We start from the raw sequence: 115,343 nt of genomic DNA on the forward strand, positions 1-115,343 counted from the left end.
CCATGAAAAAGATCGTTGTACTCGCCGCCCTTATCTTGGCTGTCCTATTGCCTGTATTGCTGCTCCTGGTCTTCTCGTCAACGCCCGTGGTACGCATTTCGCCAGCCATCGTCGCTATCGGGCAGAGCACAGCGCTTCCAGTTCAGGTGAGCGACCCGCATGGCATCCGCAGCATCGCTGCCTTCATCGAACAAAATGGAACTCGTTATAAGGCCGCCGACCTGTCGCAGCCGGCTCGCCATATCTTTTGGAGCCATTCGGTTCCCGCAAAGACCTGGGTTCTTACCGTTGGCACCAAGGCTACGCCTGAATTGAAGGACGGGAAGGCCAAGCTGATCGTTGAGGTCAAGTCCAATGACTTTCGCGCTTCGACGACCCGGGTCGAACGCGATATCGTGATCGCAACCCAGCCACCCTCCCTCAGTGTGGACGCCGATCAGCACTACCTCTATCTCGGCATGGCGGACCTTGTGACCTTCAACGCCACTGGCTATTGGACCGAGGCCGGGGTCCATGTCGGGGATCAAACCTTTCGCGCATGGCCGATGCCCTCCGGCAAGCCCGGTCAGTTTTCCTTATTTGCGTTCGCATGGAACATGCAACCGGGGACGATTCCGCTGGTCTTCGCGACCAACCCGGCCGGGAATATCGTCACCGCACAGATGGTCTTCCAATTTCCGCAGAGAGATCAACCGAAATACAGGGTCCGAGACCTTCCGATCGATGACCGGTTTATGCAAAAAGTCATTCACGAGCTCGATCCGAACGGCTCCGGAGACCCGGTTGCCCGGTTCGTGAAAATCAACAGCGAGATGCGGCGCGCCAATAATCAGACTCTCTTCAATTTGCGCGAGAAAACGGAAGCCAAATTTCTTTGGTCTCAGCCATTCTTGCAACAGCATAACTCGAAGGTGGAAGCCAATTTTGCGGATGTACGCAACTACATTTATCAAGGAAAGAAGATCGATCAGCAGGTCCATCTCGGCTACGACCTTTCCATCACCCAGCATGTGGGAGTGGAGGCATCCAATGATGGCCGGGTCATCTATGCGGCGCCGCTAGGCATCTACGGAAACTGTATCGTTGTCGATCACGGGTACGGTCTGCAAACCATCTATGGCCATCTGAGCGAGATAGCCGTGCATGAGGGAGACACGGTTAAGCGCGGCCAGATCATGGGTAAGAGCGGGGAAACGGGCATGGCCGGCGGTGACCATATTCACTTCAGCATGCAGCTCGACGGCATCCAGATTGATCCCAAAGAATGGTGGGACGCCCATTGGATCAGGGACCACATCGCCAAGAGAATCGATCTGCCGGGCTTTGGATCATGAACTCCCGATGGAAGTCGCCGAGGTTCAGTGACGCTAGCATCACTTCCATCAGGAGCGGCCAGGCAAGACCATCAGATCCGGTCAAAGCGAAGCGCGATAAGGTGCTTTACGAGGCCATTCCCCGAAGTTCCTGCTCAGCGCGGAACCAATCCTGTTCGTGCGAACCGTGATGGCGACCCCGGTCGGTCCAGAACTTGTGAGCCAGCTGCGCGATTTGTTCCCGGTTGGGCGCCGGCGTTGGGCCGGTAATCGCTGTTGGCTTTTCTGATACTGCTTTGGTCTTCGGTGAGGTGCTTCGCGATTTCACCGGGGCTGGCGCTGTTAACTGCTCGGTGAGCTCGGTCTTTTTTGCCGCCGCTGTCCGTGGCTTCGCAGGTGATTTCGCTTTTTTCACTGTCTCTGCCATATTCAATCTCCTTGTGGGGCTCTTCCCGCAATTGCGGTTTCTACTTATCAGCATACGAAATGCTGACCAGTTTTCACAATTCGTAATGACTGAGGAGTATCTCTCTGCTAACCCGAAAACAAAGTCTATTGAATGGGCCCCACATCAAGAGTTCTTGTTCGAGAGAAGAGAGTTGCCGAAACCTTTGGCAAAAACGACCGCTTATGGGGCCGGGACGAGTGTAGCAGGTAGGCAGGACATTCTCGTTTGGCAGCATCGTAGATTGCAGAATGGCCGCCGTCCCGTCGCAACCACGTTCGACTCTTTTGCGGCTTGCTACATCTAAAAGTGAGACTCAGTCTCTGTTGCCCAAGCTGGGTCCGTCGGGCCTGCATCAACGGTTGAACTGAGCGGGTCCAATCCCATCTTTACTCTACTTTCGCGGCCGGGCTCGAAAGTTTTCGCGCTTTGCGCAGGACGCCGGAACTAGAGACAGGGCGCGGCGGCTGAGAAAGCCGTGCGCTGACGGGTGCCTTGGTTGCCCTGCGGAAGTATCCGCGCAGTCTGTGATATCCCAATGGAATCGTCATCGCCCGTAACTTCAACTCATCGCTCAGCGTAATCGCCCCTGCTTTTTGTATCTCGCCTTCCAGGAGTTTTTTTAATCGAACGCACTCTCGGCGATACGTCAGGCTCTCAGTAAACCTACCGAAGAAGTGCATAATGTCCGGCTCGACCAAGCGCGGAACTTTTGCTTCGCCGACCCTCTTGACGAAACTACAGATGCCCTTCGCGACATCGATTTTGATCTTTCCCTGAAGCTCTCCCGGGCTCCACATTCCGCGCCGTCCGAGGTCGGTCACCGATAGACCTTCGATGGCCATGGCTACTCCATAGAGTGCTTCATCTGCTGGGCCGTCACGGCGAAAATCAGAAAATCGCAGATCTCTGGCGTTCTTCAACAGGGATCGGGCGGTTTCGAACAAGCGGACTGCCTCGGGAGATTTGTTAAAGAAGTAGATGCCCCCATTAAATTTAGGAATTCCGCTGAGCGAGAAACGCTGTAAGACAAAATCCACATCAAGAAAGGTATCAACGTCACCGGTGCGCAATGTTTGTACGCCTTGCACGGCGAAATTCAGTCCTCTGAACGCTTCCCAAAATACATCGAGCTTTCCAACTACGAGACAGTCGCTGTCTATGAAAAGAGTCTCGTCAAAAGGACTGTATCGGTCAAGATACATCTTTTGCCTGACATTACTGCCAAATGAGGGCCGGTATTCAATCGTGGCGGTGTAAAGCTTTCTAAGCTCAGGGTCTCGCGAATCCGTTACTACCGCCCGAGGAGTCTCCGGTGCGTGAAGCATCAGCGATCGACCTAACGCTTTCGCCATTTCTATATATTTCGGGGCACCAAAAGCAAGAGTAAGTACGCCACGTAGAGCCATGAATGCTTCTCCATATCCTGATATCCGACATTGATCTGTCTAGGCGGTGCTACCTAATGAACACTGTCTGTTAGTCCCTCTACTCCCATGACCGCGGAGGATCTGCCCTCCCTCTCGAGCAAGAACAAGAGCATTGCCCAACAGATGACGGCGAGTGCGCCATCGGTGGCGAGGCTTGACCAAGCCGCGCCCCGCCATGAGAAACGGGGGATCAGGAAAAGATTCAGGCCGAAATTAAAGAAGGCGACGGAAAACTGGGCCATCAGGCGCATCCGTTGATGGCCGATGCCAGCTAAAGCGTCGCCTGCGCTCAAATGGAGGCAGCGAAAGAGTGGCAGCAGGCAAAGCCAGCGCAATACAGAGACGCTGCCCCTATAATTGGGTCCAACCACATGCGGCAACAGAGGAGCAGCCAGAAACATGCAGACCGTCCCGACGATCGCAATGATATAAGTGCGACGTAATAGTTTCGAGGCGAAACGAAACGCTGGTTCCACCCCTGTGGCTCCTAAGCGAAAAAACCGTGGAAAAGCCGCAGAGTGGATGGAACGAATCGGAACTGTGCATACGTCGACTATCCGATAGGCCATCGCGTAAATTCCGTTGGCCGCCGTCATGCCGTAATGAACCAACATTACTTTATCGATGTCGTTATAGGCACCTACAGCCGTCCCGGACATTGCGAAGGATAGTCCCTCGCCGGCATGTTTGACGGTATGGAGCAAGTCAAACCGTGGAGGCCCAAACCTACGGAAGACGATAACTAATGAGGCCAATGCGCCGATCGAGGACACACCGACCGAAGCATAGGCCCATGTCTGGGCTGAGATTTGGTGACAGAGAACCAGGAGAAGACATGCGAGTGCGAAGCGGCTTAGATTAACCACCAGACCGATCATCGCTGAGATCCGCATCTGCTCATAAGTCTGAAAGATCTGGCTCATGCAACCGGCAATGTTCAGGAAGAAGAAATCACCAACCGCCAGCACGGTCACCAAGCGAACGCTTGCTGATCCCACAAGCCAGGGAGCACAAAAGTGCACCGCAATGGCCAGCATGGAACCCATCGTAAAAGTCGTCAGGAGAATATTTCCGAAGTAAATAGAGTGGCGGGAGGAATCTAATGAGACATGGCGCAAAAAGACCAACCCTGAACCCAAACTACTGTAGCTCGCTATCATCGTCACAAGAGCCGCAGCCCCGGCGTATAAGCCCCATTGCGAGGGGGTTAGCAGCCGCGCAATGACCATAAAGTAGAACGCCTGGATAATAATCGAAGCGCCCTGCCCCGAGAAAACCCATAAGGAGTTCTTCGCCAGCGTACTAGTTTGCAGTCGCGAGAGCATCGGAGCAAGCCTTCCACGATCAAAACGAAAAGACATCGAAACTCCTCACTGTCAAAACGAATATAAGGCCAACCGGTGAGAACGAGAGTGAGTAGACCGTTGGTAAAAGCGACATGGCCCCAGAGTTTTTGTTGAGAGTTTGTGAGAGAAGGACTAGAGAGTTGGGGACATAGGACCCGGTGGAATTCTGCTCAATCCCTCCCCCTCCGGCCGTGGAAGCCAACGTCTTCATCAAGGGTTCTTAGAGCCGGCCAGATGGCAACAGCTAAGAACACCTCATGCGTTTTCCCGCGCCTGAAGGGAGAATCCTCGCTCACGGCTTTATAGAGTTCGTTCTAACTAGGATTAGTCGCCCCCGGGGCGGCCCGCAGTCATGAGGTCAAGAAGAGTGGAAAGTAGCATCGCGTTATTATCTGTTTGAAGCATGGTCTGGTGATCACCGGGTACACGGAACACCTTGCAATCGGAACAAAAATCAGTCCAGCCGAGATCGTCATTTCCCACTGAATCGTAATCTCGAGACCGAAACAAGAATACCGGTGCAGTCAGGAAGCAGTTCGAACGGGTTATAGCGCTCCACCATGGCCGGGCAAGCTGAAGCTCCATTTGCATGGTGATCTTAGGATGGAGATAGCCATCAAATCGAAAAATCAACGGAACACTCCGAAACCTGGAAAGCAGTTGAAGGACAGGGCGAAATGTTACCTTCGTGAGACCCTTAGCGATCACTGATGCCAGCACTTCGCGGACGCGGAAGTCAAGCACGTTGGAAATGAGGCTGTGCAGCTTCTTACCACGAGAGGGACCTGAAGGCTCGCTGATGGCAGGTGCATCTAGTATAGCGACACGCAAATCATCTCTGCCTTCGTGTTGAAACGCGAGGGCGACGGCGTAGGCAACTCGTCCGCCAATGGAGTAACCCGCAATTCGCAATGGGCCCACGGGCACTTCTCTTTCGATCTGCCTTTTGACAAAAGCGACCACCTCAGCGAAGTGTGACCCCGGAACCACCAGATCGGTCCAATCCAAGTAATTCACTCGATGAACCGGAAGACTATCCTCAAGAGGAAGCCACACGCGGTCAAACTCGGGATCATTGTCCTTTAGTCCTGGCAGAAGAAACAGCGGGGACAGATTGCGGGAAGCTGCCGCCGCCTCAAAGGTGCAGCGGTACTCTTCAACGGATACCATGCAGTCAGTTTCCATCGTCTATGTCCAACTCCCGAGAATCATTCCTGGGTCCCAAGGCTGACCTTGAATGCCGGCTCTACTCTGACCTGGAGCGAAGGTTACTAAGACAACAAACCTAAGAGCAAACTAGACTATGCTCTCGCCGCCGCGACCGCGAGATGTCAGAGCTAATATAGCGAAGTTCCGGCTAAAGTGAAATAGGACACCTTCTCTTTCGTAGCTAAAGCTTCCTCACGAAGATTCGTTCACACAGCTTAGTCGACCATGAATCGCACACAGTAATAACTTGGATAGATCGGATGCTGCGAGCTTGGACATACTTTCGGCCCTATGATGCTGCTCAGCGTTCCACTAAGCTATCTAGCAAGGCTCTTCCGTCAAAGTACTCGCAAAGCAAAAACTGACCAGCCATCACAAATGTCGTCCCTAACGTCAATTAAAAGAAGCCCTGTGTTGCACATTCCCGGAGAATGTTAGAGCCCCCTATGAACAATAGACTCGATGAAACTGCGTCCGGCGGCGGAATAAAGCCCTCAGCCCGATTAAGCAAAAAAGACCGCAAACGTATCTTGATCATCGGTATTGGAGCTCCATTCGGAGGAGTCGAAAGTTACATTCTCGGCCTGGTCGATCTTTTCGGAGAGAAGGCACAACTGTTTGCCTTATGCGGCCTTCCAGAACTAGCTGCCCGTTTACGTCGAGCCAATGTGAAGGTCTTCCGCATACCTGTTGTTAGAAGTCCTGGCGGGAGCCTCATACTCTTCCAACTGAGCAATCTCGTTCGTTTAATCGTGGCGTTCGCCATTCTTCCAGTACTAGTCCTCCGGTACAGAATTGACATAGTTCAGGTGAACGGCTACTACGAATCGCTGTTGGTGCTACCCGCCAGACTTCTAGGATGCGCCATTGTCAGGACGTCGCATAGCTCTTCAGAAATTGATCGCTACCGTTGGTACCGCGAACCTACCAAGTATTTCCCTCGTCTGGCCGCTATGCACCTATTGAAGCTGGCTACCAAGGTGATTTGCGTTTCCGAAGCCGTTGGTAAAGACGTCTTGCAAAATGTTCCTGCGGATAAGGTCGTAGTCATTCCAAACTGGGTTCCAGAAGTGCCCGTTGCCAAGACCGAACCTGAGTCATTATCGCCACCGATAAAGTTACTGTATGTCGGACGACTGGAACAGTACAAAGGGCTTCATCTCCTGCTTGAAGCAATCCGCGGCATGAAGGGTCTACACCTCACAGTCGTCGGCGTCGGAAGCTATCGCGAGGAGCTGGAAAGACTCGCCCAAGGTCTTGACGTCGAGTTCAAAGGCTTCTGTGCAAATACCGCCCCGTTTTATGAAGAAGCAGACATATTCATTAATCCCTCACTAGGGCCGGAGGGGTTACCAATTGTGTCGCTCGAGTCAATGGCCCACGGTTTGCCGTGCATCTTCAGTGCGCTGCCGGTGCATAGGGAAATATCCGACAATGGAGTCGCCTCGTTGCTTTTTCAGGTTGGCGACGCCAACGACCTACGCGCGAAGTTGCTCCGGCTGGTAGAGGATCAGAGTATGCGTAGATCGCTATCGCAGCGAGCGCGCAATATCATCCATGAGCGTTACAGCCCCGATGCGGCTCGTAGGGCCTACACACGTGCATTCGAGCTTAGGGAAGAATACTCGACATAAGAACCGAGTGGACGGGCCGAAGAACGCCCCGGACAGCAGGTAGATCCTCCGGCTGCTGATATCTATTATCTAGGAGACCGATGCCACGCACAGCTACCTCAAAGGCGCAGCCAAGTGTTCTACTCGTCGGGAACTATCTCCCCGATGGCCAGCAGAGCATGCAGCGCTATGCTGAATTGTTGTACGGCGAGCTCTTATCCCAAGGAGTCTCCGTCCAATTGGTGCGGCCGGAGGCTGTCTTCGGTCGGTGGGCTACGAAGTACAGGCAGGCATCCAAGCTTTTGGCCAACATCGACAAATATGTTGTATTCCCTCTGCGCCTACGGGTGCTCAGTAGGAGATACGATGTAGTCCATATTTGTGACCACTCGAACGCGTTCTATCTGCACCAGGTGTCTCGAGCGTCCTGCCTCATCACCTGTCACGATCTATTCTCTATCAAAGGCGAGTTAGGTCATTACCCGCAGATGCAGGGAGCCTCCAGCTTACAGTATCGCCGGCGCATTGCTTGGACCCTTTCGTCGATTCGGGCCAGCCGCAATGTAGTCTGCGTGTCGGACAAGACGAGAGATGATCTCGAGGCTCTTCTTCAAGGGGGGCCTACGCGTCTTGTGACGATACCGCATCCTTTGAATCGTGACTTCGCGGATATGTCAGAGGAGCAGATCCGGACTACGCTAGCGAGAGTGAACCCGGCTATCAGTACAAAGTATTTTGTTCACGTGGGCGGCAATCAGTGGTACAAGAATCGGGCAGGTGTGATCCGTATCTTCCGGGGACTTCAGAAGCTGCCTCAATTCAGAGACGCTCAGTTGGTAATGGCTGGGAAGCCGTGGACCACAGAAATGCGGTCTCTTTGTTCAGACACCACAACTCAGGACGTACTTGAAGTAATAAATCCAAGTAATGAAGAGGTGCAAGCTCTGTACTCCGGCGCCATGGCACTTCTGTTTCCGTCCCTCTACGAGGGGTTCGGATGGCCTATCTTGGAGGCACAAGCTTGTAAGTGTCCGGTTGTCACCTCGGATCGCGCACCGATGACGGAGATCGCGGGAGCCTCTGCGATCTTCATCGACCCTGAGAACCCCGAGGCTGCAGCAAGTAAGGTAGGCTTGGAGTTGGGCCGGCGTAGTAGCTTGATACGTGCTGGTCTGGAGAATCTAGAAAGGTTTGGCAAAGAGAGTATTATCGCCAGATATTGTGATCTCTATCAGGAAATTGCTTCAGGAGTGTAGTCTTAGCGGGCGCCAGGACTACACTCCTTGAGGAGTGTGTTGAATTCTGAGATTCACCGGGTTCTGATTCACCATACCAGACCGGTTGAAGGTGAATGGCGAGGGATTTGGCGGGTTGCGATGGAGGAGCCGTCGGATGTTAATCCCCTGATGCACCCGGAGCGCTCGAGTGATACAGGAGGGCGGTCCGCCGTTCCGACGAGATAAAGGCGCGCATCTTCGGGTAGACCAGCCCGTAGAGTACAAGGAGCCAAAGAACCTTTGGGGTAACCCGACCATATCTCCGGCAATCTTTTAGAAGAGTGCAGAATACACCCCATTGGATACCGTGCTTTCCCGCGTGGTTCATGCACATCACCGCGAGGAAGGACGAGAGAGCGCGGGGAGTGAACAAGTTCCTGTTCCCCATCGCCCATTGATATGAATCTCTCCAATCAAGCGCTTGAGTGATTCGTACGCGCTTTTTCTCGTTGTAGAAGATGCTCAGTGGTTCATCTACTAGGGCCATGCTGACGTCCGGCAGACGGAGAGCGCGTAGGAGCCAATCTGTGTCTTGATTGCGCTTAAGCCCCTTGGCAAATGGTACCTCTAGCAGAAACTCTCGAGAGACAAGCCACGTGGATGTTTGCGGAAATCCCTCGATTGTGCCGAGGAGAGAGACCTCTGAGTACAAGAAGTCACTAATCGCTTGGTTGGGCTTAGGAAAGCGACGCGGGCGCAGCAGATTCGAAGATCCCTGGAAGTCGAAATATTGACAGGTCACAACCGTCCGTCCCTTGGGCATGCCCTCGGCAACTGCTAGCTGCTTTTCAACTTTGGTCGGATACCATTCGTCATCATCGTCCAACAACGCAATCCATTCACTGTGAGCTTGTCGCACTGCAATGTTGCGTGCTTCGGAGCCACCTTCATTGCACTCGAGCGCGATCACACGAAGTCTCTCGTCGTGGAACTCCTTGAGGGCCGCAACCGTCTCCGGATCCGGCCCGTCTACGACGACAATCACTTCCAGGTTAGCCATAGTCTGTGCAAGAGCGCTGCGTACAGCACGGCAAACCAAGTGGGGACGAAACCGCGTTGGAATCACCGCACTGACCAGGGGTGCTTGGGTCATTTTGTCTCTCCTCAGAAGTGGTAGATCGCCGCACCAGATGTGGACGCCATGACCCCAGAAGCACCGCTGGTCAAAAAATTGCGCAAGTAACTGAAGGGAACGAAGAGAACGTCATTAGCCTGCATGGCAACATCAGCTGCCTTCCCCTTCTGCATATCACCGAGAGGTACTGGAGTTTGTTCATAACTACCATCAGGCTTCTTCCTAAGAAGGCGTGTGTGTGATGGAACCGCACTATTCAAAGTGCCCCCCGCAACGGCAACCATCTGAAGAACGGTTAGCTTAGCATCGTTATTGCTATCTAAAACATACCCTCCCGGCCGGCTCACGTCGCCAAGAACGTAGACGAGCCCCGCCTTCGGCACAATGATCGTATCCCCGGGGTTAACCATCACGGAAGTGTCCAGAGCGCGATCCGCATGGTTTGAGAGGAAGTAAGGTATCTTCTCCTTCGTTCCGCGTCGCTCAATGGTGATATTACGGTCGGCATCATCTGAGAGCCCGCCTGCGAGAGTCAAAACATCAACTACCGAGCGGGGTGTTGAGATAGGGTAGGCGCCAGGGGTATGAACCTGCCCGGTCACCGTGACGGCTTGTGTGGCATACGTTTCAACATTGAGGATGACTTGAGGCTGCCTCATTATCTTGTGCGCCGCGAATGCCGCTTCAATGGCGCGAGCCGCTTGCGTGGCGCTCAACCCAGCCACATGAATCTGACCGAGAAAGAGCAGGCTGATGTCGCCAGCGTCAGAGACCCGAGGATGTTGCTCCATATCGGGAGTATCGTAGAACTGGACGTGCAAAACGTCTCCAGGTCCAATCAACAGGCTTTCGTTTTGTGCATAGCACATGGTCGATGCAATGAACAGCACCAGTAGACAAAGTTTAAGCGTTCGCATGTTCCCCTCCCTTTCGCTGAGTAACTAGGTCCGAACCGGAATATCCATAGCAGCTATATCGCTTTTCTGCCTCCCTCTCGATCCCGTTTAGGACGATGCCCGTCGGTGATCCGCCGTGCATCTGCAGGAGACGGTAGCTTCGGGCAAGCAACTGGCGATCCGTGTATTTATAGCGCCCAAGCAACAGGGTCGTATCGACGAGGCCGCTTAGAATGACCGAGTCAGTCGCAGATAAAACGGGTGCGGCGTCGATGATTACAAACGAGTATTCCCGCCTCCAAGCCGCGAGGGCTTCTAACATCCGAGTTGAACTTAGCAGGTCGGTCGGTTCGGTAGGAGGGGCGCCTGCGACCAGTAACTTAAGGTTTGGCAGGGAGGTAACCGGAGCAGAGTACTGCGATGAGTCCTTTTCGCTTGAGCTTCCTGAAAGGATAGAACTGAGTCCGCCCTCCATCGCGACATCAAATGTTGTGTGTAGTTTCGGGCGCCTCAGATCACCATCCACCAGTAGGACCTTTTTGCCTTGCCTCGCCAGCAGGACAGCGAAGTTCGCTGCAAGCGTGCTCTTTCCTTCGCCTTCAATCGAGCTGGTGATTAGCACGACTTGTGGTGGAGAGCCGCCTTTGGATAGGTATAGAGAAGTTCGAATCGCCCTGAGCGCCTCCACATAGCCGCTATTAGGCTGTTGAAGTGCGATGACATTCCTAGTAACTGGATCAACCGCATCAATTCGGTCGAGACCAGATGAGGAGGTCAACCGAAGAAAGGTTGCCGGCCGGTCGAAAGCCGGGAGGATGCCTATAGGAACCCCGCCTAACATCAACTCAAGTTCATCTAGGTCCTGAATCTTGGTGTCCGTAGTGTCGAAGAGCAAGGCTGCGCAGAAACCAAGGAATAAGCCGGATGCCAGTCCTCCGCCGAGGAAGAGTGGGATGTTGGGCTTGGTGGGCTTGGCAGGCGATCGGCCCGGATCGACGACACTTACATTAGTGGAGCGCAGTCCCTCAAGTAAACCTGCCTCCTTCAACCTGCCCAACAGGCTAACGTAGAGGGTTCGGCTGTCCGTAGCTTCCTGTCGAGTCAGTTCGTATTCGATGGTTTTATCGTTGAGCGCGTCTGCTCGCTTTTTTAGCGCTTTGTAGGACATCTGGCTCTGGGCCTCGGCCGTTTTGGCTACTTTAAAATCGTTCTCAGCGCGCGCTCCCATCCGCGCCACCTCCGAGGCGATCGCCGCTTGTATCACTTGCAGGTTACTTTTCATGTCGACTAGTTTTGGGTAGTCAGGGCTGAACTTAGAGGAATACTCAGCCATCTGACCCTGTAGCACTGCCTCCTGTGATCGTAGCCCCTGAATCAAGCTCAGGGAACTTGCCACTCCGGAAGAGGCGGCACCGAGCATAGGACTACCGGCAAGACCCGAGATTAGCTCCGGATCGCCCGTCTTCACGATCTGCTCAACCGCGCCAGTTAGGATGCGGTTTGACTCTGCCCCGCTCAGAGCAGTAGTAGCTAGCTCCAACCTGTTGATGTCGCTGCTGTATGCCTGCGTCTTACCGTCTGGCCCGCCGTCACCCACGGTGTAGACGCCCGCTTCCTTCTGCAGGTCGGCAACCTTCGCCTGTAGTGCTTCGCTTTGCTTCCTTAAATCTGCCATCTGGCTTGTCAGCCACTGCGACGTCTGGGCCGTTGCCTTATAGCGTGTCTCAAAGGAGAAGTTGGTCAGATCTTGCGCAAGAGCGTTAACAACCGATTCGGCGAGCTTTCGATCTGAACTAACGTAGCTTATCTGGATAAGACGGGTACCCACTACAGGTGTAACCGTTAAATTCTTGCTGAAGACTTTCAGCGCATGAGACATTCGACCAGGGGATTGCTGCAAGGATGCACCGGGAGGGTCGGACGCACCACCGGGTGAAAAGATGCCCAAAACCATGTCGATAGGGTTGAACTTGGATTCGAAGTCCGGCGTCTTATCCAGGTGTAGGTCTTCGATGACGCGCAAGGCCAGACTGTCCGACTGAAGGATATTTGTCTGAGTCTGAAGCGTAATGTTCTCATCAAGCGCATCTTCGTCGGCTGCGCCGCCTTGCATCATGCTTTCGAGGCGTAGGGCATCTGATGAATCCTTCTGGATCTGGATCGTACCTGTTGCCATGTATCGCCGGGTACTCAGCAGGCAGTAGAGACTGGCTATGGCCAAAAACGCGAAGGTTACACCGGCGATGATCGCACGACGGCGCACGACTAAGGCTCCCATGTCACTGATGGTAAGGGGAGTCTCGGGTATAGGAGTGTAAATACTTTGCGGACTTGGAAGAGTCTTCACTTAGCACCTCAATATGAGTGGGTCAGTCGTGTATCTGAACGGTATTATTACGACGCTACTAAGTCAACGGGGTATAAAGTACCACGGAGCAGAGTAACGTTAGTCCCATGTGGTTAGACCGGCTGGCCTACTAAACCAGGATTAGACAACATGTGCCCGGGACGTTCTTCAACAGTAGGTGCTGCTGAGGAACTCGCACCCGCGGCGTGCTCCCCGAATGTGTGACCTCTAATAGTTAAGTAGAACAATAGCTCGATTCGACTAGATACCCCCAACTTCTCGAACGCCCGGAATAGGTAATTCTTAACGGTGTGTTCGCTTAGGCTTAGTTCTTGGGCAATAGTACGATTGGTCTTACCTTGCGCGGCCTTCTGAACAACCTGCAACTCCCGCATCGTGAGAGTGTGTACACTGCCCGCCGCAGAGAGAACGGGGGCCGGAATATTACGAAAGGCTTCAAGCAAAATGCTTGATTCAGACTTTCCTGCCCAAATAACTCCCTTTCTTACACAATCAATGCACTCAAGAAACTCGGTCATAGGCTGCTGGCGAGAGAAGACCCCGCGTGCTCCAGCTCGAAAGGCGCTAATTACGGATGTGCGGGATACCTGATCCAGCAGGATTACGATGCTAGTGTGCGGGTAGGTACGAGATACGAGATCTGCAAGAGAGAGACCGCTGGTGGTGCCTGACTTTAATTCCGCACCAATGACTATAAGGCCAATTTCGCGGACTGCCATTCGCTTGAGTAGTTCGGAGGAAAGTATTGGGCTCGCTTCGAACTTGCGGTTTCGGACGAGAGCGTCGGCAAGTAACTGGCTGCTCATCGAATCACGATCTACTATTAAGGCTCGTCGACTGGCATGAATTTCTGAAGGGCTTTGGAAAGTGACCTCAGATCGGACGGGTCTGCTAGGCATTGGGTACGCTCCGCAACCCCGGGGAATGGGGTAGTTTGAATGTCAAGTGGAATTGCTCGTGCCGGATTCGGGTTAGCGTAGGTCTTGAGCGCCTACGTTGGCTTACGTGGGCTTCATTATGTGTCGACTTGTGGCGGTTTGCAAGCATTTTAGCGGCGCCACATACTTTATTCTCTACACCTTACCGGTCTAGCGCCTCATCTCAAGATGCCGCTTCGTCTCCGTTTTGATGGTCTTTGTGGACGCATCGGCAGGTGTCTAAACCGTCCTTGTCTCACAACCTCTTCACACTTTCAGCGGCTTGTAAGCGCCACGGCGGTGCCGTAAGTTGTCGACAACGTCGAATGTAGCTTCGCGCTATAGATGAATAGATCAGTAGGTGCATGGCCCTGCTGTATACGAATCAGCCGCTGGGGAGCAGTTAACTCGGATCAGGGCAAGCTATTGCGAGTTGATGACGGACGGGCTTTAAGGATGGACTGCGAATAGAAGGAGGGTTTTAGTCGATGAATCATTCATTGGGAAGCTCACATGCCCGCTGGCTCTGTGTATCTAGGCGGGTCGTCGAATTAATGGCCGTGCTATTGCTGGCGTTCGTTGGCACTCTGATCAACCTCGCCTTCGGATGGATCGCGCCTTTAGTACGAACAATACCGGTTAAGAGTGTCCGAGACGCAAAGGGAATGCCAGTTCCAGTGACCGCCAAGGCATCGAAGCAATTCTAACGAAACACTGAATTAAGAGGACCCCCAAGAGATGCGCGTAGCGATAGTACACTATTGGTTCTTAGTTTGCGGCGGTGGGGAGCGGGTAATCGAAGTACTCGGAGAGATGTTCCCGCAGGCGGATATTTTCGCGTTGTTCGCGGAACCCTCGTCGATGCCGGCCAGCCTTAGCTCACACCGGACTAAAATGTCGTTCTTAGATAGCAGCAAGATGGCACGGCGGTACAGCAGGGCGGTGTTCCCGATCTTTCCCGTCGCAATTGAATCATTCGACCTGCGTGATTACGACCTAATCATCTCAAGTGATTCCCCACCCATGAAGGGTGTAGTAACCGCACCAGGACAGGTGCATATCTGTTACTGCCATACACCTGGTCGCTTCTTGTGGGATTTCCACGACGAGTTCAAGAGCAGCTTACCGTGGGCGGCGCGGCCCGCATTTTCCATAACAAGTAGCTATTTGAGGAATTGGGATTTTAGTGCAGCCCAACGAGTAAATAAGTTTGTAGCCAACTCGCGACATGTCGCCGGCAGGATCAAGACTTATTATCAACGGGACAGTACGGTTATTTACCCGCCGGTTAATACCTCTACCGCCTATGTTGACAATAAGGTAGGTGACTACTATCTCCACGTCGGCAGGCTGGTGGAGAACAAGCGCATTGACCTGCTGATTCAGGCGTGCAATCGTCTAGACAGAAGGCTCCTGATTGCCGGCACAGGCCGTGCTGAGAAGGCATTGAAGGCGATCGCCGGGCCAACAACAGAGTTCCTCGGGCGGGTGGACGACAAGGACTTGCCTGGGCTATATGCGAAGGCGAGAGCGCTGTTGTTTGCCGCAGAAGAAGATTTTGGCATTGTGCCGCTAGAGGCTCAGAGCTATGGCCGTCCGGTGATTGCGTATGGTCGGGGCGGATCTCTTGAAACAGTTGTGCCTTATGGGGAGTCTCCTCAACCTACCGGAGTGCATTTCGACCAACAGACGGTGCAATCTGTCTGTGAGGGAATTCTCAATTTCGAGGCTGTTGAAGCTGCATTCGAACCCACCGCCATTAGCGCATTTGCGAGGCGTTTCGATACATCCGTCTTTAAGCAGCGGATGAGCGACTTTATTCAAGGGGCACTTGCGGAGACTTTCTGAAGACCTTAGCGGCAGAGGTGGCCTGATTTCCTTCTCATTAAGCGTCGCCCTTGCCGGATACTCGACGGGTTAATTGTGGTGGCTGGGTTCAAAGAGTCAGAGCGTTGACACGGCGTGCAACCGATCGACGTCCGCGCCCCGCTTGTCTAAAAGGTCTGGACCTGGTACGCGGCAGCCGCCGTTCCTAGAGTGGTAGCTTAGGAGCTGGGTTACCGATCAGGCTTTGTCGCCGCTCGTGTGGCTCCTGGTATCGATGGCGGTCCGGCAGGGGCGGGTGGGTGCACACGCCCAGGAAATCCAATAAACTAAAGAGCATCGTAAGGTGCTATCGTCGATAGCTACGGACAGGTGTGCAATCACTGAAGGCAGTGGATCGTCTGGGGCGCGGTTCCCTGACGATTCTTGGTTGAGTGACAGCAATTGAACTCTAAAAGGCGCCATGGTCCCGCAGAATAATCCCGGCCCGATGCTAAGGTCCATCGTCCGTATCCTATCAATGATATGGGCAACGAGCGTGCTCTATGCGCTAAGGGCGCTAGGGCAGCACTCTTTCATCATGGTTGCCAGGGAAGCCCCGCTGTTTCGAGCGTCCATTGGGGTCGCGATTGGTACTCCACTCCTCATTTCGGTTGGCGCCGTAATCCTGGGCATATCGGGGGCCAGGGGAGCATTCGATGAGTGAGATCTGATTCAGGTTGCCAGAGCATCATCGAGCCACACCGCGACACCATGAGTTCGGCTCGTGAAGGTGGCAGAGATGTAGAGTGTAGGTGACACTCGGGCGTTTCCCTCTCTTCCACGAAACCAGCTTCCTCTGCCAGCCTCTATCATCAGGTTAGCCATCACCCGCGCCCATCTCGTAGAGCTAAGAAGGCTATTTGGCAGTCGCATGGAATGGACATAACGGGACGAACGATTGCTCGTGCGGCCAAAGATGAACTGACAATCAAAGCCATAGAGACTAAGGCGGCTACGCGGGAAGCAACTGCCCAGAGTCAATTGATATAGCCGTTGTGGGTTGGATCTATAATCTGGCAGTCTTCGAACACTCCTTGAAATAAGAATCCAGTGTATCCATCTTCGTCGAAGACCCTAGCCACCGTGCCAAAGCTTTCCATCCGTAATAAACCCACGGTCTCATCCGGGGAGGGAATGAGAACCTCAATGTGAACATCAGCACCGACGGGAGGCGAGCGTTTGCTCAGTACCCACGCGGCGCGCCAAGAGATGTATTTCGTGAAACCGCCTTCGGTATGGTCTGTCCCGTCTGACCAGCGGAATATAATTGGAAGTCGAAGTTTAAACCGGCGGCCTCTTCGTTGCATACCAGAGTTCATTGCCGTGACGTTCCGCATACGATGAGCGTAGGCTAGCGCGCTATCGGTTACAAGCCGCCGAAGCGTTCAAATAGCTGTGAGAAGATAGGGTCTCATCAAGCAATTTAGTTACTCTGGACCACCCTCAATAATGGTAATTAGACATGGTAGGGTGTGAGTTGGTTCGCACTACTTCATGTAGAGAGTAAAGTGTTCTTACTTGCTAAATGCCTTGCAATCCTATAGGCACTGCCACATAATTGACGCTAATCGCGAGCCATCGCGCGAGCAATTGTCAGAAGCGTAGATCTATTTAGGATCTTTCGACGACAGAGATGTATCCTCGCCAAGTCCGACCATTGCTGGTTTAAGGTATTGGCCTATAACAGTTGAGAGCGAGTGGAGAGACCCTATGCCATCAAAACTCAGTGGAGTAGAGATGCTTCCGAATATCAAGAGCGACTCGGGCCCCCATGCTCGAGCGTTGATAGTGGATCGGGATTCAATGAGCAGCCAATTGCTTGCCGATGCTCTTGTTCGCGGTCGAAAGTATGATGCGAGTGCGATTCTCTCGTCGGACCTTTCAAGGACCATAGATCAAGGCGGCATAGAGCTAGTAGTCATTGGCGCCGATGTGAAGTGCAACTCCGGAAGCGGGCTCGACCTGGCGCAGCTTGTGGGGCAGACTCATCCCGGGACGGGCATAGTGATCCTGTTGAATCAACCATCTCGCACTTCCGTTATCACTGCATTTCGATCTGGCGCTCGTGGTGTCTTCTCCAGGCAGCAGACCATGACCGAGTTTCTCGAATGCGTGGATTTCGTTCGAAGAGGTTACATATGGGCTGGCAGGGCGGAGAGCAGTGTGTTGCTTGCGGCCCTACGAAACATTCCGGGGCCGACTCTTTTCAGTGATGCCGGCGTTCAGTCCTTGACGGTTCGAGAATTAGAAGTCGTTCAAAAAGCCGCTCAGGGAAAGACCAACCGGGTCATCGCCCTGGAGTTGGGGTTGAGCGAACACACCGTCAAAAATTATCTCTTCAGAGCGTTTGACAAAGTTGGCGTGTCAAGCCGGGTTGAATTGTTGTTCTGCCTGACGGTTAAGGGACATACGTTCAGCAAGAGTGGCGGCAATGGAGTTGAGAATGCTGGAGTGCGCCTAGGGGGCCGGGAGGTACAGACTCTGGCAACGCCGCACCTGCCTCTTGCAAATGGTTGTTGATGGATCAAAGCGCCTGTCACTACGGTCTGTGTAGATACTGAGCGCTGTTTCGCTCAAGGCGACTTAGCCTGAGTCTGTGCTTTATACGAAAGAGCAGCTGGCCTCAATGGGCGGTAAGTTGATTCTGCTCTCAAGGCGGCGACGAACACAATACCTGTTGCACTCCGGTCTTTATGTTTCAACTAGTGTGGAGCGAGATACCGAATGAGAGAGTTCTTTTTGCGGATGGCGAGCGACTGCGCTCGCAACCGGCGCGGAGTCAACGGTGAAGGGAGCCCCAAGTTCATGGGGCTCGTTTACGGCGCGACATGTCTCATCGCTGTCTTAGCGAGTGGACTTTGGGCGTCGGCGCAGGTCAACGTACTTACGGCGCATAACGACACTGCTCGAACCGGACAAAACCTCAACGAATCCATTCTCACACCGCAAAACGTTAATCCTAATCAGTTTGGAAAGCTGTTCACCCAGCAGACGACCTACAATGGCGGGATCTTCGCGCAGCCGCTCTACGCATCGCGGGTGGCGATCCCTGGTAAGGGGACTCACAATGTCGTTTATGTGGCAACCAAGGCGGACTATGTGTACGCCTTCGATGCGGACGACAATAGCGGGATCAACGCCAATCCTTTATGGAGGGTGTCGCTGTTAACGAACACTACCCCAGCGGGAACCTATAAACTCGCGGTGCAAAGCGGAGTCTATGGAACCCCCTATATAAACCGAAACACAAATACCATGTACCTAGTCAGCTCTGAGGTCCAAGGTTCGAATACTGTCTTTCGGTTGCATGCTCTCGACATCACCAGCGGCGCGGAGAAATTTGGCGGTCCGCAATCTATTAAGGGTTCGGTTCCGGGTACAGGCGTCGCAAGCGTTGGCGGAGTGCTGACATTCGACGAAAACTACCAATTTCAACGTGCTGGACTCCTGCTGTTGAATGGAGTGTTGTATGTCCCCTTCGGATCTCTCAACGATGAGGGGGCGTGGCATGGATGGATATTCTCTTATAACGCCACCACGTTGAAGCTCATCGACATCTTCTGCACGGCCCCGAACGGGACGGGCGATGGCGTGTGGATGGGGGGAGCGGGCCTGGCAGCTGAAGTAAATGACCCCTCGAAACCGTATGGGCGGATGTTCATCGTGACCGGCAATGGGAGCTTCTCGGCCAGCCGGCCCTTCACGAGGTCGATGAGTTATGGGATGAGCGTTCTGAATCTCGATCTGACTGGTGGCGTCATGACTGTGCAGGACGAGTTCACGCCATACGATTGGAGCCTTCGCGACAGTCAAGATGCCGATCTTGGATCGGGAGGAGTGGTTCTTCTGCCGCCGCAAGCAAGGGGGTCGGGAGGCACTCTTAATCCCCTTGTACAGATCGGAAAACCGGGCAGAATCTATATTCTCGACAGAAACAATCTCGGGGGTTTTAACGCGGCAGGTGACCGAGTGGTGCAGGCGGTGCAGACGCCAGAATCCGGCGCACAGAACTGGGGTGAAGGGGTATGGGGCGATTCCGCCTACTGGAATCAACATATCTACTTTGCCGGGACAAGCCCTGGGACGAGCAATACTCTCAAAGCCTATTCGTTTATCAATGGAGTCCTCTCTACCAATCCGACCAGCCAAAGCAACGAAAAGTTCGGATACGCTGGCCCTACACCAGTCGTATCAGCAAACGGGACGGAGAACGGCATTGTCTGGGTATGGGACACGACTGCTGCCAATACTTCAGGCAAGGGTGTCTTGCTCGCCTACAACGCAGACAATGTCTCCGATCTACTCTACTCGAGCAACATGAATGCGGAACGGGACAACCCTGGCAGTCCTGACCGCTTCTCGGTGCCAACGGTTGCAAACGGCAAAGTGTATGTGGGTACAACGAATCAGTTAGTTGTTTTTGGTTTGCTCACAACACCGCGGACAGAGCCTCCCGTAATCAACCCAGGCTCGAAGAGCTTCAGCGGGCTACAAGTAGTTACCATCACGGATGCGACTCCCGGCGCACAGATTTTCTATACCACGAACGGCTCAATGCCAACGGTCAACTCGCAATTATGCTACGGGCCGATCACCGTGAAGACCAACGAGACGATTAATGCGATGGCGAGCGCTACTGGATATCTAGAGAGCACGACTGTCTCCGCTACTTACACGTCATTAGGCAATACCGCCAACCCCGTCGTGTCGCTGGCCGCCGGCGCATACTCCGGAGCACAAAGCGTAACTGTCACCGATAACACCGAGGGCGCCAAGATTTACTACACAGTAGATGGCTCCACGCCGACTACAGGCTCGCCTGTTTACACAAGACCTCTCAACATCCGGGTATCCGAGACCTTGCGGCTGTTAGCCTTGGCGCCTGGGTTGCTGCCGAGTCCGGTTGTCACCGTAAGCTACCAGATCAACGAACCCTATACATTCGACTTCAGCCAAGGCTTTGCGTTGGCAGAGGGAGCGATTCGGTTTAATGGCAGCACGGATCTGGATGATTTCCGGTTGCAGTTGACTAATGGAGTTTCAAACGAAGCGGGGAGCGCCTTCTATGCCACGCCGGTAAATATTCAGTCGTTCACCACCGACTTCACCTTTCAGTTGTCCAATCCGGCCGCTGACGGAATGACCTTCACCATTCAGAACAATGGTCCGACCATGGTTGGCGGCGTAGGCGGAGGGCTGGGCTCGGCCGGAATCGGCAAGAGCGTATCCATCAAGTTCGACATTTACAACAACGCCGGCGAAGGTCCCAACTCGACCGGACTCTACATCGATGGGGCCGTCCCTACCCTGCCGGCGATCAATTTAGCGGGTACCGGCATCGACCTGCATAGCGGCGACTACATGAATGCCCATATCACCTATGACGGAATCAATCTGAATCTGACGCTGACCGACGCGCTGACACGGGCCAGTTGGTCGCACTCCTTCGCGGTGAACATCCCGGCGGTTGTCGGAGGGCCGACAGCATATGTCGGCTTCACCGGCGGCACTGGCGGTCTGTCGGCGAGCCAGAAGCTCACTTACTGGACTTACCTTGCCGGTGCGCCTCCGCTCCCGAACTATCCCGCGGGCTTTGATCGAGCGGGTCTGACGCTGAATGGGAGTTCGGCGCTCTCCGGGACGGCATTGCAGTTGACCAACGGCGGCGCGCGCGAGACTGCGAGCGCCTACTTCTCCACTCCGGTTGGGATTACCACCTTCACCAGCGACTTCGGCTTCCAGTTGACGGAGGCGCTCGCCGATGGATTTACCTTTGTGATTCAGAACCAGGGTCTGACTGCACTGGGAGACCCTGGCAATGGGGAAGACCTGGGCTATGGCGGCATCCCTACCAGCGTTGCCATCAAGTTCGACATCTACAACAACGCCGGGGAAGGCAGCGACTCTACCGGAGTCTATGTCAATGGAGCCACGCCAGCCCTGCCGGCGATTAACCTGGCCAATGGAACCCTTCAACTCAGCAGCGGCCACGTCATCCATGCCCACATCACCTACGATGGAACCACCCTCACCTGGACACTCAATGACAAAACCACGAATGCTGTGGCTACAAATAGTAGGGCAATCAACATACCTGATGTTGTGGGTAGCACCACAGCTTACGTAGGTTTTACGGCTGCCTCCGGGGGCAAGACTGCGATCCAGAATGTTTTAGATTGGACGCTCACAAACCCGTAGGAAGCAAGATTAAGACTCGAATCCAGTTGCCCGAGCGGGCGATTCTCCATACACGTTGTTTGTCTCTTATACAGAACTAAGTGAGGTCAAGACGCAATGAGATATCTTCGCCCAATGTTTAAAGGCCTATGTGAGTTCGGAGTTGTGTCCAGAGGGCTACGCAAAGTCTTATGCACGCCGCGAGAGTGGATGCTGATTCTGTTTGTTACAGCGATCGGCCTCTGCCGGGTTGAGGCCCAGGTCAACGTGCTGACAGCACATAATGACATTGCGCGTACTGGCCAAAACCTCAAGGAGACTATTCTCACTCCGCAGAACGTGAATCCATCCCAGTTTGGCAAGCTGTTTTCGCGGGCAGTGAACGGTCCGGCCTACGCGCAGCCGCTCTATGTCTCAAAACTCGCTATCCCCGGCAAGGGGATACACAATGTCGTCTACGTGGCTACCAAGACAAATTATGTCTACGCCTTCGATGCCGACGATAACGGGGGAATCAATGCAGCCCCTCTCTGGAGCGTCAACACGACTCCAAACGGTACGATTCCACCCTCGGCACTTCAAGCCGGCATCAGTGGAACCCCGGTGATCGATCTCTCGACTAATACCATGTATGTGGTTAGCGCCGCCGTGCAGGGCAACTCTGCCGTAGATCAACTACATGCTCTTGATATCACTACCGGCGCCGAGAAACTCGGGGGTCCCGTAGCAATCGAGGGTTCAGTTCCCGGAACTGGCGCGGGGAGTATAGGGGGCAAGTTGGCCTTTGATCCCAGCACTCAGACGCAGAGACCGAGTTTGCTCCTCTTGAATGGGATACTCTATGTCGGGTTCGGCTCCGTTAGCGATGAGGGAACCTGGCATGGATGGATCATGTCTTACAATGCCACGAGTCTGAGGCAGATCGATATTTTCTGCACCTCACCGAACGGAACCGGAGATGGTATCTGGATGTCGGGGGCGGGTTTGGCTGCCGAAGTGAATAATCCTGCGCAGCCCTACGGCAGAATGTTCTTCGCTACTGGGAACGGATCTTACGCCACAAGCTGGCCCTGGAACAGCACGATGAGTTATGGGATGAGTGTGGTGAATCTCGATCTGACCGGCGGGAAGATGACCGTACGTGATGAATTCACTCCATATGATTGGGCTCTACGCGATGCTCAGGATGGCGATCTCGGCTCCGGCGGGGTTGTTCTTCTTCCATCACAAACCTTGGCCTCCGGCAACACTCTTAACCCGTTGGTTCAAGTAGGAAAAACTGGAAAGATCTACATCCTCAATCGGGATCATCTGGGCGAATTCGATGCAACCGAGGACCAGATTGTGCAGGAGGTGCAGACACCCGAGTCAGGCGATCAGAGCTGGGGCGCAGGTATCTGGGGATCTTCGGCCTACTGGAATGGCAACCTTTATTTCGGAGGCACAAACGAAGGGGTCAACAATAGCATGACTGCCTACTCATTTGTGAACGGGAAGCTATCGACCACACCAACCAGCGAAAGTGTCTGGAAGTTTGGTTCGCCAAGCCCCACTCCGTCGATCTCCGCGAACTCTACCGCGAATGGAATTGTATGGGCGGTGGACACGAGTGCTTACTATGTGGGGGGACCAGATGTCCTGTTTGCGTTTGACGCGAATAACCTGGGAAATCTGCTCTATTCGACAAATTCCAATTCATCGCGAGATAACCCTGGCCCTGCGTTCAAATTTGCCGTCCCCACGATTGCAAATGGAAAGGTCTATGTAGCGGCGACAAATCAGCTGAGTGTCTATGGATTGTTGGGGGACACCCCCACCGCCCCGCCTCCGGTTTTTGAGACCCCGCCGGGTCGATTTAACGGATCGCAGAACGTCACGATCACTGATGCAGTCGGAGGTGCGCAAATCTTCTATACCACCGATGGTTCTGTGCCGACGGTCAACTCACAACTGTATAAGGGACCGATCACCCTTCGGACCAATGCGACCATCACGGCAATCGCAAGCGCAACTGGATATCTGCAGAGTGCCCCGGCATCTGCTGTGTACTCATCTTCCGCGAACGCACCAAACCCTGCTTTGTCTTTGGCCAGCGGCACCTACTCCGGAGCCCAAAATCTCACCATCACTGACAGCATGAACAACGCGCGGATTTTCTATACGCTCGATGGCTCAACCCCGAGTGTGAACTCCGCTCTCTATACCAAACCCATCAGGGTCTCCGTCTCGGAGGTCGTCCGAACTTTTGCTACCGCTCCTGGCCTGCTCCCGAGTTCCCTAGTTTCGGCAGACTATACCATTGATCCGCGTTATACGTTCGACTTCAGCCAAGGCTTTGCATTGGCTGAGGGAGCGATCCGGTTTAATGGCAGCACGGATCTGGATGATTTCCGGTTGCAGTTGACTAATGGAGTTTCAAACGAAGCGGGGAGCGCCTTCTATGCCACGCCGGTAAATATTCAGTCGTTCACCACCGACTTCACCTTTCAGTTGTCCAATCCGGCCGCTGACGGAATGACCTTCACCATTCAGAACAATGGTCCGACCATGGTTGGCGGCGCAGGCGGAGGGCTGGGCTCGGCCGGAATCGGCAAGAGCTTATCCATCAAGTTCGACATTTACAACAACGCTGGCGAGGGCCCCAACTCGACCGGACTCTACATCAATGGCGCCGCTCCCACCCTTCCGGCGATCAATTTAGCGGGCACCGGTATCGACCTGCATAGCGGCGACTACATGAATGCCCATATCACCTACGACGGAATCAGTCTGAATCTGACGCTGACCGACGCGCTGACACTGGCCAGTTGGTCGCACTCCTTCGCGGTGAACATCCCGGCGGTTGTCGGCGGGCCGACCGCATATGTCGGCTTCACCGGCGGCACTGGCGGTCTGTCGGCAAGCCAGAAGCTCACTTATTGGACTTACCTTGCGGGCGCGCCTCCGCTCCCGAACTATCCCGCGGGCTTTGATCGAGCGGGTCTGACGCTGAATGGGAGTTCGGCGCTTTCCGGGACGGCATTGCAGTTGACCAACGGCGGCGCGCTTGAGACTGCCAGCGCCTACTTCTCCACTCCGGTTGGGATTACCACCTTCACCAGCGACTTCGACTTCCAGTTGACGGAGGCGGTCGCCGATGGATTTACCTTTGTGATTCAGAACCAGGGACCCACCGCGCTGGGGAATCCTGGCGCTGGGGAAGACCTCGGCTATGGCGGCATCCCCACCAGCGTTGCCATCAAATTCGACATCTACAACAACGCCGGGGAAGGCAGCGACTCTACCGGAGTCTATGTCAATGGAGCCACGCCCACCCTGCCGGCGATTAACCTGGCCAATGGAACCCTTCAACTCAGCAGCGGCCACGTCATCCATGCCCACATCACCTACGACGGAACCACCCTCACCTGGACACTCAATGACAGTTTCAATGCTGTCCATCGCTCGACCGTTCAGAAGGTAGTCATTGACATTCCGCACACCATCGGCAGTAACACAGCTTACGTAGGTTTCACGGCTGCCTCCGGGGGCAAGACTGCGATCCAGAACATTCTTGATTGGGCCTTTGCCACTGAATGAACAGACTGCGATCACTTCCGGCATGGCAGGAGAGGATGACAAGTAGGTAGTTCGTCAATGCTGAAACGGAAAGGCCCTCTGGAACACTATGAGGTCAGTGATGTTCCATAACGAGGGTCCGTTTGTGAGGCTTGCTTCAACGCATGAAGGGGAGGGTAGAGAGCTCAAGCTGTCACCAACCGGCCGCATGTATGCGCCACAATGCACAGTCTCTTGATGAAGTTTGCTAGTTCGGAACACCGGGCCGGCTAGCCATCATCGGCTTACAGTCTTGGTGTGGCTACAATCAATGTAAATTTTTGATATGTGAAACCGAGAAAGCGGTGGTATGCTCATCGCAAGATAGAGGCACGATGTGAAGAGGATCATTCCCGCCTACTTTCAGGGTCTGGCATCTTGGGGCGAAAAAGAATCTTTGTATCGAATCTGAATAGTTGCGGAACTAGAAATGGCGCAAACTACGTCCCGGTGTGTCTTCGCTAGAGCAAGCTTTTTGGCAAGTTTAGTTGGGTCTCTGACCGTCATGGCGCAAAGTTTGCTTCACGTCTTATTTCATTTGTTTTGTTTCAGTTGACATTCCCGCTGGACAACTCATCCGAAAAGGAAATTGTAGGGGAAGTCCTTGGTCGTTTGTCTTTGCGTGCCGAGATATTAAGGGAGTTGAAGTGGTCGCTGTCTTCTTCAAACCGAAGACAGGAAGTACTACTGCCTTTAATGCACAAGCATAACGACTGAGGTGTTCGGTATTCCTTGAAGTCTTCGTCTTAATAGCGAGGATAGTTACGTTACGTTCTTTGCAGCTCTGCTTCTGCAGGCTGGAGGGTCTCAGATGCGGTTCTCACGTTTCTCAGCGGCTACTCTTGTTTCCGGGCGGTATGGATACCGTTTTCAAAGTGCAAAGCAGCTGAAGCAGTTACTTCCAGGGGGCCTACGCCTGACCTTGCAGGGAAGCCTGCTTCTGTTGGTGTGCTTGGGTGCTGTGGCGAAGGCACAAGTCAACATCTACACGCGCAGTTTCGATAATGCCCGCACCGGCGCTAACCTTCATGAGACGACCTTGACTCCCGGGAACGTCAATACGTCTAAATTCGGCAAGCTGTTTACCGTCGATGTCGACGGAGAGGTTTTCACACAACCACTTTACGTCTCCAATCTGCAAATCGCAGGAGGTAGGCATAACGTCGTTTACATCGGCACCATGAAGAATAGTGTCTATGCCCTCGATGCAGATACCGGTGAACGTCTCTGGTCAAAGAACTTCGGCCCTACCATCGTCTCCCATGAGGTCGAGAACGATGAGAATATCAATTGGATTTCACCTCTAGGAATTCTTTCAACTCCGGTCATCAATCCGGAGACGAACATCATGTACTTCACCCATGCGAGCGAAATCCATGTTAATGGGTCACCAGAATACGAGTACTATTTAGTTGCTGTAGACATTACTAATGGTGATCCGGTGCTCGGGAGCCCGGTCAAGATCACCGCGAGTTACAAGGACGCGGATAGAAACACTCCTCTGGTCCTTAATCCCAAAATACAAAATCAGCGCTCCAGTCTGGCATTGGCTAACGGGAACGTGTATTTCGCATTTGGTTCGCACGAGGATATTGGTGCGTATCATGGCTGGGTGCTGTCCTACAATGCGTCCACTCTGGAACAAAATGGCGTATTTGTCGATACTCCAATCGCTACCGGATTCGCAGCCGGAGGAGGCATCTGGATGGCCGGATCTGCGCCCGCAGTCGATCAGAATGGTAACCTCTACTACTCCACTGGAAACGGTACCTACGGTCCAACTCCGAATAAATTAGTACAGACCGCCGAGGCTTTCATCAAGCTCTCTCCCTCGCTCCAGTTGCTCGACTATTTTGAGCCAAAGAATGGGCCTGCACTCAGTGCGAGTGACCAGGATCTCGCCTCTGGCGGTGTACTACTCGTGCCGGAGCCCGGTAATCCCGGAACAAGCAAGTACGTGTTAGGAGGAGGCAAAGAGGGTGTCCTCTACTTGACTAACCCTAACGATCTCGGGAAGTTCCACGCTTCCGAGGACCAGGTGACGCAGGAGTTTCAAGCGATCTTTGGTTATGGGACGAGCCACATCCACGGCACGCCGGTGTACTTCGATAGCGCCGCTCACGGACCAACAACTTATGTCTGGGGAGAGAACGACTTTCTCCGTGGGTACCGATTCGATGCAGCGGGCGGCTTATTGGACGCGACGCCTTTCGCCAAGAGCACGATGACTGCGCCCACCACCCATGTTTCCGGCGCCATGCCTGGCGGCTTTCTTTCAATTTCGGCTAACGGCGGGTCGAATGGCATTCTTTGGGCCTCCACGCCATACAAAGCCAACGCATCCGTGGCAATCGTGCAAGGTGTGTTGTATGCATTCAATGCGGATACGCTGCAGCTTTTGTGGTCCGACAAGTTCAATGACAGCCGCGACGAGGTTGGTCTGTTCGCGAAGTTCGTGCCGCCGGTAGTCGCCAACGGGAAGCTGTATGTCGCCACCTTCGGGCCGCTGTCGACAGGGACCAAGGTCGCTTCCGGGCAATTGGTGGTCTATGGTCTGTTGAACCCGCCACCCGTAAAACCGACCTTAACCGTGCGAGTGAACAACGCCAGCATGGTGGAGGGTTCAGCCTTGCCGCGTTTTACCTCGACGGTGACGGGGTTGGTCAACGGCGACACGGTGGGGAAGACAATTGAGATCAACTACAGCACGACGGCGGGTGCGAACTCGGCGCCAGGCACCTATCCGATCACGGCAACGGTGACAGGCAGTTCGGCCTCGATGTATCAGGTGGACATCAATTCCGGAACGCTGACGGTTATACCACCGTCCGTCGGTACGGTGCCGAATTATCCTACTGGATTTCAGGGTACGGAAATGGCCTTGAATGGCGAAGCGGTTTTCACCGGAGGCAAACTTCGTCTGACCAATGGTGGTTTGAAGGAGGCGAGCAGCGCGTTCTTCCGCGACCTGGTGAATGTGCAAGCGTTCAGCACCCAATTTGAGTTCCTGCTCACCGATCCGTCGGCCAATGGGTTTACGTTTGCTATCCAGGGGGTTGGTTCGACAGCCTTGGGTGTCGATGGCGGCAGCCTCGGCTACCAGACGATCGGCAAGAGCGTGGCCGTAAAGTTCGACCTGTTCAACAGTGCCGGCGAAGGAACGGACTCGACCGGCATGTACATCAACGGAGCAGCTCCGACGGTGCCGGCGATCAATCTCTCGACGACCGGAATCAACCTGCATAGCGGCGATGTGTTTCGCGCCCAGCTCTCCTACAATGGCACGACCTTGACGGTGGTGATCACCGATACGGTGACTCGAGCATCCGCGACCCAGACCTACACAGTCAACATCCCTGCAATCGTCGGCGGCGCGAATGCGTATGTCGGGTTCACCGGCGCAACCGGGGGGCTGAGCGCAATCCAGGACATCCTCAGCTGGACCTATACGCCTCAGGCAGGCTCGCAGGCGTTCTCCTCGTATTCATCGACGCTGAACGGGGGAGCGACGGTGAGCGGAACCAGTCTCCTGCTCACCGACGGACTGGCCGGTGAGTCGCGCAGCGCATTCTTCAACGCTCCATTGAATGTGCAGCAGTTTACTGCCAGCTTCGACTTCCAGATTACCGATCCGAATGCCGATGGCATGACTTTCACCATCCAGGGAAATGGCCGGACAGCTCTCGGGACGGGCGGGAAGGGACTGGGCTATACCGGCATCGGCAAGAGTGTCGCGATCAAGTTCGACCTGCACAACAATGCGGGCGAAGGGCAGAACTCCACCGGACTGTATACCGATGGCGCAACGCCTACGGTCCCCGCCACCAACCTGCCGACGAATGAGGTCAACCTGCATAGCGGAGATCCGTTCCACGTCCAACTTGCCTACAACGGGATCACCCTCACCGTGACGATCACTGATTCGGTGACCAAGACCTCCGCAACCCAGGCTTACACCGTGAATATCCCGGCCATCGTCGGAGGCGCTACCGCCTACTTCGGCTTCACCGGCGGTACTGGCGGGGTTACGTCGATACAGACCATCATGGACTGGAGCTACATCCACGGCTGACATGGGCAATGGGATGGGCATTGTACCGGCGACAGCTAGGTGCCTGCCCACCCAATTAAAGGACCACCCAAATGAATATTCCCAATTTGGAAAAACAGTGCTATATTACGTCGCAATAGTAGTTATTAAAAAGTAAAGTGTTTGTTACACAAATTGCAGCTTTTAGCGTTGACGCGATCTTCATGAGCCGAGGCGAACCATCGCCACCTCCAGAGTGGTTACCTCGTCACAGCGCTTCTAGGTCTTGTTCTTTTCCGGTTGAGACCCCTTAACACATTAATCGAGCGGGAAAGCTTTGTTCGACGCACACATCGAACTCCTGAACAGCGTTGTCCTTTGTGCTTTCGAACCTGAACGACTGAAGCGTTTCTCCCTAGGATCGTTGGACGGTTGGGAATAGGTTTTTCATTTCATTTCTTTCTTTAGAGATCCTAACTGCGCGCTTACAGCTTCTTTTGAAAGGGCTGGAGGTTTCAGATGAAATCGGCAGGCGAATTATTTTTAATCACTTCTGAATGTCCTGGGTTTTCCTTTCAAAGTGGGAAGCAAATCAAACGGGGCTTGCAGCGGTTTTGGAGAAGTGCCCTAGTCTCGGGTGCGCTGTTGCCAGCGCTGCTGTGCGGCATCATGAGTGCTCAGGTGAATGTCTATACGCGCAACTTTAACAATGCGCGGACCGGAGCAAACCTGCAAGAGAGCACCTTATCTCCGGCAAACGTGAATAGTTCTCAGTTTGGCAAGCTCTTCACGGTTAACGTCGATGGAGAGGTGTACGCGCAACCCCTCTATGTTTCCAACCTACCGATAGTCGGTGGCACCCATAATGTCGTTTATGTCGCGACCATGAACAACACTGTCTATGCGCTGGATGCGGATACCGGCGCGCGTTTGTGGACTAGAAATCTGGGTACACCGATCAACACCGGGGAGGTGGAAGTTGGCTCCGTCCTTGCGCGAATCTCTCCCATTGGAATTTTGTCGACGCCAGTTATCGATCCAGCAACCAGGATCATGTATCTCGTTCACGGGCAAGACAGCACGGTAAACGGATCAACATCCCATCATTATGTCCTCGAGGCACTGGACATCATCAACGGGGATCGGGTACTCGGTAGTCCGAAACAAATCACCGCGAGTTACAAGGACGCGGATAGAAACACTCCCCTGGTGCTCAATCCCCAAATACAAACTCAGCGTTCCAGTCTGGCATTGGCCAACGGGAATGTGTACTTCGGCCTTGGTGCGAACGGCGATCACGGCCCGTGGCATGGCTGGCTTCTCTCCTATAACGCCTCTAACCTGGATCAGAATGGAGTCTTCGTAAATACTCCCATCGGCTATGGGGGGGGCATCTGGATGGCCGGCGCAGCGCCTGCCATCGATCAGAACGGCGATCTGTATATGTCTACAGGCAACGGCGACTTCGGTATCACTCCGAACAAGCTTGTGCAAACCGGCGAGAGTCTGATCAAGCTTTCACCTTCCTTACAACTACTCGACTACTTTACTCCGAAGAACGAAGCCGCTCTTACTGCTGGCGATCAGGATCTCGCTTCAGGTGGTGTCTTGCTGGTGCCTGATGCCAACAATCCTGGACGAACTCAGTATGTTCTTACGGGCGGCAAGCAGGGTATCCTCTACTTGACTAACCCTAACGATCTAGGGAAGTTCCACGCTTCCGAGGACCAAGTGACGCAGGAGTTTCAAGCGATCTTTGGTTATGGGACGAGCCACATCCACGGCACGCCGGTGTACTTCGATAGCGCGGCACATGGACCATCGACTTATGTGTGGGGAGAGAACGACTTTCTGCGTGGGTACCGATTCAATGCGGCGGGCGGCTTATTGGACGCGACGCCTTTCGCCAAGAGCACGATGACCGCGCCCACCACCCACATCTCCGGCGCCATGCCTGGCGGCTTTCTTTCAATTTCCGCCGACGGCGGAACGAACGGAATCATATGGGCTTCGACGCCCTATGTCGCCAGCGCTTTTACAAGCGTCGTGCAAGGTGTGTTGTATGCATTCAATGCGGATACGCTTCAGCTTCTGTGGTCCGACAAGTTCAATGACAGCCGCGACGAGGTTGGTCTATTCGCGAAGTTCGTGCCGCCGGTAGTCGCCAACGGGAAGCTGTATGTCGCCACCTTCGGGCCGCTATCGACAGGAAGGCAGGTGGCTTCCGGGCAACTGGTGGTCTATGGTCTGTTGAAGTCGCCCGTAAAACCGACCTTAACCGTGCGAGTGAACAACGCCAGCATGGTGGAGGGTTCAGCGTTGCCAGCCTTTACCTCAAGCGTGACGGGGTTGGTCAACGGCGACACGGTGGGGAAGACAATTGAGATCAACTACAGCACGACGGCGGGTGCGAACTCAGCGCCAGGCACCTATCCGATCACGGCAACGGTGACGGGCAGTTCGGCCTCGAAGTATCAGGTGGACATCAATTCCGGAACGCTGACGGTTATACCACCGTCCGTCGGTACGGTGCCGAATTATCCTACTGGATTTCAGGGTACGGAAATGGCCTTGAATGGCGAAGCGGTTTTCACCGGAGGCAAACTTCGTCTGACCAATGGTGGTTTGAAGGAGGCGAGCAGCGCGTTCTTCCGCGACCTGGTGAATGTGCAAGCGTTCAGCACCCAATTTGAATTCCTGCTCACCGATCCGTCGGCCAATGGGTTTACGTTTGCTATCCAGGGGGTTGGTTCGACAGCTTTGGGTGTCGATGGCGGCAGCCTCGGCTATCAGACGATCGGCAAGAGCGTGGCCGTAAAGTTTGACCTGTTCAACAGTGCCGGCGAAGGAACGGACTCGACCGGCATGTACATCAACGGCGCGGCTCCGACGGTGCCGGCGATCAATCTTTCGACGACCGGAATCAACCTGCATAGCGGCGATGTGTTTCGCGCCCAGCTCTCCTACAATGGCACGACCTTGACGGTGGTGATCACCGATACGGTGACTCGAGCATCCGCGACCCAGACCTACACAGTCAACATCCCTGCAATCGTCGGCGGCGCGAATGCGTATGTCGGGTTCACCGGCGCGACCGGGGGGCTGAGCGCAATCCAGGACATCCTCAACTGGACCTATACGCCTCAGGCAGGCTCGCAGGCGTTCTCCTCGTATTCATCGACGCTGAACGGGGGTGCGACGGTGAGCGGAACCAGTCTCCTGCTCACCGACGGACTGGCCGGTGAGTCGCGCAGCGCATTCTTCAACGCTCCATTGAATGTGCAGCAGTTTACTGCCAGCTTTGACTTCCAGATTACCGATCCGAATGCCGATGGCATGACTTTCACCATCCAGGGAAATGGCCGGACAGCTCTCGGGACGGGCGGGAGCGGACTGGGCTATACCGGCATCGGCAAGAGCGTCGCGATCAAGTTCGACCTGCACAACAATGCGGGCGAAGGGCAGGACTCCACCGGACTGTATACCGATGGCGCAACGCCTACGGTCCCCGCCACCAACCTGCCGACGAATGAGGTCAACCTGCATAGCGGAGATCCGTTCCACGTCCAACTTGCCTACAACGGGATCACCCTCACCGTGACGATCACTGATTCGGTGACCAAGACCTCCGCAACCCAGGCTTACACCGTGAATATCCCGGCCATCGTCGGAGGCGCTACCGCCTACTTCGGCTTCACCGGCGGTACCGGCGGCAATAGCGCCGTACAGAGGATTCTCGATTGGAGTTACTCGGCCGGCTGAGACCAAGTACGATGTTGCTGTGCAATCGGCGCTGGATTGAGATTGTCCTGAGACAGGGAAGTCGTTTCCCGGAGGAACCGATGTTCAGCACTACTCATTTTACCCGCACCATAATGCGGTCCACGTGTGTTGTGCTCTGGTCGCTAGGTGCGTCTTCGGCCTTGACCCACTGTTTAGGTCAGAGCGCGCCTCCCAGGTACAAAGTTCTCGATTTGGGTCCGTCACTGGTCCGTACTCTTGTCGATACACCCGGATTAAATGCGCGGGGTGATGTTGCTTTGTGGCGATCCACCAACGGAAATGATATCCAGGCGTTCCTCCTGCAAACCACACATGCAGTGGAGATCCCCGGCCTGCGCGACTTTCCCCTCGTCTTTCCCGCGGACATCAGCAATGACGAAACGGTAGTGGGTCTGGTGCAAGCGTCTGGAGATATGCGCTTCACTCGCGCCTTTCGCTGGAAGCCGGGACAGCATCCCGAGATTCTGCCTCCCCTGAATGGCAAAGCTTCCGACGCGACCGCAAACAATGCAGCGGGAGAGATTGTAGGTGAAGCACAGGTTAGCGGTGGCGCCTATCACGCCGTCCTTTGGCATAATCGTACGCCGGTGGATTTGGGCGTTTTAGCCGCGGGCGATTACAGCAAAGCCCGCGATATCAATAACCGGAGCACCGTTGTTGGCGAGGCGAACACCACGCCCAACGGTAAACTCCACGCCTTTGTGTGGGAGAAAGCATCCAGCAAAATGCGGCAGCTGCCAGACCCGCCGGGTAGCACGTTCTGTTCCGCTCAAGCCATCAATGACAGTGGTGAAGTGATTGGATCATGCGATTTGGCCCATGGCATTGCCCACGGAGTTTTGTGGAGGGATGAAAAAGTCGTCGATCTCGGTTCCGTCGGCGAAGATGCAGATGATTCGGTCAGTACTGCGCTTGATATCAATATCCACACGCAGATTGTCGGAAGCTCTGAAATCGCGGATGGTAAGCAACGGGCTTTCTTGTGGGAGCACGGAACACTCCAGAATCTCAATGAGATGATTCCTCCGCATTCCGGTTGGCTATTGCTGGTTGCGTCGCGCATCAACGACGCTGGAGAAATTCTGGGCCGAGGATATTACCGCGACGGCATCCACTCGTTTCTTCTTCTTCCGCAGGTTTCTTCAGCGGCGCTTCGAGCTACCTCCTTGGCTCCGAAGGAGTGAGGCCATTCTGCTTGTCTGCCGGGAGTGAATCGTAGCCGAAGTGTCCAACGGCTTCGCCCCAAGCGGCGGAGCCTAGACGCCGACGGGCTGGTCCGCGTTCACTTTGACAGGGGTGAGCCAGCCGAAGCGGTCCGGGCGAAGTCCGTTGGCGATGCCGAAGAACTCATCCCCAAGCTGGCGAGTGATCGGTCCCGTTCCTCCGTCAGCGACGAGAATGCGGTCGACCGAACGGATCGGCGTCACTTCGGCCGCGGTCCCGGTAAAGAAGACTTCGTCGGCGATGTAGAGCAACTCGCGAGGCATTGCCTGCTCGATGACCGGGATGCCGAGGTGGCGGGCCAATGTCAAGATAGAGTCACGGGTGATCCCTGAGAGCACCGAGTTGGTCAGTGGCGTGGTGTAGATGACGCCATTGCGGACCAGAAAGAGGTTTTCGCCGGAACCCTCGGAGAGGTATCCGTTGACATCAAGTGCGATGCCCTCAACGTATCCATTGACATCAGCTTCCATGCGGATCAGCTGAGAGTTCAAATAACCGCCACCCGCCTTGGCGAGCGAGGGCAGCGTGTTCGGAGCAGCCCGATTCCAGGAGGAGATGCAGACGTCAGCGCCATCGTCGCCGGGCACGTACTTTCCCCAGGGAAAGTTGGCGACATAGACATCGATCGGAGAGCCCTTTGGATTGACGCCAATCTCCCCATACCCGCGCAGCGCAATCGGGCGAATATAGCAGGGAGCGATCTCGTTCGCCTCTACCAGATCGACGACACCGGTACAGAGCTGATCGAGCGAGTAGGGTAGATCCATGCGGTAGATCTTGGCCGAGTCCAGCAGCCGCTGCATGTGCTCGGGAAGCCGGAAAATGGCGGCGCCCTGGGGCTGGGAATAGCATCGAATTCCTTCAAAGACCGAGGAGCCATAGTGGATGACGTGGCTCATGACGTGAATCTGGGCCTTCTCCCAAGGGATCAACGTTCCGTTATGCCAGATATTCGCAGTGGGCTGAATGGGCATTTCGTGGGGGCTCCTCGCTTACTCTTGATGCCTGATTATATCGCCACGCACGTCCCACATTTCCAGTGGCGCAATTCCAAGTGTCGGCGCACCTGCGGCTAGACGGAAAAGGGAGAAATGAAGGCCTTGTCCGCAAGTTCAGTTTACGAGACGGGAACGCGTTAACCGTTCAAGCGGAGCAGCTTAGCGGATCATAAATTGATAATTTTTAGTTCACTCGGAGTTCATTGTTGCGGTGAGAGAGTGGGCCGATTATGGAGTTGCTCGCGGGTAGTTTCAAGCGCGACACAAGGAGCAACACCATGAGAATTGCACATATTACCCTCGCATCTGCAGTTTCGATCCTCAGCCTTTCCGCCTCCGCGCAGTCATTGCAGCAGCAGTCCTGGGCCATCAACATCCCGTTCGACTTCACCGTTCGGAGCGCGAATCTCGAAGCCGGACGCTACATCGTGCGCCAGTCCGGCCCGGTCGTTTTTCTTACGGCAAGGAACGGAAAGACCGCCAGTATGCTTACCAACAGGGACTATGCCAAGCAACCCGCAAGCCAATCAAGCCTGGTCTTTAAGCGGGAGGATGGCGAGTATGCCCTTGCTCAGGTCAGGACAGCCGGCAGCAACACTCAGCTTGACGCAGTCGTGGGAAAGCACGTCCACAAGCAGATGGAAGCTTTAAACAGCTCACAGGTCGTCGAAGTCGCGGTCAGTGGCACACGGTGAAGGCGCGCCAACGTCCTGAGGCTTTCTCGGTGAACCATTCTCAAGGGCCTTCTTAAACCAGTAATTAGCAAACTGGATTAGAAGGCCCTCGCTGCGAAGCGCGACGTTACGTGGCTCAGATGAGAGCCGTCTTCTCTGGTGACGGGGTTCCCAACCAGCTGCCTGCATGGATTTCAAAGGCTACTTTGCCACCGGCAACGGAAAGCGATGAATGACCAATATCCCTTAGTCAAGATAATGCGTATCAATGATGGCGGATATCTCAGGTCCACAACGTTGCGCAAGTCGCAGTAAACTCAACGTGGAGAGATAGCTCGCGGCGCAATCGTGGAGCGCGTGTTCGCCGATTCAACCGCTGCCAGCCAGGCTCCGGCGGGGAACAGCTGTGGAGGCTGTTGAGCCGCGTCCACTTCGAAGACAGCGACCGGTGCTATAAACCGGTAGCCGCGACGGGAAAGAGTCTCGATGAAGAGAGGATTCTTGATTCGCTCATCGAGGGCGATGCGGAGCTTGCGCATTGCTGCGTTGAGCCCGATATCGAAATCGACAAAGGTGTCCGCGGGCCATAGCGACTGGTGCAGTTGGTCGCGTTCCACCAGATCTCCGGCATTCTCCAGAAGCACGGAGAGAATGCGTCGAGGCTGCTCCTGTAAACGGATCCGATGCCCATTTCGAAGCAACTCGCCGGAACGAGTTTGCAACTCGAAGCGCCCGAAGCGATAGATCCGATAGATGCGGTGCGGAGAAGGCGGTCCGGAGTGCTGAGATGGAGCAAACCTCATACAATACACCCCCAGCAATCGTAGCGCTGATGCATAGGGAACGCTGTCCCACAAAGGTGTTAGACGATGGTCACTGGTGCTCGCTGAGCAGGAGAGCCTGCCGCGAATCATGATCCGGCAGATATATTGGGATAGGTGCTGGCAGTGATCCTCAACTCGGCGAGCGCAGTGCTGAACTTTCAGCACTCGAATTACGTGCGGTTCTCATTGCTGGCGTTGAGCTCCATCTTTTTCCTGGTCGATCCCTTTGCCGCCATTCCAACCTTCATTGCGATCACTGCAGGAGCGGATGCGCGCCGCCGCCGGCGAATGGCTTTGCGGGGATCGCTGACCTGTTTCATCATGCTGACCTCGTTTGCCATTGCCGGCCAGACGATCTTCAAAATGTTCGGGATCAAGCTGCCGGCCTTCGAAATTGCCGGCGGCCTGATTCTGCTTCTGATCGGCATCGACATGCTGGAGGCAAAGCGTTCGCCGACGCAGGAGTCTTCAGACGAGGCGGAAGAAGGCGCAGCCAAGGAAGACGCGGGCATCGTGCCGCTCGGCATCCCGATGCTGGCAGGGCCGGGTGCGATCTCAAGCGTCATGGTGCTGGTAGGGCAGGCGCAGAAGGCGTGGGAGATGGCGGCGATCCTGGGATCGATTGCTCTGACCGCGACCGCTAGCTACTTCGTGTTGAATGGCGCCGACCGGGTGCGAAAAATTCTCGGCGAGACCGGCATTCGTATCCTCGTCAGAATCATGGGCCTGCTGCTGATGGCGCTCGCCGTGCAATTCTTTGTGAATGGACTGACCGATCTGGGCGTCATTGCCAAACAGGTGGGAGATTAAATCTAAGGCCCAGCCCTCAACCATTCTCATGGAGTTGGGAAGTCCAGGCGATGGTGAGGGAAGTGCCCCCCCAAAGCCCTCTTTACAGGCTCCGCGGAAGTGGCGGCAAAGGAAGGCTTGTGTGCGAGTTTGTGGATTCATGGCCAAGGCTTTCTAAAGCGATAATCCATGCCTTCGGAGTTGTTCCCAAGGTCCGGCGGAACATTTCTACAAAAGCACTCGGCTGACAATAGCCGACCGTGTAGGCTACCTCCTTGATGGAGGAACCCGAAACCAGCAGCTCCACGGCTTTGGTCAACCGAACCTGTCGTCGCCAAGATTCAAAGCCGATGCCGAGCTCCTTGAGAAAGACCCTCTCAATCGTCCTGACGCTGACGCCCACTTCGGCGCATAGAGCCGCCATCGCCTTCGACTCAGCCGGATCCCGCAAGATTCTCTGAGCTATAGCAAGCGCCCTCGCTTCTCGTGGCATCGTCACAAACGTTGGTAGCGGGGAGGCGCGCTGAAGCTGGGAAATCAGCAGGTCGCGAAGAGCATACTCGTAGCGATTCCGTACACGAAGTTGACCCAGGCGCACGGTCTCGACGATGAGTTCTCGCAGCAGAGGTGTGACGTGCAGCACGGCGCAACAACGCGGCTCTAATCGCGCAGTCAGGCCCGCTCTTAGATAAAGCGTGCGCATCGAAACTGGGCCCGCCATGTGAATCCGGTGACGGGTCCGTGCTGGGATCCAAAGCGCAAAATGCGGCGGAATCACCCAGATGCTCTGACCGGAAGAGACTTCCATGAGGCCGCTGATCGCATAGATCAGTTGATCCGACCCATGTGCGTGTTCTGGCACCTGAAACCTGGAAGGGTACTCGTAAGCGAGCGTTGCAACAGACACGCCCCGCTTCGGATCGTATTTCGTCAAAACATTGCTGTGTCGCAATTGAGGTACATTATGGCGTAACAGCACTCTTGCGACAACCGGCGATTGAGTTCATGATGGCCGCATGTCACAACGCTCCGGACTTGGCAAGTACAACATCATCGGATTCGTTTCTATCGTTGACGTAAACCGCGCGAAGGTCTTCTATCGCGATACGCTGGGACTGCAGCTGGTAATGGAAGAACCGCCGTTCGCACTGGTCTTTGACGCCAATGGCATCATGCTTCGACTGGGAATGGCCAAAGAAATCCCGCCGGCCCATGGCACGGTTCTGGGTTGGCAAGTCCCGGAGATTACCGAAGCCGTTAAGGATTTGGCACAAGCCGGAGTTCGCTTTGAGCGCTATCCGGGTATGGATCAGGATGAGCTGAACGTCTGGACTTCACCCACTGGCGCAAAGGTCGCCTGGTTTAAAGACCCGGACGGGAATATTCTGAGCATCTCAGAACATCCTGAGCTGAAGAACTGAAGCTCACGAGATTTCTGATTGGATTTACCCCCAGCGCTAAGCATTTGCAGTATATAAGTACGGGTGATGCATATTCGCTCAGGTTTGTGGGCTGGGTTAGTCTTGGCGGTCATTGCCGGAGTCAGCGGGCAAGCATGTCTTGCGGGCACTCCGACAGCGCAGATGACTCCGCTGATCCTCTCCGTACAGGATGCGCCGGTGCCCTTCCTGGGGTCAGATGGCCGGGTTCATCTGGTGTATGAGCTTTGGCTGGAGAACTTCAGCAGCGGCGATGTCGCGTTAAAGAGCGTGGAAGTGCTGGGCGACGGAGCTGCCCTTCAGCGGCTGGATGCCGGCGCGATCGCAAGCCGGCTGCAACCTGCGGGGACGCGGGCGCCGACCGGGACACTGGCAAAGAGTGCGCAAGGGCTCCTCTTTCTCCACGTTGCATTAGACACGGGCGCGCCGATTCCGAAACAGCTCTCCCATCGGATAACGATGCGGGTCGCGGCGGCTCCGCCGGGCAGCGAAGAAATGACTGAGAGCGGTGGAGTGAGCGAAGTCGATCATCGTAAGGTCGCCGTCATCGGCCCGCCGCTGCGTGGGGAACGGTACATCTCGGCTGACTCCTGCTGCGATGCAAGCCGTCATACCCGGGCCGCTCTGCCAATTAATGGTCGAGTCTGGCTGGGGCAGCGCTTCGCCGTCGATTGGGAACAGATGGATTCGCAGGATCGCATCTACTCGGGCCCCAAAGAAGACCCGAAGAGCTATACGATTTTTGGCCAAGAGGCGTTGGCGGTTGCCGATGGAAGTGTTAGTTCTATTACCGAGGGGCAGGCGGAACAGGTTCCGGGAAAATATCCAACTCGTATTTCGCTCGATGAGGCTGACGGGAACTCGGTGATTCTCGATCTCGGAAACCAGCAGTACGCGCTTTACGCGCATATGCAGCCGGGGAGCATCAAGGTCCATCCGGGTGAACGAGTCAAACGCGGTCAGGTGCTTGGGCTGGTTGGGAATACCGGTAACTCGCTCGCTCCGCATCTTCATTTCCAGGTCATGGACGGGCCGTCATCGCTCACTGCAAATGGTCTTCCCTATGAAATCGATCAATTCGAGGTGACGGGGAAGACTCCCGGGACCGAGGCCTTCGATGAAGCGGAAGAAAAGGGAGTTCCCGTGCCGATTACGGCGATCCCCCCGCCCCACACGGTCAAGGAAGCACTCCCGCTCGATCAACTAGTGGTGTCGTTTGCTGCTTCGAGGTGACGGCTGCGATCGCCTGGAGCGGTCAAGGGTGCCGAGAGCTAAGGACCCTGGGGCGAAGCGTGGACCGTCAGGACCCTTCAGGAAATGCTCCAGGCATCGTTGAACTTGGGCTTCGCGGCCGGGCCACATTCACCGGCGGATTGAAGTCGGTCTCATCCGCGGCGATCGGTGTCCCCTCCTGCTGCTGGTCTACCAAGACACTTCGCCATGCCTCCTGACTTCGTCCTGACGTCTCTCGATCCAGACCCTCCTGCCAAATCTTCCGAAAACGATCGAGTTCATCCCTTGTCAACTTGTCCTTCAATAAGCTGTCATTCATCTTCGCCAAGGCCGCCCCGCTGGTCGAGTTGGATCCGGTGAAGTGTTCCGAGCGGGAACGCGCCCAGCTGCTTGAGACGTCCGCGAGCTTCTGTGCAAAAGGCCTCGTTTGGCCGGGCTGCTTCGTGCCTTCGTCCAAGGAAGCGAGTTCCTTCAATTGGCTTAGAAAGGCAGCCTGCTCCTCGCTCGGGTAGGCTCCTGGCATCCGCGAGCCCAGCCACTCCCGGACTTCCTCAAAAAGCACGTTTTTGCGCCCCCACAATTCCGTGGCAGCGGTCGTGGATAGGCGATCAATATTTGTCATTTCCAGTTTCTTCTGCCAACGAAGACCTTTGCGGTCATGGTCATGCTTATTTTCCAGGTAGATCGTACGCATGCCCATCAGATGGGGAAGCTCCAGAATCCCGCTGTTTGTGCCGACACTTACGGTCTCGGGATGATGACTTTGGATCAGGGCCAGGAAGAACATCTGCGACGCCATGTCCTTGCCTCCGGGCCAGTCTTTCGAACGCCAGTATTGAAACAAATTCATGTCCGCATGAGGGACAGATGTGCCTCCAACAGCGCCGGGGATATTTACCGGGTCGCCAATCAAGACAAGCTTGCGATCCGGCTCCATCTCCCGTATCGACACCATCATCTGCGCGAGCATGGTTGGGTTGGTGTCAAGGTGCGGTCCGGCGGCATTTGTCCGTCCGGAGCTTCTACCCCAGAGCAACACGTACTTCTCGTCCTGAGAAAAACCCTGCTTGAGGTAAAAGTCGCGGAGTTCGCCTCGTGATCGACTCTCTGGCACGCTGGCAGCGATTGCTGCGTGCAGGCGCCGTTGAGCACGCACGGGATCCTCCAGAAACGGCGCAACTGCCGCATCCGTTGAACCGCGCACCTTCCCGCCTCGCTCGGTATCAGCCACCACCGATACGCGATCGCGCTTGTAGTGATTGGTGGGAATCCCGGATTGCAGAAAGTTCGCCATCTGCGCTGCCTGGTTCTGAAGTATCGGCCGGAGGTGGGTCTTGACCTCGGCCTCGCTACCGAATTGCCGATTGAATCTGGACGCAAAGAGATCGAGAGTGCTCATCTTACGGGCTGCGGCTGCTTCTTCATACATGGCGTACATGCTTTCTGTTCCCGGGCTGATCTCAACCTCCATGCTGCGATCTGCGATGAGCGCTGCTTTCGTGATGTATTGTTCACCGGTCTGGTAGGCAAAAAGCGTGAGTTTTGGCATAAAGACGGTCCTTCCCCTCGAACTTGTTGCGGCAGCATTCTGAGCCACGAAGAGACCGCGCTGCTCTCCTGCCTGCAGGTATATCCCCATCGAGTTAACACCGGGATGTCGTCGAAAATTCCGCAAAGGAGCGGTATTCTTGTGGGCCGAGAGTTGGCTAATCCTGAATGAGCCAGGAGTTGGAAGCAGAATCTGGTTGGCCGCTAAGCAACTTTCAGGCGGGGATTTCGCTCCGGTTCCGGTCTTTGGTCAACCGGTGTAGCGAAGTTGCGTGGGGGGCAGATTGCGGAAAGGTGGTCGGCAGCATGAGGGAGCTTTCACTCCCTCATTGAGAAGAGAGTGATCCCCTGACTGAGGATCACTCTGATCGACCGGGTTACGATTTCGGTCTGGTGAATGGTTTGACCGTAGAGGGAATGGGCCAGCCATTTGTGCGCTCGCTCACCAGCAGATCGTAGAAGTCATAACTCTCGTTGTCTTTCCCCGCCAGTTCACGCTGTGTGCTGGTAAGGGGGGCCGCCTCTGCGGTAAGCGGAAGGATGCTCTCCAGTCCGCAAGGCGTCGGTGCAGGGGCGCTCGGCTCGGGCAGCGATGGTGGATGGAAGTTGGGATTTTGAAAATCCAGGGCGTAAGCCAGATTGGCGACATCGTTCGAGGCATCGCGGCGGGTGAGCGGCGCCAGGCCGAAGCGCCATTCGATCAGTTTGAGCACCGATGTGTGGTCATACACTAACGAGTTGATGCGAGGTTTGGCTGGAGTTCCGCTGCTGAAAGGCGACGCGACCACGACCGGCACCCGGCATCCAAGCAGAGCTTTGCCATTCACCAGGTCGGTATCAACCTGATTGGGTGCCGCGGCCCGTGGAGGCGGGACCGTATCGTAAAATCCACCCCATTCATCGCGATTCACCACCAACACGGTGTTCTTCCACACCGGGCTTCGCGACAGCGCATGATAGACCTGGCTCAGGAAGGCCTCGCCGGCGCGAATGTCGGCATGAGGATGGTCATCGTTTCCTTCTCCATCGTCTAGGATCGTGTATTTTGGGTCGAGGAAGCTCACAGAGGGAAGGTTGCCGAAGAAGGCGTCTAGCAAGAATTCATCGTAGATGCCTGAAATATCTACGTATTTCAGACCCCACAGGGCCAGAAACGGGACGTTCGAAAAATAGTATTTGCAGCTGACGCCTGCGTGCTGCAAGCTGTCAAAAATCGTCGGCAGATCGGAAAGGTCGACGGTATTCGACAGGCGATCGGTTTGTCCCGCATAGGAAAAGATGCGATTGGGAAATGTAGGCCCTAGGATCGATGCGAAGTAATTGTCGAGTGTGGTGAAATTGCGGGCAAACCCACTCAGGAAGGGAAGCTGGTCTTCGGTGTAGTAGCCGATGCAGAAATTATCGTTCGTGGTCGTGCGCAGCCAGCCGTCCATTTTGCCGCCATTGACCTCTGAACGGCCGCCCGTATAAGAGTGGTCCGGATCGGGATGGGCACAGCCGACGAAGTCAGTCAGACGCTGAGTCGGATGCCCGATCCCCTGGCTATCCTGATACACCAGGCCTGCCTGGCGTCCATTGCTGCCGGGTAGCCAGCCCAGCAGATGATCAAAGCTCCGGTTTTCCATCATCACGATCACGATGTGGTCTATACCCGAGGCGCCGGGGGAAGGAAGCGGGGTAGCAGTCTGCGCCTCTGCCGCCAGGTGAGCGTCGGCAACGGCCGGCGCGATTGCTGCCGCCGCGGACACCGATGCGGCCCGGCGCAGGAAATCTCTGCGATTGATGCTCATAGGGAAATGCTCCTTATGGCGTGGCCCAGGGATCGTGGCGGATGGGATCCACGCACCAGTCCAGTATCGCCATGCCAGCTACGAAAGGGTGAATAGCCGGTGAATAATCCCGCTCTTTCTCAGTAGGCCAAGATGTCGATGCCAGACAGAGCTAATCGGAAGGGGAAATCAGGTTGAGGGCCGCCATTTGCCTATTGAGAGAAGGTACAATCGGGTGCTGTAGTCATCTCTTCGAAGTGAAACAGGCCGATGGAAAATGATCTCGTCCAGTCGATCGCTCTACTCTCACGTACCCCCAGGACGCTCGACGCGCTCTTAAGAGACCTCCCAGGCATATGGACGTCGGCAAATGAAGGAGAAGAGACATGGAGTGTCGTTGACGTCATTGGTCACCTGATCGATGGGGAGAAGGTGAATTGGATGCCACGGGCGAAGATGATTTTGCAGTACGGCAACAAGCGGGAATTTGAGCCATTCGACCGCATGAGGTATCTACGCGAAGATCAAGGCAGGTCACTCGATGGACTACTGGATGAGTTCGCTCAACTGCGCTCGGAAAATCTGGTTCAACTGGGGGCGCTCAGTCTTAGCCGAGAGGATCTCAACCTGCGTGGACGGCACCCTGTTTTCGGAGAGGTGACTCTCGCTCAGCTACTAGCGACCTGGGCGACTCATGACTTGACGCACTTACATCAGATCTCGAGAGTCATCGCCCACCAAAACAGGGAAGCGGTCGGACCCTGGAATCAATATCTTGGCGTGCTGCACTGTTCCGGACACAGCTCCGGATAACCGGTCTGGACGATCATGGTTTCACGGAGCTTGTATAACTCCTTTTTTACAAAAATCGGGCACTATCAATCAGTCCGGACCGCGAGCGACGCCAGATACTCGCCGAGATGTTTTCCAACAGTACGCAGCGGCTCGCGAGATTTTTCCAGACGGCTCATCATGACCGAGCCTTCAAGGCTCGCGATCAACAGAACGGCGACAGAGTCGGGATCGACCTCCTTGCGCAGCTCGCCATCCCTCTGTCCCTCTCGCACTAATCCGGAGATCTTCGCCCGCCACTGAGCGAGTGCGGAACTGACTTTGCTGCGCAGCAACGAATCTCCGTCGTCACTGTCAACTGCGGTATTGAGCAGAGGGCAGCCTCCCGGAATCGCCTTGACTGGCTCTTCTACAAAATTTCTGACGAGCAGCAAGAGCTTTTCCAGGCTGCTGGTGCAGCTCTCGATGCCCTGGTGGCGGGGGATCTTCACCGCCTCCCACGCGTAATCAAACGCCGCCCCTGCAAGCGATCGCTTGCTCTTGAAGTGGCGATAGATGCCGCCCTTTTCCAGACCGGTCGCAGCCATTAACTCGGACATAGAAGTACCAGCGTACCCGTGCTGGTTGAAAATAGGCGCGGACTTCTCAATGATCCGCCGCCTTGTTTGATCGCCCTTCTTAAGGGAAGAACCAGTCTTCACCATCACTGCACTCCTTCTCGCAATTAGATGCGACCGATCGGTCTCAGGAAACATCCTTATTCGAGAGGATTCACTTCAATTGGCTACCACGACGATGGAAGTTGTCGCTGCTCCCGCGGTTGGGGGTGCGAAACAAGTGAATCCTTGGGCCGTGGCTCTGACGGTGACTCTGGCCACGTTCATGGAACTGCTAGACACCTCAATTGCAAACGTGTCCTTGCCACATATCGCGGGAGGACTTGGGCGCAGCTTCGATGAGACAACCTGGGTACTGACGTCCTACCTGGTTGCGAACGCGGTCGTTTTGCCGATGAGCGCGTGGTTGAGCCGGGTCTTCGGGCGGAAGCGCTACTACATGATCAGCGTGGGACTTTTCACCGCCACGTCGTTTCTTTGCGGCATCGCTCCGAGCTTAAATTTTCTAGTGATCTTCCGCGTTCTGCAGGGGATCGGCGGAGGCGGCCTCGCTCCCGTCGAGCAAGCAATCCTGGTCGACACCTTTCCAGCTACGAAGCGAGCGGCTGCCTTCGCTCTCTACAGCGTCGCCATCGTGACGGCTCCAGCAATCGGGCCTCCGTTGGGTGGCTGGATCACGGACAGCTTTTCGTGGCGTTGGGTATTCTTCATCAATGTCCCAATCGGTCTCATCTCTTTATTTCTTACCAACCGGCTCGTGAGCGATCCTCCGGCTTTCAAAGCCGAAGTTGCCGAAGCAAAACGACTGGGTAGACTTCGTATCGACTACATCGGCATTACTCTGATCGCGCTTGGTTTTGCCTGCTTAGAAGTGGTCTTGGATCGCGGTCAGATCGACGACTGGTTTGGCAGCCGCTTCATCTCCGGCATGTTTATCGCGGCGATTCTTGCGCTTGGCTTCGCCATCTGGTGGGAGTTACGAACTCCGGATCCGGTCGTCGAACTTGCTCTGCTTAGTGAGCGCAATTTCGCCATTTCCAATGTCTTTTATTTCCTCTTCGGCTTTGTCCTATTCGGCAGCACAACCATGATTCCCGAACTGCTGCAAAGTCTCTATGGGTATACCGCGACCGATGCGGGGCTGGTGCTGGGCCCGGGAGCGGCAGTCATCACCGTGCTTGCGCCAATGGTCGCCATCCTGACGCAGAAAGGAAAAGTGAAGCCGCGCTGGCTGATTGCTTTCAGTTTCGCTGTCGTCTCGGCGTCGATGTTCTACTACAGCAGCTTTACCTTACAAACCGACTACTTTCATTTCGCACTGGCGCGTGCGCTCCAGGGCTTCGGCTACGCTTTTCTGTTTGTCCCGGTGAGTGTGCTCGCCTATTCCTATCTGCCGCCGGCTAAGAACAACAAGGGCTCGAGCCTTACCAATCTGTTTCGAAACTGGGGTGGCAGCTTCGGGGTAGCGTTTATAACCACCGTTCACGAGCGCCGCACCGACCTGAACAGCGACCGGCTCTCGCGCACAGCCGACAGCGCATCGCCGCTGTTTCACGCGCGTATCGACGCGCTCACCAAGAGCTTCGAACATCTGGGTTTTTCCCACGCAAATGCATCGCAGCACGCACAAGGTATGCTCTATAACCAACTCAATCAACAGGCAAGCATGCTGGGATATATGGACTGCTTTCGCATGATGGCGGTGTTTTCGCTGATCGGCATTCCGCTCGCGTTCATGACTCGCAGCTTCCGGCCCGGGGGAGGGTCTGCGGGTGGTCACTGATCACTCGAGCTCTAGCCAGGCGCTCGGCTAATAGCCGTTGGCGACCAGAAACTCGAGGGTAATGTCGTCTGCATTCTGTTGTTGCCGCTGTAGGCGCTCCTCGGCAAACTTGATCAACACGTCAGCCTCAAGGTTCACAGGCTGGCCTGCTTTGAGCGTGTGAAGATTGGTTGAGGCATAGGTGTGGGGAATAATTGCGACGCTCACGATGTCGCCTTCCTGAGTTCCGCGATCGAACCTGGCAACCGTTAGGCTGATGCCTTCTATCGCGATCGAGCCTTTTTCAACCACGTAGCGTGAGATACCTTCCGGGACTGCGATCCGGAGCCACCAATCCGCCACCTCCGAATTGGCTCCAGCATCGATTTGCGCCAGCGACAGCAGTGTGCCAGTGCCGTCCACGTGGCCTTGAACGACATGTCCCCCCAGCGGAGTACCCGCCGGGGTCGGTAGTTCGAGATTGACTGCGGATCCTGGTGCGAGCGCCGTCAGGGAAGTGCGAGCGACGGTTTCTGCCGCCAGGTCGGCGTGAAACAGCGGAGGGGCGATATCGAGCGCCGTTAGGCAGACGCCACTCACCGCTATGCTGTCCCCGACGTGCAGCTTCGAGGCCAGGCCAGGAGCGTCAATGGCGATCCGCTGCGATCCTGCGCGCTGCTCGACGGAGACGATGGAGCCGGTAGTTTCGATCAGGCCGGTGAACATACTCTCAGAGTAAACGATCAGGAAGATTACTTTGAACTGGCCAGGGATCGGTCAGCCGGCCTTCGAAGGCGAAGTCGCTGCCGTAGCGATGCAGCGTAAAATCGCGGACACCTGGCTTCTGTGACGGGGCCTTCTCGATCAAGGGTAGACCGTCGGCTCCGAGCATCGACGGCGCGTAAAAGAGAAAAAGACGATCCACCAAAGCAGCGTCAAGAAAGCTGGCGTTGACTCCCGATCCCGCCTCCACCATGACGCTGGTGATTTGCATCTCGCCTAATTGGCGGAGTAGCTCGGGCAGTGCGGGAGATGTCTTGCCAGGATCAGGAATGATCTGCTTGACGGTCACTCCGGCTGCGGCGAGAGCGGCGATGCGTTGTTCATGGATTTGGGAATTTGCACTAGCGTGCGCCCCAGTCTGAAGGCATGGGTTGGTGCAAATGACGAGCAGATCGTCTTTCGCCGACTGCACCAGCTTCGATTCCAGCGGCAGACGCAGTTCGGAATCAAGCACGATCCGCAACAATGGCCGCCGCCGCGGAAGGCCGCTGCGATCAGTGAGCAGCGGATCGTCACTGAGGACGGTGCCGATGCCGGTAATCACAGCATCGACCGAGTGTCGCAGCAACTGAACCTGCTGCCGCGATTCCGGCCCTGTAATCCAGGCAATTTCTCCTCTGATCCGGGAAGAAGCCGGTGGGGCGATGCGGCCGTCCAGCGTCATAGCGGATTTAATGGTCACGTAGGGGAAGCCGGTCGAGATGTATTTGGCAAAGGCATCGTTCAATCGCCGGGCGGAAGTCTCCAGGATCCCGACCGTGACATCAATCCCGGCTTGCCGAAGCCTCTCCATCCCCCGGCCATGGACGGTCGGATTTGCATCGGCGGTGGCGACTACGACGCTGCCGACGCCGGCCGCGATCAGAGCGTCGGCGCATGGGCCGGTTCGTCCGTAATGCGAACATGGTTCGAGAGTCACATAAGCAGTTGCGCCGCGGGCAAGCTCGCCAGCTTCGCGGAGTGCGACGACTTCGGCGTGATCTCGACGCTCATATTCGTGAAAACCCGTCCCGATCAGGCGTCCATCTTGCACAATGACACAACCAACTGTGGGGTTAGGCGAAGCCAGCCCTACGCCTCGACCTGCCAAGGTGAGGGCTTGCGCCATCCAATGTTCATGCCGGCTTTCCGGGGATTTAGAGGAGAGGTCAACCACCAATCATCGACTCCACAAAGGCCTCGCTATCGAAAGGCAGCAGGTCATCGATCTTCTCGCCGACACCCACGTAGCGGACGGGCAGATTCAGCTCGCGGGCGATGGCGATGGCGATGCCGCCTTTGGCCGTGCCGTCAAGCTTGGTCAAAACGATGCCGGTGACTCCGGCGGATTCAGTAAAAAGCCGGGCCTGCTGCAGCCCATTCTGACCGGTGGTGGCGTCCATGACCAGCAGCACCTCATGAGGAGCCGACGGCACAATACGCTGCGCGGTCCGGCGCATCTTGTCGAGTTCCGCCATCAGGCTGTTCTTGGTGTGCAGCCGGCCGGCGGTGTCTACGATCAGCACATCGGTGGAACGCGCTTTAGCCGCCTGCATGGCGTCGTAGAGCACAGCCGACGGATCGCCCCCCTGCTTGGTCTTGATCATCTCGACGCCGCTGCGTTCGCCCCAGACTTGGAGCTGCTCGATCGCGGCCGCGCGGAAGGTATCGGCCGCGCAGAGTAGCACCGTTTTTGCGTCCCGGCGAAAGTAGGCCGCGAGCTTGCCGGTGGTGGTGGTTTTTCCGGTGCCGTTCACGCCGACCAGCATAATGACCAGCGGAGGGGCGATTTTGGCGGTGGGTTTCTGGTGTTCATCAAGAATGGCTTTGAGATGATCCTTCAATAATTGCTTTAACTCAGCGCCGTCCCGGATGCCTTGCCGCTTGGCTCGTTCGCGGAGCGCGGTAATGACCTCGCTGCTGGTGGCGACCCCAATGTCGGACGAGATCAGCACCATTTCGAGTTCTTCGAGGGAGCTCTCGTCGACTTCGCGGGTGAGGGCGATGACGCCTTCAATTTTTTCGCCCAGGCTGTCGCGAGTCTTAGTGACCGCCTGTTTCATGCGGTCGAAGATCGATTTCTTCTCGGGTTCGTTCAGGCTGCCAAAAAGGGTTTGAATCATGCGAAGCGGAGGTTCCTTTGCGGCCGGTTTGTCCGCTTAATTGAGTTTAGCAATCTGCACGTGGAGCCAATCGCGAGAGCAGCGTGCGCCGAGCAGAAATTCCTCTCGATTGCCGTTCTTATCGAAAGAATCTCGCGCTGAAAAGAATTCGGTCGGGCCAATGGTCAGTTAAACTTGGCGACAAGCCATGGCGACCCCCCGCGACGACGCTCAAGAAGTATTGCCGGATCCGCTGGCGACGGAGCCGGAGTTCCTGGTGGGCGTCGACGGCCCATTGCCTACACCGCAAATCCCCAAAGGGCGTCGCGCCGCCGCCACGTTTATCTTCTTGACGGTGGCGCTGGACATGTTGGCGATGGGGATGATAGCCCCGGTGCTGCCGCGGCTGATTACGAACTTCCTCAACGGCGACACCGTGAATGCCGCCCAGATGCTGGGGATCTTCGGCACCCTCTTTGCGGCAATGCAATTTTTCTTCTCTCCGGTATTGGGCTCGTTGTCGGACCGCTTTGGGCGTCGTCCGGTGGTGCTGCTCTCGAATTTTGGACTCGGCTTCGATTACATGCTCATGGCCTGGGCGCCTGCACTCGACTGGCTCTTCGTTGGTCGCGTCATCTCCGGGTTGACTGCATCGAGCATACCCACGGCCATGGCCTACATGGCGGACGTCACGCCGCGGGAAAAACGCGCTGCCGCCTTCGGCATGTTGAATGCGGCCTTTGGGATGGGCTTTGTGCTCGGGCCGGCGCTTGGTGGAGTATTAGGCAACGTGAATCCCCGATTGCCTTTCTGGGTCGCCGGCGGATTAAGCCTGATTAACGGGATGTATGGCCTCTTCATCCTGCCGGAGTCGCTTGCCAAAGAACATCGCAGTCCCTTCTCCTGGAAGCGCGCGAACCCGGTTGGATCGCTTTCATTGTTGAGCCGTAATCGCGTCCTGCTCGGCATCGCCGGCTTACTGCTGCTTGGCTATATCGCCCAACAATCCTTGATGAACGTCTACGTCATCTACGCTGATTACCGGTATCACTGGACCGACAGAACGGTAGGTCTCTCGCTGGCGTTGGTCGGGATCTTTTCTGGAGTTTACGGCGCGTTGCTCGTCAAACCCGTGGTGGCGTGGCTTGGCGAACGCAAGGCAATGGTCCTGGGGTTTGTCGGCGGGGCGGTTGGTTACTCCATGTTCGGGCTCTCCGCCACCGGTGTGCTTTTCTGGGCGGCAATCCCATTTCTGAACATGATGTCTTTCGCATGGCCGTCCGCCCAGAGCATCATGTCTCACGAGATCGGCCCCTCGGAACAGGGACAACTCCAGGGCGCCGTGAATAGTCTGCGCGGTATCGCGGGCCTCTTCGGCCCCGGACTGTTTACCTACGTTTTCAGCAAATCGATCGGCCTTCATGCCCCGGTCCAGCTGCCGGGGACGCCTTTTTTCCTGGCGGCGGCCATGCTGGTCGCTGGGCTTGGCTTGATGATCGTCATTCGGCAAACGCGTACCACCTAGCTGCTCCCGGGGATGAGTAATGAGGTGCGCTATGGCTATTCATCCTTCCCTGGCCGGGCCATCAACTCGCGCATGGCATCGAGCGGCGACCTTCGTCCGCTCAAAATTGCGGCAACCTGTTCGGTAATTGGCATTTCAATTCCATGACTGTTCGCCAGATCCAGAGCGGCGAAGGTTGTCCTGACACCTTCTGCCACTTTGCCATCGAGGCCGGTCAGGATCTCTTCTAATGCTCGCCCCTTACCCAGTTCCATACCGACGAGTCGATTGCGCGAGAGCGAACCGGTACAGGTCAAAACCAGGTCTCCCAATCCGGAGAGGCCTGCCAGAGTGGTGCGGCGGCCCCCGCAGGCAACCGCCAGCCGGGTGATTTCAGCGATGCCGCGAGTAATGAGAGCGGCGGCTGCGTTGTGACCGAGGATGAGGCCTGTCACCACTCCTGAAGCAATGGCGATCACATTCTTGAGCGCCCCGCCAAGTTCCACTCCCACTAAATCTTCATTGGTATACAGGCGCAGAGTCGCGCTGCTGAACTCGCGTTGAATTTTTGCGGCGAATGCATTCTCGACGAAGGCGATCGTCAACGCCGTCGGAGAGCCGGCCGCGACTTCCTGAGCGAAGGACGGGCCACTCAGAACCCCGCAAGGCGGATTCAGCGCCGAGCTGGCCAGTGTCTGCCGGATCACTTCAGTCATCCGCAGGAGGGTTCCGTCTTCGATCCCTTTCGTGGCGCTGACCAGGATCTGTTCCTTTCGCAGCCAAGGAGCGAAATGCGTATAGGTCGCGCGTAAATGTTCGGAGGGCACGACGCTGACCACGATCTCAGCATCAGCAACCGCTTCTATCGCTTCGGAGGTAATGGTCAGGGCAGCCGGCAAGGCAAAGCCGGGAAGATGGCGAAGATTCTCCCGCTGCTGACGCATCTCCGCTGCTGCCGCCGGGGAGCGCGTCCAGAGAACCACATTGTGATCGCTTCGCTGGCTCAAATGAACTGCCAGGGCGGTGCCCCACGCGCCGCTTCCTAGAATGGCAATACGACTCATGGAGCAGATTGCTCCCGGGATTTGCCGAACCGGTATTCGGTCCCCCGCAAAAGGCGATTGAGGTTCTGACGGTGCTTCACGATGACGAGTAGAGGGACCAGCACGATGACGACTTCGAACATGGAGGTACGACTCGCGCGACTCACATAGATGGCCGCTACAGGAAAGACGAGCGCCGCCACGATCGAGGCCAGGGAGACATAGCGCCAGATCAGCAGGACGACGACGAAGATCGCCAGTCCGCTCACCGCTGCGACCGGCGACAGTGCGAGGAAGACACCCAGGGAAGTGGCGACTCCCTTGCCGCCCTTGAAGCGCAGCCACATGGGATACATATGACCGAGGATGGCGAAAAGGGCTGCGATCGCTGCAGCGTCTTGAGGGACAGCCGCCATTCCGCCAAACCAGCGAAGTATCCAGCCAGCGGCCAGTACAGCAAGGTAGCCCTTGGCGGCGTCCAGGAAAAATGTCAGTAGACCGAGCCCTTTGGCGCCCGACCGGACGACATTTGTGGCTCCAATATTTCCGCTGCCCTTGGTTCGTATATCTTCTTTGCGAAACAACAGTACGAGCAGGAATCCAAACGGAATTGAGCCAAGAAGGTAAGCGACTGCAGCGACAAATAGGTAGGGCAAAAAAGCCATGCGTTTCTGAGTTTAGCAGTGGTGACGGCACGCTACGAAAACACAGCCGCAGACGTAGGCTGAATCACCTACCGGCCCACTCGTCTTGGAGCACACGATACGCTGATCGCCTAACGCTTATTTCGCCCAGGCAAGGCCGTCAGCGCCCTTGCCCGCGTCGATCAGCGTCTTTACCTTCCATTCAGAAAGATCGATGACCGCGACCTGACCTTTGACGTTGCAGGAAATATAGGCGGTGTGCCCGTCTGGGTTGAGGAGCACCTCTTGCGGCGCCTCCGGAACGTCGATTGTCTTCGCCACTTTCAGTGTGGTGAGGTCGACGACCGCGACCTGGTTGGCCGAGGGCACGGTCACCAGGAGCCAATGGCCATCGAGGGTTGCACCTGTGCCGTAACCCTCACCGGGAAGCGCCACCCAGTTCTTCACCTGGTTGGAGGAAGTATCGATGACTGCCAGACGCGGCTGGGTTTGATCGGCAGTGAAGGCCATGCGGTCGTCGCGCGAGACCGAAATGCGCTGGGTATAAGCGGAGATTGGGATGACGGCGATCGTCTTGCGCGCCTTCATGTCCAGCACGGAGACGGTGCCGGGTTTGACATTCGCGGTGTAACCGCGATTGCCGTCGTGCGAGAGGGCCAGCATGTGCGAAAAATCCTGCGTGGTCGGAATGGTTCCTACGATCTTAAGCGTCTTGGGATCGACGATGGTGATGTCTTTATCGAGTTCGGTGGTGACGTAAAGCTGGTTGCTGCCAGAATCGAAGATCGGGCAATGAGGCCGTACCCCATGTCCGAAATCGACGGTTCCAGTCACTTTTCCGGAGGGTATATCGATAATTGCCATCGTGCTTCCATCGGTACCGGGTTTGGCCACGCCCGAGTTCCCGTAGATCGGTACATACGCAGTGCGTCCGTCGGGCGAGGCTGCAACTTCATGGCCCGTCACTCCGCCGACCGGCACCGCACCGACGAGATGTCCGGTTGCCGGATCGAGGATGCTCAAACTGCGATCTCCCTGGTTCGCGACGAGCAAAAGCGGAGAAGCGGTGCTCTTGGCCTGTACTGGTCTGTTTATCCCGGCAAGAGTAAGTCCTAAGCAAACGATCAGAACGCACGGAATTGTATAGATTCTCATCGTCGACGAGGCTATCACGCCGCTCTCCTGCTTTCAATTTGCTTCAAACGGAGGGCTGAGATGAATTGAGGCTGGGCTCGAGATCCTCGCACGACAGGATAGCGGGATGCTTCTGGCAATCGATGTCCGAGATGAGATCCAACATAACTTCCACTTACAAACTTCTTTTCCGGCGTTGGTTCGACGTGCTACTCTTCGTGAGAGCGGAGTTACGATGAGGAAACCAGTCGAATCATTGAGCGGCGAAACCCCCACTCCGTCGATGCGCCGGTTCGCCAGCTCGACCGCTCCCCGCAAGCATCTTCGCGTTCTCCCAACGCGAACTCGCCCTAGTCTTTTCGGCGACTAATCTCCGCTGCTAACCGCCTGGATCCTCGTCGTGTCCGGCGAGAATGGACCCGACCTACCTGCTCCCAGCTGTATGCTCCGGACTCCGGCCCCTGCAAGGAGAGATTTTTATGCCAAATGGCAAACACATACTCGAATTTCCCTCGGCTCCTTCGAGCCAGGAGTCCAGTGCCGCCCAATATGGGCCGAAGCTCCTCGGGCCTGTACCGGGACCGAAGGCGCGTGCCATCATCGAGGCCGATGACCGGCTGATGTCGCCGAGTTACACGCGCTCATACCCGATGGTTGCTAAACAAGGGCGCGGTCTTCGCGTAGAGGACGTCGATGGCAACGAGTTCCTCGATTTTGCCGCCGGCATTGCCGTTACCTCTACCGGCCATTGCCACCCGGAAGTCGTTGCGGCGATCCAGAAGCAGGCTGCGGAGCTGATTCACATCTCCGGCACCGATTTCTATTACGAGAGCCTGGTCACCTTCGCCGAGCGCCTGTCTGCAGTAGCACCGATGCCGGGACCGCATCGCTTCTATTATGGCAACTCCGGCGCGGAGGCGGTTGAGTGCGCGCTCAAGCTGGCGCGATACCACACCCAGCGGCAACAGGTCATTGCGTTCTTTGGCGCATTCCATGGCCGTACCATGGGCGCGCTCTCGCTGACTGCCTCCAAGCCTCAGCAGAAGCGGCGTTTTTCGCCCCTGGTCCCCGGCGTCACTCACGTTCGTTATCCCTACGCCTATCGCGGCTGTAGCGGCGGACCGCAAGCTGAAGAAGCATTTGCGCTCGGCTGCGCCCGCTACATCGAAGAAAAGCTTTTTCGGACCACGATTGCTCCCGAAGAGGTTGCCGCGATTTTTGTGGAGCCTATTCAAGGGGAAGGCGGCTACGTGGTGGCGCCCACGATCTTCATGCAGGAATTACGCAGGATTTGTGACAAGTACGACATCCTGCTGGTTGCCGACGAGGTCCAGTCGGGCGCCGGGCGGACGGGGAAGTGGTGGGCCATAGAACATACCGGCGTCGAACCCGATATCGTGTGCATTGCCAAAGGGATCGCTTCTGGAATGCCGCTCGGCATCTGTATGGCCCGCGCCGGCATCATGGACTGGGTTCCGGGTTCGCACGCTTCTACCTTCGGGGGAAATCCCGTCTCGATCGCAGCTGCGCTCGCAACCATGGACATCCTGGAACGGGAAGGCATCTCCAACGCCGCTCGGATGGGCGAGGAGATGTTAGACCGGCTGCGCGAATGGCCGAAAAAACATGCGATTGTGGGCGACGTGCGGGGTCGCGGATTGATGATTGGCATCGAAATTGTCAAGGATCAGGCATCCCGTTCCGTCGCTGGTTTGTGGCGCGACCGAATTGTCGAGCTCGCCTTCGAGCGCGGCCTGCTTATCCTCGGCTGCGGAGAAACCTCGATCCGCCTCGCGCCGCCGCTCATCGTGAACACCCAGGAAGCAACCATCGCATTGGAAATTCTCGAAGAATGCATCTCCCTGGTTGAAGACGAGTTTTTGCCGAACAAAACCACTTCCCGGTCAGGCCAGGAACTCGCGACTTCGAACCATGGAGGAACCATGGAGCTTGAAGGCGCCGGAAGATGAACCAGGCAGTCCTTGGGCCAACGGCAGCCGCCGCGGGATAAAGTATTCGCATGGAACTACCTTGCATCCAACGGCGTACTTGACTGCAGCACCTGATCGCGTCCCCCGGAGGCCGTGCTTGGCGAAGTTTTTGTCCCGCTCTTTAAACACGGAACTCGTTCAACTCCGTCGCCTGTTCGTTGGCTTCGCCTTCCTGCTCTGCCTGCTTGCGCCCGGCATTGCTCGTGCCCAAAGCCGCGATGTCGTTCAATTCGGAAACGACATTGTCATTCGTGATGGAGAAGAAGCGCACGACACGGTCTGCTTTCTCTGCTCGATCCAAATCGACGGCACGGTGAATGGCGACGTCGTCGCTTTTTTTGGCAACATTCACGTGCGCGGACATGCCGAGCACGATGCCGTCGCCTTCCTAGGCAACGTCTCGCTGGGTGACAATGCCAGCATTGCTCAGGATGTCGTTGTCTTTGCCGGCAGTCTCCGCGTCGGGAGCAATGCCACGATCGGAAATGATCGGGTCGTCTTCCCCATCTTCGTACTCCTCCTGCCATTGCTGTTGTTGGGCGGAGTTGTCGCTCTGATTATCTGGGCGATCCGTGCTTTGTTGTTCCGTCCTCGAGCTGTCTACCCTATGCCTCCGCCTCGATAGCGGTTGGAGTAAAGCTGAATCTCTTGGGACGCTTATAGCACCTTAAGAGCACCTATCGCAGCAGATGGCTACTACCCGGTATCAATGTGATTCCGCTTTACTAGAAAACGACGCCGATACATCATCCTTTTGCGCCTGATCTGTATCCTAGACGCGGATGCGTCGTGTTCTCCTGTTTGTTAATCCGATCTTCGATCAGCGTGCGGGTCATCGCAATGCCATCGGACGCATTGCAAATTTGTTGCGCTCCGCCGGTTTGTCGGTCGAAGTCCATGAGACGCTCTCGGCACAATCCGCGGGCGATCAGGCCCGCCAGGGCATTGAAGACGGCTTCGACACAATCCTGGTCTGCGGAGGCGACGGCACCGTCTTTAATGTGATCCAAGGGGTCGCCGGCACGGAAATTCCGGTTGGGATACTGCCGTTCGGTACCGGCAATGTATTGGCGCAAAACATGGATTTACCGCGCAATCCTGTCGAGGCTGCCCGAAGGCTGCTCCAGTCGACGCCCCGTCGAACTCCGCTAGGGAGGATCACGCTGGAAGTGCCCGACCTGCCTTCCGATTTATCACCCAGCGGACTTCCCCGGCGGATGAGGGAGAAGAGCTGGTACTTCACGATGGCGGCCGGTATGGGATTGCATGCGGCCTTGATGAGCGCTTCCGATGGGTGGGGTAAACGCGCGATCGGACGTACATCCTACTATCTCGCCGGAATGAGCCTGCTGCTGCGGCACCGCATTCAGCCCTTCGAAGTGGAAGTCACGACCACGGCAGGGGAGGTCTTCTGCCAGCGGGTTTGCGAGGCGATCGCCGTGCGCGTGCCAGAACTGAATCGCTGGCGTCCGGGCGGACGGCTCGAAGAGCCCTCGCTCCGCCTCGCCACCGTCGACGCGACTGGACGGTGGGGATTGGCCTCCGCCAGTTTCCAAGCCCTTGCTCGCACTGCTTCGAAAAACGGAAGCTCGGCCAGCCGGGGAGGCGCTCCTGAGGTCCGCTATACGGACGCGCTTCGCGTCGTCTGCCGTCCTGTTGCAGATTACAACTACCTGGCGGCGGTGCTTGCCGAAGCCGATGGTGAGGTGCTTGGAGCCTCTCATGCCGTTCTTGATATAGCCAAAGAGTCGTTCTATCTGCTGTGGCCTTCGTGAGGCCGCCAGGGAGCCAGTAGCGCCCTAGGATGCCTGGTTTCCCCATATGTCAGCCGGAGCTTACGGGGTGACCTCCCGGATGATGATCAACGGCGACCGCGTGACCCGTCGCCGCAAAGTTGGGGCCACCACTTCCTCCGATGTAGGTCGAGTAAGCTAATACTGGGTCAATGACTAACTCGCGGATATGGTCATAACCAGCGACGTTGAAGCCGACGGTGTTCTTCGCCAGCAGAATAAAGCCTGCGTTAATTGGTTCCTGCCGCCCGTTCTTTGTCTGGTAGATGACCGGCCTGTGGATTGGGATCTCTGCGTTGCCCGCCGAGACGATCAGGTCCCCATTCGAAGCGGATGGAGCCCGCCTGCTCCGGCGAAGCGCAGCCGCACCGCCTTCGGATCCGCCCTCGGCGCAAGGACAAAGTCAATAATTCTTGATGAAATCCAGGGCAGCGCTCTCGTTGGTGCGTCTAAGTTCTCAGCTAAGACGTTCAGCCGCGCCGTGACGATTAGGCAAACAAGAACAGCGGACACGTATCTTAAATACATGCAGCGATACATACGGCCTTTGGAAACTATGCGGTCTTTCAACTTCAGGATGCTTACGGGAAAGATGCAGCCACGCGCGGCGGGCACAGGGAGACGGTGGCTGCTTTTGTTTAGCGCGCTCTTAATTGCTTGTGCCGGGTTCCCCTGGAGGGCCTTTGCGGGAGCGCCGGTGATCTATCCTGAGTTCGCCGATGCTCATGCCGAAATCCAGCAGGCGCTGTCCATGGCGGCCAAGGAGCATAAGCGGGTCATCCTCGATTTCGGAGGAAACTGGTGTGCCGAATGCCAGGTGCTGAACCAGTATCTCCACGATGAAAACAACCTCAGGCTGCTGGTTTCGAATTTCGTGCTGGTGCACATCGACATCGGCCACATGGATCGAAATACCGATATCGCTAGCAGGTATGGAGTGCCGATTACGAAGGGAGTACCCGCGTTGGCGGTGCTGAGTGAACATGGCAAAGTCCTCTACAGCCAGAAGAACAAAGAGGGTGAGGCGATGAGCCGCACGGATGAGGCCTCGGTCACCGAATTTCTCAATAAGTGGAAGCCTTAGCTGTCATCCCTGCTCCGGCGGGATGGAGGCTTCGGGCGTAGAATACGTCGAGAGACTAAACGGTTTCATAGCGGTCTATTGGGAGATGTTCATGAGTTCTTTGGTTACAAGTCTGGGTCCCGACACGCAACAGCGCCGGGCAAAGATCGTTGCAACGCTGGGACCTGTGTCCAACACTGAACAGTCCTTTCGTCAGCTGGTTCGTGCCGGTTTGGACGTGGCCCGTCTGAATTTTTCACACGGAATCCACGAAGAGAAGTTGAAATTGATAGAGATGGTTCGCGAAGTAGCCCGCCAGGAGGGGAAGTCAATTTGTATCCTGGGAGACCTGCAGGGCCCGAAGATTCGTACCGGCAAGCTCGTCGACCACACACCGGTCCAACTGGTTGCTGGACAAACTCTGACCATCACTCCGCGTGATATCCTCGGCACTTCAACCCTGATTGCGACCACATTCGTGACGCTTTCAGAGAATCTCGAATCCGGTTCCCGTATACTTCTGTCCGATGGATTGATCGAGTTGAGCGTTCTCCATGTAAATGGCGGAGACGTCGAGTGTACCGTCATCAATGGCGGCATGCTTGGCGAGAACAAGGGTATCAATTTGCCCGGGATTGCGGTGCGGGTTCCGTCGTTGACCGAGAAGGACGAGATCGATCTCGAATTTGCGATTCAAAGCGGAGTGGATGCGATTGCCGTGTCGTTCGTCCGCACGGCCGACGATGTACGGCATGTGAAAGATCGGATTGCCGCGCTGGGCGCCGATACCTGGGTGATCGCCAAACTCGAGAAGCCGCAGGCAATCGACAATCTGGAAAGCATCCTGGAGGTCGCCGATGGCGTGATGGTGGCGCGTGGTGACCTCGGTGTCGAGGTTCCTCCAGAGAAAGTTCCCGCGATCCAGAAGCACGTCATTCGTCGCGCCGGCGAGTACCGAAAACCAGTCATCACCGCAACTCAGATGCTCGAGTCGATGATCGAGAATCCTCGGCCGACCCGGGCCGAGGCCAGCGACGTCGCTAACGCGATCTATGATGGCACCGACGCGGTCATGCTTTCGGCCGAGACTGCAGCCGGTAAATACTCTGTCGAAGCGGTCAAGATGATGGCCAAGATCGTTGTCGAAACCGAAACCCAGATGCGCGACATGCCGCACGATGCGCACAGCAGCCGGGCGCGCCTCTCGATTGCCGAAGCGATCTGCGAATCGATGGCCCATGCAGCGGAGGACCTCGATATCAGCGCCATTGCGGTCTTTACCGAGTCGGGAGCAACCGCCCGCCAGCTTTCGAAGTATCGTCCGCGTCCGCAAATCTATGCGCTCTCGAATATCGAGGTCGTGATCAACCGCATGACCCTTCTCTGGGGCGTCATTCCGATCATCTGTGCCAAGAATTACACCACCGAACAGATGGTTGCCGAGGCCGAGCGCATCCTGGAGGAAAAGGGATACGTACACTCCCGGCAGATTCTAGGCATCGTTGCCGGAACCCGCACCAAGTCCGGTTCCACTAACTTCCTGCGGCTACACGTTCTCGGCGACAGCATCACCGAGACCCCCGAATCCGTCAGGGAAGCGGAACTGGCCATCCACTAAAACTAAAAACCACGAAGCCTTGTCTTTTTTGAATGTCGTGGGCCTTCGATCAAGGCCCCAGGTTGAGCATGTCTGTATTTGACGAATATCGCGAAGAACTCGAAAAGCACGAATTCATGATGGGAACGGCGCGCGGGCGTTTGGCAGTCTCGCTCGACCGCCTCACCGATGCGCTGATTCTCATCGGGCAGCACGGAGTGTATTGCACTTCGAGCCGCAATCCCTCGAAGCCCGCGCTCGATCTCGAGGTGGTGCTCAAAGAAATTAAGAGCGCCAAGGAATTGGTGCAATCGGTGATGGAAGAGTTACGCCGGGAGCGTGCAGCGGCGGCAGAAGAAGCAAGTAAGCCGCACAAATAGTGGAACCGCTATACGTGCTTTCTGCGTCCAAACGGGCATGAGCCTCGTTCGAGCAGTCGTCGCGGTCGCTGTCGGAGTTGTCATCAGCGCTCCAGTCTCTGCCCAACCTGCAAATTCCGGCGTGATCGTGCTCAAGGATGTTCGTCTGATCGACGGAACTGGCATGCCCCCCCTCGTGCACGCCACAATCGTTATCCAGGATGGCCGCATAGCCGCGATCGATACCGGCTCGAACCCGAAGACCCCGCTTCACGCGCAGGTCTACGAGTATTCCGGGAAAACGGTCATTCCCGGCCTCATCAATGCTCATGGACATCTCGGCCTGGTTAGCGGCACCGAAAATTCGGCCACAGCATTCACCCATGACAATGTCGTCCGTGAATTGAAACAGTACGAAGGCTATGGAGTGACAGACATGCTCTCGCTCGGCGGCAACCGCGACCTGGTCTTCGACCTGCGCCGCGAGCAGCAGGCCGGAATGCTAGGCGGTGCTGACATTTTTACTGCAGGCCGCGGGATCGGCGCGCCGGGAGGCGCACCCCCTCTTCCCCTTGGTCCCGACCAGATCGATCGCCCTACGACGGTAGACGAGGCCCGCGCCGATGTTCGCTCGATGGCCGCGCAGAAGGTCGACATCATCAAAATCTGGGTGGACGATCTGCACGGCAAGGTCCCCAAAATGAAGCCAGAGGTCTACCGGGCGATCATCGATGAGGCGCACAAACAGCATCTCCGCGTGGCGGCCCATGTCTATGCCCTCGCCGACGCGAAATCGCTGGTCAGTGACGGGGTGGACGTTCTTGCGCATAGTGTTCGCGATCAATTCGTAGACGAGGAACTGATTGCTGAGATGAAACGCAACCGCACATGGTACATCCCGACCTTCACCGTCGATGACTCGTTCTTCATTTACGCGAGACACCCGGAGTGGATGGATACACCGTTCTTCGAGGCTGCGGCTGGTCCGCAACTGGCTGCCATGCTCAAGAGTGCCTCCTATGTCGCGAAGGTCAACGGTGATCCGTCGACTGCCCAGCATGAGAAGGATTTTGAGAATGGACAGGAGAACCTGAAGTTGCTTTTTGATGCCGGCGTTCACATCGGATTTGGAACGGATTCGGGGGCGATGCCGAGCCGCATTCCTGGTTTCGCGGAGCATCGCGAACTGGAATTGATGGTCCGGGCCGGGCTCACCCCGATGCAGGCGATTGTCTGTGCGACAGGAAAGAACGCCGAACTGCTCCAGGCGGAAGATCGCGGCACGCTCGTAGTGGGAAAGCGCGCCGACCTCCTGGTGCTTGACGGAAACCCGCTCGATGGCATCACCAATGTCCACGAGCTGGTAAGTATCGTTCATGATGGCCAGGTAATTCGCCCGATGGCGTCAACGGCTACACCGCGATAGCTATTTCGAAGCGGCGCTCACCGGAACAAAAACGTCGGTGTTCTCCCAGATCAGGTGCAGTTCGGTCTTGTTGCCGTGGGTATTTTCGAACTTGATGGCAAACTGTTCGACTGGCGCCGCCGGAGTCGGACCCTTTTGCATGTCCGTGCGACCCAGGTCCTGGGGCTCATTGTAGACGGTGCCCCATTGCCCAGTCTGTTTGTTCACGATCAGCTTCCATTGGGTTTCAGAGGGTAGGGAATAGATGGTGTAGGTTCCGGCCGGAACCTTCAGGTCGCCGATCATAATGGCGGTTTCGGTCTTAAGGGTGGTGGCGGGATTGGCGCCGGTGCGCCAAACCTCGTTGTAGGGGACCAGGCCGCCAAAGATTTTGCGCCCCTTCATGAAGGGAGTGTTGTAGTCGATGGTGACTAGCTTCCCATTAAGTTCAACGTGTGCTTTTGCCGGGGGACTCGGTAATTTCTTACCGTAATCATTGGAGGCGTTAGCTTCCTGGGCTTGAAGTGAGAGAGTAGCCAGCGAGCCGAGCAGCAGGCTGGCGATGGTACAAAGCAGTTTCTTTTGAAGCATGAGGTCAAAATCCTTAACAGCGAAAATTAGAGACGGCGATGGCCGCCGCTCTCGAAGAAGGCTACACCATTCCTGAAGTTCGCGGGAGATTGCCGGTGGCGGCTGCTGGTTCATCTCTGCTGCAGAGAAAGCACCCGGAGTGTGCCATCCGGGACTCGATTGGATCCAGACGACGGGCGTAGTATTCTGTAGGAAGGCACCCGTAGCTCAGCTGGATAGAGCGAACGCCTCCGAAGCGTTAGGTCGCAAGTTCGAATCTTGCCGGGTGCACCATCTCTCCAGCACTCCTTCGATTTTCTCCGCCGATGTCTTCCCAAACATTGAAGCCATTTGCTTGTCGAAGCATACCGTTCGTTTAGGCCTCACTCATTTTCGAGACCACTGCTAAGGCACCGGGTAGATGGCCAGCTTGTCCTTGTCAAAGATGGCGAGCTGCGTACCGTCGGGGGAGAGTGCGGATTGGGCTCCGTTAAGCGAAAGGTTCTCTTCCAAGACAATCTTGTTGGCGGCGGTGTCGATGACGTAGGCCTTAGCTACCTGCTTGCAGAAGAAGTTGATAGGTTTGCAGGTGGAGGCATCGGTAGAGGCGTCGATCGAGAAGCGCCGAGCGTTGGCCGAGACCCCGGTGATGGTCAGTCTCGTCTGAGCTTTGGGCAGGTCGGGTAAAGGGGTCTGAGTGCCGTCCGGATGGGCGAGGAGCATGCGTTCGCCTTTGCCATCGAGGTGAAGGAGGTCGACGAGCAAGGAATTGCCGTCCAGGAAAACAAGACCGGATGGCACCAGGTCGGCGTTGGTATTTCGAAAAAACCAGTCGGGCTGGCCAGGGCGGAAGACGCGAATGGCCGTGCATGCGTTGGGATCGGCGCACACGGGGCGGGCCGCGGTCGCCGGACCAACGAGTATTTGGCCGGACGCGTGAGGAATGTCGAGTTTCGGCCCGGGCTGAAGGGGATTGCCGCTCCACCAGGTGAGCGAGGAGTGCTTGTCGGCGTAAAAAGTCTGGATGGGTAGTCCGGGACCGACGGCGATCCCGGTGATCGCGACACTCGTGGCAGGCACATAAAAATTTTGTTCAAGCGAGGTGTCGGGTTTGAGCACCTGAATGAAGTTGCCCTCAGGAATGGCGCCCGGCGCTGGCGGAGTCGCAGAGTCGTGGATCGCGAGGATTGTGTTTTCCGGGCCGGGTGCGAGGTCAAGAGTGCTGTCGCCGGCCGGACCCTCGCCGCCGAAGTTCCAGTCCCGTTGATTTAGCTGTTTGCCAGACGGATCGAAGATGATGAGGCGGATCTGCAAAGGCTGCCGTTCTTCTTTATCGCTCCAGCGGCGAGTGGTACTGAAGGCCACGGCCACGCGATCGCGGTTGACCCAGAAGACGCCTATCACGCCGCGCTGCGAGTATTTGGAGTCGGACTGATCGGTGAAAAGGTCGGGGGCCGCGCCCAGCGGCTTCAAATCGACGTTGATGACGGCCTGCTGTTTGGATTGGCACCATAGAGGCATCGCGGAAAGAAAGCCCGCCAGCACTAGCGTAGAAGTTGAAAGTCGCAAGTTCATCCGACTCACAATGTACACCGAGTCGCGTTCCTGGCGTTTCATCTCGCGAAAATAAAAGGCTTCCCGCGGCCCGGCTCCTCGTAGTGGAGTTCTGCTCGAGTAGTTCTGCCGGATGGGGCCCATGAGCTTTGAGGCCTGAGCCTGGTCATAAGAGGGCTGAGTTCGTGGGCGAGGAGCCACGCATCTACCGGCAGCCCATGCTTACAACTGCATGGGATATTGCGTTGAGCCTTCGATTGGAGAAGCCACCCGGGGTTCGCTGGCGAGTTCGAGGACGAGCCGTTCGAGAACAAGACGCTTATCGGGAGGGGAAGAGCGAAGTTCCAGGTCAGCGCGGGCAATAAGCCGGATGGCGCGAGTGAGTTCGTGGCGGGATTTGTAACGGCGCGCCTGGCGGATAAGATCTTCGGCGGCAAAGGGCGGCATGCGGAAGCCTTGCCAGAGTGCCTGCCAGATGGCGCGCGAGTCGCGGACATTTTTCTCGAGGATGACAAGCATTTGGCGGAAGGTACGGGCAAGCATGTAAAGATGGCCGATGGCCGAATCTTCGCCGCCATCGGAGGCATTGAGAAGGCCCTGTAACAAGAGCAGTGCGCGGTGTTTGTCCTTCGCGGAGATGGCGTCGGTGAGCTCGTAGAGCGAGCGCTGCTTGGCGGCGAGAACCATGGTCTCGACGTCCCCTAAAGTGATACGACGCCGCTCGCCGGCGTAGAGCAGCAGCTTTTCGAATTCGCTTGCGATCAGCATCATGTCGGCGCCCAGCGCATCGACCAGTTCTCGCGCAGCGTCGGTGTCGAAACGAACCTGGTGGCGCTCCGACTCGGTAGTCAGCCAGCGCGTGGCGTCGGCTTCCTCGACCCTGGCGAGTTCGACCAGACCGCACCAATCTCCGAGGGTCTCGCGTATACGTTCATAACGATCTTTGTCCTGCATGTCCATCCGTTTTGGGTCAGCCGAGATGCGGATGTGGTCGGCGACGAAGACGAGCAGCGCCTGCGGGTTCGGGGAGCGAAAATAGCCGTCGATCGCAGCGAATTCTTCTTTCTTGGCGCCACGAGTGTAAAGAGTCTTCAGGTTGCGCATGAAGATTACCTGGAACGGCGCCATCAGCGAAGGGGTTTGGGCGCGGTCGAGAGCCTCGAAGATGCTGACTTCGGCGAGGTCGAAATCGGAGAGGCAAAAGTCTCGCATCTCGGCAGGAACAAACGCCTGGAGAATGGCGCGGCGGCAACGTTCGTACAGGAAGGTCTCATCGCCCGCAAAGATATAACCGGGACGTAGCGAACCTGGGTTGCCGGCAGCGGAGGCGACCTCGGCGAGAAATCGTTCGGTCGAGGAGAACCCTGCTCCCCAGCGGGTGGGGCTGGCGGCCATCTAGAAGGACTCCAGCATATCGCTGACGAGCGATTGTGCAAAATCGCGGGAGAGCCGGGTGACAGCGGCTGGATCTTCCTGGATGAAGGTGGTGAGATCGGTAGTCGTCTCGTATTGTTGGCGGAATGTGTATTGGTTGTTTTCGTAGAGCAGGCGGCCATCGCGGTCATTCACGTGGACGCTGGCAGTGATGGTGATTAGAAAGCTGGAGGACTGGCCGGTTTGCAGGTTGTAGATAAGGGGAACGATCTGGAAGGTGAGGATTCTGCCATGGATCGTGGCATCGGCGTCGGCGTTGGTGGGTCCGTCGGAGTTGACGATCGCGTATTTCGTCCGGCTGGTGAGCTCGCGAACGACGGCCTGGGTGAAGGCCAGCTCCGTGTGATAGGACTGGGTGGCATTTTCGAAGATAGGGACTGCGATGGAGTGGGTGGTGTCGGGCAGATGGGCAGCCGACGTCGCGGTGTGATACCCGCAACCGGCGAGGGCAGAACAAACAATCGACAGAATGAGAAGACGCATGGAATCCGACATCAGTATTGTCGCAGGAATGCTGCCCGATTAGAGTGCCGCAACGGATACTGAATGAGCCGCATGAAGAGGCGGCAGAGTGTCCGCGAATCCTCGCGATTGCAAATCTTCCTGCAGTTGCTGCACGTTGCGGAAGAGGATCCCCTGAAGACCGACCGCCTCGGCGGAGAGGATATTCTCCTGCCGGTCGTCGAGAAAAAGCACTTCTGCGGCAGGAACCTGGATCGCGTCCAGGACATGGTGATAGATGGCGGGATCCGGCTTAGCCAGGCGCAGCTCGCAGGACCAGGTGTTGTGGGTGAAGCCCTTCACCCAGTCGTGCTGCTTGAATTCGTCAGCGAGCTCAAAACCGATGTTGGAGAGGATGCCCGTCTTGAATCCAGATTTGCTGATGGTCACTGCCCAGTCGACCATATTACGGTTGAGGCTGCTCCACATGCGGATGTCGTTCGCAATCAGCTGGCGAATTTGATGGTCGCTTAGGGCTACACCGGCACCGGCGGCGCAACGCTGCCAATAGCCCTCGCCATCAAATTGCCCCTCGTCGTAGGCATGGCGATAAGCCCAGTATTCGCGCTCGAAGTCCTCGGCGGTCGCTCCAAATATTTTCATGAGTTCATGGTGGGCAGCCGGGTCAGCGGGGTTGCTGAGGACCATTCCGTAATCGAAGATGACTGCGTTTAGGGCCATGGGAAAGCGCACTCCTATCACTCAATTAGTTTTTCGGATGACCTTTTATTGTCGCAGGTTCTGATGGCGGCTTGAGTATCGGCTTTGAATCTCGACGACTAATGAATTTGCGGGGGTACGACAGACCGGGCTCACCTGGGCGAGCCCCAGAGCTGCCGTGATTCGTGTTTTCGGTAGGAAAGACTGGAAAATGCGGAGAAAGAAAAGGCAGCCGGTTTGGCTGCCTTTTGGTCAAGGTTCGGTTTGTAAGTCGATCGTCCGACTAGTTAGGCCGGTGACGGACTGCCCTCGGGGAAGCCGGTACCACGATTGCCTTCGGGGCGCAGAACCTGCTGGACGTCGGCTGCGAGGCCAGTGGGTCCGCCGGGTCCTCCGAGCGACTTCATCGGCGGCAGGTCTTGTCCGTCGATGATCTTGCGAATGTCGTCCGCGTCGAGGGTTTCGCGTTCGAGCAGAGCAGCCGCCATGCGATGCATGATGTCGTGGTTCTGGTTGAGGATGTCGTAGGCCGATTTATAGGCTTCATCAATCATCCGGCGAACTTCGGCGTCGATCTGGCGAGCGGTTTCTTCGGAGAAGTCGCGGTGCTGCGAGATTTCGCGGCCGAGGAAGATCTGCTCTTCCTTCTTGCCGAAGGTGAGCGGACCCATGGTGCTCATGCCGTATTCGCAGACCATCTTCCGGGCTAGATCGGTGGAGCGTTCGATATCGTTTCCGGCACCGGTGGTCTTGCGATTCATGAAGATTTCCTCGGCGCAGCGGCCGCCCATCAAGATGGCAAGCTGGGTCTCCAAATAATCCTTGGTGACGGTGTGCTTGTCTTCCTCGGGCAACTGCATGGTGACGCCGAGAGCCATGCCGCGGGGGATGATGGTGACCTTGTGCAGTGGGTCGGCGTGGTCGCGCTTGGCAGCAACGAGCACGTGCCCGGCCTCGTGATACGCAGTGTCCCGCTTATCGTCTTCCGAGAGCAGCATGGATTTGCGTTCGGCGCCCATCATAACCTTGTCTTTGGCAGTCTCGAAGTCTTCCATGAAGACCGCTTTTCGGTTCATGCGGGCGGCGCTCAGGGCGGCTTCGTTGACCATGTTGGCCAAATCGGCGCCGGAGAAGCCCGGTGTCCCACGAGCCAGCACGTTCAGATTGACGTCCTCAGAGAGCGGTACCTTCTTAGCGTGAACGCGCAGAACCTCTTCGCGGCCGCGGACATCAGGACGGCCAACTACAACCCGGCGGTCGAAACGGCCAGGGCGGAGCAGGGCGGGATCAAGAACGTCGGGCCGATTGGTCGCGGCGACCAGGATCACGCCGTCGTTCGATTCAAAGCCATCCATCTCGACCAGCAGCTGGTTCAGGGTTTGCTCGCGCTCATCGTGACCGCCGCCGAGACCGGCGCCACGGTGACGTCCCACGGCATCGATTTCGTCGATGAAAATAATGCAGGGAGCATTCTTCTTGCCCTGTTCGAAGAGATCGCGAACCCGGCTTGCGCCGACGCCGACAAACATCTCAACGAAGTCAGAGCCGGAGATAGAGAAGAAGGGAACATTAGCTTCCCCAGCGACGGCGCGGGCGAGTAAAGTCTTGCCGGTTCCGGGAGGTCCGACGAGCAACACTCCCTTCGGAATGCGCCCGCCGAGTTTCTGGAATTTCTGCGCTTCACGCAGGAACTCGATGATCTCTTTGAGTTCTTCTTTGGCTTCATCCACGCCGGCGACGTCTTTGAACGTGACCTTCTTCTGCTGCATGGACAGCAGGCGAGCACGGCTCTTCCCGAAGGACATGGCCTTGTTGCCGCCGCTCTGCATCTGCCGGAGCATGAAGAACCACAGTGCTCCAATAATGATGACCGGCGAGAACTGGATCAGGATGTTGAGCCACCCGTTGCCAGAGGTGTCCTTCACGGAGATCGAAACCTTACCGTCCCGCAGGACCTTATACATGTCCGGATCGTTCGGCGGGGCATTGGTATGGAACTGGCTCTTGTCGGCGCGCATGTGTCCATGGATCTCGCTGCCGACGATGGTGACATCGCTGATCTGGCCGCCCTGCGCGTCCTGCAGGAACTGCGAGTAGGGAATCTCAGCGTCCTTCCCCATGCCGCCGGACTTCTGGAATACTTGCCACAATAGAACCAGGCAAGCGAAGATGAACACCCAGAAGATGATTGTCTTGACCGTTGAATTCACGAAAAACCCCTCAATTCTGTCTGCGTCTGCCTAAAAACCGCAAATTACTCGAACGCCGCTGAAGAACCCAGCTCTATACACTCGTGAGTCATTAGACGTCATTCCGCTTAGGAAGTGTCAAAAACAATCCAGTTCGCTGCCTGAAAGCTGCCGAACGGCGACTATTATTCACCGATATGTTTCTAATTCTACTCCCTGTAATCTTCCCGTCGCGAGTTCTCCGCCGGGAGTTTTAATAGCCAGGATAAGTTGGGGACGCCCCGGTCAATTCGATTGAGCACATCGGTTCCTGACGGAGTAGTCCTTCCAAAAAGTTCCTTCCTTCCTCGTCCGGCAGTCGAAGACTTCACCGCGCGCATCCGTGGTTCCAGGGACGTGAGGGGATCGCGTCCATGAGGCCCACCGAGGTGTATTCGACATGCAAACGATCACTCAGAAGTGCGATTACCTGGTCACGGCGTTCACATCGGCTCCCCGAGCAATCAGCCGAGACTGTGCCTGAGCACTTTTCGACACTCTCTTCCCGTTGCACCGGCTCTTTAGATATGGCAGGAGACGGCGCCGCGCTTTTCGAGGTACTTCTGGTGATATTCTTCGGCCTTCCAAAAAGTCTGGGCCGGCACCACCTGGGTCACAATCGGCTTTTTAAACCGATGTTCCGCCGTCAGTCGCTCGATCACCTTCTTCGCCGTCGCCTCTTGTTCGGGTGAATGAAAGAAGATCGCGCTGCGGTATTGCGTACCCCAGTCAGGGCCCTGACGGTTCAGTTGGGTTGGGTCGTGCAAAGCAAAGAATGCCTCCAGCAGCCGCTCATAACTCACTTTTTCGGGATCGAAAGTCAACTCAACGACCTCGGCGTGGCCGGTTTGATCGGTGCAAACGTCTTTGTACGTGGGCTGGTCGGTCTGACCGCCCTCATAGCCCACGGCCGTTTGAGTCACACCGGGAATGCGTCCAAACTCAACTTCGACTCCCCAGAAACAACCTGCTCCAAATGCCGCTTTCTCCATGATTTCTCCTCCTCATCTCGTAATCATTAGACGCGCCGGCACCCCCGAAGGAGCAGCCAGCAGCTACCGCGAGAGCGGCGATCAACGTCCCCTCGGCCCAGAATCTCTCCGGACAGGATTCGACTGGAACCTTCTTCCTGATCCGGCCTTCGCACCAGTTGAGATGTTGCTGGAGCTTTTGCCCGGAGACTTGGCTGGAGCGCTCGCGAGCGCCGGGCGGTCTGCCGGTTTGGGCCGTTCTCGCAAGACCGGGCCAGCCACTGCCGGCCGCTTGCTCTTTCGGCGAATCGGCGCGATCGATACCGGGATATGCGTGCCCCGAGCAATGGTGCGAATGCCGCGGGCGGCCCGCTGCAGGGCCAGCACCTCCTCTGCGGTCAGTTCGCGGACTTCGCCAGGCTCCACATCGAGCACCAGCGGCCCATAGCCGACCCGGCGAATCTTCTCGACGAAATGTCCGACCTCTTCAAACATCTTGCGAATTTCCCGGTTGCGGCCTTCGGTCAGCGTGACCTCGTACCATGGATTCTCCGCGTCGCGGACCCGACGGATTCCCGCTGGCTGGGTCAGCACTCGTCCGGCATGATCGTCGCGGCTGCGGCCCTTATCGATCATGATTCCGGCACGCAGTTGGCCGATCGCCTCGTCGCTCGGCTTTCCACTCACTTTGACGAGGTAGACCTTCTGTACTTTGTTGGCGGCGCGGGTGAGCAGGTTCGCCAGTTCGCCATCGTTGGTCATCACCAGGAGGCCTTCGCTTTGATAATCGAGCCTGCCCACGGGAAACACGCGCGGTCCACCGGGAAAGAACTCCATGACCGTAGGGCGTCCCTCGGGATCGCTGGCGCTGGTGATGTAACCCTTCGGCTTGTTGAGAACGGCGTAGCGCAGCCGCTGTACGCCGCGGAGCAGCTTGCCGTCGACCCGAATGTGGTCGAGCGCCGGATCTGCTTTGGTGCCGAGTTCAGTGACGGTCTTGCCGTTAATCTGCACACGGCCTTCGAGGATGAGCTCCTCCGCCTTGCGCCTCGAGGTGACACCGGCCGCAGCAATGATCTTTTGCAGCCGCTCCTCATGGCGGATGACGGCTTCGAATGGGCGGGATTCTGGCTCCTCCGCACCAATTTCCTGCGAAGCCACAACTTCCGTGTCGGCAGTCGTTTTGCTCACGGCACGCGACATTTTATTTTTCGTGGCCATCGTTCTCTTCTATCGGAACTGTAGGGTGGGCCGCGGGAGTTACCTCGATCGCAGCGTTCGGGGTCGAACCAGGGACCTCCGTCTCCAGGGCAACTGTATGGGGCAGCAACTCAGCGGGCGAGCTCGGATCGGCCGGGGTAGGGGATGCATCGCGCTCTTCGGATTGCTCTGGAGCCGGCGAAGGTGGCTCAATCGCCAGGCCCGCTTCGCCGGCATTCGCTTCGATGGCATTCGATTCGGAAGCCTCGAACGGCAATGTCGTCCCGTCCTCGCCACTCTCGTCGTCAGAAATGTCCATATCACCTGCCAACCTTTCGAACTCCTCAATACTGGGCAATTCATTCAGGTCTCGCAAGCCGAAGCGGAGCAGGAACTCCCGAGTCGTCTTGTAAAGGATGGGACGGCCGATGACCTGCTTCCGGCCGGCAGTGGTGATCAATTTCCTGCTGACCAGGCTGCCGAGGACGCCGCCTGAATCCACGCCGCGGATTTCGCTTACCTCCGGGCCGGTCACAGGCTGCTTGTAGGCGATCACCGCCAGTGTCTCCAGAGCCTGCAGCGACAGCTTCATCGGCGGCTTCAGGCTCTTGACAAAGGAGCGAACCGCGTCGTGATATTCCGGTTTGGTGGCGATCCGATAGCCGCCCGCCACCTCGCGGATCTCCATGCCGCGATCACTGTTGGAGTACTCTTCGATCAGCCGGTCGACGATCGCTTTTACTTGCTCACGGAGCTCGCGTTCCCGCTGCCGCGCAGCGCGCTTTGCCTCGGCCTCAGCGGCGGTGGGGTCATGGATACTCGCCTGGCTCCGCTCCTCTAGCCCTTCCAGAAGCGCTACCTCGGCCATATCGGATTCGGGTGCGGTAAGGTTAGTCACCTCGAGAAGACCACGCTCGACGAGGGATTCCGGGCTGGCGGACTCGGCTGTGATCCATTCCGCAGGCGGCTCTTCGGAAGCCGCAGGCAGCTCCCGCGCAAAGATGCCGGCCAGTTGCGCCAACGTAACAGGTTCTTCCGCCGCATAGATGACGGCTTCGATCTTTGCTTGAAGACTCATATCTTTGAATTTAGCGATCTGCGCAACAAAGGCGCTCCGGTTAACTATCTTTCATAGTACCGGAGCGCCGATGCAGGGGTGTGCGCTTTCGCCCAGAGGTGAGGCGCTGGCTAGTGGGCGACGAACTGGTTCAGTATCCAGAACAACCCAGCCGAGAGCAGGGCTGCTGCCGGCAAGGTGCAGATCCAGGCGAGCGCGATATTGCGGATGGTCGCCATTTGTAGTCCGCTGCCATTCGCAAGCATCGTTCCGGCAACCCCGGAGGAGAGTACATGCGTGGTGCTGACCGGCAGATGGTATTGGTCTGCGGCGATGATCGTAATTGCGGCAACAATTTCCGCCGATGCGCCCTGAGCGTAGGTTAAGTGGTCTTTGCCAATCTTCTCGCCGACGGTGACGACAATGCGCTTCCAACCGACCATCGTACCCAGACCGAGCGCTAAGGCGACCGCAACTTTTACCCAGGTGGGAATGAACTTGGTAGCGGTATCGAGGTGCTTTCTGTAATTGGCGATCTGCGCAGTTTCCGTCGAGTTGAAAGCGGGCTTGCCATTCTTAGCGAACAGTCGTAACGCTTCCCCTTCAACGTACATGTCATTGCGAACGTTTTGCTGCTGGTTCGCTGGAATGGCGGCCAGGGACTTTGCGTCGGTGACGCTGGTCGAGATGGCAAGCGCGAGATCATGCGCAGCGGTAAGGGTGACCGGAGTGACCGTTTTAGTGCGAATGTAATTGGTCAGGTCGGCCCGCGGATCGCTTGAGGTGACGCCGGAGGTGACGTGGTTTTGAAGAGCCCCGGCGGCCTGCTGGGAGACGGCGGCGAAGTCCTGCACTTGCCCGGTGCCTACCGCGTGATTGAGGGCGTAAACCGTCGGGACGGTGCCGATAAGGATGAGCATGATCAAACCCATGCCCTTCTGGCCGTCATTCGAACCATGACCGAAGCTGACGCCGGTGCAGGTCAGGATCAATAAGGCGCGGATCCAGAACGGCGGGGGTGCGTCGCCTTCGGGAGCCTTGTACAGCGCCGGAATCTTGATCAGCGCTTTTAACAACAACAGCAGCAGGAAGGCGAGACCGAAACCGACAAGAGGGGAAACCAACAACGCCCGAAAGACTCCGCCAGCTTGCGCCCAATCTACTCCGCTGGTTCCTGATCCTTTCGGACTCATCAGCTGGTTGGCGAGGCCCACACCGATTATCGAGCCCACCAGGGTGTGCGAACTGGACGCCGGTAGTCCGAACCACCACGTACCGAGGTTCCACATGATGGCCGAGATGAGCAGCGAAAAGACCATGGCGAAGCCGGCACCATGCCCGACTTGCAAGATAAGCTCTACTGGCAGCAAGGAGATGATCGTGAACGCTACCGCCCCCGAAGAGGTTAGTACGCCGATCAGGTTCCACATCCCCGACCAAACGACGGCAATATGGGGTTCGAGCGAATGGGTATAAATGACCGTGGCAACGGCATTTGCGGTGTCATGAAAGCCGTTAACGAACTCGAATCCGAGCGCCGTCAGCAGCGCGACACCGAGCAGAACATAAGGCCAGATGCTTTCGAAATGGCCACCGCCTTCGAGGTCGGTTGCAAGGTGAAATCCTGCATAGCCGAAGCCACCCACCAGCACTAACCCGAAGATGATCATTCCCAGTGTGCCCGGGCCTTTATTTAATTTTTCATGGACCGCATGGGGAGTTTGAATCGCAATACTCGGTGCTTCTGCCATTGAAGAGACTCCAGAGACTTTCCTTAGGAAGCTAGCAGGAAGCCGGAGAAAAATGATAAAAAAGCGCTCGGGAGATTATGAATATCCTGTGAATCGATCGAAGCCTCGACACGGGAAAGGGGAGGAGAACGCCAGAGGAGACCGGATTACGCATCCGATCTCCCCCTTCAAAGAACTGCTTAGAAAGCGCTGACGACAGCCACGCCTTGGGGACGGGTGCCGGGCGGCAGCGAGAAAAGAATGGGCGAGTTCGAGGTCTCGTCCACGCTGCCATCCTTCGCGATCTTCAGGATATGCAGAGCATTGCCCTGACCGTCCGGAATAGTCGCCGAGCCACGCGAGGAGATTGCGTAGAGGAAGCTATCATCGCTGCTGAGCTCAAATTGCAGAGCGTTGCCGGGACCTTCGAGCACCAGATTCTGGATTTCCACCGGGTTGTAGGGGTCCGATAAATCGTAGACGGTGATGGAGTTCGTTATCGTGTCGCTCGTATAGAGCCGGGTTCCCGCGTGATTTGTGCGCAGCCAGCAGATTGCGGCGCCGGTATTAGGAACCGCTCGGACGAAGCGCAGTCCGAAGTTGGGATCGCTAGGACCGTTCGCATTGTCGTACTGATAGACGCCGAGTTTGTTCCCTGTCACGAATCCAACGTAGAGGATTGGCAAGCTAGGATGGATCCACAAGCCGAGCGGGAGCGGTGGCGCGGTTGCGCCCGGAAATTCCGTGGTCGGAAGGGAACTGGGCGCCAGTTGTTGCATATGTCCGTCGGGCTGGATGCGAATCCGCTGCAGGAGACCGCCGAGAAAGTCAGCACCAAACATCAGGCCGCTGTTCGGGGCCAGGAGGGCCTGGCTTGGGGAAGATCCGATGGCGACTGCGATGGTTGAATAGAATGGATTTCGGACCAGCGATCCGTCCGCTTGCACGTGAAATGTCGTGTAGTTTGGGAGGATGTTGCTGACGCGGGGGAAATCGCCGTTCTTGTTCACGACGAACAGGGTATCCCCGAGTAGAGCAAGGCTGACGGGATCGGTGCCGCCCGAATGGAAGGGTGATCCTGCGATCGGCTTCAGGCTGCCATCCTGCTGGATATGAAAGACCGCAATCGTGTCCGATCCCGAATTGACGGCGAACAGTAAGGAGTGGTCAGCGTTGGTAATGATGTTCTGGTCGGAGTCATATGGCCCGACGTTCAGAGAAGTGTCCTGGACGCCTGCTCCGCCAGTCTTGAAGGGCGAACCTGCCACCGGGCTGAGCGAGCCATTCGCCTGACGGGCAAATGCGTAAATAGAGTTCGCATTCGGAGCCTTCAGGTTGCTCTCTACGTAAACGAATTCGCCTGTATTGCCGGCATAAAGGCTGGGCGTCGCGACCGATGCCACAACCGCGAGAGTACCTAACAACCATGACTGCTTGCTCAATGGGTTCCTCCAGAAGGAAATCGGCGCTTAAGCTCAGCGCCATCCCGTGAGAGTCTGCAATCGAGTTGAGGTTACTTACTTTAAAATCTTTTCTTCGCGGGTTAATCTTCGTTGTGCCGATCCGACCAGATGCGCGAATCCCCGCGACTGCCAGCGGGACCTTTATTGTGGACAAAGAGGGAAGTAGTCGATGGGCGAGTCTGGTATTCATCACATTGAGCTGATTGCTCTGGCGCTGCTTCTGGCCACCGCGCTCTTGACTACTGTTGCGCGCCGCTTTCAGACTCCATACCCGATTGTGCTGGTGATTGGCGGCTTGGTTTTGTCTCTACTGCCGCGTCTGCCGCACATTTCTTTGAGTCCGCACCTGGTATTCCTTGTTTTTTGCCGCCCCTGGTTTTTTCTGGGGCATTCAACACATCGTGGAGGGACTTCCGCGGAAATCTGGTAAGCATCTCTCTGCTTGCCTTTGGCTTGGTGGGCTTCACCGTCGCGGGAGTCGCCTTCATGTGCGACTGGCTGCTGCCGGGTTTTGATTGGCGTCTCGGCTGCGCTCTAGGAGCTGTCGTGTCGACCACCGACACCATTGCCGCCATCTCGATTGCTAAGCGAGTCGGCTTGCCACGCCGCATCAGCGACTTGATTGAGGGTGAGAGCCTGATCAACGATGCCAGCGGCCTGCTCGCGTTGCAGTTTGCGGTTGCCATGGTGGTCAGTGGAGAGCGTCCTACGTTGACCAAGGGGCTCGCTGAGATGATTGGCCTGGTTGCCGGCGGCATTGTGATCGGGCTGATCGCCGCCAAGATCATCTACTTGCTCCAGCGCAAGATCGACGACCCGCCGGTAGAGATCACGGTGACGCTGATTGCCCCATATCTCGCCTACCTGAGCGCGGAGACCTTTCATTGCTCGGGAGTTCTGGCGACCGTCGTGTGCGGCCTCTACCTGGGCCGGAAGCGATCCGAACTGCTGACGACCTTTGCGCGGCTGGACACGTCGGCGGTCTGGAATACGCTCGACTTCGTGCTGAACGGCGTTCTTTTCATCATGATCGGACTGCAACTGCCGTACATCCTGGATGGCATCCGAGGATTGAGCCGGGTGCAAATGTTTGAGTACGCGGCTTTTTTCAGCACAGTAGTGATTGGGCTGCGCCTCATCTGGATGTATCCAGGAGCCTGGACAGCCTATTGGATCCGCACCCGGTTGCTCGGAAAGCGGGAAAAACCACCCCGGTCGAAAGAGGTGTTCCTGCTCGGCTGGACGGGCATGCGCGGTGTGCTTGCGCTAGCAGCGGCAATCTCCCTGCCCGAGTACCTCGACAATGGCCAACCTTTTCCGCAGCGTAACATGATCCTGTTTCTAACATTTTCAATTATTCTCACCACGCTGGTGCTGCAGGGGCTTACCCTTCCAGCTATCATTCGCAGGTTGCAAATAGCAGGTGGCAAGCGGGCGGATACGGAGATGAACCGCGCCCGCCAGACGATGCTCGAGGCGGCCCTGGCGCATCTCGATGGAATCGAAGATGACCAGAAGCCGCAGGACGACTGGATTTTAGAGGACTTGATCCATCACTACCGACAGCGTCTCAATCTGGTGAAGGATGATGTGGCAGATCTGCCGAACCAGGGAGACTACCTCGAATACCGGTCGCTCGCGAGACAGTTGCGAAGCATCGAGCGCGTCGCTCTCACCGAATTATGGGCGCAGAATAAAATCAATGACGAGGTGCTCCGAGAACTGGAGCGAGAACTGGATCTTGAAGACGCCAGGTTTTCATCGCTCCCTCATTGAGTAACAAAGTCAACGCTACGAAATTCGAACATCGAGCGAGCGAATCGCTCTCTGTTTACCTGACATGACTGGCCAAAGGCAGCCTGCAAACCGCGGATCACTGCGGCGTCTGTGCCTTGTCCTCGGCTTTATCAGCCTTGTCCTGGGCCTTGTCCGCCTTCTTCTGTTGCTTTGTACTGAGCGCCTTACGTTCAGCCTTATCGGCCTTGGCCTGCTTCTTCTCGGCCTTCTGCTCCTGCTTCAAATCTTTTTTGGTGTCCTTGGTTTCCTGGGTCGCGGATTGATCCTGAGTTGCCGGCGCATCCTGAAAGCCGGACCGCGCGAATGCAGTACCACCAAAGGCAGTTGAGATCGCAAGAGCTGCAACTAGAAAGCTGTGTCTCATGTAGGGTTTCTCCTCATAATTCGGATGAGGAGATTGTGGTAAGGGTGGCCTCGTTTTCTTCAACGGATCGCGCGGTTTCGTTACCAGGAAATCCGAACCAGCGCCAACGCATTCGCCGGAAGACTCAAGGGGAGGTGCAGTCCGTCTGGATCGACTGTCATCCAGAATGGCGAGCTCTCCAGCTGCAACTGACCGGCCGCCTCGAGCGATCTATATTGTTCGGGAGTGGGTTGCTGGGGACTGCCCAGCCTCTGCCAGGCGTTAAAGCTGTTGCTGTGGCTGGAATCCACGCGAAAGACTTCAACCAGTACGCGCCGCGCATCTTCCGGGAGGCGGTCGACGCTGAGGCGGACGTTTGCGTCCGATCCGGGAAGATCATCGTCGTGGTAGTTCAGCAGCAGAACCTCCACTTCCCGATCCTTGCCCGTGGCGAGCGCGTCGATGTCTGGTAGCGAACGGACGCCGGACGCCTCGATTTGCCGCGCCGGAATGGCGGCATCGCTATTCACCGCATATCGGGACTCGGATAATAATCCGAGCATACGAAAGGAATTCAGTACCGGCTTGTCGAGGCCGTTCGTGGCGAGTTCTCGAAGCCCTTCGAAATATGGCTGGTTGTCGAACTGAAAAGCCCAGGTGACCGCACCGGCAAAATTCACGCCATCCTCTCGCGCCAGTTCCATGGTGCTCTTATAGGCCAAGGCCGTATAAGTCGCATAGAGAGGTCCATTGCGGTAGCCGTTTTGGGGATTGCCTTTGGCGGAGCACGCGGCGCAACCCTCTGGGTCCCATTCCCCCATGATGATGGGGGTCTTCCGCCATTCGGGGAAGTCGGCGACTATCTTGAAGCCGCGGTCGACTGCCGCGAGCTGATTGCTCAGCCCCATCTGCACGTGGTCGCCTAGCCACTTTGGAGAACCCTTTGGATGGAAGCTGATGAAGGCAAGCGGCGCTCCAGTTTTGCCGGTGGCGGAGTTGGTCCCGTGCGAGCAATGCTCTAAGAAGGCGCGCAGAAAGGCCGCGGCCTTGTCATTGGCGGGACCGGTCGATTCGGGTCCGCCCACCCGCGCAAAGGGCACTGCACGAAGCACCGCGGCCGCCGAGTAGTCATACAGCTTAAAGTATTCTTCGGGCGTACCATGCCAATAGCCGATGTCCGGTTCGTTCCATACCTCCCATAGCCAGGTTTTCACCGCCGCGTCCCCGTAGCGTTGCCGGAGGTGTTGGGCGAAGCGGAAGACCAACTCGCCCCATTTCTCATAGTCTTTTGGAGGGTAGCTCCAGCCGGTAAAAACGCTGCCCTGAGGGAAGCTATGCCGGTACGGCGGCGGCCCGGTGGTCATCGCCTCGGGCATAAATCCGATCTCGACGAGCGGCCGCACCCCGGCGTCACGGTAATCGTCGAAGATGCGATCGACAATCTTCCAATCGTAGACCGGCTTGCCGTTGGCATCTTCGCTATAGGCATTGGTCGAGCCCCACTTCAGCGAGCCCTTTCCATCTCCGCTGGTCAGCAGATTATGAGTGCGAATATAAACCGGGACCGGGCTGAGCGCCGCCAGCTCCTTGAGCAGCTTTCTTCCGTTTTCGCTCTCGGTAAAGTTGGGCTCGTCATAGCCAAAGTAGCTCCATGCCCGAGGTAAGATTCCATCGGTGGCTGATGCGTCGACGCGGACTTCTACCGATGGGGGGGTATTCCTCTGGCCGTGGAGTAGACAAGAACCCAACATCATCGCCACGCACACCAGCAGGCGAGTCTCACTCGAGCGATTGCGCATCGACACCGAACCTCGTTCTTAGTTAGGAGAGTGGCAGTAAGAAGTTTACTGCAGGCGGTTCCACTTTTTCCGCCAGACGGCGCCGGCCACAAGAAAAAGGAGCGCTACTCCGACGGCGGCCAGCGCATGGTTGCGATGATCCAGGTGCAGAGCGAGCGCGGCATCGAGCAGCCAAACGCCAGAGCCGATGTACCAGATCCAGTAGTTGCGCAGTTGGGAGGAACCGGGTCTCAAGGGAGCACTCTCCGTGCGATCTTGGCATTCATTCTTAATGACGCCTATTGTAGACTCGGGTTTGCGATCCGCTCGACTCGCCTTGTGAGGAGAACAACATGATTATTCGCGAAGAAGAAGTTGTCGAGCTGACCACCCCGTACGGACCGATGCGTTCTGTGGTCCTGCGTCCCGTGGCGCCGGGAAAATATCCCGGAGTGGTCTTCTATTCGGAAATCTTTCAAATCACCGGACCCATTCGGCGAACCGCCGCGATGCTGGCTGGTCACGGATACCTCGTCGCTATTCCGGAGATTTATCACGAATTTGAGCCAGCTGGGACGGTTTTCGCCTACGATCAAGCCGGGTCGGACCGCGGCAACGTCCTCAAGACCGCCAAAGAACTCGCCAGCTACGATGCCGATGCACGCGCCGTGCTCGACCACCTTAAGTCCCGCTCCGATTGTACGGGTCAATTAGGCGCAATGGGCATCTGCATCGGTGGTCATCTCGCTTTCCGTGCCGCGATGAACCCCGATGTGCGCGCGGCCGCTTGTTTCTACGCGACCGACATTCACAAGGGCAGCCTGGCGAAGGGGATGCATGACGACTCCTTGGAGAGGGCGAAAGACATTCAGGGCGAACTGCTCATGATTTATGGCCGCCAGGATCCGCATGTCCCGCTCGAAGGCCGCCGGAAGGTCATGGCCAGATTAGACGAGGTGGATGCGCGCTATACGTGGCATGAAGTGAACGGGGCGCACGCGTTTCTCCGGGATGAGGGTGCGCGCTACGATCCGGAACTGGCGTATCAGTGTTATGGACTGGCCTTTGATCTGTTCCACCGCAGGCTGGGCTTTGGGGATCAAAATGCGGAGGTTGTTGGGAGCGGGGAATCACGGCATTGAGGTCTTAGGTCTCGTAGAACCGCCAGACCTTGGCTAGATTGAGGATGAAGCCTTCGACGGGACCGCTTCCGCTGATCAACTCGCCTGACACGATCTGAGCAGCTTGTTCGGGAGCGTAGACCGTGACTTGGCGCTGATAGGGATCGATCAGCCAGGCGAGTCCGGCTCCGTTGGCGATCCAGTTGTCCATCTTGGTGTAGGCCTTGGACAGGCGGTCGGAGCTAGAGAGTAATTCGATGACGAAGTCGGGGCAGTGACGAGCCATCTTCGCGCCCCTGCCGGAACGAGGACCGAGTTTTTCAGGGAGCACGTAGGCGGCGTCGGGGCTCAAGTTGGAGCCGTCGGGGAGAAAAAAGCCGGTGCTTGAATCGTAGACAGCTCCGCGTTCGTGAGTGTCCCACCAAATGCCAAGCTGCTTGATAATCTCCGCGTTCGCTCGACCGGTATCATCCCCGGTTTGTGGGGTCACGATGACTTCTCCTTCTTTGGTGCGCTCCAACTGGAGAAATTCGTTTGCCACGGCGAGAGCTTCGAACTCGTCATCGGATAGAGGCGGATCCCAGGAAATTGTCTCGGGGAGAGCTGCAGGGTCGAGATAGAGCAGAGTGCCCATGGGAGAAGTTTACGCCGAAGAGCAATTTGGCGGCAGAATCAATTCAAGACACAAGAAAGGCCGCGATCGCTCGCGGCCTTTTTGCTTATTCGCCAGAATAACTGTTACATCTCCCGCACACCGTCGACAAACGCTTTTAACTTGCGCGAACGCGAAGGGTGTCGTAACTTGCGCAGCGCCTTGGCTTCGATCTGGCGGATGCGTTCGCGGGTGACCTGGAAGCTCTGGCCGACTTCTTCCAGGGTGTGTTCGGAGCCGTCTTCGAGACCGAAGCGCATCTTGATGACGCGCTCTTCTCTCGGAGTCAGTGTGCGAAGCACCTGCGAGGTGTACTCCTTCAGATTGACGCTGATGACGGCGTCGGAAGGCGAGACGGCCTGGCGGTCTTCGATGAAGTCGCCAAGGTGCGAATCCTCTTCCTCGCCGATCGGTGTCTCGAGCGAAATTGGCTCCTGCGCGATCTTGAGCACCTTGCGGACCTTCGCGACTGGAATGTCCATGCGGCGCGCGATCTCTTCGGAGGTGGGTTCGCGGCCAAGCTCCTGCACCAGCTGACGCGAGGTGCGGATGAGCTTATTGATGGTCTCGATCATGTGGACAGGAATTCGAATAGTCCGGGCCTGGTCCGCGATGGCCCTGGTGATGGCTTGCCGGATCCACCAGGTGGCGTAGGTCGAGAACTTATAGCCGCGGCGGTACTCGAATTTGTCCACCGCCTTCATCAGGCCAATGTTGCCTTCCTGAATCAGATCGAGGAACTGGAGTCCCCGGTTGGTGTACTTCTTCGCGATCGATACAACGAGTCGCAGATTGGCCTCAATCAGCTCGCGCTTGGCCTGCTCGGCGTCCATATCGCCTTGGATCATCTCGCGCTGGGTGCGTTTGAGCTCGGCGATGGTCAGTCCGGCATCATGCTCCAGCTTCTCGAGATCGATCTTGCAGTTCCGCTGCTGACGCCGGTATTCCTTGCGCAGCTCTTCGCTCTTCGACTGATCGTGCTTCGAATCGAGCGACTTAATCTGCCGCTCGAGCGTCCGCATGGCGTCGACGGTCTTGTTCACCTTGTCGAGCAGCCGTTTGCGCTCGGCATTGGTGTATTTCAACTCCCGAACGATGCGAGAGACGTAGACCTTTTCCCGGGCAATCGCCCAACGCGTCTTACGTTGATCGCGCGCCTTGGCCTTGGCGTCTTTGCCGAGGGGGTTGTCGTACTTTTCGTTGAGCAGCGCCGCCTTTTTCTGGTGCTTGACCATTGCGTCGATGCGGCCTACGGTCTGGCGCACCCGGCTCTGCAGGATCTCTTCGGTAATCTCCTCTTCATCGAAGATCACCACTTCTTTGACGTTGCGCACACCGCGCTTGAGGTCATCGCTCAGCGCGATCACTTCGCGAATCACGATGGGGGAGCGAGAAATCGCCTTCAGTACGCGCAGCTGTCCGCGTTCAATGCGCTTGGCGATTTCTACCTCGCCTTCGCGGGTGAGCAACGGCACGGTGCCCATTTCGCGCAGGTACATGCGAACGGGGTCGTTTGTCTTTTCGAGTGTTCCCGGCGTGAGGTCTAGTTCAACGTCCTCGCCATCTTCGGCATCTGGATCGAACTTGTCGGCGCCGAACTTCGGCCCGTCTTCGCTGATGTCGATCCCTTGAGTACCGATGGTGGTGATGAGATCGTCGAGGTCATCGGGGGAATGCAGGTCGCCGGGAATGAGATCGTTGACCTCGTTGTAGGTCAAATATCCCTTTTCCTTGCCTGTATCGATGAGTTTCTGTATGTCGTCTTCGTACTTGTCTTCTATGGCCAAGCGAGTTCAATCTCCCGCGTCAATTTTTGGGTCTGTCCCTGTTTTTCGGGTAGGACGAGGTGCGATTGAGGCCGCTAAGGCATATCCCGGTGCGCAAGGGCGCTGTGGGAAGTTGGCGCACGTCTACCAAATACAACCAGAATAGCACGTTTCTATGGGGCAACTCGGCCCATGGCCGGAGAAATCGGCGGAAACTGTATATCTGCTGAGGACGGACATTCATTTAGACGTCTTCGGCAACAAATCGATTCATTTTAGGAACTTGCCTCCTCTTGAGATCCCGACATCCATGTTTGAAGCCGCACTACGCTTGACACCGCCTTAGGATGACGCTACTCTCGCCGCACCTCTCTTCTACACAGATCGGTTACAGGATTCGCGGCGCGTCCTCACTCGCCACCGCGATCCCAGAGCCATGGAGCTTCGCATGGAATTTCCTGCCGACCCGGCAAACGCGGCTTTGCCCGTCCCGCCGGGCCCCGCCACTCCTTTGGCCTCGGGTTCCAGCCCGGTCACACCCAACCCGATGCAGCTCGCCTGGCTAGCGCTGACGCTGGCGCCGGGGCTTGGACCAAGGCGAATCCTTCAAGCGGTGGCGAGCGTAGGCAAGGTAACTCGCATCTTCGACTTGTCCCTGACCGACTTGGAGGCGCTCCGCTTTCCTGCGGCCGCGGTGCAGTATATCTCGGGCGGACAGGCGCTGAACGACGCAGCGGAGGAATGGCAGCGTGTTCAAGCGGAAGGCGCCTCGCTACTGGCGTACTCCGATGAAGCCTATCCGGAGCGCCTGCGGGAAATCTTCGATCCTCCGCCGTTACTCTGGGTACATGGGGACGTGAAGTTGCTGATTCAGCCGGCCATCGCGGTGGTCGGCACACGACATCCCACTCCCTATGGACTGGGGATGGCAGAGATGCTCTCGCGCGACCTGGCTTTGCGCGGCCTGATCGTTCTGAGCGGTATGGCTCGGGGCGTCGATACCGCCGCGCACAAGGGCGCGCTGGCCGCCCAATCTCCCACAATTGCAATCTGGGGCACGGGCATCGATGTGATCTACCCGAAAGAAAATAAAGCGCTTGCCCAGCAAATCCTTGCGGGAGGGGGTGCGATCGTTTCGGAATACAAGCTGGGGACCTTCCCCGCTCCCCAGAATTTTCCACGCCGCAATCGCCTGCTGAGCGGGATCAGCATCGGTGTCCTGGTAGTCGAGGCAGGGGAACATAGCGGCACTAGGGTAACTGCGCGTTGCGCCATCGAGCAGAATCGGGATGTTTATGCCGTTCCCGGCAACGTGACCAATAAAGGCGCATGGGGACCTAACACCCTGATAAAACAGGGCGCGAAGCTGGTCGCCACATGGGAAGATGTCTGGGAGGATCTGCCTTCCCAGGTTCGCCTCCAGCTGGAATCCCGGCTCGGCGCAGAGTGGAGCAGTGAATCCAAAGCGGAAGCGGCCGCATCGTTATTTGAACAAGCACCGCTACCCAGGATCGAGGCGCTGGTGCTTGGCATTCTTCGCCATGATGAGGCATTGCTGCTCGATGAGATCATGGAAAAGCTCGAAACCGAGCTAAGCTCTTCAGAGATCTTTACCGCCTTGTTTGAACTTGAACTGAGCGGCCGGGTTAAGCAACTTCCGGGCAAGAATTACGTCAAGAGCTTCTGAATGCGCTTCTTCGTCGTCTGATTAGCAGATGGACTTCCGCGAAGTCTTCTGCCGGCAGGCGGGGATTTCGAGGAGCGGCGATGGATGGAATTGGCAGGGCGTGATAGCTTCCAGATGACATAACTATCTATGTGGGCTGTTAAATAGCTGGATATCCCTATCGTCTTTATTGCAGAGCAGGGAAGCATCGAAAGCGTAAAGAAGGAAAAATGAGTAAATCTCTTGTGATCGTCGAATCGCCGGCAAAGGCTAAGACGATCAATAAATATCTCGGGAAAGACTACGACGTCGAAGCATCGATTGGTCACATCAAGGATTTGCCTAAGAAGACCATGGGCGTCGACATTGCCGGCGGCACTTTCGAACCCGAACTGATCGTCTCCGACGATAAGGTGAAGCTGGTCGCCCAACTGCGCAAGCTGGCTGCGAAGGCTGACCACGTCTACCTGGCTCCCGATCCTGATCGCGAAGGCGAGGCCATAGCCTACCATCTCGAGCAGGAGTTGAAGGACTTCGCCAAGCGCGGCGCGATTCAGCGTGTGACCTTCAATGAAATCACTCCGAAAGCAGTCAAAGCAGCCTTTGAGCATGCACGGGATGTCAACCGCAACCTGGTAGATGCGCAGCAGACGCGCCGCGTCCTTGACCGGCTGGTCGGCTACGAAATTTCTCCTCTTCTCTGGGACAAGGTGCGCCGCGGACTCTCGGCCGGCCGGGTGCAAACCGTCGCCGTCCGGCTGATCGTCGAACGAGAACGCGAGATCAAGGCGTTCAATCCAGTGGAGTACTGGACGATTGACGCATTGCTCCATCCGGCCCCTAAGGGCATGGACTTCACCGCCCGTTTCATCGGAATTGACGGCAAGAAGTCCGAAGTGCCAACGGTGGGCGCACCAGCGCTGCCCGATGGAGTGACGGCCAAATCAGTCGTCGTCCAACTGGAAAAAGCAAAATGGCGCGTCCGCACAGTGGAGAAGAAGGAGCGGCGCAAGTCACCCGCCGCGCCCTTCACAACCAGTAAGTTGCAGCAAGACGCATCTCGCCAACTCGGATTTAACGTGAAGCGCACGATGGGTGTCGCGCAGCGGCTCTATGAGGGACTTGAACTCGGCCCCCGGGGTAGTGTCGGCCTCATTACTTACATGCGTACTGATTCCACCCGCGTCTCCCCCGACGCCCTGAACGACGTTCGTGCCTACGTCGAGAAGAAGATCGGCAAGCACTATCTCCCTGCACAGGCAAATGCCTACAAATCCAAAAAGGACGCTCAGGACGCCCACGAAGCGGTCCGTCCGACAGACGTTTCACTGAACCCGGAGGAGATCAAGCAGTACTTGTCCGACGAGCAATACAAGCTCTATCGCCTGATTTGGCAACGGTTTGTCGCATCTCAGATGGTCCCGGCCATCTATGACCAGACCACTGTCGACATTGAAGCCAAGGCGGACCGCAGCTATGATTTCCGGGTGAGCGGGTCGGTGCTCAAGTTCGATGGCTTCCTCAAGGTTTACGAAGAGGCAAAGGACAAGAAGGACGACGACGACGAGGCGCTTGAGAACAAACTTCCCGAGTTGAACAATGGCCAGGCACTGGCTTTGAACTCGGTGAAGGCGGACGAACACTACACCGAGCCGCCCCCGCGCTATAACGAAGCTTCGCTGGTCAAGGAACTTGAGGAGCGTGGAATCGGCAGGCCGTCAACCTACGCCTCGATTATCAACACCATTCAGGACCGCGAATACGTCACGAAGCTGCCGCCGACCGGTCGCTCCGGCCGGTTCTATCCGACTGAGATCGGCGTAGTAGTTACGGAGTTGCTGGTTAAGAACTTCCCTTACATCTTTGATACTCAGTACACCGCCAGGCTCGAGGAAGAACTCGATAGCGTTGAAGGCGGCACGGAGAAGGGAACTGCCCTGCTTACCGGTTTTTACGGCCACTTGAGCAAAGAACTCGAGCATGCCAGCGAAAACATGGAAGACATCAAGCGCATGGAGAAAGCGACCGATGAGATCTGTGATCTCTGCGGCTCGCCGCTGGTGTTGAAGTGGGGGAAATTTGGCTCGTTCTACGCCTGCAGCGCCTATGACAAGAAGAAGGAGGGCAGCTGCACCTTCACCAAAGAGAACTTCGCCGCCAAGCCGGACCTCAATACTGCTGAAGCCCAGGATGCTGAGGAAAAAGAGGAATACTGCGAGGCTTGCGGGCGAGTGATGGTGCTGAAACGAGGGCGCTTCGGCATGTTCATGGCCTGTCCTGGTTATAACGAAGATCCGCCGTGCAAGACCACCCGCAAGCTTGATCAGAAGGTCCAGCAGAAACCCCCGGTTCCGCTCGAAGAGGATTGTCCGAAGTGCGGCAAACAACTGGTATTGCGCAACGGCCAATATGGCGAATTCGTGAGCTGCTCTGGCTATCCTAAGTGCAAATACATCAAACAGAACTTCATCGGCGTAAAGTGCCCGCAGTGTGGTGACGGGGACCTCATCGAGAAGAAAGCGCGTCGCGGCAATCTTTTCTACGGTTGTTCGAACTATCCGAAATGCGACTTTACTTCCAACAATAAGCCCGTCGACCAGAAGTGCCCAGAATGCGGCAGCCCTTATCTGCTTGAGAAGACCTTGAAGTCTGGCGTTTTCCTGGTTTGCCCCAACAACAAGAAGAGTGCAGTAGAAGAGGAAGCCCCCAAGAAGGGGAAGAAAAAGGCCGAAGACCCGACGGCTGCAATCAGTTGCAGCTTCACCAGACGGATCGCGGATGCGCCTCCGCCTCCGCAATCCGCGCCGCTTCCCACCGCAGCGACTCATGCTCCGCTAGTCGAGCAGCCGATTGGATAAAGGATCGGCTCGGCTCTGCGCCGCGAATAAATTTCACAAGTGGTTAAGCAGAGTTCATAATTACGTTGGCCTGCTTTAGTTGGCCTTCTGGCCTGTGGAGGAAGTGGAATGAAGCGTTTTCTGGCGATAGCCGTTATCTGCAGCGCATCGGCGTTTGCAGCGGACCAAAGTACGAAGCCGATCGATGGCTGGATCAGCGATTCCATGTGTGGCGCCAAGCATGTGGGGAGCGGCGCCGCATGCGTCAAGAAATGTGTCGGGGGCGGTGCGAAGCCGGTGTTTGTCGACGACGCTAAGAAACAGGTTTGGACGATCGACAATCCGGATGCGGTAGCCGGCCACTACGGCCATCACGTAGCCGTCCAGGGCACGATCAATGCAGACGAGAAGAGCGTCCACGTGGCTTCGCTCAGCATGTTGAAGGACCAGGGCGATCAGGCTAAACCGGATGAAATGGGTGGAATGTCGCACTGACCCGACTAGCAAAGCTGCGAAATGAAAGGGCGCTTGATCGCGCCCTTTCATTGTTGATCGAGCGCAACGATCTTCGCGCCCGCCCAGCAGTACATTCCTGGGCGGCTGACAGTCAAAGCACTATACTCTTGAGATCCGCGGAGGAATTACCAGGACATTGAAGATCGCGATTATGACGGAGTCATTTCTGCCCAAGGTGGACGGCATCGTGACGATGCTGACAAAGACAGTCGAATGCCTGCGGCAAAGTGGCGACGAGGTCATCATATTCGCGCCAAGTGGTGGTCCGAGTGAGATATTTGGCGCAGAAGTCGTCGCCATGCCTTCGCTCGCTTTTCCCCTGTACCCGGAACTTCGGCTGGCGCTTCCTCGCACATCGATGCGGCAGAAGCTGCGGGCGTTCCAACCCGACATTCTGCACCTATTTGAGCCCGCACTGCTTGGGGTTGGCGGCATCTACTACAGCCAAGAACTCCACATCCCGCTGGTCGTTTCGTATCACACCAATCTGCCAGCCTACCTGGGCTACTACAAGTTAGGCGCTATCGAGGGCCTCACCTGGAAGCTGATGCGAGAACGCCACCGGCGAGCTTCGCTCAATCTTTGTACCTCGACGGCGATGATCGACGACCTCGGTAATCACGGAGTGGGGCAGCTCGCTCTTTGGGAGCGGGCCGTCGACGCCAACCGCTTTCGTCCGGGAGCCGGAACCTCGGAGATGCGAATTCGTTTAAGCGGCGGCTATCCTGCTGCACCCCTTCTGCTCTATGTCGGCAGGCTCTCTGCAGAGAAGGATGTTGCGCTGCTCAAGGACCTGTTCTCGGTAATTCCGGAGATGCGCCTGGCTATCGTCGGCGACGGACCGCTACGCCCTGAGCTCGAACGGCAATTCGAACACACAGCGACGGTATTTACCGGTTACCTAAAGGGAGACCAACTCGCCAGCGCCTATGCGTCTGCGGATCTTTTCGTGTTGCCTTCACAAACCGAAACGCTTGGCCTGGTGCTGCTCGAATCCATGGCCTCTGGATGCCCTGTGATCGCCTGCCGCGCCGGCGGGGTTCCAGATGCAGTGCAAGATGGGAAAACCGGCTTCCTTTTCGATCCTGACGATCGGGACAGCTTCGCTGCGACAGTTCGTAAGGCCTACTACAGCAACGGCCAACTTACAGCGATCCGGGCTAACGCACGCCGCGATGTCGAACTGCACAGTTGGATCAGCGCCACAGCGAAGCTCAGAGAGCTGTATTGTCAGGTGGTACGAGAGGGCCCAAAAAAGATCAGCAAGGGACCTGTTCCGCTTCCTCGCCGGATTGCCGCCGGCATTGCAAGAGGTACCTTGCGGACCCTATTACCCTAATGTTCAGCAGACTGAACGGGTCGATTGTCCTTAGGCAAAACTATCTGCTAGTGTCAGAAATGAATCTGTTTCACGAGAGAAGAATGCATTATGGCCAAGGCAGTTTGGAACGGTAAGGTAGTCGCGGAGAGCAGCACAACGGAAACGGTGGAAGGAAATGTCTATTTTCCTGACGGTTCGTTAGTTCGCGAGTTTTTTCGTCCGAGCACGACCACATCCTCCTGCCCGTGGAAGGGCCAAGCCCGCTACTACTCATTGTTTATCGATGGACAGGAGAACCCTGATGCAGCCTGGTATTACCCAGATCCAAAGCCAGCTGCACGGAACATTAAAAATTATGTTGCTTTTTGGCGTGGAGTCGAAGTAGAGAAATAGAGGGCGCCTGAATCCTCTTCGCCGGGCGCATCCTCCTGTCAGTCTTTGGGTTTCCAGGAGCAGAGGTCGCATATGGCGCTTGTTGGAGAATTTTGCGGTTCGAACGTAGTCCGTCTTTTGCTTGGAATTTTCATCGTAGTGGGTCTCCTTCTGGCCGCGGGAGTCTGGATTTTCTATTCGCCCGGCCAGGGACGCTCGATCGAGCAACCTATTCAGCGCCCCGCCACCAATCCGTAAAACCACCAAACGCTTGAGATGGGTTCGAGGTCTTTTAGGAGCATCGAATTACCCGTATAGTTTCGCCTAAGGATGCTCCTGCTTCCTTCTAGCGCGAAGCGGTGAACTGGATAGCGTCGAGGCTTACAGGTCGCCCTTTATTCAACTGCTAAACTCAGAGAGTCTATGTTTGATACTCTCTCCGAAAAACTTCAGCGAGCCTTCAAGAACCTTCGCGGTCAGGGAACGATTACCGAGGAAAACATCGGCGAAGCCCTGCGCGAGATCCGCGTCGCATTGCTTGAGGCAGACGTGAACCTTGGCGTTGTCAAGGAACTGATTGAGCACATTCGCGAAAAGGCGGTTGGTCAGCAAGTGATGACCGCGCTTTCACCCACGGAACAGGTCGTTAAGATTGTCAATGATGAGCTCATCGCCATTCTGGGTAAGGATACGGCTCGCTTCAACTTTGCGTCTCGTCCGCCAACCGTAATCCTGATGGCCGGTCTGCAAGGTTCAGGTAAGACAACGACTTCTGGCAAGTTGGCCGCCTGGCTGCAAAAGGGCGGTCATCGCCCTATGCTGGTTTCGGTGGACGTGTACCGGCCGGCTGCTCGTGAGCAGCTCAAGATCGTAGCCGGCTCGATCAAGGCAAATCTCTATGAAGGCGACCTTAAGGGCGAAAATCCCGGGCCCGACCTGGTCGAGCGCCTGGCCAGAGAGGCTCGGCGCGACGCAGTGAACTCGGGCTGCGACACCCTGATCGTCGACACCGCTGGACGCCTCGCGCTGGACGACGATCTGATGAAAGAAATGGAGCGGCTCAAGAAATTGCTTGCTCCGCAAGAAATTCTGTTCGTCGCTGATGCGATGACCGGCCAGGACGCAGTGAATTCGGCAGATGCTTTCCATAAGCGGCTGGCGCTCACCGGAGTCGTTCTCACCAAGATGGACGGAGATGCACGCGGCGGCGCAGCCCTCTCCATCCGCCACGTCACCGGACAGCCAATTAAGTTCATAGGAACGGGCGAAAGGCCTGACGCCTTCGAAGCCTTTCACCCTGACCGCATTGTGAGCCGAATCCTCGGCATGGGCGACATCATGTCGCTGATCGAGAGAGCGGAAGAAAAGCTCGATAAGAAAAAGTCGGAAGAGTTCGCAAAGAAAGCTCTCTCCGGTGACGGGTTTTCGCTTGAAGACTTCCGAGATCAACTCCGTCAAATCCGCAAACTCGGTTCGCTGCAAAGCATTATGAAGATGCTGCCGTCGATTGGGCCATTTCAGGGAATCCAGCAGATGGCGGACCAAGTCGATGAGAACCAGTTCGTTCGTGTAGAAGCTATCATCAACTCGATGACCAAAAAAGAGCGCAACAATCACGAGATTATCTCCGGAAGCCGCCGCAAACGTATCGCCCGTGGCTCCGGCACTTCGGTTCAGGAGGTGAATCAGCTGCTTAAGCAGTATGTGCAGATGAGAAAAATGTTTAAGACGGTTGGGGCAGGAGGAGGCAAACTGCAGCGAAGTTTAATGGGCCAACTCGCGGGTCGGCAAAAGTTCGGCCGCTAGACGGTGCATTCTCCAATGAAAGTTATCAACGCATTGCCTCTTCAAGACATACTCGACGAGATCACCGCCAACACTCGGCAATTGGTGCAGCCGGAGCGCCTTGCGATCAGTGAACGCGCGGTGCAAGAGCTGTTGTTGTCCGGGGTCGAATCGAGGATCCTGCCAGTTGACGCGAAGGCGCCAGCGTTCGAGCTGCAAGATTACACCGGCAAACTCGTCCGCTCCTCTGACTTGCTGGCACTGGGCCCACTAGTTCTAAAGTTCTTTCGCGGACGCTGGTGCCCTTACTGCGCGACCGAACTGGAAGCATGGCGTGACTTGCAGGGCAAGGTGCGCGAACGAGGAGCGATCTTCGTCGCCATCTCTCCGCAAACAATCCGTCATAATGACTTCACAGCGGACCAGCATTCCTTGCCATTTCCCGTGCTCTCCGATCCCGGCTGCGCGGTGGCCGCCAGCTTCGGACTCGTCTACTCCGTGCCTCCCTACCTGCAGAGACACTACCGTAGCATCCTGGTAAATATTCCGTTTGTGAATGGCGATGACAAATGGATCTTGCCGCTTCCCGCGACTTACGTGATCGCGCAGAACGGCGTCATCCTCCGCGCCGAAGCATATGCGGACTTCCGCGTCCGCCCCGAACCGCGAACGATACTCGACATGCTGCCGAATCAGCGCTAGAGCGATCACCAGCCTAATGGAATTCAGGCACGATCTCCTCACATCCGCGTAGAACGATCTCCTTATGTCTGCGTAGACGTTCTCCTTATGTCTGCGTAGATAAGATACCAACGAGCGAAGCTTGATACACCGCCGCGGCGGGTTGGTGTCATGCGGAGTTGACCCTCTCTTCAACGCTTGTTAATATGAAAGTGCGGGGTGGAGCAGCCCGGTAGCTCGTTGGGCTCATAACCCAAAGGTCGTAGGTTCAAATCCTACCCCCGCAACCACTTAGCGAAAACGTCAACCCGGAATAACCCGGTATAACAGCCCTCGTGAATACTCCGAGGGTTTTCGCACGTCTGTGAGGACCTTTTCATGGCTATGCGCTCCTCAGTGCCTTCCTGACAACTCTTGTGTTAGCTTCGCGCTTTGCTTCCATCAGCGCGTTGCCGTACACATTCATTGTGGTCGAGATTTGGGCGTGCCGCATGAGCTTCTGCTGCACTCCCATTGGTGCCCCGGTGTCGTCCAGCCATGACCGATAGGTGTGGCGGAATGTATGCCATCCGACACTCCCGTACTTCCCAGCTGCCTCCCAGCGCTCATCATGCAAGGGCAAACGACCGCCGTTCGGAACCGCGCCTTCCTGCCGGCACCAAACGCCCATCCCAGCCCCGCACGTGGGGCACGCAACCAAACAGCATCCGGCAGGACGGATATAGTCCTGCTGCGCCGGAGCTGTGTGGTAATGACGCCCTGTGACGTGGCTTGGGAACATCAACTCCAACCCGGTAAACCGGGTTGGATCGGCGGATTTCCGCTTCCATTCAAGAAGAGCGGTTGCGAAATCAGGGTCTAGCGGAAGCTCGTCTTCCGAATACTCGGTCTTCACAGCCTTGATGCGACCGTGAACGACCGCTCGGACGATCCTCATGCTGAGGTTCTCGAAGTCGATGTCATCCCATTCGAGGGCCAGAACCTCTTCAGCTCTGAGACCGGTACACTGAGCCACCACGACCATCGTCCGGTAAGGCTCAGGCAGCAGCGAGAGGATGAGGTAATACTGGTCAACGGTGAGGACAACGGGCTTCTTGCGGCGCTTGCTGATGCCCTTGACTTCCACCAATTCCATTGGATTCCGCTGCCAGTCAACCATCTCCCACAGCATGGCTTTCTCGTACAAACGGTGCATGATCGCCTTGAGGTGGCCTTTGGTTTTCGGCGCGGCATCCAAGTTCCTCAGCCATTCCTGGATGCTCAACGGCTTCATCCGAGTGATGCGGGTGGTTCCCCACTTCGCACGCACACGCTTGATGACGCTGAGGTAAGAAATGACTGTTGAGTAGCTGAGTTCGCCGTCCGCATCCGAACGATCCCCCGGCCGCCGCTTCTTGATTTCGAGCATGCGCTCTTCGTCGATAAAGCGGTCCAGGACAGCGGAGAACGTCGGTTCTAAAACGGCTAGCGTTGGGTTTTCAGCGTTGAGTTTTAGCACGAAAGCCTCCACATGCCGCTCGACCGCGACCTGCGTTGGAAACTGTTCTGTGCTCAGATACATCGACTTTTCCTTGCCGGTCGTGGGGTCTTTGTAGCGGTACTCCCACGCCGTCTTGTTGTTGGCCCTCGGCACTCGCCGAAGGTATCCACGTTGAAAGCGTTGCCGTGTGAACTTCAAGGATGTTGCTCCTGTCCAGTCAGCGCGGCGTGATCGGTTGTATTCGAGTTTATTCCATGCTCCAGCCAGGAATTGAGCGAACTCAGGCGGAAACGCCAGCGTTTTCCTACTTTGAAGGCCGGAACTTCTCTGTGCCGCGCTTTGATTTCTAGGGTCTTCCAGTGCATTCCCAGAATCACTGCCGCCTCTTGGAGATCCAAAAGAGGTTCGAAGGCAGAACGGTACGTTTGGGGGGCTGCTTTCGGAGTGGACAACATGATCTACCTCGCAACTCGGCAGGGCTCCCTTGCGCTCGCGCCGATTACATTCACGATTGCGTGACGGTAGGCTTGTGTCCAATTCACAATTGGATACCAGTTATTCACAAAAAGAATAAGAGTGGTGAACAACCCGGCATCCCGAACGGCATCACGCGATGTCCAATCACCAACGGCACCTTGCGGACGACGCTCGTCTGACTTGAGGCGGCCCCGGCCCCGAAGTCCAGTCGCGTCCTAACCGCTCTACGTTGAGCAGTATGGAGGGCGGCGTATGACGCACAACGAAACGAAGTTCATGGACTCGGCCATAGCGCTAGCCGAAACGCTGCATTTCACAAAGGCAGCAAAGAGACTGCGAATCAGCCAGCCGCAGTTGACCAAGAACATACAGGAATTGGAAGATATGCTCGGGTTCAGGATTTTTGACCGAGATCGGAAGACTGTTGCTCTCAACGACGCGGGACGGGCCTACGTTGAAAAGTCTAAGCTCTCCATCATGTACGCAGAGAGGGCCTTCCAGGCAGCCCGTGACGCAATGCGGGACGCAGATACCGTTTTATTTGTTGGGCGGTCTCCATATACAGATCCGTTCTTGGTGTCTACACTGCAATCGGTCCAGCTTCCGCTCTACTCCCGCCTGAAGCTAGAACTCACCAGTCAGTTCTCTTTTATGCTTATTGACGAGGTCCTCGACGGCTCTCTCGACTTGGCAATCGCAACCCAGCCTCCAGAATCGTCCCTGCTCACGACAGTTAAGATTGCTGAATCGCCGTTCTACATCGCAATGTCAAAGGACGACAAGCTGGCGGCCTTCCCCTCCGTCACGCTTGAATCCCTTTCGGACCATTGCTGGATCTTGTTCGAGCGGAGATTGCACCCACCGGTTTATGACGAAATAACGCACCTTGCGAAGCTGAAAGGCGCACTCCCAAAGAAGATTCGGCACATTACAGCACCGGAGGAGGCTTTCCCTTTCTTGGCCGATGGAGAATGTGTCGCATTTGTCGTAAAGGCCGGCGCCCTGCTGTTGTCACGAAACGGCGTGACAGTTCGACCTCTCTCGGCACCGGAGCTAACCCTCAGAACGTATCTAGTTTCTCGCGAAGACAATGAATCGAAGCTCCTAAGCGAGTTCGTTCGCGCCTTCATGCGTAGGCTTTCCGTGCCGAAGAAGGATGTGCAACGCTCATTGCCGCTAGGGGTGAGACGCTCCGCGTAGCGCTAAGGCTATTATCCTTCGCCGGCTTCATCAATCTCGGCTATCTCAATCTCTATAGGTCCAGACCAATGGCAGCGCGGACACTCGACGATTCCGGTAGTGACCGTTCTGAGATCAATCTCAGAAAGATTGGTAATGCAGGCGCACCTCGGACAGATGTGAACGCTCTCCCAGTGCTTCTTATCAATCTGCCCGTCGTTCGATGTATTAGTCATAGGATTCTGAACTCTTCAACGCGAGCGGTTTGCAGACCTGTGTATCCCATCTCGGCGTTGGTGGCCCAGTCTTATAGGTCCGCCTTCAGTGGTTAGAGGATGTGATCTGGAGGGGAGAAGATCCACACCTATCGGACGCGGCGCATCAAGCATGGGCACCCAGCGCGCGTAACAGCTTATGTGTGAGATGCCACGGAATACCTTATTCCGAGCCCAAAGCTGCTGAATAGAGATCCTGAGCTTGCGATAAGCAATGTTCCGCTACTCAGAACGCGTGATCAACCGTTAGATGTTCTGTGAGGCCGTACTCGGGATTGGAAAACGCAGTTTTGGGATGAAAACAAAGCAAACTCGGGATACGTAACAATAAATAGTCCGCATCAGAACCTTTTATTGGTCGAGCCAGACGAAGAGGATGCCTCTAAATTTGCCGACGATAGTAACGGGGTTGCTCTCTAACATATGTGAGGCTTCCTTCCTTTGCAGCCGTTTTCAATAGTTAAGGCGCGGGCTTGTTTGATTTCATCGCCTACTGGAGGGGCCATGATGCGAGGCACAGATACCATTCCGATGGTCGCACCGCCACCGGGCAAGTCAATCGTCGAGGCCGCCGGCCAGGCAGTTTGGGAGACAAGACAGCCGAGAACCTCACGTCGCGGAGAATTTTGGCTCCCAGGCGATCGAGTGACAATCAAAGGCAAGACCTACCAACGTGGGCCTATGTTTGTGGCATGGGAAGCTCCCGCATCCGTAAGTCAGCCTTATCCGATCGTGCTGATACACGGTGGAGCTTTACAGGGAACAGAATGGCTAGACACCCCAGACGGTCGCCCAGGCTGGGCGCAACGGTTGGTGGAAGCAGGCTACGCTGTCTTCGTTGTGGACCGTGTGGGTCACGGACGCTCGCCCTACAACCCTGACCTGCTTGGACCCATGAGTCCGCAGTTTCCCTACGAAGAAGGTGAAGAGGTCTTCTTCTCTGCCAAGGTGAAAGAAGAGCACACGCAGTGGCCCTTCGATCCGCATGACGCTGCCGCGCTGGATGCTTACATTGCCCCGTTTGGCCCGCTGCCCGCCGACATCGCCTCCTGGCAAGCGATGGATGCTGACCGGTTAGCCGATTTGCTGGATCGCATCGGACCATCCATCCTGATGACACACTCAGCCTCGGGTTCTGATGGGTGGCTTACTGCCGACCGACGTTCGGATTTGGTCGTCGCGATCGTTGCAGTAGAGCCGATGGGACCGGCATTTGCAGACACACCTAACATTGGGGCGCTTTCGTGGGGACTCACATCAGCACCGATAACCTATGAACCGCGACGAAGCAGCCCTGAGGAAGTCCGAGCGGCAGACCCATCCTCATTGCGGATTCCTGCGCTCGTTGGCAAACCGGTCGCTGTTGTCAGTGGTGAAGTCTCAGTGCAATCGAAATACGCACCGGAGATCGTCAAGTTTCTGTGTAACGCGGGTGCCTCAGCTGAACTCATCCATCTTCCGGACCACAATATCCACGGGAACGGGCATGGACTCATTTACGAGAAGAATTCAGATGAAGCACTTCGGCCAGTCTTGAGTTGGCTACAGCAGCATGTTGCTGGGTCCCCTTCCGAAGACAAGGAGAAGCGATGAGACTGAACCCGATTCCGCCGGTCGAATTTAGCCCGGAACAGCGCGCGTTATTCGAGCAAATCCAAGACATCACCCAAGGCAGGGACCGCGGATTCACGATGGCGCGTGAGGATGGCGCGATGCTGGGACCTTACAACGCCATGCTGCACTTCCCAATGTATGGAAGCCCGGTGTGGGCAGTAAATACTGCGCTTAGTAAGCACACCACACTCCCAAAAGCAGTTCACGAGATTGCCATTCTCGTAACGGGCTCGCGGTTCAGTGCCCGATATGAAATCTACGCTCATGAATTCACAGCGGCTAAAGCTGGACTGTCGCTCTCGCAAGTTTCGGCATTAGCGGCCGGGTCTCGCCCCGCGACTCTTTCTGAGGAAGAGGGGATAGCATTTGACGTGGCGATTGCCCTCTCTCGCGGCGCACAGCTTCCCGAGTCCACATACCAGGCTGCCTCGACGGCCTTTGGCAAGGACGGTACTGCTGAACTCATCTACCTCGTGGGTTTCTACTGCATGATCTCGGTGTTGCTGAATGGCTTTGATGTTCCTGTGCCGGGGCGTGACAGCGACGGCCAGTGAAGGGAGTAGTCAATGTCAGAATTCGAGATAAACCGCCGAGAGCTACTGGCCGGACTTCTCTCCGTTGGGAGCGCTATGATCGTGCCTTCAGGTCGAGCAATACCACCTTTGCCGGATGACGCTGAGCGTCCTGCGAAAGTTACCGAGCAAGGAATTGGCAACGTGGATTTGACGCTTGAGATCAACGGCGAACAGCACCGAGTCAATCAGCTTGCGGTGAACACGACTCTGCTGGACTGTCTGCGCGATCACTTACACCTTACAGGAAGTAAAAAGGGCTGCGGCTTGGGCCACTGCGGCGCGTGTACGGTTACTGTCGACGGCAGACGGATCACGTCATGTCTTGCACTCGCAGTCATGCAACAAGGAAAGCAGATCACTACGATTGAAGGACTCGCACATGGAGACGAACTGCATCCAGTCCAAGCGGCCTTTGTAAAGCAAGACGGTTTTCAATGTGGCTATTGCACACCCGGACAGATCATGAGCGCAGTTGCCTGTATCCAGGAAGGCCACACCAGCAGCGACGATGAGATTCGTGAATGGATGAGTGGAAACATCTGCCGGTGCGGTGCGTACCCGAACATCGTCGCAGCCGTGCGCGAAGTGGCTCAGAGGAGCGCTTAGATGGTTCCCTTTACCTTCGCGCGGTCAAGCAGTGTCGCTTCTGCTGTGCAAACGGGCGCACTCCATGTTTCCAGTCAGTCTGAGGAACCCGGTACTGCATTCTTTGCTGGAGGGACCGACATGGTCCAACTCATGCGGGAACAGGTTCTCAACCCGCGCCATGTCGTGGATGTTACCGCACTACCCGCCATTAGTGACATCGTTGCAGGACCTGCAGGCGCCACGCTTGGCGCCCTTGTCCGCATGAGTGATGCGGCGGAACATCCAGGCGTCCGCGAGCATTATCCTGTAATTGCAGAGGCCCTCCTCGCCAGCGCGTCGCCCCAAGTGAGGAACTTGGCGACCTTAGGCGGCAACCTGCTCCAGCGAACGCGCTGCGGCTACTTCCGGGATGTAGCGTCGCCCTGCAATAAGCGCCAGCCCGGCAGCGGTTGCCCCGCAATCAACGGGCAAAACCGATTACATGCCGTCCTTGGTACAAGCGAGCATTGCATTGCGACATATGCCGGGGACTTGGCCAATGCACTCCTAGTTCTTGATGCGAAGATACGCATCGCAGGCTCACGCGGTGAGCGCCAGATTGCCCTGCGAGACCTGCACAAGCAGCCGCACGATACGCCTCATGTCGAGACGCAACTAGCGCCAGGGGAACTCATCCTCGCGATAGAAATTCCTTCGAGCGCCGCTGCTCGCAAATCGCATTACTTGAAAGTCCGTGATCGAGCAACCTTCGAGTGGTCTATCGCCTCCGTGGCGGTTGCACTCGATCTTGACTCTTTCGGCGCAGTGCGCGATGTGCGACTCGCTGTAGGCGGCGTAGCGACAACACCGTGGAGACTTCCTGAGGTCGAGAAAGCCCTCCATGGTCACGTGCTCGACTCCGGGTTATGCCGACATGCAGCGGAACTTGCCACACGAAACGCCGTGTCCCACGGGCAGAACGTCTACAAGATCAAATTGATCCAGCGAGCGATCGTTCGCGCGTTGGAAGAAACAGGCGGTCTTGCATGAGTAGCTTGGTCGGATCTCCCATAAGCCGGGTTGATGGACCGGCCAAAGTAACGGGCCGGGCAACCTATGCTGCTGAGTTTCACCCTGACGGTCTCACATACGCAGCCATAGTCGAAAGCAGCATTTCTGCGGGAAGCATATCGCACATCGACTCGACACTAGCGGAACGGGCTCCCGGCGTACTGATGGTACTCACCTTCCTGAATGCGCCGAAACTACCTTACGGTCCCTACAAGCAGCGGCCAGCCGTAGAGCCGGTATCAGGCGAGGCGCTTCGAGTCTTGCAGGACGCAGAAATCAAGTTCTCTGGCCAGCCCATTGGCGTTGTCGTCGCCCAAACACAAACGCAGGCCGAGTACGCGGCTTCGTTGGTGCGCGTGCGTTATGTGCCAGCTAAGTCTCTGACGCACTTCGATAGCGACCGCAGCGTACCTACATCCGAAGCAGCGGCGAAAAAGGGACGGGGACCGGAAGCCCGGCAAGGTGGCGATGCCGATGAAGCGTTCCATCAGGCTGCTGTCAAGATCGATGCGCATTACGTTCAGCCGCGCGAGCACCACAACGCGATGGAGCCGCACGCGACAGTCGCTGAGTGGAAAGACGGTCAACTTACGATTTGGGACAAGACTCAATGGGTCGACAATGTTCGTGAAGAAATGGTGCGCATCTTTGGCATCTCGGCAGACTCAGTGCGCGTTATCAACCCGTTTGTGGGAGGGGCGTTTGGATCGAGCCTAAGAACGTGGCCACACGTCACGCTTGCGGTGATGGCGTCGCGTCAAGTCGGTAGACCCGTGCGTCTGGAATTGACGAGGCGGCAGCTCTACTACTCGACTGGTTTCCGGCCGCACACAGAGCAGCGTGTTGCGCTGGGAGCGCAACATGAAGGGCACCTGCAGGCGCACATCCAGGAAGCCATTGGACAGACCTCCACGTATGAGGAGTTTGCTGAAGCAACGCTTGACGCGCCGGCCGTAACCTATGCCTGCGAAAATCGACGGACGAGCTACCGTCTCGTTCCCATGAACACGAATACACCGTGCCCGATGCGCGGTCCCGGACACGCGACGGGCCTGTTCGCCCAGGAAGTCGCCATGGACGAGTTGGCCGCTCTGCTGAAGCTCGATCCCATCCAGCTTCGTCTGCGAAACTTCGCTGAGCGATCTCCCAAGAAGGACCTTCCCTGGTCCAGTAACGCCCTACAGGACTGCTATCGTATAGGCGCTGAGCGGTTTGGTTGGGAGCGCCGGACGCCTGAGCCGAGGTCCATGCGGGCTGGTCGTCAGTTGGTCGGTTTGGGCATGGCCACAGCCGTCAACACAGCCCCACGTTATCCCGCGAGCGCCTCAGCTACGCTTCTCGCTGATGGCACTGTCGTTGTCCGTAGTGCGACCAGCGATATGGGGCCTGGCACGTACACCGCCATGACTCAGGTCGCCGCCGACACACTTGGCCTTCCTCTCCCTCGTGTTCGCTTCGAACTCGGTGACTCCACGTTTCCGAAGGCCGAAGAGCATGGTGGCTCCACCACGACGGCAAGTATCGGACCAGCGGTACGGGAGGCTTGCGTAGCCCTCCTTGCGAAGATCAGCAACATGTTGGGCTTATCTGCCCTTTTTGCACCGGACTTGCAAGACAAGATTAAGTTGGCAGGCTTTAGCCAGATCGAAGCGCACTCTGACAGTAAGCCTGGAGAGGAAAAAAATCGCTATGCGATGTACTCATTTGGAGCCATCTTTGCAGAGGTTCACGTCGACCCCGACTTTGGGACCGTGCGAGTAACCCGCATCTCTGGCGCCTATGATGCCGGGCGAATCGTCAATCCAAAACTGGCCCGCAGTCAATGCATCGGCGGGATGATCGGAGGCCTAGGCATGGCGCTGCTCGAGGGCGCCGAATGGGATACACGTCTCGGGAGGGTGGCAAATGCGAATCTTGCTGAATACCTGGTGCCGGTATGCGCGGACATCGGTGAGCTAGACGTAGTCTTTGTTCCGGGGGAAGATAAGCTGCTGAGCCCGCTCGGCGTTAAAGGCCTCGCGGAACTCGGACTCTGTGGTGTGGCGCCGGCCATCGCTAACGCTGTATGGCACGCGACAGGTGTTCGAGTTCGCGAACTGCCGATCACACCAGATAAATTGATTGTCTACTTATAACCCCGACAAGAGATTACCTGTGATGAATGATGACAAACCTGAGGATCTGAGCAACAGCTTCTCATCTCGGACCGGTTGAATTGTCAATCATTGACGGCCCGTCGATCGGTCCGACCCGTCCCAGTAATCTTTAGACCTTCCGTTTCAGAGCTGGAGCCTTCACGATCGACATTCGAGCGCATCATCGCACACCTCATCGAGCCGTATAGCCACCATCGACTGCAAGAGCCGCACCCTTAACAAAGCTTGCCTCATCTGAAAGTAGCCACTTCACAGCATGACCAATCTCTTCCGGTTTCCAAATGGTCCGATCGAATGCCGCCCCAAGGCAGTTTCGAAGAAGCTCTTGAAGTTACGGTCTGAGCGGAGGCCCTCAAGCATGGGAGTCATGACTGCGATTACTCCACACTTTCAACCATTGTTCGCCAAACGCCTAGGACAAAGGAACCGCTCGTGTTTGCGTAGGAGTGACGTCGGTGAAATGCTTCACATCAGCCATCACTTGCGGGGTTCCCTCGGACTCAAACGATGCTTTGATCGCAGCATCATCCCGGAATTTACATTCGCAAATTGCGATGGTCCCTTTCCCTAAATCCTCTGGGTACAAGACGCTTAAACTTTCAAGGCCATGCTGCTTCCAGCACTGCATTACCAGAGGCAAATGATGATTCCTGTAGTAGCCTCGGTCAAAACGGGTTGATTCATCGCCCGAGTACGTGATGTATACGACAGCCATATTACATCTCCTTGAGGGTTAGATAGTAAGTAGCAGATGACGCCGGGGTGGCCGCAACAACAATGAGTCGCAACTCGCATGCCGGAGCTGCTAAACAACAACGGCAGGGGGCATTGTTGGGCAGTGACGAAGCTTACAGCCACCCTACAGATTTTGGATGCAAATGAAAATCCGCCTTAGTCCCAAGCTTGCTGCAGTTTGCTCCGATAATTGCTTCCTCAGGCTAGATCAGATGTTGCGTTCGGAATTCCGTTGGGCTGCACTTGTACTCGTTCGCAAATGCGGCGGCAAAGTGGCCGTGGTGCATGTAGCCGCAACTAACGCCGATCTCGCCGATGGACATTCCTGTTTCCTTCAGGAGATTTCTTGCAAGCTGCATTCGCAGCCGCGTCAGATAACGGTGAGGAGTGATGCCGAGCTTCTCCTTGAAGAGGCGTGAGAAGTGGAATGAACTGATACCCGCTTCAGCCGCGAGTCGACCTGATGTCAACTCGTCTGTGCGGTGTTGTTGCATGTACTCCATAACCCGCAGCAATCGCCGGTCAGTTAGGTCATGTCCTGCGCTTCTGGATAGCCTCTGCTCAGGCTGTTGATTCATCTTTGAAAGCAAATAGGTTGCCAGAAAACGAGCGCCAGCATCTGCCAGCAGGTCGGGAGCTCCTTTGGCTATTTGCTGGCCAAGTGATCTAACAACATTCACTATGAGGGGATCTGTAAACGAAAGAGCATCAAGGGCGTTGCTGCTCGTCCTCTCGCCCGCTCGCCGATACTCTTCGCGTGATTCATCGAAGTAGTGGGCAGGAATGTAGAGACGCAAAATGATCGATTCAGCGTTGCTCTTAGAATGCCATCGCAAACGATTTGTGGTACCTGGGGCGGTTAGGCCTCCGCAACCCGGTCTATAGGAGGCTTTCTTCCAAGAGCCTGACGAGAAGCTCTCAATCTCGTATGCACCTTTCAGAACAACCACAACGAGCGCATCTGGAGAGGCGGCCGTTTCGTAGTGCTCGACCGTTCCGGGTTGCTCAAAAGTCTGCAGTAGTACCGAAGTCCACCCACACGCTTCGCTCGACAGCAGTTGTCGACCAGGGCGCAGTGCGCTCGCGCGGAGACTCATTCGAGAGAATCTTGGGAGTGTTTTCACGATGCCCAATCCTGTCATGCTATTTACATTGCGGTCGCTTGCGCTGCCGCGGTGGCGCCCCTGCAATGCTGAATGCAACTGCTGATTAACATAAATGATTAACGGAAGCGCAACGGAGTTCGCCAAGCCTGAGTGGCGAGTGCATGTCTCCTGATTGCGTACTGCCCCGGCTAATAGACGTTCCGGCCATGTCGCCATCGCAAGGTTCACATCTCCGTAAGCTCTTCGCGCGAAGCCCCATCTCTCGCTGAGAGTGACAGGCCATGTAGCACCATCGTGTAGTAGCCCGCCAGACTTGTCATAGGTACTTCTTTCCCGAGCTCCCCTCGACCCTGATCCTGTTTCAGATGCTTAGTGACGCTTTTGAGTGTCTCTTGGCGGAGAACGGCCAGATGTTCCTGTAGGGTCCTGTTTTCCGCCGTACAGTTGACAGCAGCCAGCACCAGCAGACAACCACCCGGAGCAGCTTGGACCGTAAAGCATCCACCGCGCCCTTATTCCCAAGCCCCTGGTCCACAGCCTGCAGCAGATTCTGACGCACTAACACTAAGGCACCTGATTGTTCGCTATCGGGATGTCGCCTCGCGATAATCGAGCACTCGCGAAACGTTGTTCTCCACCCATTGCGTGAGCGCCTGCACATGCGCTGCGAGCTCACGGCCAAGCGGTGTGAGGCTGTATTCGACCTTGGGCGGTTTGGTGGGATAGACCACACGCAGGACGAAGCCATCGGACTCAAGCGCCTGAAGCGAGTGGGCGAGCATGCGCTCACTTACGCCGCCGATCCGGCGTGTCAGTTCACTAAAACGATGAGTCCGCTCCAGCAGCATGACCAGGATCAAAGAACTCCAGCGTGTCGAGATGTGATCGAGAACGATGCGCGAAGGACAATCCGCCGCACACAGGTTGCCAGTTTGCTGCCGTCTCGGACGGCGAGCGGAATGAGCTTGCTTGAACATGTTAGCAGCTTACACTAATGTACGTACTTACATATAGTAAGCCTTTGCGATATGCTCCAACTTGTTGAGATATCTCTCAGCCAAGGAGTGGAGGACATGATCGCAGTAACAGGGGCAACAGGGCAGCTCGGAAAGCTTATCGTCGAACAATTGTTGGAGAAGGTACCAGCAGACCAGATCGTCGCCGTTGTGCGCGATCCGCAGAAGGCGCAGGCTCTTGCGGAAAAGGGAGTGCAAGTGCGGCAGGCGGGCTACTCCCAGCCTGAGAGTCTCGCTGCAGCCTTCAATGGTGTGGAAAAGGTACTGCTCGTCTCTTCGAGCGAGGTCGGCCATCGTGTGCCGCAGCACCAGGCAGTCACCGACGCAGCGCGCGCAGCTGGCGTAAAGCTGCTTGCTTACACCAGCATCCTCAACGCTGACACCTCAACGCTCCTCTTGGCGAAGGAACATCAGCCGACCGAGGCCTATATTCGTGCGTCCGGTGTGCCGTTCACCTTCCTTCGGAATGGTTGGTACACGGAGAACCACACGGGCTCGCTGGCGGCTGCGGTGGAACATGGCGCTGTTCTGGGTGCGGCCAAGGATGGCCGCTTCGCTACAGCAACGCGTGCGGACTACGCCGCCGCCGCCGTCGCTGTGCTGACCGGCAAAGGCCATGTGAACAAGGTGTACGAACTAGGCGGCGACGAACCCTACACTCTCTCGGAGCTTGCCGCCGAAGTAGCTCGGCAGACGAACAAGCCGGTGATCTACAAGGATCTGCCGCAGGAGGAGTATGCCAAGGCTCTGGCCGGCTTCGGCCTTCCGGAAGGACTGGCCAACGCCATTGCAGACGCGGATGCAGGAGCAAGCCGCGGAGAGCTCTTTACCAGTTCGCATGACCTCAGCAGGTTGATCGGCCGCGCCACGACACCCCTGCAGGAGTCCGTTGCCGCAGCGCTCTCGCGGTAAGTCTTCGCACAGATAAAAGCTTGACGATGGTGGAAACTATGACAGCAACACGCTTGCACTACATCTACGATCCGCTGTGCGGCTGGTGCTACGCCGTCGCACCTTTAGTAAAAGCCGCACGGGAGGTCGCGTCGATCGAGCTTCATGGCGGCGGCATGATGACCGGAGCACGCCGGCAGCAGATCACTCCGGCCTGGCGGGAGTATGTCGCTCCCCATGATCGTCAGATCACGCAGGCGACGGGGCAACAGTTCGGCCAGGCGTACCTGAACGGCCTGCTCACAGATCATACTGCGTGGCTCGACTCGGAGCCGCCCACCGCAGCTGTTCTGGCGGCGGAGCAGGTCCAAGAAGCTGGCCTGGATATGCTCGCACGCTTGTATGAGGCGCACTACGTCGAAGGACTGCGGATTGCCGACGCCGGTGTTTTGAGCGATCTTGCAGGTGAACTTGGATTGGACCGCGGTCCCTTTTTAGAGGCCCTGCAAAGCTTCCGTGGAGAAGCGGTGAACGCCCACTTTGCGGAAAGCCGCGATCTCCTGAGCGCTGTCGGCGCCAGAGGCTATCCAACGTTCGTCATCGAGCGCGAAGGTCACTTGGAACGGCTTGATCACACCCCCTTCCTTGGCAGACCGGAGGCCTGGCAGAGTGCCCTGAAGAGCCTGAAGCTCAGGCCGCCCGCGCCGTCGCAGCTTGAAGTCGGCTGCGGGCCCAACGGTTGTGCGATCTAGGCAGGGTCGTCTGGGTCCGCTTGTCCGTCTAGGAACAGCTCCGGCTGGGATGCAGCTGGAGTCTTCATCAACTCGAGAGGCGAACTGTCCTGCTCACAACCCCACAATCGTTTGGAGAAGTTTGTCCGGCGAGCCGCACCAAAGAGGAGCCATCATGAAAAAGTATCTGTCCGTGTTGCTGTTGTTCTGCACTGTTGCTGCTTGCCGGCTGGACCTGCAGGCGCAAGCCGTTCCCAAGAACGCCAACGAGCGTCTTGTTCTCGATTTCTACAATCTCGCCTTCAATGCACACAAACCTGCAGAGGCTGCGCAGCGCTACATCGGTGCCACGTACATTCAGCACAACCCGCTCGTGCCGAATGGAAGTGCACCCTTCGTGAATTACTTCGCAGCCTTCTTTCAGACCCATCCAACTGCAGCCTTGGACATGGTCAGGGTGATCTCTGAGGGAGATCTGGTCGTCGTGCATTCCAAGTTCACGACGGGTCCCCAAGATAGAGGACAAGCGATCATTGATATCTTCCGGGTAGCAGACGGGAAAATCGTTGAGCACTGGGATGTCATTCAGCCGATCCCCGAACAATCCGCGAACGGAAATACTATGTTTGCCGGAAATAACGCGCACTAGTCTCGTGTCGTTCTGTCTGACGAGGAGGTGGAGCAAGTCGCTTCACCTCCTGCTCAGCTCTCGTCATGGGCATAGCTGGCAGCGAAAGAAGCTGCTCAATCTGCCGAGCCAAATATCCTTGCTGTGGCGCTCGATGCCCAACGACCTATCCGAGTCAAAGGCTACAAGCTCGTGAGCTCTGCGTCATTTCGCCAGAAGATCTTTTCCTGGTCTCTGCTGAGCAGGCGGAGGTATGAGGTGGTTCTCAGCGAGTAGCGGCCTCATAGGGGAGGAAGAGTGTGAAGACTGTGCCAGACGAAGCCTCGGTGCGGCTTCGGACTCCCAGCCGACCACTGTGACGCTCGACGATCTCCTGACTGACCCAGAGACCGAGGCCAGTGCCTGCAATGCCCTTGGTGGTGAAGAAGGCTTCGAAGATGCGGCGGAGGTTCGGGCCGTCGATTCCGGATCCCGTGTCCGCAACCGTGAGAAGCAGACCGCTCCGGCCGGTACGCCAATCTGTCGATTCACGGGCGCGTAGGAGCATGCGTCCTCCTTTCGCACCCATGGCGTCGATGGCGTTGCCGACCAGATTATTCAGGACTTGGCGGATTTCACCCTCAAAGCAGAGAACCGGGCGAGTGATCTTAAGCCTGCGTTCGACAATGATGCCTGCGTTCGATAAGCGGTCCTGGCGAATGGAGAGGCAATCATCGAACAGCTCAGAGGCGAGGATCGCTCGCGGAGCTGATTGCTGCTTATGGAACCGAAGGGTCTGGCTGGTGATGTCGGCAACGCGGCGGAGTTCGCGCTCAGCGACGGCGAGATATTCACGAGCGTCCTGGTCGGGAGTAGCTTGGCGTGCGAGGTACAGGAGATTGGTAACGCATTCGAGAAGGTTGTTAATCTCGTGAGCAATCGATGAGGAGAGGCGGCCGACAGCCGCAAGCTTTTCGGTGCGGAGGAGAGTATCCATAGCGATGTGGCGCTCGGTGACGTCGAGAACTACGCCGACGAGGGTCGTGGGAAGACCGTTGGCGTTGAAGAGGATGCGGCCGCTGGCAACGATCCAGTGAAGAGAACCGTCGGGCCAAAAGACGCGGTATTCGGCGCGCTGGGGGACGCGCTCGCGGATAGCGGCCCCGAGGGCGGCCGTGACGGCGGCGCAGTCTTCAGGGTGGATGGCGTTTTGGAAGTCCTCAAAGGTGAATGGGTCATCGGGTTTCCGGCCGAAGTTGGCCTTGCAGCTGTCCGAGCACTGCAGATTGCCGGCGTCCAGGTCGCGCTCCCAGGTGCCGATGTGGGCGGTTTCGGCGGCGAGCCGGAGGCGTTCCTCGCTTTGCCGAAGAGCGATCAGCGCACGATCACGCTCAGCCATGGCGTCGCGAACCTGAAATTGGCGTTTGCGTGCGCGGATGGCGGATTCGACGGTGTTCACAAGAGTGCCAGGGCGGATGGGTCGCTCGAGGAGGCTGTGATAGCCGAGAGGAAGGCGTGTGCACTGACGTTCGATGCTCTCCTGCGTTTCGTTCTCGCCGGAGGTGAGCACGAGGACGGGGAGGTCGGACCAGGGCGGTTGGGACTGAAGGAGATGGGAAAGATGGGCGACGACACCGGGGCTGAGAGCCTCTTCGGCGATGATGAGGGCGCCCACGCGGTCGCGCTCGGCAGGGGTGAGGTTCTCAACGGAGGGAGGGAAGATGCAGGCCTGAAGGCCTGCGGTGGCGAGGGACTGTGTGATCAGCTCGACGTCGCCTCCGCTGGGTGTCAGAACCTGGACGGGGTGGTTATTCACTCGCGAGCCCTCCTTCATAACGGCGTTATGGCCGAGGATTTTGGAGACACCCGTCAGGACGCTGCGGAACCACGGTAAGGGTTTTCCCGCTTGGGTGCATCCCAGCCAAGTCTCTTCTCCCCTCCCTGCCTCCCCGCGAAGCCGAAAAAGAGGATAGCCAACTGACGACAATCCTCAATTTACGTACCCGAGCTCACAGAACGCATCGAGGATCTCATAGGTCTTGGACCGCCTCGTCACTGCATAATGGCTAGCCGATAGGCAGACCAGCTAGTTTGGCGTAGGTTACCGGATTGGCGTATTCGTACCCTTCCGCAATCTTGTCATCGCGGATCACGAATTTGAAAATGTATACGTTGTTATAGGCGGTGCCGTCCTGAGCGATGTAGTCGCCCCTTGATTCCACGAAGACATTGCTGCCGTCCGTGGTGACGAAATACTTGGGCTCGAGCATCTTGATCTGCCTGAAACGCTCTAAGACCTGACCCTGGTACTTAGTGACGGCTTCTTTGCCCTTATAGGTAAACCAGTTTTCCTGTTTCCCGGACGCAGCCAGGGGAAAGATGTATACCGCGTCGTCGCTAAACAGCGCCATGGTTGCGGCTAGATCATGACGTTCTTTGGCGGCAAAGAACGCCTTCACTAGGTCAAGCGCCGTGTTTGACTTCTCCTGCTCTTCATGGCTCATGTGCATTCTCTTTCTGGGACCCATAAGCATGTCACAGTGCGAAATAAGTGCTTGTCTCTGTGATGATGACTCACTTGCGAAAAGCTGCGAGCCCGGTATTGCAGTACAGCAAACTTATTTTGCAGGATGTATGGCTACCCATAGAATCTCCTGAGCGCCTGTCGTCACTCCACTCCTCAGGGATTAGTGAACACGCTTTGCAGATGAATAACTGCTAGATTTGAACCATCCCGCCATCGACAAAAAGTTCAGCGCCGTTCACATAGCTTGCATCTTCTGAGGCTAGAAATAGAACTGCTTTTGCAATCTCGTCCGGATTGCCGGGGCGACCGAGAGGGATGTCTTTAGACAGTTCCGACAAGAGTCGCTCGGCGTTTTCACGGCCACCTGTCGCTTTCTCGATCGAAGGAGTACGTACGGGTCCTGGGCTGACGACGTTTACGCGTATCCGCCGCTCCCTGAGTTCGTTCGCCCACGTGCGCGCGAAGCTCCTTACCGCCGCCTTGCTCGCGCTCAACACGCCGAAACCAGGGATCCCCTTGATCGTCCACATGGAAGCATTCAGAACAACGGCCGCTCCATCGGGCATTAACGGTAGAGCCTTCTGCATGCAGAAGAACACACCTTTGACATTAGCGGAGAACCCGGCTTCGAACTGACTTTCAGATACCTGTTCAATCTTGAGATGTTCAGCCGTACCGGCATTCGCGAACAGGATATCCAGCCGCCCCGCCTGCTTTCTGACCTCCGTGAACAGTCTGTCGAGATCCTCCAGCTTGGAGACATCGCCCTGGATGCCCACAGCTCCATGACCGATCTGCTCGATCGCCGCTGCGAGTTCTGGACTTCTTCGCCCTGTTACAAAGACCCTCGCGCCCTCCGCTGCGAGCAATTTGGCTGTCGCCAATCCAATGCCGCTTGTTCCGCCTGTAACCACCGCAATCTTGTTCTCAACTCGTCCCGACATACTTGGTCTCCTAAAGCCGATGATCTTCATCCATTTCCAACGCTCTGGTTGGATACTTCATGAGATTCCAACCGAACCGTTGGAGATTCAAATAGAATCACGCTATGGCTTGGGATACACAGGAAACGCGTCGTCGTCTTCAGCAATCGGCATGCGCAGAATTCACGGCACATGGTCCGGACGGTACGACCATGGCACGAATCGCAGCTCTCGCGGGAATCAACAAGGAGCGGCTCTACAACTATTTCGGGGACAAACGACGACTTTTTGAAACGGTGCTGATCGAAGAGCTCGAAAAGCTCGCTGTCTCCTTGGGAGCGAACGCTCCCGGCCTGGAGGATGTCGGGGAATATACGGGCTGCATCTTCGACTATCATGCCGAGCATCCTCAGCTGGTCCGGCTCTTGCTTTGGGAGGGTCTGGCCGGGGGTCCAGCCGTAAACGAGGCCGCCCGCACGGCTCACTATCAGCGCACGGTTGCGATGTTTGCCGAAGCACAACGTGACGGCACACTGAATGACGATCTTGATCCAGCAAAGCTGGTCTTTCTACTGATCGGACTGGCTGCGTGGTGGTTTGCCGTACCCCAGTTGTCGCGCATGGTCACAGGCTCGGATGGCAGTGCTTCACGGGAGCGAAGCCGACGTAGGGCCTGTGTTGTGAGCGCCGCCCAGCATCTGGCCTCCCCACACCCGTAAGGAGCGACTGCCATCGCCGGAAAGATGGCGTCCCGGAAATACGCCGGTTCGTCAACTGTCTCTTCTCCAACATCGGGAAGGTAACTCAATAGCGTTGCTCCCGAGGATGCGAATTGAAAGATTTATGCCGGCTTCCGTCACATCATAGAGTTCGGGCCTTTGTCGCTCGACGGGATTTCAGGCCGGGCAGTTCTGGATGAACACCGGGCTGAAGCCCCTGTCCGGTAGCGATCTTTCGAAGAAGTTGCGTCAGTTCTCGACGTTCCAGTGGATTAAGAGCAGCGCAGATGCGATCTCCATGCGCTTCCGTGAGAGCGATCAGCTCTGACGTCATCCTCTGACCCTTGTTGGTCAGCAGAAGCGTATAGGAACGTCGGTCAGACGCGTTGTGACCGCGTCGCACAAGGCCTTTCTGTTCGAGTTCGTCGATCAGCCTGACCAGATTGCTAGGAAACATTCCGAGAGTATCCCCTAACTCGCGCTGAGTCAGCCTATTCGTTCTGAAGATCGCCTTGAGCACGCCTACATGGGCGAGCCGAAGGCCGAGAGGAACAACCCGCTTTCCAAAGGAAATCTGCGAGTGTGATCCAACCTGTGCAATGAGAAACGCGAGATCGCCTGGGGAGCCACTGTCCTGATCCGGTAATGGAGCCGCCAGCTTGTTCTTGGTCATAGCTATATGTTATAACGATTATCTCATGTATCTTTCGCGTCCAGAACACTCATGTTCTTAAGAGGTGGCCGTTTATGGAAATCGCAAAATGGGTCGTCGCACTAGTCGCAGTGTTCAACTTCGGTGGCTATGTCGCGGACGCAGTTATTCCGTTTACAGCAAAACAGCACATCCATAATCCGCACTGGTCTCCCCACGCCAAGTTTCACAATGCACAAACCATGCTGCTGGGCATAGGTTTGGGACTCTTTTCGCTATTTCTCCTCTTCGGAACTGGGCCGTTGACTTTCTTGCACTTCACCCTTGCTGCTGTTGCGGGTGCACTCTACTTTGTGGCTATGCTTCTGTCCCCTGTCTTTCCGGGTACGGGCTGGAGTGATCCTGAGTTTACGAAGGAGAACGGATCCGTCCTGGGGATGCACCCCCAACTTTTTGTAGGGTTGTTGGTGTGTTTGATTCTTTTCGTGGCCTGCGTATACGCGCTCGTGAAGCACTAGAGTCCATAGGAAGCGAACGCTGGAAGGGCAAGGCAGATGTTTCTCGACCGTCGGTCGCCTCTTTTGCAAATGAGTAGATCACGCAGGAAGCAGGGGAGGACGGGGAAAGAGACTCTTGCGAAACGCGCAAAAAGGGGTCACTAAGTCGGGCGAGTACCGATGAGAAGCCGATTGCGCGGTACATGGCTAAGAGGCTGCAATCGCGGCAGCCTCTTTCACCTTAGTTGGTCGTCGGCATCATGCCGCCATCTACTCGTAAGTTGGCGCCTGTGATGAAGTCAGCGAGAGGACTTGATAAAAAAGCCACCATGTTCGCAATGTCCATCGGTGAGCCGATCCTGCCGGCGGGCAGACGGGTTTGCTGCACATAGAACTGCTCGAATGTGTCGAAGTTGTACTCCTGACCCTGCGAGGTCATCATTTCCCGTGCCCCAGCTTCCATCCCCGGTGTTCGTATGGGCCCTGGGCTCACTGTGTTTGCCGTAACGCCTGTCCCGCCGAGTTCCTTTGCCAAAGAAACAGCCTGGGCGATGTTGGCAGCCTTCGTTGTTCCGTAGTTGGCAACAGGCGGACCTGGCATCGGGCCGAGGAAGCTGCCCAGCATGACGACCCGACCCCACTTGCGCTCCACCATGGATGGAACAAGCTGCGTGACCAGCCGTACCACCGAGCCCACATTCGCGTTATACAAATCGATCCACTCAGCTGCAGTCGATAGCAGCCATGGCTTCATGGGAAATGCCCCAGCGTTGTTGACGAGGATGTCGATACCGCCAAACACGGACAAGGAGACGTTCACAACATTAGCCGTTTCCTCATCGCTTCCAAGATCGCCGATGGCCGCGATGGCCATTCCCCCAGTCGCCGTGATCTCCTGCACCACGCGATCCGCTTCGGCTTTTCGCCTGCCATGAACAACAACCTGAACACCTTCCCCTGCAAGAGTCTTGGCGATCTGTTCCCCAATTCCACTTGTACTTCCTGTGACCAATGCACGCTTCCCATTTAGCTGTAGATCCATCGATGCCTCCATTTCGTAATGAACACTATGGAAAGTATGCGTGTGTTGCCGACTTTGGTCAAGGGATTCCATAATAGTTGTTATGGAAACGCAAGAGCCTCCGGCAGCGAAACGACTCGGACGGCCGCTCTCGTTCGATCGTGATGAGGCGCTGAATGCGGCCTTGTTGCAGTTCTGGCATACGGGTTACGAGACCACAAGCGTCGCTGAGCTCACCCACGCCATGGGCATTACCGCGCCGAGCCTGTACACCGCCTTCGGAGACAAGGAATCACTTTTCCTCGAATGCCTGGAAAAGTATGCGAACCCAGGACCGAAGACGACTCCCGAGCTGATTGCGGAGGCCGGCTCCGCCCGGCAGGCGGCGCAGCAACTCCTTGAGGTTTCCGCGCGGTGGTTCACTCAACACGACGCCCCTGCCGGGTGTCTGGTCGCAAGCGCTGCGTCCAGCGGGTCGGTCAATTCACAGCGGGTGCGTGCAGCCCTGAAGAACATCCGCGACGCAAACCGGAAGGCCCTTCAAAAACGAACAGAACGAGACATCCGAGAGGGGCACCTGCCCGGAACGGCAAACGCGCAAGCTCTCGCCTCCATGACGATGGCTATCGTTCAAGGCATGTCAACGTTGGCGAGGGACGGGGTGGGTCAGAAGGCTTTACTGGACTTGGCACAAACGGCAATGAGAGCTTGGCCAACGAATAAGTCTTCATGAACGCTGTTCCCGGAAGTGACGCTCCTGGATGATTGGTGCTAAAACGCCGGTGCGCTCATTGGCGACCACTCACGATGTCAGTCGCTGGCGGGTGCGTCGCAAGTAGAGAGCGGAGCCCATAGGACTCCGCTCTTCGCTTCGAAAAGGTTCGCAGACTACCAGCCGTACGAGCCGTCCTTGTGGAAGAAGCCCGCGGTGGGGCCGTCTTCGCCAATCTGCGCATACTTTACGATCGCGATGGCGCCGTCGGCTGCCGTCCCCGGACCACTATGGTTGTTCAGGTCCGTGGCGACGTAGCCAGGGCAAACCGAGTTAACCTTCACCTTCGTGTCCCGCAATTCCCACGCCAAGTTCACGGTGAACATATTCAGCGCTGCCTTTGATGCGTTATACCCGAGCGGCTTTACCCCATAGAACGGCGTGTCCGGGTTGGTGTTGATCTCGAGAGAGCCGAGACCGCTGGAGACATTTACAATGCGTGCTGCGGGTGCTGCCTTAAGTAGCGGCAGCAGAGGCTGCGTGAACTCTACCGTGCCGAAGAAGTTGGTGTTGAAAATGCGCTTCATAACGTCGATCGAAACCGTGCTAGCAGGCGCATCAGCCCCCGTCATGTCGGCAACACCAGCGTTGTTGACCAGCACATCCAGGTGGCCACAGTCCTTCAGAATCTTCTCCGCAAGCGCCGTCGCGGTTTCGTGCGCGCGCTCCAGATCGGCGTGGACAAATCGGACGTCCAGCGCTTCGGCGCGCAGTTTTGCCGCGGCCTCCTCTCCGCGGATGGCATCGCGTGCGCCCAGCAATACAGTAAAGCCAGCTTTGCCAAGAGCCCGCGAAACCTCGAATCCGATGCCCTTGTTGGCGCCCGTTACCAGAACTACCTTTGCCATGCATCATCTCCTGTGCCGCTCGCGGTTAGATTCTCTCAACGCGCGGAAAGATTCGACGACGATCCAACTAGGCGGCGCCACCACCGCTGAGAAGCAGATGCTTCTTGAGATCGGTCATACTGACTGCCCTTGTATTGGTGTTTCGAAACGGGAGTTCTGAGGAGGGCGCGCGTTGCGGCACGCCCTCCTCGTTCTTGCTAGATCGACTGTCCACCGGAGACTTCGATACGCTGAGCATTGATCCAGCGGTTGTCCTCTGTGAGCAGCGACGCGATCATGGGACCGATGTCGTCTGGAAGACCCGGCCGACCGAGTGCAGTCGCATCCGAGACCATCTTGTTCACTGCGGGGTTGTCACGAACCACGCCTCCACTGAAGTCCGTCTGAACGGCTCCCGGAGCGACAGCGTTCACGGTAATCCGGCGGGAACCAAGCTCCTTCGCGAGGTACTTGGTAAGCACTTCGAGGGCTCCTTTCAGCGAGCCATACGGAG

At 56.6% G+C, this 115,343-nt stretch carries 96 protein-coding genes, 2 tRNA genes and 2 pseudogenes (1 of these 100 only partly in view); 48 read left to right on the forward strand and 52 right to left on the reverse strand.

All coding sequences use genetic code 11. The features are described 5' to 3' along the window. Positions 1-2 precede the first annotated feature (2 nt). Positions 3-1,334, forward strand: coding sequence for a M23 family metallopeptidase (locus tag ACPOL_RS19945; RefSeq protein WP_114208606.1), 1,332 nt, complete (start codon positions 3-5; stop codon positions 1,332-1,334). 106 nt (positions 1,335-1,440) lie between these two features. Here ACPOL_RS19945 and ACPOL_RS19950 read toward each other — a convergent pair whose 3' ends face one another. From ACPOL_RS19950 to ACPOL_RS19970, 4 genes are all read right to left on the reverse strand, one after another. Beyond that, on the reverse strand, positions 1,441-1,740 hold the full coding sequence (locus tag ACPOL_RS19950) for a DUF2934 domain-containing protein (protein WP_114208607.1): 300 nt from the start codon (positions 1,738-1,740) through the stop codon (positions 1,441-1,443). A gap of 407 nt (positions 1,741-2,147) precedes the next feature. Continuing rightward, positions 2,148-3,167: a hypothetical protein gene (locus tag ACPOL_RS19960; RefSeq protein WP_114208609.1), complete on the reverse strand. Its 1,020-nt coding sequence runs from the start codon at positions 3,165-3,167 to the stop codon at positions 2,148-2,150. A 53-nt stretch (positions 3,168-3,220) separates the two neighbouring features. Next, positions 3,221-4,549 (reverse strand): flippase, encoded by a 1,329-nt coding sequence (locus ACPOL_RS19965; RefSeq protein ID WP_114208610.1) that lies wholly within the window; start codon positions 4,547-4,549, stop codon positions 3,221-3,223. Positions 4,550-4,858: 309 nt separating this feature from the next. Beyond that, the gene (locus ACPOL_RS19970; protein ID WP_161557457.1) at positions 4,859-5,704 is read right to left on the reverse strand and encodes a thioesterase domain-containing protein; all 846 of its coding nucleotides are present in this window, start codon (positions 5,702-5,704) and stop codon (positions 4,859-4,861) included. A 485-nt stretch (positions 5,705-6,189) separates the two neighbouring features. Here ACPOL_RS19970 and ACPOL_RS19975 point away from each other — a divergent pair, with 485 nt between their 5' ends. Beyond that, on the forward strand, positions 6,190-7,377 hold the full coding sequence (locus ACPOL_RS19975) for a glycosyltransferase family 4 protein (protein WP_161557458.1): 1,188 nt from the start codon (positions 6,190-6,192) through the stop codon (positions 7,375-7,377). Positions 7,378-7,457: 80 nt separating this feature from the next. Then, a complete protein-coding gene (locus ACPOL_RS19980) occupies positions 7,458-8,612 on the forward strand; it encodes a glycosyltransferase family 4 protein (protein WP_114208613.1) in 1,155 nt (384 codons plus the stop codon). Between the two features lie 139 nt (positions 8,613-8,751). Here the strand turns inward: ACPOL_RS19980 and ACPOL_RS19985 are convergent, their stop codons facing one another. The 4 genes from ACPOL_RS19985 to ACPOL_RS36415 form a co-directional block, all read right to left on the reverse strand. Then, a complete protein-coding gene (locus ACPOL_RS19985) occupies positions 8,752-9,726 on the reverse strand; it encodes a glycosyltransferase family 2 protein (RefSeq protein WP_114208614.1) in 975 nt (324 codons plus the stop codon). An 11-nt stretch (positions 9,727-9,737) separates the two neighbouring features. Beyond that, a complete protein-coding gene (locus ACPOL_RS19990; RefSeq protein WP_114208615.1) occupies positions 9,738-10,625 on the reverse strand; it encodes a polysaccharide biosynthesis/export family protein in 888 nt (295 codons plus the stop codon). Continuing rightward, complete coding sequence (locus tag ACPOL_RS19995) at positions 10,612-12,951, reverse strand: GumC family protein (RefSeq protein WP_150133070.1); 2,340 nt, start codon at positions 12,949-12,951, stop codon at positions 10,612-10,614. Before ACPOL_RS19995 ends, ACPOL_RS19990 begins: the two co-directional genes overlap by 14 nt. A 113-nt stretch (positions 12,952-13,064) precedes the next feature. After that, positions 13,065-13,871, reverse strand: a complete 807-nt coding sequence (locus tag ACPOL_RS36415) for a LuxR C-terminal-related transcriptional regulator (protein ID WP_114208617.1) — start codon at positions 13,869-13,871, stop codon at positions 13,065-13,067. Positions 13,872-14,627: 756 nt separating this feature from the next. On the opposite strand from ACPOL_RS36415, the gene ACPOL_RS20005 reads away from it, so the two are divergent. The 7 genes from ACPOL_RS20005 (at position 14,628) to ACPOL_RS20045 (ending at position 34,526) form a co-directional block, all read left to right on the forward strand. Next, the gene (locus ACPOL_RS20005) at positions 14,628-15,737 is read left to right on the forward strand and encodes a glycosyltransferase (protein WP_114208618.1); all 1,110 of its coding nucleotides are present in this window, start codon (positions 14,628-14,630) and stop codon (positions 15,735-15,737) included. Between the two features lie 1,728 nt (positions 15,738-17,465). Further along, a complete protein-coding gene (locus ACPOL_RS20020) occupies positions 17,466-18,275 on the forward strand; it encodes a response regulator transcription factor (protein ID WP_114208621.1) in 810 nt (269 codons plus the stop codon). A 204-nt stretch (positions 18,276-18,479) separates the two neighbouring features. Further along, positions 18,480-21,953: a chitobiase/beta-hexosaminidase C-terminal domain-containing protein gene (locus tag ACPOL_RS20025; RefSeq protein ID WP_114208622.1), complete on the forward strand. Its 3,474-nt coding sequence runs from the start codon at positions 18,480-18,482 to the stop codon at positions 21,951-21,953. 189 nt (positions 21,954-22,142) lie between these two features. Then, entirely contained in the window at positions 22,143-25,511 is a 3,369-nt protein-coding gene (locus tag ACPOL_RS20030; RefSeq protein ID WP_161557461.1) for a chitobiase/beta-hexosaminidase C-terminal domain-containing protein, read from the forward strand. 829 nt (positions 25,512-26,340) lie between these two features. Then, entirely contained in the window at positions 26,341-29,601 is a 3,261-nt protein-coding gene (locus tag ACPOL_RS20035; RefSeq protein WP_114208624.1) for an MBG domain-containing protein, read from the forward strand. Between the two features lie 603 nt (positions 29,602-30,204). After that, the gene (locus tag ACPOL_RS20040) at positions 30,205-33,321 is read left to right on the forward strand and encodes an MBG domain-containing protein (protein WP_161557462.1); all 3,117 of its coding nucleotides are present in this window, start codon (positions 30,205-30,207) and stop codon (positions 33,319-33,321) included. An 80-nt stretch (positions 33,322-33,401) separates the two neighbouring features. Continuing rightward, positions 33,402-34,526 carry a DUF3466 family protein gene (locus tag ACPOL_RS20045; RefSeq protein WP_161557463.1) on the forward strand — a complete coding sequence of 375 codons (1,125 nt, stop codon included), beginning with the start codon at positions 33,402-33,404 and terminating at the stop codon, positions 34,524-34,526. Positions 34,527-34,598: 72 nt separating this feature from the next. Here the strand turns inward: ACPOL_RS20045 and ACPOL_RS20050 are convergent, their stop codons facing one another. Further along, positions 34,599-35,540, reverse strand: a complete 942-nt coding sequence (locus tag ACPOL_RS20050; RefSeq protein ID WP_114208627.1) for a branched-chain amino acid transaminase — start codon at positions 35,538-35,540, stop codon at positions 34,599-34,601. A 302-nt stretch (positions 35,541-35,842) separates the two neighbouring features. Between ACPOL_RS20050 and ACPOL_RS20055 the strand changes: the two genes are divergently transcribed. Beyond that, positions 35,843-36,259 (forward strand): hypothetical protein, encoded by a 417-nt coding sequence (locus tag ACPOL_RS20055; RefSeq protein WP_150133072.1) that lies wholly within the window; start codon positions 35,843-35,845, stop codon positions 36,257-36,259. 296 nt (positions 36,260-36,555) lie between these two features. Here ACPOL_RS20055 and ACPOL_RS20060 read toward each other — a convergent pair whose 3' ends face one another. Continuing rightward, positions 36,556-37,041: a winged helix-turn-helix domain-containing protein gene (locus ACPOL_RS20060; protein ID WP_236656910.1), complete on the reverse strand. Its 486-nt coding sequence runs from the start codon at positions 37,039-37,041 to the stop codon at positions 36,556-36,558. A gap of 135 nt (positions 37,042-37,176) precedes the next feature. On the opposite strand from ACPOL_RS20060, the gene ACPOL_RS20065 reads away from it, so the two are divergent. Next, a complete protein-coding gene (locus ACPOL_RS20065) occupies positions 37,177-37,872 on the forward strand; it encodes a MarC family protein (protein ID WP_236656911.1) in 696 nt (231 codons plus the stop codon). A gap of 82 nt (positions 37,873-37,954) precedes the next feature. Here the strand turns inward: ACPOL_RS20065 and ACPOL_RS20070 are convergent, their stop codons facing one another. Further along, complete coding sequence (locus tag ACPOL_RS20070; protein WP_114208630.1) at positions 37,955-38,758, reverse strand: AraC family transcriptional regulator; 804 nt, start codon at positions 38,756-38,758, stop codon at positions 37,955-37,957. A gap of 109 nt (positions 38,759-38,867) precedes the next feature. Here ACPOL_RS20070 and ACPOL_RS20075 point away from each other — a divergent pair, with 109 nt between their 5' ends. Both ACPOL_RS20075 and ACPOL_RS20080 read left to right on the forward strand, forming a co-directional pair. Further along, complete coding sequence (locus ACPOL_RS20075) at positions 38,868-39,272, forward strand: VOC family protein (RefSeq protein ID WP_114208631.1); 405 nt, start codon at positions 38,868-38,870, stop codon at positions 39,270-39,272. Between the two features lie 66 nt (positions 39,273-39,338). Continuing rightward, a complete protein-coding gene (locus ACPOL_RS20080; RefSeq protein ID WP_114208632.1) occupies positions 39,339-40,523 on the forward strand; it encodes a M23 family metallopeptidase in 1,185 nt (394 codons plus the stop codon). Between the two features lie 67 nt (positions 40,524-40,590). On the opposite strand, the gene ACPOL_RS20085 is transcribed toward ACPOL_RS20080, so the two are convergent. Both ACPOL_RS20085 and ACPOL_RS20090 read right to left on the reverse strand, forming a co-directional pair. Beyond that, entirely contained in the window at positions 40,591-42,072 is a 1,482-nt protein-coding gene (locus ACPOL_RS20085; protein ID WP_150133073.1) for a hypothetical protein, read from the reverse strand. Between the two features lie 376 nt (positions 42,073-42,448). Beyond that, positions 42,449-43,861 (reverse strand): alkaline phosphatase family protein, encoded by a 1,413-nt coding sequence (locus ACPOL_RS20090; protein ID WP_114208634.1) that lies wholly within the window; start codon positions 43,859-43,861, stop codon positions 42,449-42,451. Between the two features lie 249 nt (positions 43,862-44,110). Here ACPOL_RS20090 and ACPOL_RS20095 point away from each other — a divergent pair, with 249 nt between their 5' ends. Further along, positions 44,111-44,653 carry a DinB family protein gene (locus ACPOL_RS20095; protein ID WP_114208635.1) on the forward strand — a complete coding sequence of 181 codons (543 nt, stop codon included), beginning with the start codon at positions 44,111-44,113 and terminating at the stop codon, positions 44,651-44,653. A 65-nt stretch (positions 44,654-44,718) separates the two neighbouring features. Here ACPOL_RS20095 and ACPOL_RS20100 read toward each other — a convergent pair whose 3' ends face one another. Then, positions 44,719-45,336 (reverse strand): TetR/AcrR family transcriptional regulator, encoded by a 618-nt coding sequence (locus tag ACPOL_RS20100; RefSeq protein WP_161557464.1) that lies wholly within the window; start codon positions 45,334-45,336, stop codon positions 44,719-44,721. Positions 45,337-45,412: 76 nt separating this feature from the next. On the opposite strand from ACPOL_RS20100, the gene ACPOL_RS20105 reads away from it, so the two are divergent. Then, positions 45,413-47,032 carry a DHA2 family efflux MFS transporter permease subunit gene (locus tag ACPOL_RS20105; protein WP_338026684.1) on the forward strand — a complete coding sequence of 540 codons (1,620 nt, stop codon included), beginning with the start codon at positions 45,413-45,415 and terminating at the stop codon, positions 47,030-47,032. Between the two features lie 27 nt (positions 47,033-47,059). Here ACPOL_RS20105 and ACPOL_RS20110 read toward each other — a convergent pair whose 3' ends face one another. The 3 genes from ACPOL_RS20110 to ftsY are packed head-to-tail and all read right to left on the reverse strand — an operon-like array spanning position 47,060 to position 49,896. Beyond that, complete coding sequence (locus ACPOL_RS20110; RefSeq protein WP_114208637.1) at positions 47,060-47,737, reverse strand: riboflavin synthase; 678 nt, start codon at positions 47,735-47,737, stop codon at positions 47,060-47,062. Positions 47,738-47,741: 4 nt separating this feature from the next. Continuing rightward, positions 47,742-48,950 (reverse strand): bifunctional diaminohydroxyphosphoribosylaminopyrimidine deaminase/5-amino-6-(5-phosphoribosylamino)uracil reductase RibD, encoded by a 1,209-nt coding sequence (gene ribD / locus ACPOL_RS20115; RefSeq protein ID WP_236656912.1) that lies wholly within the window; start codon positions 48,948-48,950, stop codon positions 47,742-47,744. Further along, positions 48,943-49,896 (reverse strand): signal recognition particle-docking protein FtsY, encoded by a 954-nt coding sequence (gene ftsY / locus ACPOL_RS20120; RefSeq protein ID WP_114208639.1) that lies wholly within the window; start codon positions 49,894-49,896, stop codon positions 48,943-48,945. Before ftsY ends, ribD begins: the two co-directional genes overlap by 8 nt. Positions 49,897-50,083: 187 nt before the next feature. Between ftsY and ACPOL_RS20125 the strand changes: the two genes are divergently transcribed. After that, a complete protein-coding gene (locus tag ACPOL_RS20125) occupies positions 50,084-51,400 on the forward strand; it encodes a TCR/Tet family MFS transporter (RefSeq protein ID WP_114208640.1) in 1,317 nt (438 codons plus the stop codon). A gap of 35 nt (positions 51,401-51,435) precedes the next feature. On the opposite strand, the gene ACPOL_RS20130 is transcribed toward ACPOL_RS20125, so the two are convergent. The 3 genes from ACPOL_RS20130 to ACPOL_RS20140 form a co-directional block, all read right to left on the reverse strand. Next, entirely contained in the window at positions 51,436-52,443 is a 1,008-nt protein-coding gene (locus ACPOL_RS20130; protein ID WP_114208641.1) for an NAD(P)H-dependent glycerol-3-phosphate dehydrogenase, read from the reverse strand. Further along, complete coding sequence (gene plsY / locus ACPOL_RS20135) at positions 52,440-53,087, reverse strand: glycerol-3-phosphate 1-O-acyltransferase PlsY (protein WP_114208642.1); 648 nt, start codon at positions 53,085-53,087, stop codon at positions 52,440-52,442. The genes ACPOL_RS20130 and plsY overlap by 4 nt, the downstream gene beginning before the upstream one ends. A 117-nt stretch (positions 53,088-53,204) precedes the next feature. Next, on the reverse strand, positions 53,205-54,089 hold the full coding sequence (locus ACPOL_RS20140) for a cytochrome D1 domain-containing protein (RefSeq protein WP_236656913.1): 885 nt from the start codon (positions 54,087-54,089) through the stop codon (positions 53,205-53,207). Positions 54,090-54,679: 590 nt separating this feature from the next. Between ACPOL_RS20140 and ACPOL_RS20145 the strand changes: the two genes are divergently transcribed. The 3 genes from ACPOL_RS20145 (at position 54,680) to ACPOL_RS20155 (ending at position 57,966) form a co-directional block, all read left to right on the forward strand. Then, entirely contained in the window at positions 54,680-56,170 is a 1,491-nt protein-coding gene (locus ACPOL_RS20145; protein ID WP_114208644.1) for an acetyl ornithine aminotransferase family protein, read from the forward strand. Positions 56,171-56,288: 118 nt separating this feature from the next. Further along, complete coding sequence (locus tag ACPOL_RS20150; RefSeq protein ID WP_114208645.1) at positions 56,289-56,816, forward strand: hypothetical protein; 528 nt, start codon at positions 56,289-56,291, stop codon at positions 56,814-56,816. Between the two features lie 157 nt (positions 56,817-56,973). Next, complete coding sequence (locus tag ACPOL_RS20155; protein WP_114208646.1) at positions 56,974-57,966, forward strand: diacylglycerol/lipid kinase family protein; 993 nt, start codon at positions 56,974-56,976, stop codon at positions 57,964-57,966. A gap of 49 nt (positions 57,967-58,015) precedes the next feature. Here the strand turns inward: ACPOL_RS20155 and ACPOL_RS36850 are convergent, their stop codons facing one another. After that, complete coding sequence (locus tag ACPOL_RS36850; RefSeq protein WP_479686130.1) at positions 58,016-58,300, reverse strand: DUF7948 domain-containing protein; 285 nt, start codon at positions 58,298-58,300, stop codon at positions 58,016-58,018. Between the two features lie 318 nt (positions 58,301-58,618). Between ACPOL_RS36850 and ACPOL_RS20160 the strand changes: the two genes are divergently transcribed. The 4 genes from ACPOL_RS20160 (at position 58,619) to ACPOL_RS20175 (ending at position 62,429) form a co-directional block, all read left to right on the forward strand. Further along, positions 58,619-59,068: a thioredoxin family protein gene (locus ACPOL_RS20160; protein WP_236656914.1), complete on the forward strand. Its 450-nt coding sequence runs from the start codon at positions 58,619-58,621 to the stop codon at positions 59,066-59,068. A gap of 91 nt (positions 59,069-59,159) precedes the next feature. Then, entirely contained in the window at positions 59,160-60,665 is a 1,506-nt protein-coding gene (gene pyk / locus ACPOL_RS20165; RefSeq protein WP_114210939.1) for a pyruvate kinase, read from the forward strand. A 68-nt stretch (positions 60,666-60,733) separates the two neighbouring features. Further along, positions 60,734-61,024, forward strand: coding sequence for a hypothetical protein (locus ACPOL_RS20170; protein WP_114210940.1), 291 nt, complete (start codon positions 60,734-60,736; stop codon positions 61,022-61,024). A gap of 37 nt (positions 61,025-61,061) precedes the next feature. Next, positions 61,062-62,429 (forward strand): amidohydrolase family protein, encoded by a 1,368-nt coding sequence (locus ACPOL_RS20175; protein WP_114208647.1) that lies wholly within the window; start codon positions 61,062-61,064, stop codon positions 62,427-62,429. On the opposite strand, the gene ACPOL_RS20180 is transcribed toward ACPOL_RS20175, so the two are convergent. Continuing rightward, a complete protein-coding gene (locus tag ACPOL_RS20180; RefSeq protein ID WP_114208648.1) occupies positions 62,430-62,999 on the reverse strand; it encodes a DUF2911 domain-containing protein in 570 nt (189 codons plus the stop codon). It lies immediately after the preceding gene. Positions 63,000-63,195: 196 nt separating this feature from the next. Between ACPOL_RS20180 and ACPOL_RS20185 the strand changes: the two genes are divergently transcribed. Further along, positions 63,196-63,272 (forward strand) — tRNA-Arg (locus tag ACPOL_RS20185). Between the two features lie 111 nt (positions 63,273-63,383). Here ACPOL_RS20185 and ACPOL_RS20190 read toward each other — a convergent pair. From ACPOL_RS20190 to ACPOL_RS20235, 10 genes are all read right to left on the reverse strand, one after another. Then, positions 63,384-64,733, reverse strand: coding sequence for a hypothetical protein (locus ACPOL_RS20190; protein WP_150133074.1), 1,350 nt, complete (start codon positions 64,731-64,733; stop codon positions 63,384-63,386). A 21-nt stretch (positions 64,734-64,754) separates the two neighbouring features. After that, the gene (holA, locus tag ACPOL_RS20195; RefSeq protein ID WP_114208650.1) at positions 64,755-65,927 is read right to left on the reverse strand and encodes a DNA polymerase III subunit delta; all 1,173 of its coding nucleotides are present in this window, start codon (positions 65,925-65,927) and stop codon (positions 64,755-64,757) included. Beyond that, complete coding sequence (gene lptE, locus ACPOL_RS20200; RefSeq protein WP_114210941.1) at positions 65,928-66,449, reverse strand: LPS assembly lipoprotein LptE; 522 nt, start codon at positions 66,447-66,449, stop codon at positions 65,928-65,930. 39 nt (positions 66,450-66,488) lie between these two features. Beyond that, on the reverse strand, positions 66,489-67,148 hold the full coding sequence (locus ACPOL_RS20205; RefSeq protein ID WP_114208651.1) for an HAD family hydrolase: 660 nt from the start codon (positions 67,146-67,148) through the stop codon (positions 66,489-66,491). 266 nt (positions 67,149-67,414) lie between these two features. Then, entirely contained in the window at positions 67,415-69,337 is a 1,923-nt protein-coding gene (gene ftsH / locus ACPOL_RS20210; protein ID WP_114208652.1) for an ATP-dependent zinc metalloprotease FtsH, read from the reverse strand. A gap of 539 nt (positions 69,338-69,876) precedes the next feature. Continuing rightward, a complete protein-coding gene (msrA, locus tag ACPOL_RS20215; protein WP_114208653.1) occupies positions 69,877-70,347 on the reverse strand; it encodes a peptide-methionine (S)-S-oxide reductase MsrA in 471 nt (156 codons plus the stop codon). 81 nt (positions 70,348-70,428) lie between these two features. Beyond that, complete coding sequence (locus ACPOL_RS20220; protein WP_236656915.1) at positions 70,429-71,547, reverse strand: pseudouridine synthase; 1,119 nt, start codon at positions 71,545-71,547, stop codon at positions 70,429-70,431. Beyond that, complete coding sequence (gene scpB, locus ACPOL_RS20225; RefSeq protein ID WP_114208655.1) at positions 71,531-72,604, reverse strand: SMC-Scp complex subunit ScpB; 1,074 nt, start codon at positions 72,602-72,604, stop codon at positions 71,531-71,533. The genes ACPOL_RS20220 and scpB overlap by 17 nt, the downstream gene beginning before the upstream one ends. Positions 72,605-72,714: 110 nt before the next feature. Further along, complete coding sequence (locus ACPOL_RS20230) at positions 72,715-74,334, reverse strand: inorganic phosphate transporter (protein WP_201758910.1); 1,620 nt, start codon at positions 74,332-74,334, stop codon at positions 72,715-72,717. A 179-nt stretch (positions 74,335-74,513) separates the two neighbouring features. Further along, a complete protein-coding gene (locus ACPOL_RS20235) occupies positions 74,514-75,755 on the reverse strand; it encodes a lactonase family protein (RefSeq protein WP_114208656.1) in 1,242 nt (413 codons plus the stop codon). Positions 75,756-75,945: 190 nt separating this feature from the next. On the opposite strand from ACPOL_RS20235, the gene ACPOL_RS34240 reads away from it, so the two are divergent. Together ACPOL_RS34240 and ACPOL_RS20240 are read left to right on the forward strand one after the other, a co-directional pair. Further along, positions 75,946-76,206 (forward strand): hypothetical protein, encoded by a 261-nt coding sequence (locus ACPOL_RS34240; RefSeq protein WP_201759348.1) that lies wholly within the window; start codon positions 75,946-75,948, stop codon positions 76,204-76,206. Beyond that, positions 76,140-77,552 (forward strand): Na+/H+ antiporter, encoded by a 1,413-nt coding sequence (locus tag ACPOL_RS20240; protein WP_201758911.1) that lies wholly within the window; start codon positions 76,140-76,142, stop codon positions 77,550-77,552. Before ACPOL_RS34240 ends, ACPOL_RS20240 begins: the two co-directional genes overlap by 67 nt. Before the next feature lie 97 nt (positions 77,553-77,649). Here ACPOL_RS20240 and ACPOL_RS20245 read toward each other — a convergent pair whose 3' ends face one another. The 3 genes from ACPOL_RS20245 to ACPOL_RS20255 all read right to left on the reverse strand — a co-directional run bounded on the left by ACPOL_RS20245 (position 77,650) and on the right by ACPOL_RS20255 (position 79,949). Further along, the gene (locus ACPOL_RS20245; protein ID WP_114208657.1) at positions 77,650-77,937 is read right to left on the reverse strand and encodes a hypothetical protein; all 288 of its coding nucleotides are present in this window, start codon (positions 77,935-77,937) and stop codon (positions 77,650-77,652) included. 80 nt (positions 77,938-78,017) lie between these two features. Next, on the reverse strand, positions 78,018-79,715 hold the full coding sequence (locus ACPOL_RS20250; protein WP_201758912.1) for a GH39 family glycosyl hydrolase: 1,698 nt from the start codon (positions 79,713-79,715) through the stop codon (positions 78,018-78,020). Between the two features lie 45 nt (positions 79,716-79,760). Then, positions 79,761-79,949 carry a hypothetical protein gene (locus ACPOL_RS20255; protein WP_114208658.1) on the reverse strand — a complete coding sequence of 63 codons (189 nt, stop codon included), beginning with the start codon at positions 79,947-79,949 and terminating at the stop codon, positions 79,761-79,763. Between the two features lie 98 nt (positions 79,950-80,047). Here ACPOL_RS20255 and ACPOL_RS20260 point away from each other — a divergent pair, with 98 nt between their 5' ends. After that, the gene (locus ACPOL_RS20260) at positions 80,048-80,836 is read left to right on the forward strand and encodes a dienelactone hydrolase family protein (RefSeq protein WP_114208659.1); all 789 of its coding nucleotides are present in this window, start codon (positions 80,048-80,050) and stop codon (positions 80,834-80,836) included. Positions 80,837-80,840: 4 nt separating this feature from the next. On the opposite strand, the gene ACPOL_RS20265 is transcribed toward ACPOL_RS20260, so the two are convergent. Together ACPOL_RS20265 and rpoD are read right to left on the reverse strand one after the other, a co-directional pair. Beyond that, positions 80,841-81,449 (reverse strand): Uma2 family endonuclease, encoded by a 609-nt coding sequence (locus tag ACPOL_RS20265; RefSeq protein ID WP_114208660.1) that lies wholly within the window; start codon positions 81,447-81,449, stop codon positions 80,841-80,843. 104 nt (positions 81,450-81,553) lie between these two features. Continuing rightward, positions 81,554-83,254 (reverse strand): RNA polymerase sigma factor RpoD, encoded by a 1,701-nt coding sequence (rpoD, locus tag ACPOL_RS20270; RefSeq protein ID WP_114208661.1) that lies wholly within the window; start codon positions 83,252-83,254, stop codon positions 81,554-81,556. A 427-nt stretch (positions 83,255-83,681) separates the two neighbouring features. Here rpoD and dprA point away from each other — a divergent pair, with 427 nt between their 5' ends. The 8 genes from dprA to ACPOL_RS20310 all read left to right on the forward strand — a co-directional run bounded on the left by dprA (position 83,682) and on the right by ACPOL_RS20310 (position 92,701). Then, positions 83,682-84,920 (forward strand): DNA-processing protein DprA, encoded by a 1,239-nt coding sequence (dprA, locus tag ACPOL_RS20275; protein ID WP_338026685.1) that lies wholly within the window; start codon positions 83,682-83,684, stop codon positions 84,918-84,920. A 209-nt stretch (positions 84,921-85,129) separates the two neighbouring features. After that, positions 85,130-87,757, forward strand: coding sequence for a type I DNA topoisomerase (gene topA / locus ACPOL_RS20280; protein WP_114208662.1), 2,628 nt, complete (start codon positions 85,130-85,132; stop codon positions 87,755-87,757). Positions 87,758-87,865: 108 nt separating this feature from the next. Continuing rightward, entirely contained in the window at positions 87,866-88,231 is a 366-nt protein-coding gene (locus ACPOL_RS20285) for a hypothetical protein (RefSeq protein ID WP_114208663.1), read from the forward strand. A 157-nt stretch (positions 88,232-88,388) separates the two neighbouring features. After that, a complete protein-coding gene (locus ACPOL_RS20290; RefSeq protein ID WP_114208664.1) occupies positions 88,389-89,591 on the forward strand; it encodes a glycosyltransferase family 4 protein in 1,203 nt (400 codons plus the stop codon). A 90-nt stretch (positions 89,592-89,681) separates the two neighbouring features. Beyond that, positions 89,682-89,966 (forward strand): DUF427 domain-containing protein, encoded by a 285-nt coding sequence (locus ACPOL_RS20295; RefSeq protein WP_114208665.1) that lies wholly within the window; start codon positions 89,682-89,684, stop codon positions 89,964-89,966. A gap of 402 nt (positions 89,967-90,368) precedes the next feature. Beyond that, complete coding sequence (ffh, locus tag ACPOL_RS20300; protein ID WP_114208666.1) at positions 90,369-91,751, forward strand: signal recognition particle protein; 1,383 nt, start codon at positions 90,369-90,371, stop codon at positions 91,749-91,751. A 15-nt stretch (positions 91,752-91,766) separates the two neighbouring features. Further along, complete coding sequence (locus ACPOL_RS20305) at positions 91,767-92,432, forward strand: peroxiredoxin-like family protein (RefSeq protein ID WP_114208667.1); 666 nt, start codon at positions 91,767-91,769, stop codon at positions 92,430-92,432. Between the two features lie 192 nt (positions 92,433-92,624). After that, a tRNA-Met gene (locus ACPOL_RS20310) sits at positions 92,625-92,701 on the forward strand. A gap of 92 nt (positions 92,702-92,793) precedes the next feature. Here ACPOL_RS20310 and ACPOL_RS20315 read toward each other — a convergent pair. Both ACPOL_RS20315 and ACPOL_RS36420 read right to left on the reverse strand, forming a co-directional pair. Further along, on the reverse strand, positions 92,794-94,089 hold the full coding sequence (locus ACPOL_RS20315; RefSeq protein ID WP_114208668.1) for a tyrosine-type recombinase/integrase: 1,296 nt from the start codon (positions 94,087-94,089) through the stop codon (positions 92,794-92,796). Beyond that, a complete protein-coding gene (locus ACPOL_RS36420; RefSeq protein ID WP_114208669.1) occupies positions 94,086-94,346 on the reverse strand; it encodes a helix-turn-helix domain-containing protein in 261 nt (86 codons plus the stop codon). The genes ACPOL_RS20315 and ACPOL_RS36420 overlap by 4 nt, the downstream gene beginning before the upstream one ends. A 274-nt stretch (positions 94,347-94,620) precedes the next feature. On the opposite strand from ACPOL_RS36420, the gene ACPOL_RS20325 reads away from it, so the two are divergent. Then, positions 94,621-95,568, forward strand: a complete 948-nt coding sequence (locus tag ACPOL_RS20325; protein ID WP_114208670.1) for a LysR family transcriptional regulator — start codon at positions 94,621-94,623, stop codon at positions 95,566-95,568. Between the two features lie 11 nt (positions 95,569-95,579). Here ACPOL_RS20325 and ACPOL_RS33210 read toward each other — a convergent pair whose 3' ends face one another. Continuing rightward, complete coding sequence (locus ACPOL_RS33210) at positions 95,580-95,783, reverse strand: hypothetical protein (RefSeq protein ID WP_150133075.1); 204 nt, start codon at positions 95,781-95,783, stop codon at positions 95,580-95,582. Between the two features lie 543 nt (positions 95,784-96,326). Here ACPOL_RS33210 and ACPOL_RS20330 point away from each other — a divergent pair. From ACPOL_RS20330 to ACPOL_RS20350, 5 genes are read left to right on the forward strand one after another with little or no spacing between them, the layout of a single operon-like run. Then, positions 96,327-97,415 carry an alpha/beta hydrolase gene (locus ACPOL_RS20330; protein WP_201758913.1) on the forward strand — a complete coding sequence of 363 codons (1,089 nt, stop codon included), beginning with the start codon at positions 96,327-96,329 and terminating at the stop codon, positions 97,413-97,415. Next, complete coding sequence (locus ACPOL_RS20335) at positions 97,412-97,990, forward strand: carboxymuconolactone decarboxylase family protein (protein WP_114208671.1); 579 nt, start codon at positions 97,412-97,414, stop codon at positions 97,988-97,990. Before ACPOL_RS20330 ends, ACPOL_RS20335 begins: the two co-directional genes overlap by 4 nt. Positions 97,991-98,002: 12 nt before the next feature. Further along, complete coding sequence (locus ACPOL_RS20340) at positions 98,003-98,617, forward strand: (2Fe-2S)-binding protein (RefSeq protein WP_114208672.1); 615 nt, start codon at positions 98,003-98,005, stop codon at positions 98,615-98,617. Continuing rightward, the gene (locus ACPOL_RS20345) at positions 98,618-99,628 is read left to right on the forward strand and encodes an FAD binding domain-containing protein (RefSeq protein WP_114208673.1); all 1,011 of its coding nucleotides are present in this window, start codon (positions 98,618-98,620) and stop codon (positions 99,626-99,628) included. Further along, the gene (locus ACPOL_RS20350; RefSeq protein ID WP_114208674.1) at positions 99,625-101,784 is read left to right on the forward strand and encodes a xanthine dehydrogenase family protein molybdopterin-binding subunit; all 2,160 of its coding nucleotides are present in this window, start codon (positions 99,625-99,627) and stop codon (positions 101,782-101,784) included. The genes ACPOL_RS20345 and ACPOL_RS20350 overlap by 4 nt, the downstream gene beginning before the upstream one ends. 193 nt (positions 101,785-101,977) lie before the next feature. Here the strand turns inward: ACPOL_RS20350 and ACPOL_RS35880 are convergent. From ACPOL_RS35880 to ACPOL_RS20370, 5 genes and pseudogenes are all read right to left on the reverse strand, one after another. Then, positions 101,978-102,091 (reverse strand): annotated as a pseudogene (locus tag ACPOL_RS35880) (SDR family oxidoreductase); the annotation flags it as partial. 126 nt (positions 102,092-102,217) lie between these two features. Then, positions 102,218-102,520 carry an EthD family reductase gene (locus tag ACPOL_RS36425; RefSeq protein WP_114208676.1) on the reverse strand — a complete coding sequence of 101 codons (303 nt, stop codon included), beginning with the start codon at positions 102,518-102,520 and terminating at the stop codon, positions 102,218-102,220. A 223-nt stretch (positions 102,521-102,743) separates the two neighbouring features. Beyond that, positions 102,744-103,637: a helix-turn-helix domain-containing protein gene (locus ACPOL_RS20365; protein WP_161557466.1), complete on the reverse strand. Its 894-nt coding sequence runs from the start codon at positions 103,635-103,637 to the stop codon at positions 102,744-102,746. Positions 103,638-103,870: 233 nt separating this feature from the next. After that, positions 103,871-104,119, reverse strand: a pseudogene (locus ACPOL_RS36430) (hypothetical protein); the annotation flags it as partial. Positions 104,120-104,230: 111 nt separating this feature from the next. After that, positions 104,231-104,623 carry a winged helix-turn-helix transcriptional regulator gene (locus ACPOL_RS20370; protein ID WP_114208678.1) on the reverse strand — a complete coding sequence of 131 codons (393 nt, stop codon included), beginning with the start codon at positions 104,621-104,623 and terminating at the stop codon, positions 104,231-104,233. A gap of 96 nt (positions 104,624-104,719) precedes the next feature. Here ACPOL_RS20370 and ACPOL_RS20375 point away from each other — a divergent pair, with 96 nt between their 5' ends. The 3 genes from ACPOL_RS20375 (at position 104,720) to ACPOL_RS20385 (ending at position 106,933) form a co-directional block, all read left to right on the forward strand. Then, positions 104,720-105,574 carry an SDR family oxidoreductase gene (locus ACPOL_RS20375; RefSeq protein WP_150133076.1) on the forward strand — a complete coding sequence of 285 codons (855 nt, stop codon included), beginning with the start codon at positions 104,720-104,722 and terminating at the stop codon, positions 105,572-105,574. Positions 105,575-105,612: 38 nt separating this feature from the next. After that, a complete protein-coding gene (locus tag ACPOL_RS20380) occupies positions 105,613-106,305 on the forward strand; it encodes a DsbA family protein (protein ID WP_114208680.1) in 693 nt (230 codons plus the stop codon). A gap of 154 nt (positions 106,306-106,459) precedes the next feature. Next, positions 106,460-106,933, forward strand: coding sequence for a nuclear transport factor 2 family protein (locus ACPOL_RS20385; protein ID WP_114208681.1), 474 nt, complete (start codon positions 106,460-106,462; stop codon positions 106,931-106,933). 244 nt (positions 106,934-107,177) lie between these two features. Here ACPOL_RS20385 and ACPOL_RS20390 read toward each other — a convergent pair whose 3' ends face one another. The 3 genes from ACPOL_RS20390 to ACPOL_RS20400 form a co-directional block, all read right to left on the reverse strand. Continuing rightward, complete coding sequence (locus tag ACPOL_RS20390; RefSeq protein ID WP_161557467.1) at positions 107,178-108,707, reverse strand: sensor histidine kinase; 1,530 nt, start codon at positions 108,705-108,707, stop codon at positions 107,178-107,180. A gap of 250 nt (positions 108,708-108,957) precedes the next feature. Continuing rightward, on the reverse strand, positions 108,958-109,395 hold the full coding sequence (locus ACPOL_RS20395; protein ID WP_161557468.1) for a nuclear transport factor 2 family protein: 438 nt from the start codon (positions 109,393-109,395) through the stop codon (positions 108,958-108,960). A 214-nt stretch (positions 109,396-109,609) separates the two neighbouring features. After that, positions 109,610-110,362 (reverse strand): SDR family NAD(P)-dependent oxidoreductase, encoded by a 753-nt coding sequence (locus ACPOL_RS20400; protein WP_114208684.1) that lies wholly within the window; start codon positions 110,360-110,362, stop codon positions 109,610-109,612. A 104-nt stretch (positions 110,363-110,466) separates the two neighbouring features. On the opposite strand from ACPOL_RS20400, the gene ACPOL_RS20405 reads away from it, so the two are divergent. After that, a complete protein-coding gene (locus ACPOL_RS20405; RefSeq protein WP_114208685.1) occupies positions 110,467-111,060 on the forward strand; it encodes a TetR/AcrR family transcriptional regulator in 594 nt (197 codons plus the stop codon). A 142-nt stretch (positions 111,061-111,202) separates the two neighbouring features. Here the strand turns inward: ACPOL_RS20405 and ACPOL_RS20410 are convergent, their stop codons facing one another. Further along, positions 111,203-111,733 carry a MarR family winged helix-turn-helix transcriptional regulator gene (locus ACPOL_RS20410; RefSeq protein ID WP_114208686.1) on the reverse strand — a complete coding sequence of 177 codons (531 nt, stop codon included), beginning with the start codon at positions 111,731-111,733 and terminating at the stop codon, positions 111,203-111,205. Positions 111,734-111,807: 74 nt separating this feature from the next. Between ACPOL_RS20410 and ACPOL_RS20415 the strand changes: the two genes are divergently transcribed. Continuing rightward, positions 111,808-112,230 carry a DUF6640 family protein gene (locus tag ACPOL_RS20415; RefSeq protein ID WP_114208687.1) on the forward strand — a complete coding sequence of 141 codons (423 nt, stop codon included), beginning with the start codon at positions 111,808-111,810 and terminating at the stop codon, positions 112,228-112,230. A 220-nt stretch (positions 112,231-112,450) separates the two neighbouring features. On the opposite strand, the gene ACPOL_RS20420 is transcribed toward ACPOL_RS20415, so the two are convergent. After that, entirely contained in the window at positions 112,451-113,251 is an 801-nt protein-coding gene (locus tag ACPOL_RS20420; protein WP_161557469.1) for an SDR family NAD(P)-dependent oxidoreductase, read from the reverse strand. Between the two features lie 82 nt (positions 113,252-113,333). Between ACPOL_RS20420 and ACPOL_RS20425 the strand changes: the two genes are divergently transcribed. After that, entirely contained in the window at positions 113,334-113,963 is a 630-nt protein-coding gene (locus ACPOL_RS20425; RefSeq protein WP_114208689.1) for a TetR/AcrR family transcriptional regulator, read from the forward strand. Positions 113,964-114,118: 155 nt separating this feature from the next. On the opposite strand, the gene ACPOL_RS20430 is transcribed toward ACPOL_RS20425, so the two are convergent. Next, positions 114,119-114,850 (reverse strand): SDR family oxidoreductase, encoded by a 732-nt coding sequence (locus tag ACPOL_RS20430; RefSeq protein ID WP_114208690.1) that lies wholly within the window; start codon positions 114,848-114,850, stop codon positions 114,119-114,121. A gap of 197 nt (positions 114,851-115,047) precedes the next feature. Beyond that, positions 115,048-115,343, reverse strand: the end of a protein-coding gene (locus ACPOL_RS20435; protein ID WP_114208691.1) for an SDR family NAD(P)-dependent oxidoreductase. 484 nt of this gene lie beyond the right edge of the window; the window shows 296 of its 780 coding nt (coding positions 485-780); its start codon lies beyond the right edge, outside the window — the gene reads right to left on this strand; it ends in the stop codon at positions 115,048-115,050.

The sequence above is a fragment of the Acidisarcina polymorpha genome (genome assembly GCF_003330725.1).
In the GTDB taxonomy this organism is placed as follows: Bacteria; Acidobacteriota; Terriglobia; order Terriglobales; family Acidobacteriaceae; genus Acidisarcina; species Acidisarcina polymorpha.

Excerpts from the sequence above, each read along its gene's own strand:
- ACPOL_RS19945 (WP_114208606.1), top strand. The coding sequence starts at position 3 with ATGAAAAAGATCGTTGTACTCGCCGCCCTTATCTTGGCTGTCCTATTG.
- ACPOL_RS19950 (WP_114208607.1), bottom strand. The coding sequence starts at position 1,740 with ATGGCAGAGACAGTGAAAAAAGCGAAATCACCTGCGAAGCCACGGACA.
- ACPOL_RS19960 (WP_114208609.1), bottom strand. The coding sequence starts at position 3,167 with ATGGCTCTACGTGGCGTACTTACTCTTGCTTTTGGTGCCCCGAAATAT.
- ACPOL_RS19965 (WP_114208610.1), bottom strand. The coding sequence starts at position 4,549 with ATGTCTTTTCGTTTTGATCGTGGAAGGCTTGCTCCGATGCTCTCGCGA.
- ACPOL_RS19970 (WP_161557457.1), bottom strand. The coding sequence starts at position 5,704 with ATGGTATCCGTTGAAGAGTACCGCTGCACCTTTGAGGCGGCGGCAGCT.
- ACPOL_RS19975 (WP_161557458.1), top strand. The coding sequence starts at position 6,190 with ATGAACAATAGACTCGATGAAACTGCGTCCGGCGGCGGAATAAAGCCC.
- ACPOL_RS19980 (WP_114208613.1), top strand. The coding sequence starts at position 7,458 with ATGCCACGCACAGCTACCTCAAAGGCGCAGCCAAGTGTTCTACTCGTC.
- ACPOL_RS19985 (WP_114208614.1), bottom strand. The coding sequence starts at position 9,726 with ATGACCCAAGCACCCCTGGTCAGTGCGGTGATTCCAACGCGGTTTCGT.
- ACPOL_RS19990 (WP_114208615.1), bottom strand. The coding sequence starts at position 10,625 with ATGCGAACGCTTAAACTTTGTCTACTGGTGCTGTTCATTGCATCGACC.
- ACPOL_RS36415 (WP_114208617.1), bottom strand. The coding sequence starts at position 13,871 with ATGCCTAGCAGACCCGTCCGATCTGAGGTCACTTTCCAAAGCCCTTCA.
- ACPOL_RS20005 (WP_114208618.1), top strand. The coding sequence starts at position 14,628 with ATGCGCGTAGCGATAGTACACTATTGGTTCTTAGTTTGCGGCGGTGGG.
- ACPOL_RS20020 (WP_114208621.1), top strand. The coding sequence starts at position 17,466 with ATGCCATCAAAACTCAGTGGAGTAGAGATGCTTCCGAATATCAAGAGC.
- ACPOL_RS20025 (WP_114208622.1), top strand. The coding sequence starts at position 18,480 with ATGAGAGAGTTCTTTTTGCGGATGGCGAGCGACTGCGCTCGCAACCGG.
- ACPOL_RS20030 (WP_161557461.1), top strand. The coding sequence starts at position 22,143 with ATGCTGATTCTGTTTGTTACAGCGATCGGCCTCTGCCGGGTTGAGGCC.
- ACPOL_RS20035 (WP_114208624.1), top strand. The coding sequence starts at position 26,341 with ATGCGGTTCTCACGTTTCTCAGCGGCTACTCTTGTTTCCGGGCGGTAT.
- ACPOL_RS20045 (WP_161557463.1), top strand. The coding sequence starts at position 33,402 with ATGTTCAGCACTACTCATTTTACCCGCACCATAATGCGGTCCACGTGT.
- ACPOL_RS20050 (WP_114208627.1), bottom strand. The coding sequence starts at position 35,540 with ATGCCCATTCAGCCCACTGCGAATATCTGGCATAACGGAACGTTGATC.
- ACPOL_RS20055 (WP_150133072.1), top strand. The coding sequence starts at position 35,843 with ATGAGAATTGCACATATTACCCTCGCATCTGCAGTTTCGATCCTCAGC.
- ACPOL_RS20060 (WP_236656910.1), bottom strand. The coding sequence starts at position 37,041 with ATGAGGTTTGCTCCATCTCAGCACTCCGGACCGCCTTCTCCGCACCGC.
- ACPOL_RS20075 (WP_114208631.1), top strand. The coding sequence starts at position 38,868 with ATGTCACAACGCTCCGGACTTGGCAAGTACAACATCATCGGATTCGTT.
- ACPOL_RS20080 (WP_114208632.1), top strand. The coding sequence starts at position 39,339 with ATGCATATTCGCTCAGGTTTGTGGGCTGGGTTAGTCTTGGCGGTCATT.
- ACPOL_RS20085 (WP_150133073.1), bottom strand. The coding sequence starts at position 42,072 with ATGCCAAAACTCACGCTTTTTGCCTACCAGACCGGTGAACAATACATC.
- ACPOL_RS20090 (WP_114208634.1), bottom strand. The coding sequence starts at position 43,861 with ATGAGCATCAATCGCAGAGATTTCCTGCGCCGGGCCGCATCGGTGTCC.
- ACPOL_RS20095 (WP_114208635.1), top strand. The coding sequence starts at position 44,111 with ATGGAAAATGATCTCGTCCAGTCGATCGCTCTACTCTCACGTACCCCC.
- ACPOL_RS20100 (WP_161557464.1), bottom strand. The coding sequence starts at position 45,336 with ATGGTGAAGACTGGTTCTTCCCTTAAGAAGGGCGATCAAACAAGGCGG.
- ACPOL_RS20110 (WP_114208637.1), bottom strand. The coding sequence starts at position 47,737 with ATGTTCACCGGCCTGATCGAAACTACCGGCTCCATCGTCTCCGTCGAG.
- ftsY (WP_114208639.1), bottom strand. The coding sequence starts at position 49,896 with ATGATTCAAACCCTTTTTGGCAGCCTGAACGAACCCGAGAAGAAATCG.
- ACPOL_RS20125 (WP_114208640.1), top strand. The coding sequence starts at position 50,084 with ATGGCGACCCCCCGCGACGACGCTCAAGAAGTATTGCCGGATCCGCTG.
- ACPOL_RS20130 (WP_114208641.1), bottom strand. The coding sequence starts at position 52,443 with ATGAGTCGTATTGCCATTCTAGGAAGCGGCGCGTGGGGCACCGCCCTG.
- plsY (WP_114208642.1), bottom strand. The coding sequence starts at position 53,087 with ATGGCTTTTTTGCCCTACCTATTTGTCGCTGCAGTCGCTTACCTTCTT.
- ACPOL_RS20145 (WP_114208644.1), top strand. The coding sequence starts at position 54,680 with ATGCCAAATGGCAAACACATACTCGAATTTCCCTCGGCTCCTTCGAGC.
- ACPOL_RS20155 (WP_114208646.1), top strand. The coding sequence starts at position 56,974 with ATGCGTCGTGTTCTCCTGTTTGTTAATCCGATCTTCGATCAGCGTGCG.
- pyk (WP_114210939.1), top strand. The coding sequence starts at position 59,160 with ATGAGTTCTTTGGTTACAAGTCTGGGTCCCGACACGCAACAGCGCCGG.
- ACPOL_RS20170 (WP_114210940.1), top strand. The coding sequence starts at position 60,734 with ATGTCTGTATTTGACGAATATCGCGAAGAACTCGAAAAGCACGAATTC.
- ACPOL_RS20175 (WP_114208647.1), top strand. The coding sequence starts at position 61,062 with ATGAGCCTCGTTCGAGCAGTCGTCGCGGTCGCTGTCGGAGTTGTCATC.
- ACPOL_RS20180 (WP_114208648.1), bottom strand. The coding sequence starts at position 62,999 with ATGCTTCAAAAGAAACTGCTTTGTACCATCGCCAGCCTGCTGCTCGGC.
- holA (WP_114208650.1), bottom strand. The coding sequence starts at position 65,927 with ATGGCCGCCAGCCCCACCCGCTGGGGAGCAGGGTTCTCCTCGACCGAA.
- lptE (WP_114210941.1), bottom strand. The coding sequence starts at position 66,449 with ATGCGTCTTCTCATTCTGTCGATTGTTTGTTCTGCCCTCGCCGGTTGC.
- ACPOL_RS20205 (WP_114208651.1), bottom strand. The coding sequence starts at position 67,148 with ATGGCCCTAAACGCAGTCATCTTCGATTACGGAATGGTCCTCAGCAAC.
- msrA (WP_114208653.1), bottom strand. The coding sequence starts at position 70,347 with ATGGAGAAAGCGGCATTTGGAGCAGGTTGTTTCTGGGGAGTCGAAGTT.
- ACPOL_RS20220 (WP_236656915.1), bottom strand. The coding sequence starts at position 71,547 with ATGGCCACGAAAAATAAAATGTCGCGTGCCGTGAGCAAAACGACTGCC.
- scpB (WP_114208655.1), bottom strand. The coding sequence starts at position 72,604 with ATGAGTCTTCAAGCAAAGATCGAAGCCGTCATCTATGCGGCGGAAGAA.
- ACPOL_RS20230 (WP_201758910.1), bottom strand. The coding sequence starts at position 74,334 with ATGGCAGAAGCACCGAGTATTGCGATTCAAACTCCCCATGCGGTCCAT.
- ACPOL_RS34240 (WP_201759348.1), top strand. The coding sequence starts at position 75,946 with ATGGGCGAGTCTGGTATTCATCACATTGAGCTGATTGCTCTGGCGCTG.
- ACPOL_RS20245 (WP_114208657.1), bottom strand. The coding sequence starts at position 77,937 with ATGAGACACAGCTTTCTAGTTGCAGCTCTTGCGATCTCAACTGCCTTT.
- ACPOL_RS20250 (WP_201758912.1), bottom strand. The coding sequence starts at position 79,715 with ATGCGCAATCGCTCGAGTGAGACTCGCCTGCTGGTGTGCGTGGCGATG.
- ACPOL_RS20260 (WP_114208659.1), top strand. The coding sequence starts at position 80,048 with ATGATTATTCGCGAAGAAGAAGTTGTCGAGCTGACCACCCCGTACGGA.
- ACPOL_RS20265 (WP_114208660.1), bottom strand. The coding sequence starts at position 81,449 with ATGGGCACTCTGCTCTATCTCGACCCTGCAGCTCTCCCCGAGACAATT.
- dprA (WP_338026685.1), top strand. The coding sequence starts at position 83,682 with ATGGAATTTCCTGCCGACCCGGCAAACGCGGCTTTGCCCGTCCCGCCG.
- topA (WP_114208662.1), top strand. The coding sequence starts at position 85,130 with ATGAGTAAATCTCTTGTGATCGTCGAATCGCCGGCAAAGGCTAAGACG.
- ACPOL_RS20285 (WP_114208663.1), top strand. The coding sequence starts at position 87,866 with ATGAAGCGTTTTCTGGCGATAGCCGTTATCTGCAGCGCATCGGCGTTT.
- ACPOL_RS20295 (WP_114208665.1), top strand. The coding sequence starts at position 89,682 with ATGGCCAAGGCAGTTTGGAACGGTAAGGTAGTCGCGGAGAGCAGCACA.
- ffh (WP_114208666.1), top strand. The coding sequence starts at position 90,369 with ATGTTTGATACTCTCTCCGAAAAACTTCAGCGAGCCTTCAAGAACCTT.
- ACPOL_RS20305 (WP_114208667.1), top strand. The coding sequence starts at position 91,767 with ATGAAAGTTATCAACGCATTGCCTCTTCAAGACATACTCGACGAGATC.
- ACPOL_RS36420 (WP_114208669.1), bottom strand. The coding sequence starts at position 94,346 with ATGTTGTCCACTCCGAAAGCAGCCCCCCAAACGTACCGTTCTGCCTTC.
- ACPOL_RS20325 (WP_114208670.1), top strand. The coding sequence starts at position 94,621 with ATGACGCACAACGAAACGAAGTTCATGGACTCGGCCATAGCGCTAGCC.
- ACPOL_RS33210 (WP_150133075.1), bottom strand. The coding sequence starts at position 95,783 with ATGACTAATACATCGAACGACGGGCAGATTGATAAGAAGCACTGGGAG.
- ACPOL_RS20330 (WP_201758913.1), top strand. The coding sequence starts at position 96,327 with ATGATGCGAGGCACAGATACCATTCCGATGGTCGCACCGCCACCGGGC.
- ACPOL_RS20335 (WP_114208671.1), top strand. The coding sequence starts at position 97,412 with ATGAGACTGAACCCGATTCCGCCGGTCGAATTTAGCCCGGAACAGCGC.
- ACPOL_RS20340 (WP_114208672.1), top strand. The coding sequence starts at position 98,003 with ATGTCAGAATTCGAGATAAACCGCCGAGAGCTACTGGCCGGACTTCTC.
- ACPOL_RS20345 (WP_114208673.1), top strand. The coding sequence starts at position 98,618 with ATGGTTCCCTTTACCTTCGCGCGGTCAAGCAGTGTCGCTTCTGCTGTG.
- ACPOL_RS20350 (WP_114208674.1), top strand. The coding sequence starts at position 99,625 with ATGAGTAGCTTGGTCGGATCTCCCATAAGCCGGGTTGATGGACCGGCC.
- ACPOL_RS36425 (WP_114208676.1), bottom strand. The coding sequence starts at position 102,520 with ATGGCTGTCGTATACATCACGTACTCGGGCGATGAATCAACCCGTTTT.
- ACPOL_RS20365 (WP_161557466.1), bottom strand. The coding sequence starts at position 103,637 with ATGAGTCTCCGCGCGAGCGCACTGCGCCCTGGTCGACAACTGCTGTCG.
- ACPOL_RS20370 (WP_114208678.1), bottom strand. The coding sequence starts at position 104,623 with ATGTTCAAGCAAGCTCATTCCGCTCGCCGTCCGAGACGGCAGCAAACT.
- ACPOL_RS20375 (WP_150133076.1), top strand. The coding sequence starts at position 104,720 with ATGATCGCAGTAACAGGGGCAACAGGGCAGCTCGGAAAGCTTATCGTC.
- ACPOL_RS20380 (WP_114208680.1), top strand. The coding sequence starts at position 105,613 with ATGACAGCAACACGCTTGCACTACATCTACGATCCGCTGTGCGGCTGG.
- ACPOL_RS20385 (WP_114208681.1), top strand. The coding sequence starts at position 106,460 with ATGAAAAAGTATCTGTCCGTGTTGCTGTTGTTCTGCACTGTTGCTGCT.
- ACPOL_RS20395 (WP_161557468.1), bottom strand. The coding sequence starts at position 109,395 with ATGAGCCATGAAGAGCAGGAGAAGTCAAACACGGCGCTTGACCTAGTG.
- ACPOL_RS20400 (WP_114208684.1), bottom strand. The coding sequence starts at position 110,362 with ATGTCGGGACGAGTTGAGAACAAGATTGCGGTGGTTACAGGCGGAACA.
- ACPOL_RS20405 (WP_114208685.1), top strand. The coding sequence starts at position 110,467 with ATGGCTTGGGATACACAGGAAACGCGTCGTCGTCTTCAGCAATCGGCA.
- ACPOL_RS20410 (WP_114208686.1), bottom strand. The coding sequence starts at position 111,733 with ATGACCAAGAACAAGCTGGCGGCTCCATTACCGGATCAGGACAGTGGC.
- ACPOL_RS20415 (WP_114208687.1), top strand. The coding sequence starts at position 111,808 with ATGGAAATCGCAAAATGGGTCGTCGCACTAGTCGCAGTGTTCAACTTC.
- ACPOL_RS20420 (WP_161557469.1), bottom strand. The coding sequence starts at position 113,251 with ATGGATCTACAGCTAAATGGGAAGCGTGCATTGGTCACAGGAAGTACA.
- ACPOL_RS20425 (WP_114208689.1), top strand. The coding sequence starts at position 113,334 with ATGGAAACGCAAGAGCCTCCGGCAGCGAAACGACTCGGACGGCCGCTC.
- ACPOL_RS20430 (WP_114208690.1), bottom strand. The coding sequence starts at position 114,850 with ATGGCAAAGGTAGTTCTGGTAACGGGCGCCAACAAGGGCATCGGATTC.